At 71.5% G+C, this 111,583-nt stretch carries 109 protein-coding genes, 2 tRNA genes and 2 pseudogenes (2 of these 113 running past the window's edge); 84 read left to right on the top strand and 29 right to left on the bottom strand.

The window, feature by feature from the left end; all coding sequences use genetic code 11:
- Positions 1-85, top strand: partial view of an NAD(P)/FAD-dependent oxidoreductase gene (locus ABCS02_RS30080; RefSeq protein WP_345839390.1) — the 3' portion only. Its footprint begins 854 nt before the window's first position; 85 of the gene's 939 nt are visible here — the last part of the coding sequence; its start codon lies beyond the left edge, outside the window; it ends in the stop codon at positions 83-85.
- An 85-nt stretch (positions 86-170) separates the two neighbouring features.
- Here the strand turns inward: ABCS02_RS30080 and ABCS02_RS30075 are convergent, their stop codons facing one another.
- Entirely contained in the window at positions 171-617 is a 447-nt protein-coding gene (locus tag ABCS02_RS30075) for a MarR family winged helix-turn-helix transcriptional regulator (RefSeq protein ID WP_345839389.1), read from the bottom strand.
- A gap of 90 nt (positions 618-707) precedes the next feature.
- Here ABCS02_RS30075 and ABCS02_RS30070 point away from each other — a divergent pair, with 90 nt between their 5' ends.
- The 4 genes from ABCS02_RS30070 to ABCS02_RS30055 all read left to right on the top strand — a co-directional run bounded on the left by ABCS02_RS30070 (position 708) and on the right by ABCS02_RS30055 (position 3,218).
- Positions 708-1,787 carry a hypothetical protein gene (locus tag ABCS02_RS30070; protein WP_345839388.1) on the top strand — a complete coding sequence of 360 codons (1,080 nt, stop codon included), beginning with the start codon at positions 708-710 and terminating at the stop codon, positions 1,785-1,787.
- Positions 1,788-1,893: 106 nt separating this feature from the next.
- Positions 1,894-1,965: transfer RNA gene (locus ABCS02_RS30065), tRNA-Gln, on the top strand.
- A 172-nt stretch (positions 1,966-2,137) separates the two neighbouring features.
- Positions 2,138-2,716, top strand: a complete 579-nt coding sequence (locus ABCS02_RS30060) for a hypothetical protein (RefSeq protein ID WP_345839387.1) — start codon at positions 2,138-2,140, stop codon at positions 2,714-2,716.
- Between the two features lie 109 nt (positions 2,717-2,825).
- Positions 2,826-3,218 (top strand): hypothetical protein, encoded by a 393-nt coding sequence (locus ABCS02_RS30055; protein WP_345839386.1) that lies wholly within the window; start codon positions 2,826-2,828, stop codon positions 3,216-3,218.
- Positions 3,219-3,287: 69 nt separating this feature from the next.
- Here the strand turns inward: ABCS02_RS30055 and ABCS02_RS30050 are convergent, their stop codons facing one another.
- The 3 genes from ABCS02_RS30050 to ABCS02_RS30040 all read right to left on the bottom strand — a co-directional run bounded on the left by ABCS02_RS30050 (position 3,288) and on the right by ABCS02_RS30040 (position 5,453).
- A complete protein-coding gene (locus ABCS02_RS30050) occupies positions 3,288-3,794 on the bottom strand; it encodes a hypothetical protein (RefSeq protein ID WP_345839385.1) in 507 nt (168 codons plus the stop codon).
- 31 nt (positions 3,795-3,825) lie between these two features.
- The gene (locus tag ABCS02_RS30045; protein WP_345839384.1) at positions 3,826-4,287 is read right to left on the bottom strand and encodes a DUF2510 domain-containing protein; all 462 of its coding nucleotides are present in this window, start codon (positions 4,285-4,287) and stop codon (positions 3,826-3,828) included.
- 278 nt (positions 4,288-4,565) lie between these two features.
- Positions 4,566-5,453, bottom strand: coding sequence for a hypothetical protein (locus ABCS02_RS30040; protein ID WP_345839383.1), 888 nt, complete (start codon positions 5,451-5,453; stop codon positions 4,566-4,568).
- Between the two features lie 179 nt (positions 5,454-5,632).
- Between ABCS02_RS30040 and ABCS02_RS30035 the strand changes: the two genes are divergently transcribed.
- Positions 5,633-6,100: a hypothetical protein gene (locus tag ABCS02_RS30035; RefSeq protein WP_345839382.1), complete on the top strand. Its 468-nt coding sequence runs from the start codon at positions 5,633-5,635 to the stop codon at positions 6,098-6,100.
- Between the two features lie 27 nt (positions 6,101-6,127).
- Here ABCS02_RS30035 and ABCS02_RS30030 read toward each other — a convergent pair whose 3' ends face one another.
- Complete coding sequence (locus ABCS02_RS30030; RefSeq protein ID WP_345839381.1) at positions 6,128-6,325, bottom strand: hypothetical protein; 198 nt, start codon at positions 6,323-6,325, stop codon at positions 6,128-6,130.
- Positions 6,326-6,413: 88 nt separating this feature from the next.
- Here ABCS02_RS30030 and ABCS02_RS30025 point away from each other — a divergent pair, with 88 nt between their 5' ends.
- The gene (locus tag ABCS02_RS30025; protein ID WP_345839380.1) at positions 6,414-7,694 is read left to right on the top strand and encodes a SufS family cysteine desulfurase; all 1,281 of its coding nucleotides are present in this window, start codon (positions 6,414-6,416) and stop codon (positions 7,692-7,694) included.
- Positions 7,691-8,128, top strand: coding sequence for a Fe-S cluster assembly sulfur transfer protein SufU (gene sufU, locus ABCS02_RS30020; protein ID WP_345839379.1), 438 nt, complete (start codon positions 7,691-7,693; stop codon positions 8,126-8,128). The genes ABCS02_RS30025 and sufU overlap by 4 nt, the downstream gene beginning before the upstream one ends.
- A gap of 2 nt (positions 8,129-8,130) precedes the next feature.
- Here the strand turns inward: sufU and ABCS02_RS30015 are convergent, their stop codons facing one another.
- The gene (locus ABCS02_RS30015) at positions 8,131-8,412 is read right to left on the bottom strand and encodes a hypothetical protein (RefSeq protein WP_345839378.1); all 282 of its coding nucleotides are present in this window, start codon (positions 8,410-8,412) and stop codon (positions 8,131-8,133) included.
- Positions 8,413-8,540: 128 nt separating this feature from the next.
- Positions 8,541-9,509, bottom strand: coding sequence for a Dyp-type peroxidase (locus ABCS02_RS30010; RefSeq protein WP_345839377.1), 969 nt, complete (start codon positions 9,507-9,509; stop codon positions 8,541-8,543).
- 367 nt (positions 9,510-9,876) lie between these two features.
- Here ABCS02_RS30010 and ABCS02_RS30005 point away from each other — a divergent pair, with 367 nt between their 5' ends.
- Genes ABCS02_RS30005 through ABCS02_RS29995 form a run of 3 tightly spaced genes read left to right on the top strand, consistent with a single transcriptional unit; the run spans position 9,877 to position 13,823 of the window.
- Positions 9,877-11,196, top strand: coding sequence for a glycine betaine/L-proline ABC transporter ATP-binding protein (locus ABCS02_RS30005; RefSeq protein WP_345839376.1), 1,320 nt, complete (start codon positions 9,877-9,879; stop codon positions 11,194-11,196).
- A complete protein-coding gene (locus tag ABCS02_RS30000; protein ID WP_345839375.1) occupies positions 11,193-12,908 on the top strand; it encodes an ABC transporter permease/substrate binding protein in 1,716 nt (571 codons plus the stop codon). The genes ABCS02_RS30005 and ABCS02_RS30000 overlap by 4 nt, the downstream gene beginning before the upstream one ends.
- Positions 12,909-12,950: 42 nt before the next feature.
- A complete protein-coding gene (locus tag ABCS02_RS29995) occupies positions 12,951-13,823 on the top strand; it encodes a metal-dependent hydrolase (protein ID WP_345839374.1) in 873 nt (290 codons plus the stop codon).
- A gap of 25 nt (positions 13,824-13,848) precedes the next feature.
- On the opposite strand, the gene ABCS02_RS29990 is transcribed toward ABCS02_RS29995, so the two are convergent.
- The 3 genes from ABCS02_RS29990 to ABCS02_RS29980 form a co-directional block, all read right to left on the bottom strand.
- The gene (locus ABCS02_RS29990; protein ID WP_345839373.1) at positions 13,849-14,652 is read right to left on the bottom strand and encodes a nuclease-related domain-containing protein; all 804 of its coding nucleotides are present in this window, start codon (positions 14,650-14,652) and stop codon (positions 13,849-13,851) included.
- A 64-nt stretch (positions 14,653-14,716) separates the two neighbouring features.
- A complete protein-coding gene (locus ABCS02_RS29985) occupies positions 14,717-14,905 on the bottom strand; it encodes a hypothetical protein (protein ID WP_345839372.1) in 189 nt (62 codons plus the stop codon).
- Between the two features lie 30 nt (positions 14,906-14,935).
- Positions 14,936-15,184 carry an SCO4226 family nickel-binding protein gene (locus ABCS02_RS29980; RefSeq protein WP_345839371.1) on the bottom strand — a complete coding sequence of 83 codons (249 nt, stop codon included), beginning with the start codon at positions 15,182-15,184 and terminating at the stop codon, positions 14,936-14,938.
- 135 nt (positions 15,185-15,319) lie between these two features.
- Here ABCS02_RS29980 and ABCS02_RS29975 point away from each other — a divergent pair, with 135 nt between their 5' ends.
- Together ABCS02_RS29975 and ABCS02_RS29970 are read left to right on the top strand one after the other, a co-directional pair.
- Positions 15,320-18,136 carry an AAA family ATPase gene (locus ABCS02_RS29975; RefSeq protein ID WP_345839370.1) on the top strand — a complete coding sequence of 939 codons (2,817 nt, stop codon included), beginning with the start codon at positions 15,320-15,322 and terminating at the stop codon, positions 18,134-18,136.
- Positions 18,137-18,170: 34 nt separating this feature from the next.
- The gene (locus tag ABCS02_RS29970) at positions 18,171-18,434 is read left to right on the top strand and encodes a hypothetical protein (RefSeq protein ID WP_345839369.1); all 264 of its coding nucleotides are present in this window, start codon (positions 18,171-18,173) and stop codon (positions 18,432-18,434) included.
- Here the strand turns inward: ABCS02_RS29970 and ABCS02_RS29965 are convergent.
- Both ABCS02_RS29965 and ABCS02_RS29960 read right to left on the bottom strand, forming a co-directional pair.
- The gene (locus tag ABCS02_RS29965; RefSeq protein ID WP_345839368.1) at positions 18,422-19,807 is read right to left on the bottom strand and encodes a deoxyribodipyrimidine photo-lyase; all 1,386 of its coding nucleotides are present in this window, start codon (positions 19,805-19,807) and stop codon (positions 18,422-18,424) included. The genes ABCS02_RS29970 and ABCS02_RS29965 overlap by 13 nt on opposite strands.
- Positions 19,804-20,442 carry an MBL fold metallo-hydrolase gene (locus tag ABCS02_RS29960; protein WP_345839367.1) on the bottom strand — a complete coding sequence of 213 codons (639 nt, stop codon included), beginning with the start codon at positions 20,440-20,442 and terminating at the stop codon, positions 19,804-19,806. Before ABCS02_RS29960 ends, ABCS02_RS29965 begins: the two co-directional genes overlap by 4 nt.
- 88 nt (positions 20,443-20,530) lie before the next feature.
- On the opposite strand from ABCS02_RS29960, the gene ABCS02_RS29955 reads away from it, so the two are divergent.
- The 13 genes from ABCS02_RS29955 (at position 20,531) to ABCS02_RS29895 (ending at position 32,694) form a co-directional block, all read left to right on the top strand.
- A complete protein-coding gene (locus ABCS02_RS29955) occupies positions 20,531-21,445 on the top strand; it encodes a diacylglycerol kinase family protein (RefSeq protein ID WP_345839366.1) in 915 nt (304 codons plus the stop codon).
- 81 nt (positions 21,446-21,526) lie between these two features.
- A tRNA-Glu gene (locus ABCS02_RS29950) sits at positions 21,527-21,602 on the top strand.
- A gap of 224 nt (positions 21,603-21,826) precedes the next feature.
- Positions 21,827-22,753 carry a TetR/AcrR family transcriptional regulator gene (locus tag ABCS02_RS29945; protein WP_345839365.1) on the top strand — a complete coding sequence of 309 codons (927 nt, stop codon included), beginning with the start codon at positions 21,827-21,829 and terminating at the stop codon, positions 22,751-22,753.
- Between the two features lie 298 nt (positions 22,754-23,051).
- Complete coding sequence (locus tag ABCS02_RS29940; protein ID WP_345839364.1) at positions 23,052-23,279, top strand: hypothetical protein; 228 nt, start codon at positions 23,052-23,054, stop codon at positions 23,277-23,279.
- Between the two features lie 58 nt (positions 23,280-23,337).
- The gene (locus ABCS02_RS29935) at positions 23,338-24,141 is read left to right on the top strand and encodes an MBL fold metallo-hydrolase (RefSeq protein ID WP_345839363.1); all 804 of its coding nucleotides are present in this window, start codon (positions 23,338-23,340) and stop codon (positions 24,139-24,141) included.
- Between the two features lie 182 nt (positions 24,142-24,323).
- On the top strand, positions 24,324-25,394 hold the full coding sequence (locus tag ABCS02_RS29930) for a TerC family protein (RefSeq protein ID WP_345839362.1): 1,071 nt from the start codon (positions 24,324-24,326) through the stop codon (positions 25,392-25,394).
- Complete coding sequence (locus ABCS02_RS29925) at positions 25,391-26,131, top strand: protein phosphatase 2C domain-containing protein (protein ID WP_345839361.1); 741 nt, start codon at positions 25,391-25,393, stop codon at positions 26,129-26,131. Before ABCS02_RS29930 ends, ABCS02_RS29925 begins: the two co-directional genes overlap by 4 nt.
- A 178-nt stretch (positions 26,132-26,309) precedes the next feature.
- Positions 26,310-27,770: a 3-isopropylmalate dehydratase large subunit gene (gene leuC / locus ABCS02_RS29920; protein ID WP_345839360.1), complete on the top strand. Its 1,461-nt coding sequence runs from the start codon at positions 26,310-26,312 to the stop codon at positions 27,768-27,770.
- The gene (gene leuD, locus ABCS02_RS29915) at positions 27,770-28,369 is read left to right on the top strand and encodes a 3-isopropylmalate dehydratase small subunit (RefSeq protein WP_345839359.1); all 600 of its coding nucleotides are present in this window, start codon (positions 27,770-27,772) and stop codon (positions 28,367-28,369) included. The genes leuC and leuD overlap by 1 nt, the downstream gene beginning before the upstream one ends.
- A complete protein-coding gene (murA, locus tag ABCS02_RS29910) occupies positions 28,366-29,736 on the top strand; it encodes a UDP-N-acetylglucosamine 1-carboxyvinyltransferase (protein WP_345839358.1) in 1,371 nt (456 codons plus the stop codon). Before leuD ends, murA begins: the two co-directional genes overlap by 4 nt.
- 19 nt (positions 29,737-29,755) lie before the next feature.
- The gene (locus ABCS02_RS29905; RefSeq protein WP_345839357.1) at positions 29,756-30,553 is read left to right on the top strand and encodes a lysophospholipid acyltransferase family protein; all 798 of its coding nucleotides are present in this window, start codon (positions 29,756-29,758) and stop codon (positions 30,551-30,553) included.
- Complete coding sequence (locus ABCS02_RS29900) at positions 30,546-31,703, top strand: NAD(P)H-dependent glycerol-3-phosphate dehydrogenase (protein ID WP_345839356.1); 1,158 nt, start codon at positions 30,546-30,548, stop codon at positions 31,701-31,703. The genes ABCS02_RS29905 and ABCS02_RS29900 overlap by 8 nt, the downstream gene beginning before the upstream one ends.
- Positions 31,600-32,694 carry a D-alanine--D-alanine ligase family protein gene (locus ABCS02_RS29895; RefSeq protein ID WP_345839355.1) on the top strand — a complete coding sequence of 365 codons (1,095 nt, stop codon included), beginning with the start codon at positions 31,600-31,602 and terminating at the stop codon, positions 32,692-32,694. Before ABCS02_RS29900 ends, ABCS02_RS29895 begins: the two co-directional genes overlap by 104 nt.
- A 68-nt stretch (positions 32,695-32,762) precedes the next feature.
- Here ABCS02_RS29895 and ABCS02_RS29890 read toward each other — a convergent pair whose 3' ends face one another.
- Positions 32,763-33,278 carry a DUF3515 family protein gene (locus ABCS02_RS29890; RefSeq protein ID WP_345839354.1) on the bottom strand — a complete coding sequence of 172 codons (516 nt, stop codon included), beginning with the start codon at positions 33,276-33,278 and terminating at the stop codon, positions 32,763-32,765.
- Positions 33,279-33,304: 26 nt separating this feature from the next.
- On the opposite strand from ABCS02_RS29890, the gene thiL reads away from it, so the two are divergent.
- Positions 33,305-34,300, top strand: a complete 996-nt coding sequence (gene thiL, locus ABCS02_RS29885) for a thiamine-phosphate kinase (RefSeq protein WP_345839353.1) — start codon at positions 33,305-33,307, stop codon at positions 34,298-34,300.
- A 207-nt stretch (positions 34,301-34,507) separates the two neighbouring features.
- On the opposite strand, the gene rsmD is transcribed toward thiL, so the two are convergent.
- A complete protein-coding gene (rsmD, locus tag ABCS02_RS29880; protein WP_345839352.1) occupies positions 34,508-35,083 on the bottom strand; it encodes a 16S rRNA (guanine(966)-N(2))-methyltransferase RsmD in 576 nt (191 codons plus the stop codon).
- A gap of 48 nt (positions 35,084-35,131) precedes the next feature.
- Here rsmD and ABCS02_RS29875 point away from each other — a divergent pair, with 48 nt between their 5' ends.
- The 12 genes from ABCS02_RS29875 (at position 35,132) to ABCS02_RS29820 (ending at position 46,492) form a co-directional block, all read left to right on the top strand.
- On the top strand, positions 35,132-35,935 hold the full coding sequence (locus tag ABCS02_RS29875; RefSeq protein WP_345839351.1) for a tetratricopeptide repeat protein: 804 nt from the start codon (positions 35,132-35,134) through the stop codon (positions 35,933-35,935).
- Entirely contained in the window at positions 35,932-38,145 is a 2,214-nt protein-coding gene (locus tag ABCS02_RS29870; RefSeq protein WP_345839350.1) for an ATP-dependent DNA helicase RecG, read from the top strand. The genes ABCS02_RS29875 and ABCS02_RS29870 overlap by 4 nt, the downstream gene beginning before the upstream one ends.
- Before the next feature lie 90 nt (positions 38,146-38,235).
- On the top strand, positions 38,236-38,718 hold the full coding sequence (gene coaD / locus ABCS02_RS29865; RefSeq protein WP_185277676.1) for a pantetheine-phosphate adenylyltransferase: 483 nt from the start codon (positions 38,236-38,238) through the stop codon (positions 38,716-38,718).
- Positions 38,719-38,731: 13 nt separating this feature from the next.
- Complete coding sequence (locus tag ABCS02_RS29860; protein ID WP_345839349.1) at positions 38,732-39,880, top strand: MoxR family ATPase; 1,149 nt, start codon at positions 38,732-38,734, stop codon at positions 39,878-39,880.
- Between the two features lie 3 nt (positions 39,881-39,883).
- Positions 39,884-41,239, top strand: a complete 1,356-nt coding sequence (locus tag ABCS02_RS29855; protein ID WP_345839348.1) for a DUF58 domain-containing protein — start codon at positions 39,884-39,886, stop codon at positions 41,237-41,239.
- Positions 41,232-43,496 carry a DUF3488 and transglutaminase-like domain-containing protein gene (locus tag ABCS02_RS29850; RefSeq protein WP_345839347.1) on the top strand — a complete coding sequence of 755 codons (2,265 nt, stop codon included), beginning with the start codon at positions 41,232-41,234 and terminating at the stop codon, positions 43,494-43,496. Before ABCS02_RS29855 ends, ABCS02_RS29850 begins: the two co-directional genes overlap by 8 nt.
- A 77-nt stretch (positions 43,497-43,573) precedes the next feature.
- Positions 43,574-44,080 carry a DUF177 domain-containing protein gene (locus ABCS02_RS29845; protein ID WP_345839538.1) on the top strand — a complete coding sequence of 169 codons (507 nt, stop codon included), beginning with the start codon at positions 43,574-43,576 and terminating at the stop codon, positions 44,078-44,080.
- A gap of 2 nt (positions 44,081-44,082) precedes the next feature.
- Positions 44,083-44,286: a 50S ribosomal protein L32 gene (rpmF, locus tag ABCS02_RS29840; RefSeq protein WP_055919953.1), complete on the top strand. Its 204-nt coding sequence runs from the start codon at positions 44,083-44,085 to the stop codon at positions 44,284-44,286.
- A gap of 55 nt (positions 44,287-44,341) precedes the next feature.
- Positions 44,342-45,055: a ribonuclease III gene (rnc, locus tag ABCS02_RS29835; RefSeq protein WP_345839346.1), complete on the top strand. Its 714-nt coding sequence runs from the start codon at positions 44,342-44,344 to the stop codon at positions 45,053-45,055.
- Positions 45,033-45,944 (top strand): bifunctional DNA-formamidopyrimidine glycosylase/DNA-(apurinic or apyrimidinic site) lyase, encoded by a 912-nt coding sequence (gene mutM / locus ABCS02_RS29830; protein WP_345839345.1) that lies wholly within the window; start codon positions 45,033-45,035, stop codon positions 45,942-45,944. Before rnc ends, mutM begins: the two co-directional genes overlap by 23 nt.
- A gap of 33 nt (positions 45,945-45,977) precedes the next feature.
- A complete protein-coding gene (locus ABCS02_RS29825) occupies positions 45,978-46,205 on the top strand; it encodes a type II toxin-antitoxin system ParD family antitoxin (RefSeq protein ID WP_345839344.1) in 228 nt (75 codons plus the stop codon).
- Positions 46,202-46,492 (top strand): type II toxin-antitoxin system RelE/ParE family toxin, encoded by a 291-nt coding sequence (locus ABCS02_RS29820; protein WP_345839343.1) that lies wholly within the window; start codon positions 46,202-46,204, stop codon positions 46,490-46,492. The genes ABCS02_RS29825 and ABCS02_RS29820 overlap by 4 nt, the downstream gene beginning before the upstream one ends.
- Positions 46,493-46,580: 88 nt before the next feature.
- Here ABCS02_RS29820 and ABCS02_RS29815 read toward each other — a convergent pair whose 3' ends face one another.
- The gene (locus ABCS02_RS29815) at positions 46,581-47,651 is read right to left on the bottom strand and encodes a GNAT family N-acetyltransferase (protein WP_345839342.1); all 1,071 of its coding nucleotides are present in this window, start codon (positions 47,649-47,651) and stop codon (positions 46,581-46,583) included.
- Positions 47,652-47,989: 338 nt separating this feature from the next.
- On the opposite strand from ABCS02_RS29815, the gene ABCS02_RS29810 reads away from it, so the two are divergent.
- From ABCS02_RS29810 to smc, 6 genes are all read left to right on the top strand, one after another.
- Positions 47,990-49,099, top strand: coding sequence for a branched-chain amino acid ABC transporter substrate-binding protein (locus tag ABCS02_RS29810; protein WP_345839341.1), 1,110 nt, complete (start codon positions 47,990-47,992; stop codon positions 49,097-49,099).
- A 116-nt stretch (positions 49,100-49,215) separates the two neighbouring features.
- Positions 49,216-50,226 carry a branched-chain amino acid ABC transporter permease gene (locus ABCS02_RS29805; protein ID WP_345839340.1) on the top strand — a complete coding sequence of 337 codons (1,011 nt, stop codon included), beginning with the start codon at positions 49,216-49,218 and terminating at the stop codon, positions 50,224-50,226.
- Positions 50,223-51,383 carry a branched-chain amino acid ABC transporter permease gene (locus tag ABCS02_RS29800; RefSeq protein ID WP_345839339.1) on the top strand — a complete coding sequence of 387 codons (1,161 nt, stop codon included), beginning with the start codon at positions 50,223-50,225 and terminating at the stop codon, positions 51,381-51,383. Before ABCS02_RS29805 ends, ABCS02_RS29800 begins: the two co-directional genes overlap by 4 nt.
- Positions 51,380-52,294 (top strand): ABC transporter ATP-binding protein, encoded by a 915-nt coding sequence (locus ABCS02_RS29795; RefSeq protein ID WP_345839338.1) that lies wholly within the window; start codon positions 51,380-51,382, stop codon positions 52,292-52,294. Before ABCS02_RS29800 ends, ABCS02_RS29795 begins: the two co-directional genes overlap by 4 nt.
- Positions 52,281-52,994 (top strand): ABC transporter ATP-binding protein, encoded by a 714-nt coding sequence (locus ABCS02_RS29790; RefSeq protein ID WP_345839337.1) that lies wholly within the window; start codon positions 52,281-52,283, stop codon positions 52,992-52,994. The genes ABCS02_RS29795 and ABCS02_RS29790 overlap by 14 nt, the downstream gene beginning before the upstream one ends.
- Positions 52,995-53,165: 171 nt before the next feature.
- The gene (gene smc / locus ABCS02_RS29785; RefSeq protein WP_345839336.1) at positions 53,166-56,729 is read left to right on the top strand and encodes a chromosome segregation protein SMC; all 3,564 of its coding nucleotides are present in this window, start codon (positions 53,166-53,168) and stop codon (positions 56,727-56,729) included.
- Here smc and ABCS02_RS29780 read toward each other — a convergent pair.
- The gene (locus ABCS02_RS29780) at positions 56,726-57,511 is read right to left on the bottom strand and encodes a CHAD domain-containing protein (protein WP_345839335.1); all 786 of its coding nucleotides are present in this window, start codon (positions 57,509-57,511) and stop codon (positions 56,726-56,728) included. The genes smc and ABCS02_RS29780 overlap by 4 nt on opposite strands.
- A gap of 29 nt (positions 57,512-57,540) precedes the next feature.
- Between ABCS02_RS29780 and ftsY the strand changes: the two genes are divergently transcribed.
- The 3 genes from ftsY to ffh all read left to right on the top strand — a co-directional run bounded on the left by ftsY (position 57,541) and on the right by ffh (position 60,563).
- Positions 57,541-58,416, top strand: a complete 876-nt coding sequence (gene ftsY / locus ABCS02_RS29775; protein WP_345839334.1) for a signal recognition particle-docking protein FtsY — start codon at positions 57,541-57,543, stop codon at positions 58,414-58,416.
- Between the two features lie 8 nt (positions 58,417-58,424).
- Positions 58,425-58,925, top strand: a complete 501-nt coding sequence (locus ABCS02_RS29770; protein WP_345839333.1) for a DUF2004 domain-containing protein — start codon at positions 58,425-58,427, stop codon at positions 58,923-58,925.
- A gap of 69 nt (positions 58,926-58,994) precedes the next feature.
- The gene (ffh, locus tag ABCS02_RS29765) at positions 58,995-60,563 is read left to right on the top strand and encodes a signal recognition particle protein (RefSeq protein ID WP_345839332.1); all 1,569 of its coding nucleotides are present in this window, start codon (positions 58,995-58,997) and stop codon (positions 60,561-60,563) included.
- 13 nt (positions 60,564-60,576) lie between these two features.
- Here ffh and ABCS02_RS29760 read toward each other — a convergent pair whose 3' ends face one another.
- From ABCS02_RS29760 to ABCS02_RS29750, 3 genes are all read right to left on the bottom strand, one after another.
- A complete protein-coding gene (locus ABCS02_RS29760) occupies positions 60,577-61,266 on the bottom strand; it encodes an SGNH/GDSL hydrolase family protein (protein WP_345839331.1) in 690 nt (229 codons plus the stop codon).
- A gap of 101 nt (positions 61,267-61,367) precedes the next feature.
- Positions 61,368-62,045, bottom strand: a complete 678-nt coding sequence (locus ABCS02_RS29755; protein WP_345839330.1) for an SGNH/GDSL hydrolase family protein — start codon at positions 62,043-62,045, stop codon at positions 61,368-61,370.
- Positions 62,046-62,079: 34 nt separating this feature from the next.
- A complete protein-coding gene (locus ABCS02_RS29750; protein ID WP_345839329.1) occupies positions 62,080-63,264 on the bottom strand; it encodes a glutamate--cysteine ligase in 1,185 nt (394 codons plus the stop codon).
- Between the two features lie 205 nt (positions 63,265-63,469).
- On the opposite strand from ABCS02_RS29750, the gene rpsP reads away from it, so the two are divergent.
- Genes rpsP through ABCS02_RS29730 form a run of 4 tightly spaced genes read left to right on the top strand, consistent with a single transcriptional unit; the run spans position 63,470 to position 65,216 of the window.
- Complete coding sequence (gene rpsP, locus ABCS02_RS29745; RefSeq protein ID WP_345839328.1) at positions 63,470-63,943, top strand: 30S ribosomal protein S16; 474 nt, start codon at positions 63,470-63,472, stop codon at positions 63,941-63,943.
- 4 nt (positions 63,944-63,947) lie between these two features.
- Positions 63,948-64,178: an RNA-binding protein gene (locus ABCS02_RS29740; protein ID WP_055920003.1), complete on the top strand. Its 231-nt coding sequence runs from the start codon at positions 63,948-63,950 to the stop codon at positions 64,176-64,178.
- Position 64,179: 1 nt separating this feature from the next.
- On the top strand, positions 64,180-64,818 hold the full coding sequence (rimM, locus tag ABCS02_RS29735) for a ribosome maturation factor RimM (RefSeq protein WP_345839327.1): 639 nt from the start codon (positions 64,180-64,182) through the stop codon (positions 64,816-64,818).
- Positions 64,819-64,820: 2 nt separating this feature from the next.
- Positions 64,821-65,216: a hypothetical protein gene (locus ABCS02_RS29730; protein ID WP_345839326.1), complete on the top strand. Its 396-nt coding sequence runs from the start codon at positions 64,821-64,823 to the stop codon at positions 65,214-65,216.
- 48 nt (positions 65,217-65,264) lie between these two features.
- Here the strand turns inward: ABCS02_RS29730 and ABCS02_RS29725 are convergent, their stop codons facing one another.
- Positions 65,265-65,942 (bottom strand): GntR family transcriptional regulator, encoded by a 678-nt coding sequence (locus tag ABCS02_RS29725; RefSeq protein WP_345839325.1) that lies wholly within the window; start codon positions 65,940-65,942, stop codon positions 65,265-65,267.
- A gap of 50 nt (positions 65,943-65,992) precedes the next feature.
- Here ABCS02_RS29725 and ABCS02_RS29720 point away from each other — a divergent pair, with 50 nt between their 5' ends.
- Together ABCS02_RS29720 and trmD are read left to right on the top strand one after the other, a co-directional pair.
- Entirely contained in the window at positions 65,993-67,225 is a 1,233-nt protein-coding gene (locus ABCS02_RS29720; protein WP_345839324.1) for an MFS transporter, read from the top strand.
- A gap of 9 nt (positions 67,226-67,234) precedes the next feature.
- Positions 67,235-67,918 (top strand): tRNA (guanosine(37)-N1)-methyltransferase TrmD, encoded by a 684-nt coding sequence (gene trmD, locus ABCS02_RS29715; RefSeq protein ID WP_345839323.1) that lies wholly within the window; start codon positions 67,235-67,237, stop codon positions 67,916-67,918.
- A 76-nt stretch (positions 67,919-67,994) separates the two neighbouring features.
- On the opposite strand, the gene map is transcribed toward trmD, so the two are convergent.
- Positions 67,995-68,759, bottom strand: a complete 765-nt coding sequence (gene map / locus ABCS02_RS29710; protein ID WP_345839322.1) for a type I methionyl aminopeptidase — start codon at positions 68,757-68,759, stop codon at positions 67,995-67,997.
- A gap of 114 nt (positions 68,760-68,873) precedes the next feature.
- Here map and ABCS02_RS29705 point away from each other — a divergent pair, with 114 nt between their 5' ends.
- From ABCS02_RS29705 to ABCS02_RS29660, 10 genes and pseudogenes are all read left to right on the top strand, one after another.
- Positions 68,874-69,368: a hypothetical protein gene (locus tag ABCS02_RS29705; protein ID WP_345839321.1), complete on the top strand. Its 495-nt coding sequence runs from the start codon at positions 68,874-68,876 to the stop codon at positions 69,366-69,368.
- Positions 69,369-69,584: 216 nt separating this feature from the next.
- Positions 69,585-69,932: a 50S ribosomal protein L19 gene (rplS, locus tag ABCS02_RS29700; RefSeq protein WP_345839320.1), complete on the top strand. Its 348-nt coding sequence runs from the start codon at positions 69,585-69,587 to the stop codon at positions 69,930-69,932.
- Positions 69,933-70,014: 82 nt separating this feature from the next.
- Positions 70,015-70,758, top strand: coding sequence for a signal peptidase I (gene lepB, locus ABCS02_RS29695; protein WP_345839319.1), 744 nt, complete (start codon positions 70,015-70,017; stop codon positions 70,756-70,758).
- Positions 70,755-71,420, top strand: coding sequence for a ribonuclease HII (locus tag ABCS02_RS29690; RefSeq protein WP_345839318.1), 666 nt, complete (start codon positions 70,755-70,757; stop codon positions 71,418-71,420). The genes lepB and ABCS02_RS29690 overlap by 4 nt, the downstream gene beginning before the upstream one ends.
- A 26-nt stretch (positions 71,421-71,446) precedes the next feature.
- Positions 71,447-71,770, top strand: a complete 324-nt coding sequence (locus ABCS02_RS29685; protein ID WP_018190696.1) for a DUF2469 family protein — start codon at positions 71,447-71,449, stop codon at positions 71,768-71,770.
- A 125-nt stretch (positions 71,771-71,895) separates the two neighbouring features.
- On the top strand, positions 71,896-72,252 hold the full coding sequence (locus tag ABCS02_RS29680) for a YraN family protein (protein WP_345839317.1): 357 nt from the start codon (positions 71,896-71,898) through the stop codon (positions 72,250-72,252).
- Positions 72,252-73,793 (top strand): YifB family Mg chelatase-like AAA ATPase, encoded by a 1,542-nt coding sequence (locus ABCS02_RS29675; RefSeq protein WP_345839316.1) that lies wholly within the window; start codon positions 72,252-72,254, stop codon positions 73,791-73,793. Before ABCS02_RS29680 ends, ABCS02_RS29675 begins: the two co-directional genes overlap by 1 nt.
- 502 nt (positions 73,794-74,295) lie before the next feature.
- The gene (gene dprA / locus ABCS02_RS29670; protein WP_345839315.1) at positions 74,296-75,372 is read left to right on the top strand and encodes a DNA-processing protein DprA; all 1,077 of its coding nucleotides are present in this window, start codon (positions 74,296-74,298) and stop codon (positions 75,370-75,372) included.
- Between the two features lie 63 nt (positions 75,373-75,435).
- Positions 75,436-75,702 (top strand): annotated as a pseudogene (locus tag ABCS02_RS29665) (site-specific integrase); the annotation flags it as partial.
- 372 nt (positions 75,703-76,074) lie between these two features.
- Positions 76,075-76,698, top strand: a pseudogene (locus ABCS02_RS29660) (tyrosine-type recombinase/integrase); the annotation flags it as partial.
- On the opposite strand, the gene ABCS02_RS29655 reads toward ABCS02_RS29660, so the two are convergent.
- Entirely contained in the window at positions 76,661-77,314 is a 654-nt protein-coding gene (locus tag ABCS02_RS29655; protein ID WP_345839314.1) for a M23 family metallopeptidase, read from the bottom strand. The pseudogene ABCS02_RS29660 and the gene ABCS02_RS29655 sit on opposite strands and share 38 nt — an antisense overlap.
- 235 nt (positions 77,315-77,549) lie before the next feature.
- Here ABCS02_RS29655 and ABCS02_RS29650 point away from each other — a divergent pair, with 235 nt between their 5' ends.
- The 8 genes from ABCS02_RS29650 (at position 77,550) to ABCS02_RS29615 (ending at position 84,926) form a co-directional block, all read left to right on the top strand.
- Complete coding sequence (locus tag ABCS02_RS29650) at positions 77,550-79,058, top strand: sugar porter family MFS transporter (RefSeq protein ID WP_345839313.1); 1,509 nt, start codon at positions 77,550-77,552, stop codon at positions 79,056-79,058.
- A gap of 263 nt (positions 79,059-79,321) precedes the next feature.
- Positions 79,322-80,233 (top strand): 30S ribosomal protein S2, encoded by a 912-nt coding sequence (gene rpsB / locus ABCS02_RS29645; RefSeq protein WP_345839312.1) that lies wholly within the window; start codon positions 79,322-79,324, stop codon positions 80,231-80,233.
- Positions 80,234-80,274: 41 nt separating this feature from the next.
- Complete coding sequence (gene tsf / locus ABCS02_RS29640) at positions 80,275-81,105, top strand: translation elongation factor Ts (protein WP_345839311.1); 831 nt, start codon at positions 80,275-80,277, stop codon at positions 81,103-81,105.
- Positions 81,106-81,232: 127 nt separating this feature from the next.
- The gene (pyrH, locus tag ABCS02_RS29635; protein ID WP_345839310.1) at positions 81,233-81,946 is read left to right on the top strand and encodes a UMP kinase; all 714 of its coding nucleotides are present in this window, start codon (positions 81,233-81,235) and stop codon (positions 81,944-81,946) included.
- Positions 81,947-82,036: 90 nt separating this feature from the next.
- Positions 82,037-82,591 (top strand): ribosome recycling factor, encoded by a 555-nt coding sequence (gene frr, locus ABCS02_RS29630; RefSeq protein ID WP_345839309.1) that lies wholly within the window; start codon positions 82,037-82,039, stop codon positions 82,589-82,591.
- Positions 82,592-83,590, top strand: a complete 999-nt coding sequence (locus ABCS02_RS29625; RefSeq protein WP_345839308.1) for a phosphatidate cytidylyltransferase — start codon at positions 82,592-82,594, stop codon at positions 83,588-83,590. It abuts the gene before it with no gap.
- Positions 83,587-84,150, top strand: a complete 564-nt coding sequence (locus ABCS02_RS29620; protein WP_345839537.1) for a DivIVA domain-containing protein — start codon at positions 83,587-83,589, stop codon at positions 84,148-84,150. The genes ABCS02_RS29625 and ABCS02_RS29620 overlap by 4 nt, the downstream gene beginning before the upstream one ends.
- A 173-nt stretch (positions 84,151-84,323) precedes the next feature.
- A complete protein-coding gene (locus tag ABCS02_RS29615) occupies positions 84,324-84,926 on the top strand; it encodes a lytic transglycosylase domain-containing protein (protein WP_345839307.1) in 603 nt (200 codons plus the stop codon).
- Positions 84,927-84,940: 14 nt separating this feature from the next.
- Here the strand turns inward: ABCS02_RS29615 and ABCS02_RS29610 are convergent, their stop codons facing one another.
- The gene (locus tag ABCS02_RS29610) at positions 84,941-85,591 is read right to left on the bottom strand and encodes a hypothetical protein (RefSeq protein WP_345839306.1); all 651 of its coding nucleotides are present in this window, start codon (positions 85,589-85,591) and stop codon (positions 84,941-84,943) included.
- Between the two features lie 62 nt (positions 85,592-85,653).
- Here ABCS02_RS29610 and ABCS02_RS29605 point away from each other — a divergent pair, with 62 nt between their 5' ends.
- On the top strand, positions 85,654-85,953 hold the full coding sequence (locus ABCS02_RS29605) for a hypothetical protein (protein ID WP_345839305.1): 300 nt from the start codon (positions 85,654-85,656) through the stop codon (positions 85,951-85,953).
- A gap of 29 nt (positions 85,954-85,982) precedes the next feature.
- A complete protein-coding gene (locus ABCS02_RS29600) occupies positions 85,983-86,741 on the top strand; it encodes an alpha/beta hydrolase (protein WP_345839304.1) in 759 nt (252 codons plus the stop codon).
- A gap of 7 nt (positions 86,742-86,748) precedes the next feature.
- Here the strand turns inward: ABCS02_RS29600 and ABCS02_RS29595 are convergent, their stop codons facing one another.
- Positions 86,749-87,786 carry an AI-2E family transporter gene (locus ABCS02_RS29595; RefSeq protein ID WP_345839303.1) on the bottom strand — a complete coding sequence of 346 codons (1,038 nt, stop codon included), beginning with the start codon at positions 87,784-87,786 and terminating at the stop codon, positions 86,749-86,751.
- A gap of 37 nt (positions 87,787-87,823) precedes the next feature.
- On the bottom strand, positions 87,824-91,084 hold the full coding sequence (locus tag ABCS02_RS29590) for a DivIVA domain-containing protein (RefSeq protein ID WP_345839302.1): 3,261 nt from the start codon (positions 91,082-91,084) through the stop codon (positions 87,824-87,826).
- A gap of 183 nt (positions 91,085-91,267) precedes the next feature.
- On the opposite strand from ABCS02_RS29590, the gene ABCS02_RS29585 reads away from it, so the two are divergent.
- The 3 genes from ABCS02_RS29585 to ABCS02_RS29575 all read left to right on the top strand — a co-directional run bounded on the left by ABCS02_RS29585 (position 91,268) and on the right by ABCS02_RS29575 (position 95,019).
- On the top strand, positions 91,268-93,157 hold the full coding sequence (locus ABCS02_RS29585) for a hypothetical protein (protein WP_345839301.1): 1,890 nt from the start codon (positions 91,268-91,270) through the stop codon (positions 93,155-93,157).
- Positions 93,158-93,196: 39 nt separating this feature from the next.
- Positions 93,197-94,162, top strand: a complete 966-nt coding sequence (locus tag ABCS02_RS29580) for a tetratricopeptide repeat protein (protein WP_345839300.1) — start codon at positions 93,197-93,199, stop codon at positions 94,160-94,162.
- 71 nt (positions 94,163-94,233) lie between these two features.
- Positions 94,234-95,019, top strand: a complete 786-nt coding sequence (locus ABCS02_RS29575) for an NAD(P)H-binding protein (protein WP_345839299.1) — start codon at positions 94,234-94,236, stop codon at positions 95,017-95,019.
- A 19-nt stretch (positions 95,020-95,038) separates the two neighbouring features.
- On the opposite strand, the gene glgB is transcribed toward ABCS02_RS29575, so the two are convergent.
- A complete protein-coding gene (glgB, locus tag ABCS02_RS29570) occupies positions 95,039-97,246 on the bottom strand; it encodes a 1,4-alpha-glucan branching protein GlgB (RefSeq protein WP_345839298.1) in 2,208 nt (735 codons plus the stop codon).
- Positions 97,243-99,219 (bottom strand): alpha-1,4-glucan--maltose-1-phosphate maltosyltransferase, encoded by a 1,977-nt coding sequence (locus tag ABCS02_RS29565; protein ID WP_345839536.1) that lies wholly within the window; start codon positions 99,217-99,219, stop codon positions 97,243-97,245. Before ABCS02_RS29565 ends, glgB begins: the two co-directional genes overlap by 4 nt.
- Positions 99,220-99,421: 202 nt before the next feature.
- On the opposite strand from ABCS02_RS29565, the gene glgP reads away from it, so the two are divergent.
- A complete protein-coding gene (gene glgP, locus ABCS02_RS29560; RefSeq protein ID WP_345839535.1) occupies positions 99,422-101,989 on the top strand; it encodes an alpha-glucan family phosphorylase in 2,568 nt (855 codons plus the stop codon).
- A gap of 54 nt (positions 101,990-102,043) precedes the next feature.
- Here glgP and ybaK read toward each other — a convergent pair whose 3' ends face one another.
- Positions 102,044-102,538, bottom strand: a complete 495-nt coding sequence (gene ybaK / locus ABCS02_RS29555) for a Cys-tRNA(Pro) deacylase (protein WP_345839297.1) — start codon at positions 102,536-102,538, stop codon at positions 102,044-102,046.
- Complete coding sequence (glgX, locus tag ABCS02_RS29550) at positions 102,538-104,655, bottom strand: glycogen debranching protein GlgX (RefSeq protein ID WP_345839296.1); 2,118 nt, start codon at positions 104,653-104,655, stop codon at positions 102,538-102,540. Before glgX ends, ybaK begins: the two co-directional genes overlap by 1 nt.
- Positions 104,656-104,703: 48 nt before the next feature.
- On the opposite strand from glgX, the gene ABCS02_RS29545 reads away from it, so the two are divergent.
- The 6 genes from ABCS02_RS29545 to gatA all read left to right on the top strand — a co-directional run.
- Complete coding sequence (locus ABCS02_RS29545; protein WP_345839295.1) at positions 104,704-105,909, top strand: cysteine desulfurase family protein; 1,206 nt, start codon at positions 104,704-104,706, stop codon at positions 105,907-105,909.
- A 9-nt stretch (positions 105,910-105,918) separates the two neighbouring features.
- Complete coding sequence (gene mnmA, locus ABCS02_RS29540; RefSeq protein WP_345839294.1) at positions 105,919-107,019, top strand: tRNA 2-thiouridine(34) synthase MnmA; 1,101 nt, start codon at positions 105,919-105,921, stop codon at positions 107,017-107,019.
- A gap of 247 nt (positions 107,020-107,266) precedes the next feature.
- Positions 107,267-109,513 carry an NAD-dependent DNA ligase LigA gene (gene ligA, locus ABCS02_RS29535; RefSeq protein ID WP_345839293.1) on the top strand — a complete coding sequence of 749 codons (2,247 nt, stop codon included), beginning with the start codon at positions 107,267-107,269 and terminating at the stop codon, positions 109,511-109,513.
- A gap of 223 nt (positions 109,514-109,736) precedes the next feature.
- Entirely contained in the window at positions 109,737-110,981 is a 1,245-nt protein-coding gene (locus tag ABCS02_RS29530; protein ID WP_345839292.1) for an alpha/beta hydrolase, read from the top strand.
- 106 nt (positions 110,982-111,087) lie between these two features.
- Entirely contained in the window at positions 111,088-111,384 is a 297-nt protein-coding gene (gene gatC / locus ABCS02_RS29525; RefSeq protein WP_345839291.1) for an Asp-tRNA(Asn)/Glu-tRNA(Gln) amidotransferase subunit GatC, read from the top strand.
- 2 nt (positions 111,385-111,386) lie between these two features.
- Positions 111,387-111,583: the 5' end (the start) of an Asp-tRNA(Asn)/Glu-tRNA(Gln) amidotransferase subunit GatA gene (gene gatA / locus ABCS02_RS29520; protein ID WP_345839290.1), read on the top strand. Its footprint extends 1,351 nt past the window's final position; 197 of the gene's 1,548 nt are visible here — the first part of the coding sequence; the start codon lies at positions 111,387-111,389; its stop codon lies off the right edge, out of view.

Below are 111,583 nucleotides of genomic sequence, written 5' to 3'. Positions count from 1 at the left end.
GGCAGCGGGGTCGGGTGCCGTCGTCGCCGCCGCGGTCAACCGCGACCTCATCGGCCTCGCGGTCGACGAGCGCGCCGTCCTGTAGCCCGCATCCGCCGAGGGGCACGTAAACGCCCCTAAAACGCGGTTTTAGGGGCGTTTACGTGCCCCTCGATCGCCTGTTTCGCGCGCTACTCGTCGGGTTCCGCGTTGTAGCGCTCGAGCATGCGCGCGAAGGCCTCCAGGTCGTCCTCCGTCCAGCCGGCCAGCCGCCGCGCGACCGAGTCCAGCACGGTGCGGGTGGAGCGGTCGAAGGCGGCGCTGCCCGCAGGGGTGAGCCGGAGGGCGATGCCGCGCGATCCTCCCGCCGTCTCGTCGTCGGACGCGACGTAGCCGTGCTCCAGCAGGGCGGCGAGCTGGCGCGACACCGTGGAGCGGTTGAGCTGGAAGTGCGTCGCGATGTCGATCGCCCGGCAGCCGGGGTTCTCCTGGATGTAGGTGAGGAGCGAGCGGTCCACCACCGACAGCGCTTCGTCCTCCCGCCGCACGCGCGCCGTCCCGCGCCGGCCGAGGGTGAGGAGCTCGCGCTGGACGCGGGCGATGGGGTCGCGGTTGTCAGGCGCTGTCGGGGCCGTCATCCCTCCACCCTACCGGAATTGGAGTTGCACAATACAACCGTCTATTGTACGTTGCGTTCTGCAACTCAACCGAGAGGATCACCTCGCCGCATGTCCGCGCACCGCATCGCCCCCGTCCCCGCCGTCGCCCGGCCGCCGCGCTTCTGGCCGCCCGCCGCCTTCTGGAAGGCGCTCGGGTCGCACATCGTCATCCCGCTGTTCCTCGCGGCCGGGATGGCGCTGGCCTACCTCGGCGCGTTCCACGCGGCCCAGCCGGACAACATCCCCGTCGGGATCGTCGGCCAGGGCCCGGCGGCCGACGTCTTCGCGCAGACGCTCAACGACAAGGCCCCCAGCGCGCTCGACGTGAGCACGGTCGCGACGGCCGCGAAGGCGAGGGCGGAGGTCGCCGACGGGACACTCTCCGCGGCGTATGCGACCGACGCGACGCACGCGACGATCATCGTGTCCACCGCCGCGTCCCCGGCCGAGGCTTCCGCTGCCGAGGAGCTGATGCTCCCGATCGCCTACCAGCAGCACCTGCCGGTCACCATCGACGACGTGCGCCCGGTGCCGGCAGACGACATGACCGGCCAGGGCCTGTTCTTCATGATGGTGGCGATGAGCGTCGGCGGCTACTCCAGCGCGATCGCCATCTCCGCGGTCGCCGGCCGGCTCGGCATCGGCTGGCGGATCGCCGTGTCCGCCGCGACCGCCGTCGTCGTCTCCGCGATCACGACCGTGGTCGCTGGCCCGCTCTTCCACGTGCTCGCCGGAAACGAGTGGAGCATCGGCCTCCTCGGCGCCCTCTACACCTTCGGAATCATCACAATCGGCGTCGGCCTTCACCCCATGCTCGGCCGCTGGACCACCCCGGTCCTCACCCTGCTGTTCGTCATGCTCAACGTGACGACCTCCGGCGGCATCTTCCCGCAGAACATGCAACCGCCGTTCTTCGCGGGCCTCAGCACGTTCTGGACGGGAGCCGCCTGGCTGGACTCCGCGCGGGCGCTGACGTACCTTCCTGGCCAGGAATTCGGATTCGACGGCCTGCGCCTGGCGCTGTGGGCGACGGCGGGACTGGCGCTGATCGGCGTCAGCCACCTGCTCACGGTGCGCCGTCGCCGGGCCGCCGACGACACCCTCGCGGCGACCCCGGAGGAGGAGGAGACGGCCGCTGTCGCGGCGTGAACGGGAGGCGCCGGGCGACGGCTCGCCCGGCCCGCCCGCGTTTTGTGGAAGCGGCGAAGCATAGGCTATTGTTGTATCTCGTGCCCGGACCACGGTCCGAAGCCCTTGGGGTATGGTGTAATTGGCAACACGGCTGATTCTGGTTCAGTTGTTCTTGGTTCGAGTCCAGGTACCCCAGCAAGACGATGACGTGAGAAAGGCCCGGAATTCCGGGCCTTTTTTCGTTGCCGGGGGGTGGTGTCGCCCGCGGCAGATAGTTGACGCGTACTCAGTTTCGGTGTTCGCTGCAGAGGGCGCCGGCGGTCCCTGGCACCTCCACCGATGGGGACGGAGCGATCGTGAGACAGTGGATGAGCCGGCAACCCGTGTACGTCGTCGGGATCGTGACCGGGGGCCTCTTCGGAGTGCTGACCTACGGCCTGAACCTCGCAACCGGCATGCAGCGGACCGGCTGGCGAAGCGCGGCCGTCGCGGTCATCGGCGCTGTCGTCTTCGGCGTGCTGTTCGCACTGTTCGCCGCCCGGCAGCGCCGCGCGGCCGGCGGTGTCTCGAAGGCGCAGGCGGTGACCGACGCGATCAAGGCCGGCCGGGCGCCCGCCGACGCGCCCGCGGAGGAATGGCGTCCGCTGCTGGAACGACGGCGACGGCAGGCCCGGCTGGTGCGCTGGCTCGGGCCGCTTGTGTTCGGGGTGTTCTCTGCGTTGGCCGTCTACCTCATCGTCACGGACCCGACGCGCCTGGTCCTCGATGTCGTCTTCCTCGTGGTGTTCCTCGGGATCGCGATCTGGTACCCCATCGGCGCCCGCCGGCAGCTCGCAGGCATCGACCGCGTGGAGCGGAACCTTGGGGAGGCTCCCGCTGCTGACGGCTCAGCGTTCACCGAGCCGGACGGCTCCTCGTCGTCGGCAAGACGAGCCGGTGAGAGGTGAGCAGCCGGAGCGCCCATGGTGGGCGAGGTACACCGCTGGCAACCGGGCCATAGACGGTTCTGACTACCCGACCTATCATGGTGCTCATCCGCTGCAGGGGGAGGCGAGCATGACACCGCACACGGCCCAGACGCTCCGACTGATCGGGGTGGCAACCGCTCTGGTCGTCGCGTACCTCACCATCCCCGCCACCATCGTGGGCATGGTGGCCGGCGATTTCGGCCGGTCGTGGTTGCTCCTGATCGGCTTCGCCGCTCTCGCCGGCGGGATCGTCTCCGGGATCTCCGCCTTCAAGGCACGCAGTCGCGTCCCGTACGTCCCGCCTGCCGGACGCTTCGACGCACCGGCGATCCCGCGGGTCCAATCGGACAACCCCGTGCAGTGGTACCCCGGCGTGAACACGAAGAACTGGGACTGGTCCGGGCGGTTTCCCATCCCGAAGAGCGTCCCGAGCGACGTGGAAAGCGATGATCCTCTGGTGAGGCGAGCCTCGAATCGCTGACCGGCAGCACCCGTTGCGATACGATCACCGCGTGCGCGGACGGGAAAGCCACGCTCGGCAGCCGCCCCCTCACCCCTGCACGTGCTGCCCGAACGCGAACCCCAGCGCCGTCCACACGATCACACTGACGAGCGGCGCAGCCCCCGCCAGGATGATCGCGACGATGCCGTTGCGGCGGCCGCGGTTCTGGGCGACTGCCACGATGCCCTGCGTCAGGGCCCAGATGCCGAACACCGAGCCGAGGAGCATCTGGATGCCGAACCAGCCCTGGTCCGGGTGGAGGTTGAAGCCTGCGCTCGAACCCGTGTTGTAGGTGCGGAGCGTCGTCCCGAACAGGCCCTGCAGCACGGAGGCCAGGACGGACACGCTGATCACGCAGATGGCCATGATCATCGCCACCCGGCCCAGCCTGGGCGACTTCGGAGCGGCGGGCGCCGGCGCGGGCGGCTGCGTCGGCCAGGCACCGGCGGCCGGCTGCGCGTTCGCCCACCCGGGCGCGACGGGAGCGCCGGGCGCCACCGGCGCGAAGGCCGCCTCCGGTTCCACCGGCGCAGGGGTCTCAGGGTTGTCGGTCATCTCTTCCTCCACATCGAAGTCGATCAGCGGCTCACGCCGTCGCGGCTGCCGCCGCAGTGTCCGCGTTCGTCCCGCCGTTCACCGGCATGGCGCCGAACACCAGCAGCACCGCGAGCACGCATCCCAGCAGCGCCCCGCCGCCCAGGCAGATCCCCCAGATCGCGCGCGCCCGACCGACGTGCGGCGCCAGGCGTCCCGCGCGGATCAGCGCCGGGATGCCGAAGCCGACGGACAGCCCGACACCGACCAGGATCAGCAGGGCGAGGAGCGGGTCGATGCCGCCGCCGACGGCCAGCGCCAGCACGACGACCGCGACGGCGACCACACCCGCGACGAGCGAGGCGGTGGCGAAGCCGTTGGTCGGGGGAGGGCCGGCGACCGGCGCGGAGGGGGCCAGCGGGCGGACCGCGTCCGTCCAGCGGAGGCCGTCCCACCAGCGCTGGAACCGGGCGTCGGCGTCGGGGTACCAGCCGGGCGGCGGCAACTGGCTCATCGGGCTCCTCGATCGGGGTGCACCGACACTATCGCCCGGCGGACCCGCATCGGAGGATCCTCAGCCTGAAGCACCCGTTCTGGGGGTAGTCACAGCCTGCGGTTCACCTGCTCGTAACCCCGAGCGAGGAGAATCGTCCGACCGGGACAGCGGTACGGGGGTTCCGCGGACCGAAGGTCACTCCATGATGCGGGTGACGGTGCGGCCGATCTCATCCACAGGACGGGATGAGACCGGCCGCACCTCTCTGTTCGAGACCCGAACGTCGACTCGGGCGGTCAGCTCCCCAGGCCGACGCGGTCCACCCGGCGGTGGTACCGCATGCCCGCCACGCCGCCGAGCACGGCGCCCGCGAGGCTGACGATCGCCACGGCCACGGCGGTGATGATGCCGGTCGCGGTGACGGCGCCCTCGTCCAGCGGGATGCGGGGGAAGCCGTTGATGCTGCCGAGGATGTTGTACTGGGCGCCGAGGATGAGGGTGAGGATGGCGACGACCACCGCGATGATGATCGCCCAGATCCACACCGCGAGGCCCTGGCGGGCGCCGTCGAAGCGCGCCATCCGGCCCGCGACGTAGCCGCCGCAGTAGTAGGCGACGAACGCGATCACGACGAGCGCGATCGCGCCGACGACGCCGATCGTCGCGGCGTTCTTGTTGGCCTCGTTCGCTGCGGCGTTCCCGCTTCCGCCGGACGCGCCGAGCCCGACGGCCGCTCCCGCCGCGGCGACCAGCGCGGTCAGGATGACCGCCATCCCGGTCGCGGTGAGCCAGCCGAAGAAGGCCGCGCCGAACTTCATCCCGCCGAACTCGCTGCGCTCACGGGCGACCACGTTCTCGCGGAGGGTGCGGTTGCCGTCGACCCGGAGGGCCTCGTCCGTCTCCTCCTGGGTGTCGCTCGGGTAGCGCGCGGCGCGCGGGTACTCGTCCACCGGCTCCTCGTCGAGGGAGCGGTCGTCCACCCGGCGGTCGTCCACCGGGCGCTCGTCCACCCGGCGCGTGGGGGCCGGGTCGTCGATGCCGTCCTCCACCGGCTCGCCCGCCGCCCGGTGCGCGCCTGCGCCGGCCGCCGTCGCGTCTGCGGGAGCCGCGTCGTACGCCCGGGTCCCCGGCTCGTACGCGCGGGTCTCCGTCGGTTCGTCAGCTGGGGGTCTACGGTCCGTCATCTCGCTGCCTCCTCCACTTTCACCCGCCGGTGCGACGGGCGCGTCGTCAGAACTGCCGCGGCGGACGATAGCCCCGTTCCGGCCCTCGGAGAAGGACCTTGATCAGGCCGGACATCGGGGGTAGGCGAGCGTAGAATCGGTCCCACTCCAGCAGGAGGCCGGCAGGAGGGAGGCGCCCCATGGGGTGGTTCGCCAGGACGCGCAGCGCCGACTCCGTCGCGCTCGCCGAGGACGGCCTGAGCGCGCTGACCCTGCTCGCCGTGCTGGAGGAGGCGGTCTCGCACCTCTCCGCCGCCGAGAGCCTCCTGGAGCGGTGCGCCGTGGCGGGAGAGCCGGGGCGCCCGGTCGGGGTGCGGCAGGCCGACCGCCGGCTGAGCGCCGCGGACGCGCGTCAGGGCCTGCGGCTCCGGATCGCGTTCACCCAGCTCTCGCGCTGGCTCGACGGGATGACGTGCGAGCCGGAGCAGGAGCGGCTGCGGGCGGACGCCTCCCGGCTGCTGCGGTTCTACCTGCTCATGGTGACCTACGCGCTGGACGCCGCGTTCACGCCGCCGGCGCGGCAGCACATCGCGATCCGCGGCGGGCACGGCGGCGCGGCGGGACGACTGGTCGAACTGCGCGACCTGGCGCGCGCGGCGGCCGACTGAGCGCGAAGCGGAGCCGGGCGCTCGCGGTCAGCGCCCTCGGCGCCTCCGCAGCCCGAACCCGATCAGCACCCCGCCGCCGATCGCGACGAGCACCCCGGCGCCGCGGACGAGCCACTGCACGTCACCGGTCGCCGCGTCGACCAGGAGCGGAACGCCGAGCCCCACCACGACGAGCAGGACGCCGCCGATGAAGAACCACGGGGACCCGTTCGTCCGTTCGACCATGCCCCGAGCCTACCGGCGGCGGACCGCGGCAGCCGAGGTCGTCACGCACGGCGGGATTGCAGCGAACCCCGGTAGCGTTGACCACAGTATGCGCACCGACACCCTCGACACTGTCCGGCTCCGCTCGGACTTCCCGATCCTCTCCCGCGAGGTGAACGGGCACCCCTTCGTCTACCTCGACTCCGGCGCCACCTCCCAGAAGCCCCGGCAGGTGCTCGACGCCGAACGCGACTTCGCGGAGCGGTTCACGTCCGCCGTGCATCGCGGCGCCCACACCGTCGCCGGGGAGGCCACCGAACTGTTCGAGGACGCCCGCGCCCGCGTGGCGCGCTTCGTCGGCGCCCGCCCCGAGCAGCTGGTCTGGACCTCCAACGCGACGGAGGGACTGAACCTCCTGGCGTACGGGATGTCGAACGCGTCGGCCGGCCGCGGCGGCGCGGCGGCCGAGCGGTTCCGGGTCGGCCCGGGCGACGAGCTGGTCGTCACGGAGGCCGAGCACCACGCCAACCTCATCCCGTGGCAGGAGCTGGCCGCGCGCACCGGCGCGACCCTCCGCGTGATCGGGCTGACCGACGACGGGCTGCTCCGGCTCGACCAGGCGGCCGAGCTGATCGGACCGCGCACCAAGGTCGTCGCCTTCACCCACGTCTCGAACGTGCTCGGCGCGATCAACCCGGTCGCCGAGCTGGTGGCGCTCGCGCACGCCCAGGGCGCGCTCGCCGTGCTCGACGCCTGCCAGTCCGTTCCGCACCTCGCCGTGGACCTTCCCGCGCTCGACGTCGACTTCGCGGTGTTCTCGGGCCACAAGATGCTCGGCCCGACCGGCGTCGGCGGCCTCTACGGCCGCACCGAGCTGCTCGACGCGCTGCCGCCGTTCCTCACGGGCGGCTCCATGATCACGACCGTGACGCTCGACCACGCCGAGTACCTGCCCGCGCCGCAGCGCTTCGAGGCCGGCACGCAGCGGGTGTCGCAGGCCGTCGCCCTGGCCGCTGCCGTCGACTACCTCGACGCGGTCGGGATGCCGGCGATCGAGGCGCACGAGGCGGAGCTGGGCGCGCGGATGCTCGCCGGGCTCGCGGCGATCCCCGGCGTGCGGGTGCTCGGCCCCGGTCCCGACGTGGAGCGGGTGGGCCTCGCCAGCTTCGTCGTGGACGGCATCCACGCGCACGACGTCGGCCAGTTCCTGGACGATCGCGGCATCGCGGTGCGCGTCGGCCACCACTGCGCGCAGCCGGTGCACCGCCGGTTCGGGGTCACGGCCTCCACCCGGATCAGCGCGTACCTCTACAACACGGCGGACGAGGTGGACGCCGCTGTGGCGGCCGTCGCCGACTCCCGCGACTTCTTCGGGGTGATCGACCGATGAGCGACCTGCAGAGCCTGTACCAGCAGGTCATCCTCGACCACGCGCGCGAGAAGCACGGCTACGGCCTGCGGGAGGACGCCGCGGCGAGTTCGCACCAGTACAACCCGACCTGCGGCGACGAGGTCACGGTGGGCGTGCACCCCGCCGCGGACGGCCGCATCCACGCGATCAGCTGGGAGGGGCACGGCTGCTCGATCTCGACCGCGTCGGCCTCGCTGCTCAGCGACCTGGTGCACGACACGGACCGCGCGGAGCTGGCGGCGTCGATCGCGGCGTTCCGCGAGCTGATGCAGTCCAAGGGCGCCCTGGAGGGCGACGAGGAGCTGCTGGGCGACGCCGTCGCGCTGGCCGGGGTCTCGCGCTACGTCACGCGCGTCAAGTGCGCGATGCTCCCGTGGGTCGCCCTGGAGGACGCCCTCCTCAAGTCCGCCTGACGCTACGGAACCGGGGCGAGGTCGACCTCGTCGGCGATGGCCTCCAGGGCCGAAGGGAGTGTCGGGAACGTCGTGCCGTAGATGAGCCCGGACGGCCCTGCGGCGGTCCAGGTCTCCTGCCGCTTAGCGACCTTGCCGACCAGGTAGCGCTTGTGGCCGCCGAGCGCCTGACGCTGCGCGATCGGAAGCGTCAGCGGGAACGCGTAGACGTCGCCGCGCGGGCTGACCACCAGCTCCCAGCGGGCGCGGCCCGGGTTGAACTTGCTCGTGAAGATGCGCGACATGATGGCCTTTTGTACCCTGCCGCCGCCTCCGGTCGCCATGAAGATGACGACCTGTTGCGCGCTCGCGCGTCACGCGGCGTCACAGGGCAGGCAGCGCCCGCACTCACCCGCGCCGTCACCCGCCGTCGTCAGTCGCCGAGCCCCTCCAGGAAACCCCGGGTGGGCACGAAGAACGTGGTCCCCGTCGTCGCCGTCGAGAAGTCCAGGATGCGGTCGTGGCTGCCGGGCGGGTCCCCGATGAACATCCGCTCCAGCATCCGTTCGATCACCCACAGGTCGCGCGAGTAGCCGATGAAGTAGGTGCCGAACTCGCCGTGGCCGGGCCTGCCGAACGGCATGTTGTCGCGGAGGATGTCGTGCTCGACGCCGTCCTCGTCGGTGATCGTGTTGAGCGTCTTGTGCGCCTTCTGGCCGTGCTCGACGTCCGGCAGCTCGATGTTCTCCACCTTCGTGCGGCCGATGACGCCCTCCTGCGAGGGCACGGGCAGCCGGTTCCAGGAGGTGAGGTCGTGCAGGTACTTCTGGACCACCACGTAGCTGCCGCCGGCGTACGCCGGGTCCTCGTCGCCGACGATCGCGGCCGCCGCCATGTCGCCGCCGGTGGGGTTGGCCGTGCCGTCGACGAAGCCGAGGAGGTCGCGCGCGTCGAAGTAGCGGAAGCCCACGACCTCGTCCACCACCGTCACCGCGTCGCCGAGGGCGTCCAGGAGCTGCCGCTCGAACTCGAAGCAGAAGTCGCCGCGCTCGGCGCGGATGTGGAACAGCAGGTCGCCCGGGGTGGAGACCGCAGTGTGGACCGCGCCCCGGATCTCCGCGAACGGGTGCAGCTCCTTCGGCGGAGCGGCGTCCGTCAGCCTGCCCCAGAACTCCGCGCCGACGCCGATGTTGCACGACAGGTGCGCGTTCAGGTCGCGGAAGCCCACGGTCTTGACGATGTCGGAGATGTTCGCCACCACGTCCCGCGCGATCGCGACCGAGTCGGGGGAGTCCGCGACCGTCACCACGAGGAAGACCGCTGCGCGCGAGAGCGGCGCGTCGACGCTCTGCGGCTCGATCGGGACGCGCTGCCAGGGGTGATCGCCTGTGGAGTTCGCCATGCGCTCACTCTGCCGGAATCGTGCTCTCCGCGGTAGGTCCCGGCGGGTCGCCACGCGCGGTTTCACCCGCTCTCGATTCGCGGTCGCTGCGAGGACCCTGATAGCGTCGAAGAGCTTCGTGCGTCGAACGACTCGGCGCGGGCGAGGTGAACCAGCCCGCGATCAGGGCCGTGCGGCCGCACCGGTGGCCCCGCCCGGATCGTACGGTCGGCTGGCGTGGGCGCACCCCGATGGTCGCGCCAGCGACGGTGATTCGCGCGGAAGGCCCGCGCTCGAGTCATGCTGCCGTCGCCGCGCGCCGTCGGCCCGGGCGCGACCAGAGTGCGCGTGTCCACCAGACGCGAATCGCGCACCGCGGAGAGACACGTTGAGCAACACGATCGCCGTCGAGGCGAGGAACATCTTCAAAGTCTTCGGACGCAAACCCCAGGAGACCGTGCGCCGGCTGCGGCAGGGCGCGAGTAGGAAGGACGTCGCCGCGCTCGGCACGGCCGCCGTCATCGACGCGAGCCTGACCGTCCGGCGCGGCGAGATCTTCGTCGTGATGGGACTGTCCGGCTCGGGCAAGTCCACCCTGATCCGCCTTCTGAACGGGCTCCTGGAGCCCACGTCGGGCGAGGTGGAGGTCATGGGCACCACGATCACGGGCCTCGCCGGAGCCAAGCTGCGCGCCGTCCGGCAGCAGCACATCTCGATGGTGTTCCAGCACTTCGCCCTGCTGCCGCACCGCACCGTCCTGGACAACATCGCCTACGGCTTGGAGGTGCGCGGCATGCCCGCCGCCGAGCGCCGCGAGCGTGCGGCCGAGGTGCTCGAGCTGGTCGGGCTCGGCGGCTGGGGCGACACGCTCCCCGGCGAGCTCTCCGGCGGGATGCAGCAGCGCGTCGGCCTCGGCCGGGCGCTCGCCGCGGACACCGACGTGCTGCTGATGGACGAGGCATTCTCGGCGCTCGACCCGCTCATCCGGCGGGAGATGCAGGAGCAGCTCCTGGAGCTCCAGAGCTCGCTTGGCAAGACCATCGTGTTCATCACGCACGACCTCAACGAGGCGATGTTCCTCGGCGACCGGATCGCCGTGATGCGGGACGGCCGGATCGTCCAGACCGGCACGCCGGAGGAGATCCTCACCGACCCGGCCAACGACTACGTCGCCAGCTTCGTGCAGGACGTCGACCGCGCCCGCGTGCTGACCGCCGCGAGCGTCATGGAGCCGGCCCGCGCGCTGGTCACCGTCGCGGGCGGACCGCGCGCGGCGATGCGCACGATGCGCGACCTCCAGACCTCCGCCGCGTTCGTCGTCGGCCAGGGCCGGCGGCTGCTCGGTGCGGTGCGCGACCGCGACGTGATGCGCCAGGTGCGCGACGGGCAGGGCGACCTGACCGAGGCGATCGACGAGGACATCGCCACGGTGTCCCGCGACGAGGTGCTCAGCGAGCTGGTGGAGCCCTCCGTCGGAAGCGCCCTCCCGCTCGCCGTGGTGGACGACCAGCGCCGCCTGCTCGGCGTCATCCCGCGGGTCACCCTGCTCGCGGCGCTCGGGAACGTCACGAGCGACACCACCGAGATCCCGGTCGTGGTCGAGCCTCCGGCCACCGTTCCGGTGGACGCGATGACGCTGGCCCTGCGCGAGTCCGCCGGGGGCGACCCCATCCCGGTCGCCGCCGACGAGGCGGAGGTGGTCGCGTGAACACCGCACACCTGATCCCGCTCGGCGAGTGGGCGACCGCGGTCGTCGACTTCGTCACCAGGACCTTCGGCGGGCTGTTCGACGTCATCCGCGTGGTCTTCACTGGGATGTACGACGGCGTCGAATGGATGCTGCAGACGCCGCCGTTCTGGGGCGTCATCCTCATCGTCGCGATCCTCGCGGTCTGGCTGCGCGGCTGGGTGTTCGGCGCGGGCACCGTGCTCGGCCTGCTGCTCATCGCGGGGATCGGTCAGTGGCCGAACGCGATGGACACCCTTGCGCTCGTGCTGGTCTCCTCGGCCATCGCGATCGCGCTGAGCGTCCCGCTCGGCATCCTCGCCGCCCGGTCCCGGACCGCGTCGGCGATCATCCGGCCCGTGCTCGACTTCATGCAGACGATGCCCGCGTTCGTGTACCTGATCCCGGCGCTCATCCTGTTCCGGGTCGGCGTGGTGCCCGGCATGGTCGCGACCATCGTGTTCGCGATGGCGCCGGGCGTGCGGCTCACCGAGCTCGGCATCCGCGGCGTCGACACCGAGCTGGTGGAGGCCGGACGCGCGTTCGGCTCGCCGCCGCGGCGCATCCTGCGCCAGATTCAGCTGCCGCTGGCCATGCCGTCGATCCTCGCCGGCGTCAACCAGGTCATCATGCTGTCGCTCTCGATGGTCGTCATCGCCGGCATGGTCGGCGGCGGCGGCCTCGGCCGTGACATCGTCCAGGCGCTCAGCCGCGTGGACGTCGGGCTCGGCTTCGAGGCGGGCATCGCCGTCGTCATCCTGGCGATCGTGCTCGACCGGCTCACCGCAGCGGTCGGGAAGGCGCGGCTGCGGATGCCGAAGCGCGCGCTCGCGGTGCTCGGAGCCGGACTGCTCGTCGTGATCGGCGGGACGGCCGTGACCGCGGCCTCCACCGCGGGCGGCGACAAGGGCGACGTGAAGGTCGCCGTGTTCAACGGCTGGCCGGAGGGCGAGGCAGCGTCGTACCTGTGGAAGCACGTGCTGGAGCGAGAGGGCTACCACGTGGACTTCGAGTACGCCGACGCGGGACCGGCGTTCGCAGGGCTCAGCACCGGCGACTACGACGTCGCGTTCGACGGCTGGCTGCCGACCACGCACGCGCAGTACATGAAGACCTACGGCGCGCACCTCACCGACCTCGGCGCCTGGAACGATGAGGCCAAGCTGACCGTCGCGGTCAACAAGGACGCCCCGATCGACTCGCTCGACCAGCTCGCGTCGCACTCCGCCGACTTCGGGAACCGGCTGGTCGGCATCGAGCCGGGCGCCGGGCTCACCGAGGCGACGCAGAAGAAGGTCATCCCGGAGTACGGGCTGGGGAAGATGAGCTTCGTCACGTCCTCGACGCCCGCGATGCTCGCCGAGCTGTCGAGCGCGATGAAGAAGCACGACAACATCGCCGTGACGCTGTGGCGCCCGCACTGGGCGTACGACCAGTGGAACCTGAAGGACCTCAAGGACCCGAAGAACACGCTCGGCGCGGCGGAGTCCATCCACTCGATCGCGAGCAAGAGCTTCCCGCAGAAGTTCCCGCAGATCGCCGCCTGGGTGAAGAACTTCCGGATGAAGTCGGACATGCTCTACTCGCTGGAGAACGCGATGTACAACGGCAAGGCCGACTCCAGCCAGTACGACGGCATCGTCGAGAAGTGGATGAACGCGCACTCCGCGTACGTCGACTCGCTCACGAAGTAGCCGCCCGCGGGAGGTCGTCCGTCCAGCGCCTACGCTGGGGGGATGACCCTCCCCGCCGGCGACACCGTCGTCACCTACCCCGACGGCGACCTCGCCTCCACCGGAACCGTGCTGCACGTCGAGCCCCTCGCCGACGGCCGCAGCGCCGTGATCCTCGATCGCACGGCCTTCCACCCGGTCGACCCGGTCTGGCCCGACCAGCCGGCCGACACCGGCACGCTGACGGTCGGAGGCAGGCGCATCCCGGTCGTCGGCGCGGTGGTCGGCGCGACCGACGGGACGACGCTGCACATCGGCGACGCCCCCGTCCGCACCGGGACCGAGGGGTGGTCGTTCCTGGTCTGCCACCTGGTGGAGGACGCGACGGGCGTCGAGCCGGGCGCCTCGGCCGAGGTGACGGTCGACGCGGAGCCGCGCCTCGGCCTCTCCCTCGGCCACACCGCCTGCCACCTGGCGTCCCTGGCGCTGGACGAGGCGCTCTCCGGGCTCTGGACGAAGGAGGTCCCGCTCGACGGGCGCGGCCGGCCGGCGTTCGACCAGCTCGCCATCGCCTCCTCGCGCATCCTCCCCGACGGGTCGGTGGACGAGTACCGCATCGGCAAGGGCCTGCGGAAGAAGGGCTTCGCGGCCGCCGAGCTCCCCGGGCTGCTCGATGAGGTGACCGACGCCGCCAACGCGCGGCTGGCCGGATGGGTGGCGGCAGGGGCGGACGTCGCCATCTCGATCGAGCGGGACGGCGACGGGCTGGGGGAGCGCCGCCGGTGGCGCGCGGAGCTGCCGGACGGCGTGGTCGTCATCCCGTGCGGCGGCACGCACCTGCACTCGCTGGCCGAGGTCGCGGACATCCGCGTGGAGCTCGACTACGACGCGGAGGCGGCCTCGCTCACGATGCGGACGGCTGCCGTCCCGCGCTGACGCACCGGATCAGCGGGTCAGCCCTTCAGCGGGTCAGCACCGAGACGACCGGCAACGCGACGGCGACCGCGCCGAGCGCGGCCGCGAGCAGCCAGCCGGCGCGGACGAGCTGCGCGGTCCTGACCTCGCGCTCGATGACCGCGAAGCGTTCCACCGTGTCGGCGGGCGAGTCCAGCGGGCGCCAGGTCGCCGGGTCGTCGAACAGCCGGGCGACCTCGGCGGTCGTGGCGGCGTCCAGCACGGCCGGGCGCCGGGTCAGCCACCGGACGAGCTGCTCGGCGCGCAGCACCACGACCCGGCGCGGCTGCTGCCGCACCGTGACCTCCTTCGTCCCGACGAGCGCGACCACGGCCGTCACGGGCGCCGCGATGCCCGCCTGCGCGAGCACGCCGCGCACGCGGGAGGCCTCCAGGTCCGAGTTGCGCGGGTACGGCTGCTTCTGACCGGCGACCATCACCGCGCGCTCTCCCACCCAGACGCGCTGGCCGCGGTGGTGCTTGGTGTTGACGACGAACACGCCGGGCGGGCCGACCACGATGTGGTCGACGTCGGACACGGCGCCGGAGGCGTCGGGACGCGTGCCGACCGGGATGGCGTGGAAGACGCTCCAGCCCTCCGGAAGCCGGTCGAGCAGGGCGCCCACCTCGCGCTCGCCGAGCGCGCCGGCGAACCAGGGTGCGGTGTCCGCGCCGATCGGCCGGGCGCCGAGGGCGCGCGCGAGGGCGGACCGAGGCGGTGTCTGGGTGTGCAGGAGCACCACCTGCTCCATCACCGCGGCGCCTGCCGCGCGGTCGCGCATGCGCGTCGTGCGCCGTCCGTCCTCGTTCATCCCCGCCAGCGTACGGACGCGCGGGAGGTCGCCCCAGTCCCCAGTGAGGGACGACCGCAGCGGCCTACCCCTGGCCGGGTGCCCCCTCGCTGCGGGGCAGGTCCTCGTCGGGCAGCCGCTCCTCCAGGGAGTCGTTGCGGCTCTCGATCTCCTCCAGCGCGTCCTCCGGCGTGTCCCCGAGGCCGGAGACCCTGTCGCGGAGCTCGTGCTCCCGGGACTCGGGTGGCTCGGGCGCGTCCTGTCGATCCGTCATGCCGCGCACTCTACGCCCGGCCGGCCCGGGTCAGACCACGATGTCGACGGCGTAGACCTGGTCGGTGGGGTGTCCGGCCTTCTCGTGCACCCGCATCACGGCCTCCTTCGACGGCCCGGTCGACAGGCAGAACACCTTGCCGCTCTCCGGGTCGAGCCAGGCGGTCTCGAAGTGCACGCCCTCCTCGCCCTCGACCGCCAGGTCGGCGGCGTGGGCCTCGGCGAGCTGCTCCTCGGTGACACCGACGAATCCGTCGTGGACGTCCATGAATCGTGACATGATCGGCTCCTTCTCCTCGTGCGCGGAGGATCGTCCCCGCGACGGCCCGAGTCTCCTCGCGCGGGTGCGGCCGTGGCATCGGTCATCCGACCGATCCCGGTGCGTCGCGCGTTCGCCCGGCGCTATGCTTCGCGCATGGATGCGGCGCCGGCGTCGTTCCGGGGCGCCGAACGCGTGTGCCCGGTGTTCGTGGGCAGGGAGGACCTGCTCGCGCTGGCCCGCCGCCGCCTGGCCGCCGCGCAGGACGGCCGGGGCGGTCTGCTGCTCATCGCGGGCGAGGCCGGGATCGGCAAGTCGCGGCTGATGGAGGAGGTCGTCGCCCTCAGCGCCGTGAGGCGCGTCCACGCCGACGCCTACGCCGACGACCGCGAGACCCCGGGGATGCTGCTGCTCGGCGTCGCCGCGTCGCTCGCGGAGGCCGGGGACGGACCGGCGGCCGAGCGGATCAGAGGCCTGGTGCTGCGCGGAGACCCGGCCGACGGCGCCGACCCCGCGACCCGCTCGACCCGCCGCCGCCTCCTGGTCGCCGAGCTGGCCGCCACCCTCGCCACAGCGCTCACGCTGCCGACGATCCTCGCGCTGGAGGATGTGCACTGGGCCGACCAGCTCACCCTCGACGTCCTCCGCCGGGTCGCGGCCGCCGTGCGCGAGCGGCCGAGCCTCCTCGTGGCGACCTTCCGCACCGAGGACCCGGACGTCGCGGCCGAGGCGACCGCGTGGCGGCTCGACCTGGTCGGGCACAGGCTGGCGGAGGAGGTGCGGCCCTCACGGCTCGGCAGCGACGGGGTCGCGCGCATGCTCGCCGCCATCCGCGGGACCGAGCCGTCCGCCGAGGAGGCCGAACGGCTGCACGCGGTGAGCGACGGCATCCCGCTGCACGTGGAGGAGCTGCTCGCCGAGGACTCCGACGGCGCTCCCGAGACGGTCGCCGCGGCCGTGCTGTCCCGCACGCGCGCCCTCGCCCCGGCGTCGGCGGCCGTGCTGGAGGCGGCCGCCGTGATCGGCCGCGAGTCCGACGTCCGGCTGCTGGCGGTGGTCGTCGGCGACGAGTGGGACCGCGCCGCGCGGGAGGCCGCCCTCGACCACCTCGTGGCGCAGCACCTCCTGGTCCGCGTGGCGGCCGGCACGTACGACTTCCGGCACGCGCTCATCCGGGACGCGGTGTACTCGGCCGTGCCGTCCGCGCGCCGCCGCGTCCTGCACGGGCGCGTGGTCGACGCCGGCGCCGGCCTGTCCGACGCGCTGCTCTCGCTGCACGCCGAGCGGGCCGGGCGGGCGCGGGAGGCCTACGCCCTCGCCCGGCGCGCGGCCGAGCGGGCGTCCACGCTGTCGGCGCACCGCGAGGCCGCCGACCTCTACCGCCGCGCGCAGCGGACGATGCCGCTGGCCGTGACCGGCCGCGACCGCGCGGACCTCCTGCGCCGGCTGGGCGCCGAGCTCGCCGCTGTCGACGCCAACCGGGAGGCCGAGGCGGAGCTCGCGCGGGCCATCGAGCTGTACCGCGCCGCCGGACTCGCGCGGGAGGCCGCCGCCGTCGTGCCGGCGCTCGTCGCCGCGCGGCACCTGCTCGGCGCCGACTACCCGTCGCGCGTGGCCGCCCTCCGCGCCGCGCTCGGCTGGATCGACGGCGACGACGACGCGGAGGCCGTCCAGGTGCGCGGCCGCCTCCTCGCCGCGCAGGCCGCCGCCGCCATGCTCGAACGGCGGCTGGACGACGCGCGCAGGGTCGCCCTGGAGGCGCGCGCCCTCCTGACCGCGGAGAGCGACCGGATCGGCCTCGACGCCACCCTCGGCTCCGTCCTGGTGTTCGCGGGGGAGGGCGAGCCGGCGTGGGACCTGCTGCGCGGCGCGGCCGAGCAGGGCGCGGCGCACGGCCGGGAGGAGGCCGCGGCCCGCGCGTACCGCATGCTCGGATCGAGCGCGTCGGTGCTCCTGCAGTACGGGCGCGGCTCGGAGTGGCTGGCCGACGGGATCGCCTACGCCGAGCGCATCGAACGCTGGAACGACGCGCACTACCTCACCGCCCACTTGGCGCACGTCCGCTGGGCCGGCGGCGACCTCCGCGCCGCGGCCGAGCTCGCCGGCCACGCCCTCGCGGACGGCCGGGGCGGCATCACCACGGAGGTGACCGCCCTGCACGTCCTCGGCTACTGCGCGCTGTCCTCCGGCGACCTCGCCCGCGCCGACGAGCTGCTGCGCCGGGCGGAGGGGATCGGCGAGCGGATGCAGGAGCTGCAGCGGCTGTCGCCCGCGCTGTGGGGGCTGGCCGAGACGGCGCTGCTCGCGGACGACCCGGCGGGCGCGGTCGGCTACTGCGAGCGCGGCGCGGCCGAGTCGCACCGCGTCGAGGACTCCGCCTACGCGTTCCCGTTCGCGGTCACCGGCGTGCGCGCGCACCTGGCCGCAGGTGACGTCGCCGCCGCACGGTCGTGGCTGGAGCGGGTGGGCGCCCTGGTCGAGCGCCGACGGATCCCGGGGACGGAGTTCGCCCTCCAGCACGCCGCGGGCGTCCTCGCGCTGCGCGAGCGGCGTCCCTCCGACGCCAGGGAGCTGCTGGAGTCGGCCTCCGCCGGGTGGGACGCGCTGGGCCGCTGGTGGGAGGGCACGCAGGCCATCCTGGACCGCGCCGAGTGCGCGCGCCGCACCCGCAGCCCCGCGGAGGCCGCAGCCCTCGTCGCCGAGGCGCGGACGCGGGCGCGCGGGACGGTCCTGGAGCGCCGGACCGACGAGTTGGCCGCCCGGCTGGCCGAGGGGGTCGAGCCGTCGACGCTCAGCGCCCGGGAGGAGGAGGTCGCCGCGCAGATCGCCGGAGGCGCGACCAACCGGGAGATCGCGGCCGCCCTCCACATCGCCCCGAAGACCGTCTCGACGCACGTGGAGCACATCCTCGCCAAGCTCGGCGCCTCCCGTCGCTCGGAGATCGCAGCCTGGGCGGCCGGGCGCAGGGGGTGACGGACCTCGTGCGCGGCGGTCTACCATGCCCCACATGAGCCAGATCGAGACCGGGATCGTCTCCTACACGCTGTCCTCCGACTACTACGCGCAGGTCGGCGCCGACTTCGACACCGAGGCGGTGGACGACGCCATCCTGGCCGAGCTGAACCGCAAACTGCCGACCGGGATCGTCGTGGAGCGCAGCGGGAAGGTGCTGGCCGACGAGCAGCTGGCCGACGTCGCGCGGCAACTGGACTGGCCGGCGCTGCTCCAGCAGATCGACGTGGACCAGATCCTCGCCGATCACGCGCGCTGAGCGCTCTTGACCGTCTCGTAGGCCGCGAGCGCCGCGCGCCGCGAATCGGCGAGGTCGACCACCGGCTCCGCGTACCCGGCCGTGTCCCACTCCGGGACCCAGCGCCGCACGTAGTCGCCGTGCCGGTCGAACTTCGTCCGCTGCAGCTCGGGGTTGAACACGCGGAAGTAGGGCGCGGCGTCGGCTCCGGAGCCGGCGACCCACTGCCAGTTGAACGGGTTGCTCGCGGGATCGGCGTCCACCAGCGTGTCCCAGAACCACTGCTCCCCGCGCCGCCAGTCGATCAGCAGGTTCTTGGTGAGGAACGACGCGACGACCATCCGCACCCGGTTGTGCATGGATCCGGTTGTCCACAGTTCTCGCATCCCCGCGTCCACGAGGGGGACGCCGGTGCGACCCTGTTGCCAGGCGCGCAGCACGGACGGGTGCAGCCGCGGCCAGGGGAAGGAGTCGTACGCGCGATGGATGTTGACGGTGGCGAGGTCGGGGTGCTCGAAGAGCGTGTGATACGCGAACTCGCGCCAGCCGAGCTCCGAGAGGAAGGTGGCGGCCGCGTCGCCCGTGCGTGCGTCGCGAGCGGCGCTGATCGTGTGCCAGACCTGGTGCGGGCTCAGCTCTCCCCAGCGCAAGCGCGGGGACAGCCCGGAGGTGCCGTCGACGCCCGGCACGTCCCGGTCCTCCCGGTACTGGGCGAGGGCGCCGGCGGCGAACGCGTCGAGGGCGGAGTGGGCTTCCTGCTCGCCCGGCTCCCAGGCCTCGCGGAGGCCGGCCGCCCAGTCCGGGTGGGTGGGCAGGAGGCCCAGGTCGTCGATCGCGAGGCCGTCCACGGTCGGGCCGTGCTCCAGCCGGGCGGGGGCGGAGAGCGGCTTGCGCGGCGGCGGGGCGGACAGGCACGCGCGCCAGAACGGGGTGAAGACCGAGAAGGGCGTGCCGGAGCCGGTGCGGATCGTCCACGGCTCGAAGAGCAGGCTCGCGCCGAAGCTCTCCGCCTCGATCCCGGCCTCCCGCGCGGCGGTCTTCACCGCGGTGTCGATCCGCCGCTCCGGGCCTCCGTAGCGCCGGTTCCAGAAGACCGCCGCGGCGCACACGTCGGTCAGGAGCGCGGCGATCGTCGGCTCGGCCGGCCCGCGGAGGACGACGAGCCGGGAGCCCCGCTCGCGGAGGCCGGCGTCCAGGGAGGTCAGGCTGTGGTGCAGCCACCACCGGGCCGCGCCGCCGGGCGGCCGCAGGCCGGGGGAGCGGTCGTCCCAGACGAAGACGCAGACGACCGGGCGCCCGGTGCGGGAGGCCGCGTCGAGCGCCGGGTTGTCGGCGACGCGGAGGTCGTCGCGGAACCAGACGACGGCCGGGCGCGGGTCGGAGGCCGCGCTCACAGGTCGAGCGTGTCGCCCGGCTCCAGGGCGAAGAACTCGCCGCCGTTCTGCTCGGTCGCCCACGCGATCCGGGAGTTCGACAGGTCCTTTCCCGCGCGCGACAGCACCATCTCGTGAGTGGGGAAGCTGCGCTTCGGCTTCGTCGCGAGCACGTAGTCGATCGTCTCCGCGACCTTCATCCACGGCGCGCCCGCGGGCACCGCCAGCACGTCGAGCTCGACGCCGTCCGGGATGACGAACGAGTCGCCCGCGTAATACAGCTCGTCGTTGACCAGCACGCCGAGATTGTCGACCACCGGGATGCTCTCGTGGATGACGGCGTGCCTGCCGCCGAAGAAGCGGAGCGTGAACGGGCCGGCCTCCACCGTGTCGCCCGCGTGCACCACCGTGATGTCGAAGTCCGCCGCCGCCCGGGCCACACCCTCCGGGGCGAAGATCGGCGCCTCCGGGCTCAGCTCGAGCACCCGCTTCAGCTGCTCGGGCGTCCAGTGGTCGGCGTGCTCGTGAGTGATGACGACGGCCACGGTGTGGGCGGTGTCCGTCAGCGGCGAGGTGAAGCTGCCCGGGTCGATGAAGAGCTTCTTCCCGGACTCCTCCAGGAGCAGGGCGGCGTGTTCGAACTTCGTCAGTCTCATGGGTTCATCAAACCTCCACCCGGCTGCGCGCGCCACCTCCGGTCGTGTCGCGCGCTCGCGGACGCCCGCTATGCCATAGTCGTGGTCTATGTCTGTCTCCCCTCGGACCGTGGTCGTCGCGGTCAACCCGATGGCGTCCTTCGGGCGCCGTCGTGACGTCGGGCCGCGCGTCGCGGAGCGGCTGCGCGCCGCCGGCCACACGGTGATCGCGGTGGACGAGGCCAACATCGAGCTGCTCCGCAGGGAGACCATCCGCGCCGTCGAGGCCGGCGCCGACGCGCTCGTGGTCGTCGGGGGAGACGGCATGGCGAACCTCGGCATCAACATCGTCGCGCAGACGGACGTCCCGCTCGGGATCGTGCCGAGCGGCACCGGCAACGACCTCGCCGACGGCCTCGGCATCCCCACCGACGACGCCGATGCCGCGACCGACCAGCTCCTGGAGGCGCTCGGACGGCCGCCGCGCACCATCGACGCCGGACTCATCCGGCACGGCGAGCAGCACGGCGAGCTCAGCACCTGGTTCGGCTGCGTGCTCTCCGCCGGCTTCGACGCGACCGTGAACGAGCGCGCCAACCTGATGACCCGCCCGCGCGGCCGCAGCCGCTACGTCTTCGCGCTGCTCCGGGAGCTGGCCGTCCTGCACCCCCGCCCGTACCGCATCGTCGCGGACGGCGAGGAGATCGCCACCGAGGCGATGCTGGTCTCGGTCGCCAACAACCGCTCGCTCGGCGGCGGCATGCGCATCGTCCCGCACGCCGACCTCGGCGACGGCCGCTTCGACCTGTTCGTGGTGACGAAGATGTCCCGCCCGCGCTTCCTCCGGCTCTTCCCGAAGGTGTTCCGCGGCGAGCACACCGACCTCCCCGAGGTGTCCTTCCGCAGCCTCAGCACGGTGCGGATCGAGGCCGAGGGCGTCGTCGCCTACGCCGACGGCGAGCGGATCGGCCCGCTCCCGGTGGAGGTCACCGTCGTCCCCGGCGCGCTCCGCGTCCTGGTCTGACGACCGCGCGACACTCCCGGGATGGCGGCCCCGTTTTGGAGGAAGGCCCCGTTCTGTGGCATTATCGATGAGTTGCAAGACGGCCCCATCGTCTAGCGGCCTAGGACGTCGCCCTCTCACGGCGGTAACGCGGGTTCAAATCCCGCTGGGGTCACCAAGAGCCCGGACACCAGTCATTCACTGGCGTCCGGGCTTTTTTCATGCCCAACCTCGGACACTTCCCCCTTCAGCATCCCGCCAGGGTCCTGACAGTGAATGCGCAGCGAAATCCGCGCAAACCGGCTTTCGGTCAAACGTTTGCATGATTCACCCTTTATTTCGGTCGCTCGCGGAGGGCGTGCGGCGAAGGTGCGAAATCGACCTGGGGGTTCGAGTATGACGGTGTCCAGTCCTGTGATCGACGGGCGAAGTCCCGACGACGTCGCTCCGGTCGCCGACCCACAGGGTGCGGACGGCGGCCGTCGCATCTATCCGATCGAGGTCGTGGTCAACGGGCGCACGCTTCGGGCGACGCGCGCGATGGGGGAGATCTTCATCCGGACCGCGCGCGTCAACGTCACGAGCGCGGGCTGCCCGCTGACCGTGCTCTCCCACTCCGGCGGCGTCGAGCTGCTGCACATCACCGACGCCACGCCCATCGTGGTCCGGGACCTCGAAACCTCCACGTCACCGGCCACCCGGAAAGGACTCACCATGAACGTCTCAGAGCGCATCGTCTCGGCCGCGTACGGACTCTTCGCACACCGCGCCGTCCACGAGGTCACCCGCGAGCAGGTGCTGGCGGCCTCCGGCGTCACAGCGGAGGAGCTCGACAGCGAGTTCGCGTCGCTCGACGCCCTGGCCGAGGCGTGCCTGAGGCGGCGCGAGCGCGAGTGGACAATCGGTCTGGTCCGCGCCGGCGTGCAGGAGCGCAGCGACCGGCCCGAGGAACAGCTGCTGGCGATCTTCGACGTGTTCGACGAGTGGTTCCACCGCAGCGACTACGAGGCGTGCATGTTCGTCAACGTGCTGCTGGAGATGGGCAAGGACCACCCGCTGGGGCGCGCGAGCGTCGAGCACCTCACCTACATCCGCGGCCTGGTGTCGGGGCTCGCGGCGGAGGCCGGCCTGGCCGAGCCCGAGGAGTTCGCCTACTCGTGGCACATCCTGATGAAGGGCGCGATCATCAACGCGGTGGAGGGCGACGGAGCCGCGGCGAGGCGTGCGCAGGCGATGGGGCGCGCCCTCATCGCCCAGCATCGACGGCCGGCGGAGGAGACGCCCGACGCGGCGGCGCACCAGCTGGACCCGCGCTGGGCGCTCGGCTGAGCCCACAACGGCGAGAACCGCCTGTCGACTCTTGATGCCGCGGCGGAGCGACCTTAAACTGGGGATGCGTTCACGAAACGCGTGGTTCCCACTCCCATCTGGTCGCCGGTGCCGACCGTCCGGCGTCATGTGGTCCTCCATTCGCGCCCACCATCGCCGTCGCGACGAGACGCCTCGAGTCTCAGGCAGATGAATCATGCACACCACACTGAAGGCGGAGGCAGGAAGCCCCCGCCACTACGCTCTCGCCCGGCCCGGGCGAACGCCGACAACCGTCCCACACACGAATCGGATCCGCGTGATCGGGGCGGACGACACCATCGTGAGCGTCGTCCTCGACGTGAGCCGGATCCGCGCGGAGACCGACGAGCTCAGGCTCGGCGGCGCGGTCATCGGATACGTCACCCGCGCGGAGCACTGCTTCATCGCCTCCGCGAGCCCACGGCCCGGGACCGCCGGCGCGGCCGGCACCTTCGACCTGTGGGACCAGGCCGCGGCCGAGCTCCTTCTCCAGCGGCACGATTGAGGGGATGCGCCGCCGACCTCCGCACCCTTCGTCGGTCGTCTCTGCTACCGTCGCCACCATGCTGAGTCCGGTCGCCGAGGGCGTGCGCGTCCACCAGAGCGAGTTCTGCCAGACCAACACCGTCGTGGTCGACGGCGACGCCGGTGCGCTGCTGGTCGATCCCGGCATCCTCGACGTGGAGCTGGGCGGCGTCGCGGCCGAGCTGCGCGCCTCCGGAACCCCGGTCGCGGCGGGCTTCGCCACGCACCCGCACTGGGATCACGTGCTCTGGCATCCCGCGTTCGGCACGGCGCCCCGCTTCGCGACGGCCCGCGCCGCCGGCGCGATCGAGGCCTTCCTCGCGAACGAGGCGTGGCGGGAGCGGGTCGCCCCGATGATCCCGGCCGACATCGCCGAGCGCGTGCCGCTGACCCTTTTCGGCGAGCTCACCGCCCTCCCGGACGGCGCCGAGTGGGTCCCGTGGGACGGCCCGCGCGTCCGCGTCGTCGAGCACCGCGCCCACGCGGCCGGCCACGCGGCGCTGCTGATCGAGGAGTCCGGCGTCCTCGTCGCCGGCGACCTCCTGTCGGACGTGCTGGTGCCGCTGCTCGACCACAGCGCGGACGACCCGATCGAGGACTACCTCGCGGCCCTGACGCTCATCGAGAGCATCGCCGACGGCGTCCGGGTCGTCGTCCCCGGCCACGGCTCGGTCACCGGAGTGGACGGCCTCCGCGAGCGCATCGAGCTCGACCGCGCCTATCTGCGCGCGCTCCGCGCCGGCGAGCACCCGGCGGACGACCCGCGGCTCGGGCCGGACGCCGTCTACGACTGGGTGGCCGGCGTGCACGAGCGGCAGGCGGGGCTGCTGGCGCAGCGGTAGTGCAGGGACGACACCCGCCGACCGGCTAGACTGGATGTTCGCGAAGGGGAGTATCCCGAAGGGGCCGAGCGGCCTCGCGCTGTGCACGTCATCACGGTCCACTCAGGCCCGGGCACAGCGGCACGGATGTGCGGGAGAGACTTTCGGGTCCGTCCCGTACGCCCTTCGAAAGGTCTCCTCCCGTGGAACTCGCCCTCCCGCTCTGGTTCGAGGTCGGCAGCTTCGTCGTCCTGCTGCTCGTGCTCGCCTTCGATCTCCTGATCGTCTACAAGCGGCCGCACATCCCCAGCCCGCGGGAGTCCGCCCTGTGGGTGGCCTTCTACGTCGGCCTCGCGCTCATCTTCGCGCTGCTCATGCTGCTGATCGGCGACGCCGAGCACGCCGGTCAGTTCCTCGCCGGCTGGCTCACCGAGTACAGCCTGAGCATCGACAACCTGTTCGTGTTCGTGATCATCATGGGCAGGTTCGCTGTGCCCAGGAAGTACCAGCAAGAGGTGCTCATGGTGGGCATCATCCTGGCGCTGGTCTTCCGCGGCGTGTTCATCCTGCTCGGCGCCGGCCTCATCGCGAGCTTCAGCGCGATCTTCTACCTGTTCGGCGCCTTCCTGCTGTGGACGGCGTTCAACCAGGCATTCGGGAAGCACGACGACGAGGGTACGAAGGACGGCCTGCTCATCCGGTTCGCCCGGCGTCGCCTGAAGGTCTCCGACCAGTACGAGGGCAACAAGCTGCGCACGACGGTGAACGGCAAGCGGATGTTCACGCCGCTGATCATCGTGTTCCTGGCCCTCGGGACGACCGATCTCCTGTTCGCGCTCGACTCGATCCCGGCGATCTTCGGCATCACGCAGAGCGCGTTCATCGTGTTCACCGCGAACGTCTTCGCCCTGATGGGGCTGCGCCAGCTCTACTTCCTGCTCGGGCACCTGCTGGAGAAGCTCGTCTACCTCAAGTACGGGATCGCGTTCATCCTCGCGTTCATCGGCGTCAAGCTGGTCTTCCACGCCATGCACGAGAACACGCTCCCGTTCGTCAACGGCGGCGAGCACATCGAATGGGCGCCCGACATCAGCACCTGGACCTCCCTCGCGGTCATCGTCGGTGCGATGGCGGTCGCGACCGTCGCTAGTCTGGTGAGGCTGCACCTGAGCGGCACCACCGTCGAGGAAGCCATCCACGGGGATGACGACCCGGCGACGACGACCGCAGAGGCCGCCCCGGCCGCGAACCCCCCGGAGGACCCACGCACATGACTTCCCGTGTCGAGGTGAGCGCCAGAAGCGACACCGGAGCGGTCCGGCAGATCAACGAGGACAGCTACCTCGCACAGGACCCGGTCTTCGTGGTCGCGGACGGGATGGGCGGTCACGCGCGCGGCGACGCCGCGAGCCGGACGGCGATCGAGAGCCTCGCACGCACCCTCCCGGCCGGCTCGACCCCGACGCCAGAGGAGGTCATCACGGCGATCGACGAGGCGAACGCCGCGGTGCGCGCGCTGTCCGACGCGGAGGAGACCGGCGCTGCGGTCGCCGGCACCACGCTGACCGGCGTCGTGCGGGTCCGGGTGCCGGAGCGCGCGGCGGAGGAGTGGATGGTCGTCAACGTCGGCGACTCGCGGGTCTACGCGTGGGACGAGCGCGAGCTCCGGCAGCTCACGTCCGACCACTCGGCCGTGCAGGAGCTGCTCGACGCCGGGCTGATCACCGCCGAGCAGGCGGCCGTGCATCCCGAGCGCAACGTGATCACCCGCGCGCTGGGCGCCGAGGACTTCGTCGACACCGACAGCGAGCTGCTCCCGCTGGACGACGGCCGGACCTTCCTGGTCTGCTCCGACGGCCTCACGCGGGAGCTGAGCGACGAGACGATCGCGGAGCTGCTGGCCGGCGATCCCGCCGATCCGGCCGCCGTGCTGGTGGAGGCCGCGGTCGCGGCGGGCGGGCACGACAACGTCACGGTGCTCGTGGTGCGCCCGGTCGCGGACCGCCCCTGACGGCCGCGAGCCGTCGGCCGCGAGCCGTCGGCCCTGGCCCCAACACGGGTGATAACCTGAATCCGTGTTCGCGGGTCTGCTCCTTCTTAGCCGCCGCGGCGAGTCCTAATCCTCAGGCCACCCTCGCCGCGGAGTCCGTCGACGGCTGAACCGTGAACGAAGCTCAAGGAGTACCGAGATGACGACGCAGCACAGTCCGCTGACCCTGGCGGAGAAGGTGTGGCGAGACCACCTGGTCGTGAAGGGTGAGGACGGCACGCCCGACCTGATCTACATCGACCTCCACCTGGTCCACGAAGTGACCAGCCCGCAGGCGTTCGACGGCCTGCGCATGGCGGGCCGCCCGGTCCGCCGCCCGGACCTCACCATCGCGACCGAGGACCACAACACGCCGACCATCGGCATCGACCGGCCGATCGCCGACCTCACCAGCCGCACGCAGATCGAGACCCTGCGCCGCAACGCCGAGGAGTTCGGCGTCCGGCTGCACTCGCTCGGCGACGTCGAGCAGGGCATCGTGCACGTCGTCGGCCCGCAGCTCGGCCTCACCATGCCGGGCATCACGGTCGTCTGCGGCGACTCGCACACCTCCACGCACGGCGCGTTCGGCGCGATGGCGTTCGGGATCGGCACCAGCGAGGTCGAGCACGTGCTCGCCACGCAGACGCTGCCGCTCAAGGCGTTCAAGACGATGGCCATCACGGTCGAGGGCGAGCTGCGTCCCGGCGTGACGGCGAAGGACATCATCCTCGCGGTCATCGCGAAGATCGGCACCGGCGGCGGTCAGGGCTACGTGCTCGAGTACCGCGGCAGCGCGATCCGCGCCCTCTCGATGGAGGGCCGCATGACAATCTGCAACATGTCGATCGAGGCGGGCGCCCGCGCCGGCATGGTCGCGCCCGACGAGACCACCTACGCCTACCTGAAGGGCCGCCCGCACGCGCCGGAGGGCGCCGACTGGGACGAGGCCGTCGCCTACTGGGACACCCTCGCCACGGACGACGACGCGGTCTTCGACGCCGAGGTCTACCTCGACGCCGCCGAGATCGAGCCGTTCGTGACCTGGGGCACCAACCCCGGCCAGGGCGTCTCGCTGAGCGAGTCCGTCCCCGACCCGGCGGCGATCGCCGAGCCCAACGCCCGCGCCGCCGCCGAGCGCGCGCTGGAGTACATGGACCTGGCTCCGGGCACGCCGATGAAGAGCATCCCGGTCGACGCGGTGTTCATGGGCTCCTGCACCAACAGCCGCATCGAGGACCTGCGGGCCTTCGCGTCCGTGATCAAGGGCCACAAGAAGGCCGAGGGCGTGCGCGTCATGGTCGTCCCCGGCAGCGCCCGCGTGCGCATCGAGGCCGAGGCGGAGGGGATCGACAAGATCGTCGAGGAGTTCGGCGCCGAGTGGCGGTTCGCCGGCTGCTCGATGTGCCTGGGCATGAACCCCGACCAGCTCGCGCCGGGGGAGCGCTGCGCCTCCACGTCGAACCGCAACTTCGAGGGCCGGCAGGGCAAGGGCGGCCGCACCCACCTGGTGTCGCCGCTGGTCGCGGCGGCCACGGCCATCCGCGGCACGCTGTCCAGCCCGTGGGACCTGGAGCACGACGACGTCGATACCCGCAGCGGAGAGAAGGTGGGCGCCTGATGGAGAAGTTCGAGACCGTCACCGGTGTGGCCGTGCCGTTCCGCCGGTCCAACGTCGACACCGACCAGATCATCCCCGCCGTGTTCCTCAAGCGGGTCACCAAGACCGGCTTCGACGACGCCCTCTTCCACGAGTGGCGCAAGGATCCTGAGTTCATCCTCAACAAGGACGCCTACCAGGGCGCGACCGTGCTCGTCGCCGGCGCCGACTTCGGTACGGGCTCGTCGCGCGAGCACGCCGTCTGGGCGCTCCGCGACTACGGTTTCAAGGTCGTCCTGAGCCCGCGGTTCGCGGACATCTTCCGGGGCAACTCGGGCAAGCAGGGACTGCTCACGGGCATCATCTCCGAGGAGGACGCCGAGCGGCTCTGGACGGCCATCGAGGCCCAGCCGGGAATATCCGCGACGGTGGACCTGGTTGCCAAGACTGCGACCGTCGGTGAGGTCCAGGTGTCTTTCGACATCGACGACTACACTCGTTGGCGTTTGCTCGAAGGGTTGGACGACATCGCTCTGACCCTGCGCGACGAGGCGCGAATCTCCGAATACGAAGCCGCACGCGCAAGCTGGCGGCCCAAGACACTCCCGGTGAAACTTTGAACTCACTTCTTCAGGACGCTCAGGCGGCAGGCGCGCACGTCGGTCTCACGGCCGACCGCATCACGATCAACGGCGGTCGCCCACTGCGGGGCCGCATCGAGGTGCGCGGAGCCAAGAACTTCGTCACCAAGGCGATGGTCGCCGCCATCCTGGGCGAGGGCCCGAGCGTGTTGCGGAACGTCCCGAACATCAGCGATGTCCGGGTCGTCCGCGGCCTCCTCGAGGTCCACGGCGTGAAGGTGACCGACGGCGCCGAGGAGGGCGAGCTCCTGCTCGACCCCAGCGCGGTCGAGTCGGCCCACATGGCCGACATCGACGCGCACGCCGGGTCGAGCCGCATCCCGATCCTGTTCTGCGGTCCGCTGCTGCACCGGCTGGGCGAGGCGTTCATCCCCGACCTCGGCGGCTGCCGGATCGGCGACCGCCCGATCGACTACCACCTGGAGGTGCTGCGCAAGTTCGGCGCCGTGGTGGACAAGCTCCCGAGCGGCATCCGGATGACGGCCCCCGAGGGCCTGCACGGCGCCAAGCTCGAACTGCCGTACCCGAGCGTCGGCGCCACCGAGCAGGTGCTGCTCACCGCCGTCCGCGCGGAGGGCATCACCGAGCTCAAGGGCGCGGCGATCGAGCCCGAGATCATGGACCTGATCAACGTCCTCCAGAAGATGGGCGCGATCATCTCGGTCGACACCGACCGCGTGATCCGCATCGAGGGCGTCGACAAGCTCGTCGGCTACAGCCACACCGCGCTGTTCGACCGCAACGAGGCCGCGAGCTGGGCCGCTGCGGCCCTCGCGACCAACGGCGACATCTACGTGGGCGGCGCCCGCCAGCCCGAGATGCTGACCTTCCTCAACGTCTTCCGCAAGGTCGGCGGCGCGTTCGAGATCCACGACGACGGCATCCGCTTCTTCCACCCGGGCGGCCCGCTGAAGCCGGTCGTGATCGAGACCGACGTGCACCCCGGCTTCATGACCGACTGGCAGCAGCCGCTGGTGGTGGCTCTGACCAAGGCGGAGGGCGTGTCGATCGTCCACGAGACCGTGTACGAGCAGCGCTTCGGCTTCACCGACGCGCTCATCGACATGGGCGCGAAGATCCAGGTCCACAAGGAGTGCCTCGGCGGCCACGACTGCCGCTTCGGCCAGCGCAACTTCAACCACTCCGCGGTCATTATGGGCCCGGTGGAGCTGACCGGCGCCGACGTGGAGATCCCGGACCTGCGCGGCGGCTTCAGCCACCTCATCGCCGCCCTGTCGGCGGAGGGTCAGTCGACCGTCAGCAACGTCGGCATCATCAGCCGCGGGTACGAGAAGTTCATCACGAAGCTGGAGCTGCTTGGCGCGGACTTCGTCCTGGAGGGGTGAGGGCCGCGATAATGGGATGGTGCCCCATCCCGACGAACCCGTGAACCCGACCGCGCCCGAGCGCCCCGCCACGCGGCAGCGCTCCGAGAAGTCTCGGCCCTCGATCTTCTGGGTGCTGGCCGGCCTGATCATCCCGCTGGGGAGCCTGCTCGCCCGGTTCCGGATCACCGACGGCCAGAAGCTGCCCAGGCACGGCGCCTACATCATCTCGCCGAACCACTACAGCGAGATCGACCCGGTGATGATCGGCATGGTGGTCTGGAAGCTCGGGCGGCTGCCGCGGTTCCTCGCCAAGGAGAGCCTCTTCCGCATCCCCGTCGCCGGCTGGTTCCTGCGCAAATCCGGGCAGGTCCCGGTGGCGCGCGGCGGCTCCGGGCGCGGCGCCGCCCCGCTGGCCGAGGCGCAGAAGATCGTCGACGACGGCAAGGTCGTCATCATCTACCCGGAGGGCTCGCTGACGCGCGACCCCGACATGTGGCCGATGCGCGGCAAGACCGGCGCGGCCCGCATGGCGCTGGAGCACGACCTCCCCGTGATCCCGATGGCGCACTGGGGCACCCAGCAGGTCATGGCGCGCTACGCGAAGAAGATCAGCTTCTTCCCGCGCAAGACCATCGCGGTCAAGGTCGGCGACCCGGTCGACCTCTCGGCCTTCAAGGGCCGCAGCCTCGACCAGGCGACGCTCACCGAGGCGACCGAGGTCATCATGAACGCGATCACCGCGCTGCTGGAGGACCTGCGCGGCGAGAAGGCGCCGGAGACCCGCTGGGACCCGGCGGCGCACAACCAGAAGGAGACCGGCCGCTTCGATGGCTGACAGGAAAGGCCGGACGGCCGCACGACCGACACAGCCCTCCCGCCGCATCGCCGTGCTCGGCGCCGGAAGCTGGGGGACCACCTTCGCGAAGATCCTCGCCGACGGCGGCAACGACGTCGTCCTCTGGGCGCGGCGACCGGAGCTGGCGCGGGAGATCAACGAGGTGAAGCGCAACAGCGACTACTTGGAGGGCATCAACCTCCCGCGCAACCTGCGCGCGACCTCCCACATCGGCGAGGCGATGCGCGGCGCCGAGCAGGTGTTCGTGTCCATCCCGAGCCAGACGCTGCGCTCCAACCTGGAGTCCATCGCGCCGCACCTCGGTCCGGAGACGATCCTCGTCAGCCTGATGAAGGGCGTCGAGAAGGGCACCGGCCTGCGGATGAGCGAGGTGATCGCGCAGGGCCTCCCGATCGACGCCGAGCGGATCGCCGTCGCCTCCGGCCCCAACCTCGCGCTGGAGATCGCGCGCGAGCAGCCGACCGCCGCCGTGGTGTCGTCGGTGAGCCTGGAGACCGCCCAGGCGGTGGCGATGGCCGCCACCAACCGCTACTTCCGCAGCTTCGTGAACACCGACGTGATCGGCACCGAGTTCGGCGGCGTCCTCAAGAACCTGATCGCCGTGGCCATCGGGATCGTGGACGGCGTCGGCTACGGCGAGAACACGAAGGCGTCGATCATCACGCGCGGCCTGGTCGAGATGACCGACTTCGCCGTGGCCTACGGGGCGGAGGCCGTGACGCTCTCGGGGCTCGCGGGCCTCGGCGACCTGATCGCCACCTGCGAGTCGTCGCTCAGCCGCAACAACACCGCCGGCCGGCTGCTCGGCCAGGGCTACAGCTTCAACGACGTCGTGAAGCAGATGAACCAGACGGCGGAGGGGCTGGCCTCGGTCGCGCCCATCCTCCGGCTCGCGGAGGAGCGCGGCGTGGACATGCCGATCGTCCGCCAGGTGAGCCAGGTGCTGGCGGGCACGCTCGACCCCAAGGACATCGCCCCGCACCTGACGACGGACGACGACGAACCCCAAGGAGAGAGGACAACGGATGACGGACAGAGTCGCAGTCGCACTTCTGTTTGGAGGTCGCTCAAGCGAGCATTCGATCAGCTGCGCGACGGCGGCGGGAGTGCTGGCGGCGATCGACCGTGAGCGCTACGACGTCATCCCTGTCGGCATCACCCACGAGGGCGCCTTCACGCTCCAGCCGGACGACGCGGCGCGCTTCGCGCTGAACGTCGACGTCCTCCCGGAGGTGGAGGACAACGGCTCGCGCATCGTCTGGCCGGAGTCGTCGTCCTCCCGCGAGCTCGCGGTGGTCGCCGCCGACGGCACGCGCTCGTCGCTGGGCGCGGTGGACGTCGTGTTCCCGATCCTGCATGGCCCGTGGGGCGAGGACGGCACCGTCCAGGGGATGCTCGACCTCGTCGGCCTCCCGTACGTCGGCAGCGGCGTGCTCGCGAGCGCGCTCGGGATGGACAAGCACTTCACGAAGACCGTGCTGCAGCAGGCGGGCATCCCCGTCGCGCCGTGGCAGACCGTGACCGCGTACCAGTGGGCGAGCGACCGGGCGGCCGTGGCAGGCTCGGCCGAGCTGCTCGGGCTGCCGGCGTTCGTGAAGCCGGCCCGCGCCGGCTCCAGCGTCGGCGTGTCCAAGGTGACGTCGTGGGACGACCTCGGCGCGGCGATCGACACCGCCCTCGCCGAGGACGACCGCGTGCTCATCGAGTCGGCGGTGGTCGGCCGAGAGGTGGAGATCGCCGTGCTGGGAGGCCGTCCCGGCGAGCCCGCGCGTGCCTCCGTCGCCGGCGAGATCGTCATCACCGGCCGCGACTTCTACGACTTCGCGGCCAAGTACCTGGACGCGCCGGGGATCGACCTGGTCTGCCCGGCCGACCTCACCGACGCCGAGCTGGCCGAGATGGGCGACCTGGGCGTGCGCGCGTTCGACGCCATCGGCGCGGAGGGCCTGTCGCGGGTGGACTTCTTCCTCACCGAGGACGGCTTCGTGGTCAACGAGATCAACACCATGCCGGGCTTCACGCCGATCTCGATGTTCCCGCGCTGCTGGCAGGAGACGGGCCTGACGTACCCCGACCTGATCGACGAGCTCATCCAGGTCGCCCTCGCGCGCGCCGCCTAGCCGCGATTCGTGCCGAATGGCGCGAATAGCGCTGCGTATCGCGCCATTCGGCACGAATGTCGGGGCGGTCAGCGCGAGGGCGTCGGGGACGGCGTGGGGGTCGGCGGCGTCAGGGTGGTGTCGAGCGTGGAGAGGCACTTCTGGGTCTGCTTGATGCTGGAGATGGCGGAGGCGAACTCGGGAAGGACGGCGGCGTCGGAGGCCCCGGACACGTGGTCGATGACGACCTCCGTCGCCGGCGTGCGGCCGAAGGTCTGGTAGACGACCTGCTTGGCCGCCGGGTCCGACATCAGCACCCAGTCGACGCCGCTCACATCGACGCACGGCTTGGTCGTCGGCCCGATCGGCGGAACGCCGCAGCGCAGCAGCACCGCGGCCGGGTCGCCCCACGCTCCGGTCGCCTGCGCGTCGGTCTGCCTGCGGTCCTTGTCGGCCACCGAGTCGGGCAGGCGCACCGAGATCTCGGCGCAGCCCGGGTTGTTCGCGTCGGCGGCGGGGTCGAGGGAGACCGTGGGCGCGCACCCGGTCAGGGCGAGCGCGGCGGCGGCGAGCACGAGGGCGAGGGCGGTGCGGCGAGCGGACATCAGGATTCAGGCTACCGTTGTCAGTCATGGTGGATTCTGGGAGCGCGGCCGACACCGTCGCGGGTGCGTCGGAACGCGAGGCGCTGAAGCGCATCTTCCCGCGGCTGCCGGAGTCGTCGGCGACGCTGGTCGGGCCCGGTGACGACGCCGCAGTGCTTGCGGCGCCGGACGGCCGGTTCGTGGTGACCACGGACATGATGGTGCACGGCCCCGACTTCCGGCTGGCCTGGTCGTCGCCCGAGGACCTCGGCTGGAAGGCCGCGTCGACCAACCTGTCCGACGTGGCCGCGATGGGCGCGGTGCCGACGGCGCTCGTGGTCGCGATCGCCGCGCCGCAGACCTTCCCGGTGACGCACCTGGAGCAGATCGCGGACGGCTTCCGGGCGGCCTGCGCCGAGTTGGCGCCGGGGTGCGGCGTGGTCGGCGGCGACCTGTCGGCCTCCGACACGCTGACGCTCGCGGTGACCGCGTTCGGCGACCTCCAGGGCCGCGCGCCCGTGCTGCGGAGTGGCGCTCGCCCCGGCGACGTGGTGGCGGTCTCCGGGAGCCTCGGCGCGGCTGCCGCAGGACTCCGGCTGCTCTTCGCGGAGGCGGTCGACGTGGACGGCGTGCCCGACCGCGACCGGTTCGCCGTGGTCGCCGCCGCGCATCCCGAGCAGGTCGGCGCCCAGTTGCGGCCCCGGCCTCCCATCGCGGACGGCCCGCTGGCCGCGGACGCCGGAGCGACCGCGATGCTCGACCTGAGCGACGGCCTCGCGCTCGACGCCCGCCGCGTGGCCGAGGCGAGCGGGGTCGCGATCGACCTCGACCGCTCCGCGCTCGGCGACGACCCGCTCACCGCGCTGACCGGGGGCGAGGACCACGGCCTCCTCGCCTGCTTCCCGCCCGGCGCCGTGCTGCCCGGCGGCTTCCGGCGCGTCGGAACGGTCCGCGAGGGCGCCGGCCTCCTGGTCGACGGCCACCCGTTCGACGAGCGCGGCGGCTGGGACCCGTACCTGGAGTGGGACGGGCACAGCGGCTAACGGAGGAGATCCGAGCCGACACGCCCGCTCCCGGCAGTCAGCGGAGGAGATCCGCGGCTGGTGGGGGGCGGAAGTCCTCCGTTGGCGGCAGAGCTCCGGCCGACGCGCGGTAGCCAGCGGAGGAGATCCGGGGCTGGTGGGGGTGGAAGTCCTCCGTTGGCTGCGTTTCGGGGTGGCAGAGGGGTGGAAGTCCTCCGCTGGCGACGGTCAGGCCGGGGAGAGGTAGTGGACGGCGGTCTCGCCGTAGGCGCGGGTGCGGTCGAGGGTGAGGCCGGTGGGAAGGGTCGGCTCGCCGTCGCGGGTGCTGCGCTCGACGCAGACGAGGGCGTCCTCGGTCAGGAGCGGTACAAGCCCGGTGAGGACCGCGAGCAGGTCGGCGTCCGGGAGGTTGTAGGGCGGGTCCACGAACACCAGGTCGAAGCGGGCGGCAGACGACCCGGCCGCCGCCAGGTACGGCTGCACCGCGGTCGCCCGCACGTCCACCTCGGGCCGCGCGCCGCGCGGCGCCGCGCGCACGACGGCCTCGGCGTTCCGCCGGCAGATCGCGGCGGCGGCCGCCGACTTCTCCACCAGCAGCACGCGCGCGGCTCCCCGGCTGGCGGCCTCCAGCCCGAGCGCGCCGGAGCCGGCGAACAGGTCGAGCACGTGCGCCCCGCGGACGGCGTCGCGCGCGTCCAGCCCGGAGAACACGGCCTCGCGAACCCGGTCGCTGGTGGGGCGCGTGCCGCTCTTGGGCACCTGGAGCGTCAGCGAGCCGGCGAAGCCGGAGACGATTCGGGTCATAGCCCTCCGAGCCTAGCGGTGCCGCCGCGGCGACAGCACAATAGGAGAATGGACGAACGCCTCCAGCAGGCGGAACTCGACGCCCTGTGGCGGTACGACGACCCGATCGCCTCCGCCGAACGCTTCGCGATCGCTGCCGCCGAACCCGACCGCCCCGAACTGGTGCGCGCCGAGCTGGAGACGCAGCGCGCCAGGGCCCTCGGCCTGCAGGGCCGGTTCGCGGAGGCGGACGGCCTGCTCGACTCGCTCGGGCCCGCCGTGGGCACGCTCGCCGTGCGCATCCTGCTGGAGCGCGGCCGGCTCCGCAACACCGAGGGGCTGCGGCCGGAGGCGGTCCCGCTGTTCGAGAGCGCGCTGCTGGCCGCGCGGCGCGAGGACGACGCCTTCCTCGCGGTCGACGCCGCCCACATGCTCGCGATCGCCGACCCCTCGCGCTCGGAGCAGTGGACCGAGGAGGGCCTCGCCGAGCTTGCGAACAGCACGGACCCGCGCACGCTGCGCTGGGGCGTCGCCCTCCACAACAACCGGGGCTGGGCGCTGTTCGAGGCCGGCCGACCGCAGGAGGCGCTCGGGTCGTTCGAGGCGGCGCTGGAGGCGGCGGAGCGCTACGGGACGCTCGATCAGCAGTTCGCCGCCCGCTGGTCGCTCGCCCGGTGCCTGCGCGAGGTTGGCCGGTGGCAGGAGGCGCTCGACATCCAGGCCAGGCTCGCGGCCGAGCGCCCGGGGGAGAGCGACGTGGCCGACGAGCTCACCGCACTCGCCGAGGTCGAGACGCATGTCCGCGACGCTGGCGTCCGCGACGTGAGTGTCCACGACGCGGCGACGGAGGCCGCCCCTACGATCGAACCATGACCTCCAGCACCGCCCCGGCCTCCGGCGGCTCCGTCGCGCTCGAGACCCGGCTGACCGGCGTGCTGGGCGGCCGCACGGCCTCCGCGTTCGAGAAGGCGTTCGGGATGCGCACCGTCGCCGACCTGCTCGCGCACTACCCGCGCCGGTACGCCTCGCGCGGCGAGCTGACCGCGCTGGCGAACCTCCCGCTGGACGAGCACGTCACGATCGTGGCCGAGGTGCTGCGCGTGCAGGAGCGCCCGATGCGCGCGCGGCGCGGGTCGATCCTGGAGGTCAAGATCTCCGACGGCGAGGGCATCCTGACCCTCACCTTCTTCAACCAGGCCTGGCGCTCGAAGGAGCTCGCCCCCGGCGTGCGCGGCATCTTCGCCGGCAAGGTGTCCGCCTACCGCGGCGCCCTCCAGCTCGCGCACCCCGACTACGAGCTGTTCGCCGAGGACGCCGAGAACGCCGTCGCCCCGGGCAGCGCCGCCGCGAAGGAGTGGGCGCAGACCCCGATCCCGATCTACCCGGCGACCGGCACCGTGGCGAGCTGGCAGGTGCAGAAGGCGGTCGGCCTCGCGCTCGACGCGCTCGGGCCGTGCCCCGACCCCGTGCCGAAGGCCATTGCGACCGAGCGCGGGCTGCTGCCGTTCCGCGAGGCGCTGGAGGGCATCCACCGGCCGCAGAAGAACGCCGAGTGGCAGCGCGCCCGCGATGCGCTGCGCTTCCAGGAGGCGTTCGTGCTGCAGGCCGCCCTGCTGCAGCAGCGCGCGGAGAACCGCTCGGTCGCCGCGACCCCGCGGCAGGCGACGCCCGGCGGCCTCCTGGAGCGCTTCGACGCCGTCCTGCCGTTCACCCTGACCGGCGACCAGGCGGTCGTCGGCCGCGAGATCGCCCAGGACCTCGGCGCGGCCGAGCCGATGCACCGGCTCGTGCAGGGCGAGGTCGGCTCCGGCAAGACCCTGGTCGCATTGCGGGCGATGCTGGCCGTGGCGGACAGCGGCGGCCAATCCGCGCTGCTCGCGCCGACGGAGGTCCTCGCCGCCCAGCACCTGCGCTCGATCGCCGAGATGCTCGGCCCCGACCTCTCCGCCGAGCTGATGCCGACGCTCCTCACCGGCCAGCTCTCCACCGCCGAGCGCAAGCGCGCGCTGCTGCGGACGGTGAGCGGGCAATCCCGCATCGTGGTCGGCACGCACGCCCTCCTCGGCGACGCGGTCACGTTCTTCGACCTCGGCCTGGTCGTCGTGGACGAGCAGCACCGCTTCGGCGTCGAGCAGCGGGAGGCGCTGCGCGCGAAGGGCGGCACGCCTCCCCACGTCCTCGTGCTCACGGCGACGCCCATCCCGCGCACGGTCGCGATGACGGTGTTCGGCGACCTGGAGGTGTCCACGATCGCCCAGCTGCCCGCCGGCCGGCAGGGGATCGAGAGCTTCGTGGTCCCGCTCGCGGACCGGCCGGGCTGGGAGCGCCGCATCTGGGAGCGCGCGTCGGAGGAGATCGGGCGCGGCCGTCAGGTGTTCGTGGTGTGCCCGGCGATCAGCGCCAAGGAGGCCGAGGACGACGGGGAGGACGCGCCGGCGCCCGACGCGGACGACGCCGCAGGGCCGCCGCGTCCGACCGCGAACGTCGAGTCGGTCGCCGCCCAGGTGCGCGCCGATCCGCTGTTCGCCCAGACGCGCGTCGGCGTGCTGCACGGGAGGCTGTCCTCCGACGAGAAGGACGCGGTCATGCGCGCCTTCGCCGCCGGGGAGCTCGACCTCCTCATCGCCACCACCGTGATCGAGGTCGGCGTCAACGTGCCGAACGCGTCCGCCATGATCGTGCTGGACGCCGACCGGTTCGGCGTCTCGCAGCTCCACCAGCTGCGCGGCCGGGTCGGCCGCGGCGACATCCCGGGCCTCTGCCTGCTCGTCACCTACGCCGAGGAGGGGTCGCTCGCCCGCGAGCGCGTCGACGCCGTCGCCGCGACGCTCGACGGCTTCGAGCTGGCCAACGTCGACCTGGAGCTGCGCCGCGAGGGCGACGTGCTCGGCAGCCGCCAGTCGGGCGGCCGGTCGTCGCTCAAGCTGCTGCGCGTCGTCTCCGACGGCGAGCTCATCGCGGAGGCGCGCGTCGCCGCCGCCGAGACGCTGGACGACGGCGGCCTCGCCGCGCATCCCGCCCTCGCCGCTGCACTCGCCCGGCGGCTCGACGAGTCCGAGCGCGCCTTCCTCGGCAAGTCCTGACCCCGGCCGCCGGGCCACGCGGCGCGCTGCCCTGGGAAGATAACGGATTCACAACGAATAGCCGGGAATCGAGTAATAGTCTGGTGCCCTATGAACAGGATCGCCGTAGTCCCTGGATCGTTCGACCCGGTCACTCTCGGGCATCTCGATGTCATCGAGCGGGCCGCTCGGCTGTGGGACGAGGTCCACGTGCTGGTGGTGCACAACCCGGACAAGTCGGCCCTGCTGCCCATCGCGCAGCGCGTCGCCCTCATCGAGCGCTCGATCGAGGACGCCGGCATCCAGGGGCGCATCGTCGTGGCCTCCTGGTCGGTCGGCCTCCTGGTCGACTACTGCACCGATGTCGGGGCGGACGTGCTGGTCAAGGGCATCCGATCCCAGGTCGACGTCGCCTACGAGACCCCGATGGCGATCGTGAACCGCCACCTCGCCGACGTCGAGACGGTCTTCCTGCTTCCCGATCCGGCGAATGCGCACGTGTCGAGCTCCCTCGTGCGCCAGGTCGCCAACCTCGGCGGGGACGTGAGCCCCTACGTGCCTCCCGCCGTATCCGAGCTGCTGTCAACCACATGACCCGGGTGGAGAGATGAACAGTTACGCGACGCGCCAGCCGACGGAGTCCTCGGTCGCCCCGGAGGAGGTCGGCCTCCCCGCGCCGGGCATGGACCTGGACGAACTGAGACGCGCCGCGGAGCAGATCACCGCCAACGTCGAGTCCGTCATCGACGGCAAGCACGACGCGGTGCAGACGGCGCTGGTCGTCCTGCTCGCCGAGGGCCACCTCCTGATCGAGGACGTCCCGGGCGTCGGCAAGACCATGCTGGCGAAGTCGCTGGCGAAGTCGGTGGACTGCTCGGTGAGCCGCATCCAGTTCACCCCCGATCTGCTGCCGAGCGACGTCACGGGCGTCTCGGTCTACAACCAGGCCGAGCGGCGCTTCGAGTTCAAGCCGGGCGCGGTGTTCGCGAACATCGTGATCGGCGACGAGATCAACCGGGCCAGCCCGAAGACGCAGTCCGCCCTGCTGGAGTGCATGGAGGAGCGGCAGGTCACGGTCGACGGCTCGACCTATCCGCTGGCCGCGCCGTTCATCGTCGTGGCGACCCAGAACCCGATCGAGATGGAGGGCACCTACGCCCTCCCGGAGGCACAGCGCGACCGGTTCATGGCCCGCATCGCGATGGGCTACCCGGACGACGACTCCGAGCTCGCCATGCTGACCACGCGCGACACGTCCAGCCCGCTCTCCCGGATCGGGCCGGTCGTCACGTCGGAGGAGCTGCGCTCGATGATGACGACGGCGCGCGCGGTGTTCGCCTCGACGCCCGTCAAGCAGTACGCGGTCGACCTCGTGCGCGCGACGCGCGAGGACCGCGACCTCCGGCTGGGCGGGAGCCCGCGCGCGACGCTCCAGCTGGTCCGCGCGGCCAAGGCGATGGCGGCGCTCGACGGCCGCGACTTCGTGCTGCCGGACGACATCGACGCGCTGGCGGTCCCGGTGCTCGGCCACCGGCTGCTGCCGACCAGCCGCGCGCTCGGCCACCACCACGAGAGCGCGCCGGTCATCGCGGACATCGTCCGCCGGATCGTGGCGGCGACGCCCGTCCCGGTCGGGTCCGGCGCGATCGGCGGGGCCGGGCAGCAGCGGAACAGCACGGGGAGCAGCGCGCGCACCAGCCAGGCGACCGCCGCCGGCCGGGCCGCCTCCGGAGCCGCGCGCACAGGCGGGGAGTAGGCCGTGGCCGGGCGCGGGGGGCCGTCGCCCCTGAAGAAACCGCGCCCCACCGCGCGCGGCTGGACCTTCGGCGCCGTCGGCGTCGTGGCGCTGGCCGCGTCCGCGTTCTTCGGCCGCACCGATGTGCTCTTCGTCGGTGTCTTCCTCACCGTGCTGCCGCTGGCGGCGATGATCTCGGTCACCCTCGACCGGCCGCGGCTGACGGTGGCCCGCAGCTTCCATCCCGACGTCGTCGCCGTGGGGGAGCAGGCGACCATCGTGACGACCGCGCGCAACCAGGCCGCCCGGCCGAGCCCGCCCGCCCGCTGGCGCGAGTACGCCCCGGCCGGGATCGAGGTGCAGGGCTCCGCGCCGTTCCCGAGGCTGGGCGCGCACCAGGTGAACGTCGCGCACGGCCGCGACACGGTCGTGCTGCGGCAGGACGTCGTCGCCTTCAAGCGCGGGTCGCACCCCGTCGGGCCGCTCATCGTGAGCCGGACCGACCCGTTCGGCGTGGCCTACGCGGAGTACGCGGTCGGGCAGCCGCGGCAGCTGCTGGTGACGCCGCGCGTGGTGCCGCTGTCCAGCGGCGAGCTGGACGTGGCGCACAGCGAGGGCGCGGAGCACGAGCTGCAACGGCACAGCATCCCGAGCGCCGACGAGCTGATCGCGCGCGAGTACCGGCCAGGCGACCCGCTGCGCCGCGTGCACTGGCGGGCGACGGCCAGGCACGACAAGCTGATGGTCCGCCAGGAGGAGCAGCGCAGCAACCCGGAGGCGTGGATCCTGATGGACACCCGGCCGGCGCCGGCGCAGGCGGGCGTCCTCCGGCCTCCCGTCGCCCCGAGCGCCTACGAGCCGGACGACGCGCTCTTCGAGACGCTGATGGAGCTGGTCGCGTCGGTGGGCGTCCACCTCCTCGACGAGGGCTTCGTCCTCAGCGTGGTGGAGACCGCCCCGCGGCAGCTCTCCGGCCGCAGCGGCGCGGGCCGGACCGGCACCCTCGGGTCGGTGACGCCCACCTACGATCGCGGGACGGCCGACCGGCTGCTGCTGGCGGACCTGGCCGCGGTCGACGCCACGGCGGTCACCCGCGACGACGCGGTCGCCGAGCTGGCCTCCGGGCTGCGGCACGCCGGACGCGCCGTCCCGATCTTCGCCGTGCTGCTCGACGGGACGCCGGAGCTCGGCTCCCTCGCCGCGCTGCGCGGGATGGGCGACCCCGCCGTCGCGTTCGTCGGCGAGGGGGCCGCGCCCGAAGTGGAGGACGTGCTCGGCGACGCCGGCTGGCTCTGCGTGCCGTTCGCCGCCGGCGACGATCCGGCCGAGTGCTGGCAGCGCGCCCTCGACCGGCAGCGGGCGGTGGTGGGCCATGGTTAGCGAGGCGCTCCCGCTCGGGCTGACCGGCGTCCGGCGCCGGCGGCAGGCCTACTGGCGGATCACCGGGGCGCTGGTGCTGCAGATGCTGGCGCTCAGCTTCGCGCTGGGCGGCCTCATCCAGGGCCCGACCTGGTGGTTCGCGCTCATGCTGACCAGCTCCTTCCTGCTGGTCTGCGGAGCGGGACTGCGCGCCCTCGGCGTGCCCCGCGGGCTCGTCCCCGTGCTGCAGCTCGTGCTCGCGGCGATGATCATGACCGTGACGTTCGGCAACGGGACCGGGCTGCTCGGCCTCATCCCGACTCCGGCGACGGTGCAGCGCTGGGGCGTCTACCTCCAGCAGGCGATCCTCTCGATCTACCAGCAGGGGACGCCGGCGGAGAGCCTGCCCGAGTTCATCTTCCTGGTCGTCGCGGGGGCGTGCCTCATCGCGATCGTCCTCGACCTCCTGGCGGTCGCGATCCGCGCTCCGGCCTTCACCGCGATCGGGGTCGTGGCCGTGCTGGTGGTGCCCGGCACGCTGCTGGGCGACGGGCTGGACCCGATCGCGCTGGCGGCGTCGGCGGCGGCGTTCCTCTGGCTGCTGCGCTGCGACGTCCGCACCAGGAGGCCGGGCGCGGGCCGGCCGGGAGCCGCGCTGTCCGTCGGTGCCGCGGCCGTCGTCGTCGCGATGCTTCTGTCCGGGACGGCGCCGGGGTTCGACAAGGGCGGCGCGACCTCCTTCACGGCGGGCGGCATCTCGATCGGCGGCACCGTGACCCCGCTGATCGACCTCGGCAAGGACCTCCGCCGTCCCGCCGCCGTGCGCGCGCTCACCTACACGACCAACGCCTCCGCCGGCCAGTACCTCAAGCTCGCCTCGCTCGACCAGTTCACCGGCTCGGTCTGGAAGCACCGCGAGCGCGACACCAAGCGCCTCTCCGATGGCGTCGCGGTCGGGCCCGTCCCCGGGCTGTCCGACACCGTCAAGCGGGCCAAGATCACCACCTCGGTGCAGATCGACGACATGACCAGCCGCTGGCTGCCGGTCCCGGCGCCCGTGCAATCGGTGAAGGGCCTGAACGGCACCTGGTCGTGGGACCCGGACGACCTCACGCTCGGCGGGATCAACGTGACGACGCAGGGGCAGAAGTACACCGCGACCAGCCTCGTGCTCCAGCCGACGGCCGACCAGCTCAAAGCGGCGGGCGGCTTCGTGCCGGCCGACATCCAGCGGGACCTGTTCCTGCCCTCCAACATGCCGGCGATCGTCGGGCAGACCGCGCTGGCCGCCACCGCCGGGGCGGTGTCGGAGTACGACAAGGCGGTGGCGCTGCAGGACTACTTCCGCGACAACGGCTTCGTGTACTCCACGCAGACCCCGCTGAAGCAGGGCTTCGACGGCGACGGCGCCCGGGTGATCGCGAAGTTCCTGGAGGTCAAGAGCGGCTACTGCGTGCACTTCGCGTCGGCGATGGCGCTGATGGCGCGCAGCCTCGGCATCCCGGCCCGGGTGGCGGAGGGCTACCTGCCCGGCACCTCCAGCGGCGGCACGGCGAACAGCCCAGGGACCTACACGGTGACCAGCGACGACCTCCACGCGTGGCCGGAGCTGTACTTCGCGGGCGTCGGCTGGGTGCCGTTCGAGCCGACGGTCGGCCGCGGCACGATCCCGAGCTACACCCGGCCGAACGCCACGCCGGATCAGGTGGCGCCGACGACGGCGCCGGGCTCGACCTCCGCGGCGAAGCGCCTCGTCCCCACCGACCAGCCGAACGTCGCGGGGGCGGGCGGCACCACGCCGCCGTCGCCGCTGCAGCCGCTGCTGTCCGGACTCGGCGTCGCGCTGCTGGTGCTCGCAGTCGCGCTGACGCCCGCCGTCATGCGCCGGATGCGCCGGCGCGCCAGGCTGAGACGGCTCTCGGAGTCGTGGGGCGGCGCGTCGATCGTGTGGGACGAGCTGCGCGACACCGCGCGCGACCTGGGCTGGTCGGCGCCGGACACCGAGACACCGCGCGTGTTCGCCCACCGGATCGCCGCCGCCGTCGCAGGGACGCCGGGGGAGGAGGCCGTGCTGCGCCTGCTGGACGTGCGCGAGCGTGACGCCTTCGGGCCGCCGACCCACGCCGTCGCGGTCGGTCTCGCCGACGACCTCCGCCGGGTGATCGACGCCCTGGAGGCCCAGGCGGGCCGAGGGTTGCGGCTGAAGGCGGCGCTGATTCCTGTGTCGTTGCTGCCAGCCGGCTGGCGCTCGCCTGCGAGCGTCGGCGGGCCCGCGTAAAATAGTCGACCGTGACCTCCTTCAAGAACACCCCGTACACCGTCAACGTGTACGACCTCATGCGGCGCCCGGGCGAGATGCGGGAGCAGCACCTCAGCATCCCCGTCGACGAGAGACTGGGTGAGGGACTGCTGTCGGTGCCCGCCGGCGCGACCCTCGATCTCGACCTCAGGCTGGAGTCGATGCACGAGGGCATCCTCGTCACCGCGGAGGCCGAGACCACCGCCACCGGCGTCTGCGGACGGTGCCTGATCGACATCGACCAGCCTGTCGAAGTCGATTTCCAGGAACTTTTCGCGTATCCTTCTACGGAAGCTTTCGATTATGAGGTTCACGACGACCACGTGGATCTTGAACCTCTGATCAGGGATGCGGTAGTGCTGTCACTGCCGTTTCAGCCGGTGTGCCGGCCGGACTGCCCGGGTCTCGATCCAGAGACCGGGGAGAGGCTGGCGGATGTACCGGACCGCAAGCCGAACGAGACCGTCGATCCTCGCTGGTCCGCGCTCGCGGCGTTCCAGGCTTCCGACACCGAGTCCACCAGCAACAACGCCCCGGCCGCCGGGGCTGGAGAAGAGAGATAGTCATGGCCGTTCCGAAGCGGAAGCAGTCTCGCGCCAACACCCACGCCCGTCGTTCGCAGTGGAAGGCCGAGGTCCCCACGCTCGTCAAGTCGATCGAGAACGGCAAGGTCGTCTACAGCCTCCCGCACCGTGCGAAGGTCGTCGAGGACTCCGCGGGCACCGCGCTGTTCATGGAGTACAAGGGCCGCAAGGTCGCCGACGTCTGATCCGCCGGTCAGGCTGAACAGCACGCGAGGCAACGAAGTAGGGGGCAAACGGCACGTGGTCGGGGAGAACACTGCCCGCGCCGCCCTCATCGAGAAGCTCGGGGTCGACATCGACCCCGAGCTTCTCGTGCTTGCGCTGACCCACCGCTCGTACGCCTACGAGAACGGCGGCATCCCCAACAACGAGCGCCTGGAGTTCCTCGGCGACTCGATCCTCGGCCAGGCCGTCACCGTCAAGCTGTTCCGGGAGAACCCGGACCTCGACGAGGGCGAGCTGGCGAAGCGCCGGGCCAGCCTGGTCAGCTCGGTGGCGCTCGCGGAGGTCGCGCGCAGCATCGGCCTCGGCCAGTACCTGCGGCTCGGCCGCGGCGAGAACCAGAGCGGTGGGCGGGACAAGGCGTCCATCCTCGCCGACACCGTGGAGGCGCTGATCGGCGCCGCCTACCTCGACGCCGGCGGCGAGGAGGCGACCGCGCTCGTGCTGCGCCTGGTCGACCCGCTGCTGGCCGACCCCGACCGGTTCGGGGCGGCGATGGACCCCAAGACGAGCCTCCAGGAGGCGGCCGCCCACCGCGGCGCCGGCCTCCCGGTCTACACCGTGACCAACACCGGTCCCGACCACTCCAAGACCTTCCACGCCACCGTCTCGGTCGGCGACCTCGTCACCGCGACGGGGGAGGGGACGAGCAAGAAGCAGGCCGAGATGGCCGCCGCGCTCAGCGCCTGGACCGAGCTGACCCGCCGCCGTGCCCGAGCTCCCCGAGGTTGAGGTCGTCCGCGCCGGCCTGGCGCCGGCGGTCACGGGTGCGACCATCCTCGGTGTCGAGGTCTTCGAGCCGCGCTCGCTGAAACGCCACGACCCGGTCGCGGGCGCCTTCGAGACGCTGCTGACCGGCCGGGTGATGGAGGAGCCCGCCCGCCGCGGCAAGTTCCTCTGGATCCCGCTGCAGGGCGCCCCGCGCCGCGCCATCGTCGCGCACCTCGGCATGAGCGGCCAGATCCTCTTGCGCGAGCCCGGCTGGGACGAGACCGGCCTGCTCCGCATCCGCCTGCACATCGAGACCGCCGCGACACTGCCGGGTGATCATCGCGAGCTGTGGGTGAACTTCGTGGACCAGCGCATCTTCGGCTCGATGGCGGTGGACACGCTGATCCCGACCGCGGACGGCGCCGCCGCAGGCCGAGGGACGAGCGAGCCGCTCATCCCGACCCAGGTCTCCCACATCGCCCGCGACCCGCTCGACCCGGCCTTCGACGACGCCGGCTTCTTCGCCGCCCTCACCCGCAAGAACAGCGGGATCAAGCGCGTCCTCCTCGACCAGACGACGATCAGCGGCATCGGCAACATCTACGCCGACGAGGCGCTCTGGGCCGCCCGCATCCACTACGAGCAGCCGGCGTCCTCCCTGAGCCGCGCGAAGGCCCGCACGCTGCTGGCCGAGGTGCGCCACGTGCTGGAAAAGGCGCTGGCGGAGGGCGGCACGAGCTTCGACGCCCAGTACGTGAACGTGAACGGGAACTCGGGGTACTTCGCGCACAGCCTGAACGTGTACGGGCGGGAGGGGAAGCCGTGCCCGCGCTGCGGGACGCCTATTGTGCGGGAGCGGTTCATGAACCGGTCATCGCACTTGTGTCCGCGGTGTCAGCGGGTGCGGTGAATACCAATACTTGGTAACCTTGCCCGCATGGCTATGAACACGTCGATCAGTCTGGACGACCACTTCGCCGGTTTCCTCGCCCATGAGGTGGCGACGGGGCGATACCGTTCGGCGAGCGAGGTCGTGCGCGCGGGATTGCGGCTGCTGGAGGACCAGGAGACGCAGATGTCCGCGCTGCGAGCCGCCTTGGTCGCCGGTGAGGAGAGCGGCGAGCCGGAAGCATTCGACTTCGACGCGTTCATCGCAGCGAAGAAGGCGTGAGCTCGTTTCGGCTGTCCCCGGCCGCTCGCCGCGACCTCTCCTCGATCTGGGACTTCACCGCGGAGAACTGGGATTCGCGCCAAGCGGAGACGTACGTGAACGAGATCCGTGCTGCGATCGAACGGGTGGCGGCCAGCCCGGACCGCGGCCGGACCTGTGACGAGATCCGTTCGGGCTACCGGCGCTATGCGATCGGGAGCCATCTGCTCTTCTACATCGAGAACGGCGATGGCGTCGATGTGATCCGCATCCTGCATCAGCGCATGGACCCGACCCGGCACCTGTAGCCGCGGTGTCGCTGAAGTCACCGTCAATTCGTGCCGAATGGCGCGAATAGCGCGGCGAAAGCCGCCATTCGGGCCGAATGTGTGGGGGTTAGGCGAGCGTCTTCTGCCAGTGCCCCGTCAGCGCATGCAGCTGGAACCCGAACGCCCGGTTGATCGCCAGCATCGGGGCGTTCTCGTCGGCGTTCCAGGTCAGCAGGCGGTGGATGTGCGGTGCGTGCTGCGCCAGCTCGTGGATGTTCTGGAGCTTCACCAGCGTGCCGAGGCGGTGGCCGCGGTGGGGGATCGCCACGAGCGTGTCGTACTGCTCGGCCTTGTCGCCGTCGGCAGGGACCGCGATCTCGGTGTACGCGGCCAGCTCGCCGGTGTCGATGTGCTCTGCCGCCGTGACCAGCAGCGGCTCGCCGCGGTCGGCCAGCTCGCGCTCCTGTGCGCGGACCCGCGCGCCCGTCCACTCCTCGCGGTCGACCGCGATGCCGCTCTGCGGGATGTCCGTCGACATGCGCGCCTTCAGGGCCGCGAACGGCTCCAGGAGGTGGTCGGGCGCGTGTCCCAGCCAGGACACCGCGCGGTAGCCGGTGGCGGAGGCCGCCGTGCTGGCGAGGCCGGCCTCCCTGGCCCGCGGCAACGGCAGCAGGAGCTCGCTGGAGCGCTCCACCTGGCCCAGCCGGTAGCCGTGCCGCAGGGCGAAGCGCACGTCGCGCGACTCAGCGGGGAGCCCGGCGGTGCCCGAGCCGGCGCGGATGACCGACACGCTGTCGCCGAGGGTGGCCGCCGGGTGCTCGGTGTACGCGCTGACGATCCGCCGGCCGCCCTCCGCCGCCAGCTCCTCGCCGGCCGCCAGCAGCGCTGAGCCGATACCGCGGCCGCGTGCCGCCGGCGCCACGTCGACCAGGAGGCTCATCGTCTCGGCCTCCTCGTCGAGCGGGAAGTCGGCCTGGACGCGCCCGACCACCACGCCGTCCTCGATCGCGACGAGCAGGATCTTCTCCTGGTACTCCTGCGCGCGGAACGCGGCGAGGGCCTCCTCGGCCGTCTCCACGAAGTCGTCGGCCCTCCAGAGGGCGACGCTGATCCCGTTGAGGACGCCGACGAGCTCCTCGAACAGCAGCGACTCCGGCGTCCCGAGTGCCGGGGGAGGCGAGAGCCGCTCGATGCGCACCGTTGCCTCCCGCTGTCGTCGATTCGGATATGCGGCAACCGTCCACACTAACCCGGGTTCGGATCGCTGTGAAGAGCACCGAACGGTTTGGTTTCGATCGTGTAAATCTGGGCGCGAATGGCGGGTGCAAATGCTTGCATCGCATGTAGTCTCAGCACACATATTCGTGGTGCGACGAGGCAAACACGCCGCGTTCGACACGGATTCACGTCGAGAGGCAGAAGATGCTAGGAAAGAAAGTCACGATCGGTGCGGCTGTTGCAGCGTCAGTCGCACTGTTCCTCGTTGGGTGCGCCAACCAACCGTCAACGGGTGGCTCCACCAACAACAACTCGAAGGTGAACATCCCGGCTATCACCTCGGTTTCCACCCCCAAGGACGCGGTCCTCCCCGCGGGTGATGGCAAGGCCACCTGCCCCTCCGGGCTCACCATCGCGTACGTCGGAGCCGAGACCGGCCCGAACGCCCAGCTCGGTATCAACATCTTCAACGGCATCCAGCTGGCCATCAACCAGCACAACACGGCCAACAAGGGATGCCAGGTCGGCTTCAAAAAGTTCGACACCGAGGGCGACCCGAACAAGGCGACCGGCCCGGTGACCCAGGCGGTCAACGAGGCCGACATCGTCGGCGTCGTCGGCCTCCCGTTCTCGGGTGAGTCGAAGGCCACGGGCAACATCTTCGAGCAGCAGGGCCTGGTGCACATCACCCCGTCCGCGACCAACCCGGCGCTGACCCAGAACGGCTGGAAGACCTTCTTCCGCGGCCTCGGCAACGACGCCGTGCAGGGCCCGGCGGCGGCGAAGTTCCTGACCGACAAGCTGAAGGCCAAGAAGGTCTACCTGGTCCAGGACGACTCCGACTACGGAATCGGCCTCGGCACGACGACCTCCAAGGCGCTCGGCAGCGCGCTGATCGGCACCGACAAGGTGACGACCGGCCAGAAGGACTTCTCCGCGGTGATCTCCAAGATCCTCAACGCGAAGCCCGACGCCGTGTACTACTCGGGCTACTACGCCGAGGGCGCGCCGTTCGACCAGCAGCTGGTCAACAAGGGCTACACGGGCACGTTCGTCGGCCCCGACGGTGTGAAGGACGACCAGTTCATCAAGCTGGCCGGCGACGCGTCCAGCAACGCGTACTTCACCTGCCCCTGCATCCCCGGTGAGCTGATCCCGTCGTTCGAGTCGGCCTACAAGTCGCTCGCGAACGCCGAGCCCGGCACCTACTCGATCGAGGGCTACGACGCCACCACCGTCCTGCTCTCGGGCATCGACAAGGGCAACACCACCCGCGCGAAGCTCGTCGACTTCGTGAAGAACTACGACGCCGACGGCCTGAGCAAGCACTACAAGTGGGACTCCACCGGTGAGCTCCAGGCGCCGACCGTCTACGGGTACAAGGTCGAGGGCGGCAAGATCGTCCCGATCGGAACCATCGGCGGATAACGCGACACACGAAGGTGCCGCGGGCCACCGTGGCCCGCGGCACCTTTGTTTCGACTTACGCTCGTAAGAACTGAGCCGGACCAACGACGATCCGGCACTGACACCGGGAAGCTCGAATGCTCGAAACCCTCCTCCTCGTCCATCCGGTCCTCGACAACTCGTGGATCAACTTCGATGTCAACGCGCTCATCCAGAACTTCTGGAGCGCCACCTTCGACGGCCTGACCTTCGGAGCCATCTACGGCCTGATCGCCGTCGGCTACACGCTGGTCTACGGCGTGCTCAACCTGATCAACTTCGCCCACTCCGAGGTGTTCATCGTCGGCGCGTACGGCGTCGTGATCACCCTCACGTCGCTCGGCTTCGGCCCGAGCGCGCCCAACCTGAGCCCCGTCGCGATCATCGGCGACCTGCTGCTCGCCCTCATCGTCGGCATGGCGGCGTCCGCGTTCACCGCCTGGGTGCTCGAACGCGTCGCCTACCGGCCGCTTCGAAAACGGAACGCGCCACGCCTCGTGTTCCTCATCACGGCGATCGGCGCCTCGTTCACGATCCAGTACCTGATCTTCCTGATCCGGGGCGCGAACGCGGAGCCGGCGGTGACGATGTTCATCCCGACGCCGATCTTCGACGTGTTCGGGACGATCGTGAACAGCCAGCAGATCATCATCGTGGTGGCGTCTGTGATCCTGATGATCGCCACCGACTGGTTCATCCGGCGCACCCGCACCGGCCGCGGCATCCGCGCCGTCGCGCAGGACGCGGACACGGCCACGCTGATGGGCGTCAACAAGGAGCGGATCATCCAGATCACGTTCATCACCGGCGGTGTCCTCGCCGGCGCCGCCGCCCTGTTCTACGTGATGCTGGTGCCCTCGGGCGTGATCTACAACGGCGGCTTCGTGCTCGGCGTCAAGGCGTTCGCCGCGGCCGTCCTCGGCGGCATCGGCAACGTGCGCGGCGCGCTCCTCGGCGGCCTGCTGCTCGGCGTGATCGGCAACTACGGCCAGATCCTGCTGGGCGACTCGCAGTGGACCGACGTCGTCGCGTTCGTCGTCCTGGTGCTGGTGCTGCTGATCAAGCCGACCGGCATCCTCGGCACCTCGCTCGGAAGGAGCCGCGCATGAGCACGACCGAAGGTCCCAAGGTCCTGCCCGACGGTCGTTCGGAGCAGGCGGGCGACGCCCTGGAGGCGTCGCGCGCGAACAAGAAGAAGGGTCCGCTGCAGCCGCTGCGCGATTACTGGAACGGCCTCCCGCGTGCCGTGCAGTGGGCGTGGCTGCTCATCGTGGTCGCGCTGGCGTACGCGCTGCCGTACCTGAACTTCTTCCCGCTCACCACCGAGCCGGGCAACGACTGGCCGCTCGCGTGCTTCGCGATGGCCACCTACGGCCTGATCGCGGTCGGCCTGAACGTGGTGGTCGGCTACGCCGGCCTCCTCGACCTCGGCTACGTCGCGTTCTTCGCCGTCGGGTCGTACACCGCCGCCATGCTCACCAGCCCGGACTCGCCGTTCATCAAGATCCCGTACCTGTGGACGGTGCCGGTCGCGATGGCCGTCACGATGACCTTCGGCGTCATCCTCGGCGTGCCGACGCTCCGCCTCCGCGGCGACTACCTGGCGATCGTCACGCTCGGCTTCGGTGAGATCGTGCGCATCCTCGCCACGATCATCCCGGCGATGAAGGGCCAGGTCGGCTTCCAGAACGTCGGCCACCCGCCGGGGGAGACCGCCAAGGGCATCCCGATCTTCTCCAATTCCAACGGCGTTCCCTGGTACTGGCTCACGGTGACGATCATCATCGTGATCCTGCTGCTGGTCGGCAACCTGGAGCGCAGCCGCGTGGGCCGCGCGTGGATCGCCATCCGCGAGGACGAGGACGCCGCCGAGATCATGGGCGTTCCCACCTTCAAGTACAAGGTGTGGGCGTTCGCGATCGGCGCCGGCGTCGGCGGCCTCTCCGGAGCGCTGTTCGCCGGGCAGGTCGGCTTCGTCAACAACCAGAAGTTCGACGTCCAGACCTCGATCCTGTTCCTCGCCGCCGTCGTGCTCGGCGGCGCGGGCAACAAGGTCGGCGCGATGATCGGTGGCGCGATCGTTGCATACATCCCGCTGCGCTTCACCGCGATCGCGGACTACAAGTACCTGATCTTCGGCATCGCACTCGTGCTGATCATGATCTTCCGCTCGCAGGGCCTGTTCCCGGCGCGGCAGAAGCTCCTGGCGTACGGGCGGCTCGCGTACCGAAGAGTGGCGCAGAGCGCGAAGGGAGGCGCGCGATGAGCGACGAGAACACCACAGCGGTCCCGGAGGAGGAGCCCGCCCTCGGCGCCAACGAGGGGGAGCTGGAGGCGGCGGGCATCGACCTCGATGTCGCGGAGGCCGCGGCCCCCGATCGCGAGATCGCGGTCGAGGTCGGCGAGAACATCGTGGAGGTCCGCAACCTCACGGTGAAGTTCGGCGGCCTCCTCGCCCTCGACGACGTCTCGTTCGACATCCGCCGCGGCGAGATCCTCGGCCTGATCGGGCCGAACGGCGCGGGCAAGACCACGTGCTTCAACGCGATGACCGGCGTCTACAAGCCGACCAGCGGCGACGTGCTGCTGGAGGGCCAGTCGATCAAGGGCCAGAAGCAGCACCAGATCACCCGGCTGGGCCTGGCGCGGACGTTCCAGAACATCCGCCTCTTCGGCGAGATGACGGCGCTGGAGAACGTGGTCGTCGGCCTCGACGCCCGGCACCGCACGTCGGTGCCCGGCGCGCTGCTGCGGCTGCCTCGGCACACGCGGGAGGAGAAGTCCGCGATCGAGCGCGGCATGGCCCTGCTCGAGTTCGTGGGCATCGCCGACCACGCCGCCGACCTCTCCCGGTCGCTGCCCTACGGGTCGCAGCGCCGCCTGGAGATCGCGCGCGCCCTCGCGACGGACCCCAAGGTCCTCTGCCTGGACGAGCCGGCCGCCGGCTTCAACCCGGCGGAGAAGGAGGAGCTGATGGACCTCATCCGGACCATCCGGGCCGACGGGTACACCGTCCTCCTCATCGAACACGACATGAAGCTGGTCATGGGCGTGACGGATCGCATCGTGGTGCTGGAGTTCGGCCGCAAGCTGGCCGACGACGTGCCCCAGGAGATCCGGAACGACCCGCGCGTGATCGCCGCCTACCTCGGGGAGCCCGAAGATGACGTTGCTTGAACTGAAGAACATCAGCGTCTCGTACGGGCGCATCGAAGCGATCCACGACATGTCGTTCTCCGTCGAGGAGGGCGAGATCGTCAGCCTGATCGGCGCGAACGGCGCGGGCAAGTCGACCACGATGAAGACGATCTCGGGCATCCTGAACCCGTCGGCCGGCTCCATCCTGTTCGACGGCCAGGACATCACCAAGATGAAGGCGCACATCCGCGTGGTCCGCGGCATCTCGCAGGCTCCGGAGGGCCGGGGGATCTTCCCGGGCATGACGGTGATGGAGAACCTCGACATGGGCGCGTTCGGCCGTAAGGACCGGTCCAACATGGGTCCGGACTTCGACCGGGTGTTCTCGCTGTTCCCGCGCCTCGCCGAGCGCAAGACGCAGGCCGGCGGCACGATGTCCGGAGGCGAGCAGCAGATGCTCGCCATCGGGCGCGCGCTGATGTCGAACCCGCGGCTGCTGCTGCTGGACGAGCCCTCGATGGGGCTGGCCCCGCAGTTCATCCGGCAGATCTTCTCGATCATCACGGAGATCAACAAGCAGGGCACGACCGTGCTGCTCGTGGAGCAGAACGCCAACCAGGCGCTGGCCCGCGCGAACCGCGCGTTCGTGCTGGAGACCGGCAGCATCACCCGCTCCGGCACCGGCCGCGAGCTGCTCGCCGACCCCGCGATCAAGGAGGCCTACCTCGGCGTCGGCTGACGTCCGGTAACCCCCGAGTACGCGAAAAGTCCGCCGTTTCCACCCGGAACGGCGGACTTTTCGCCCGTTGTCGGGGAAACGCCCGCGTTTTCCACCCGCCCGGGGGTATTTTTCGCGTACTCGACGGCTTGGGGAAAAGGGGTGACGCGCGACCTCGGGTAGATTCACAGCGTGTATTTGAAGAGTCTGACGCTCAAGGGCTTCAAGTCGTTCGCCACGCCGACGACTTTCGCCTTCGAGCCGGGCGTCACCTGCGTCGTCGGGCCGAACGGCTCCGGCAAGTCCAACGTGGCCGACGCCCTCGCCTGGGTGATGGGCGAGCAGGGCGCCAAGACGCTTCGCGGCGGCAAGATGGAGGACGTCATCTTCGCCGGGACCTCCACCCGCGGCCCACTCGGCCGCGCCGAGGTCCAGCTGACGATCGACAACACCGACGGCGCCCTCCCGATCGAGTACACCGAGGTCACCATCTCGCGCACGCTGTTCCGCAACGGCGGCAGCGAGTACGCCATCAACGGCCAGTCCTGCCGCCTCCTCGACGTGCAGGAGCTGCTCAGCGACTCCGGCCTTGGCCGCGAGATGCACGTCATCGTCGGCCAGGGCCAGCTCGACGCCGTGCTGCGCGCCACCCCGGAGGAGCGCCGCGGCTTCATCGAGGAGGCCGCCGGCATCCTCAAGCACCGCCGCCGCAAGGAGAAGACCCTCCGCAAGCTGGAGGCCATGCAGACCAACCTGACCCGGCTGAGCGACCTCGCCGGCGAGGTGCGGCGTCAGCTCAAGCCGCTCGGGCACCAGGCCGAGATCGCGCGCGAGGCGCAGTCCATCGCCGCGATCGTCCGCGACGCCCGCGCGCGCCTGCTGGCCGACGACGTCGTCGGGCTGCGCCGCTCGCTCGACGATCACACCCGCACGGAGGCCGAGCGCCACAGCGAGCAGATCGTCCTCCAGGAGCAGCTGGAGCAGAAGCAGCTCCGCCGCACCCGCCTGGAGCAGGCGCAGATCGGCGACGCCGTCGACGTCGCACGCAGCACTGCGTTCGCGCTGGAGCAGGCGCAGGACCGCCTGCGCGGCCTCTACTCGCTCGCGACCCAGCGGGTCGCGCTGCTCGGCAGCCAGGCCGAGGCCACCGACGACGGTCCGCGCGTCAGCCCGCAGATGGTGCAGGACGCCGCCGACGAGGTGGAGCGGCTGCGTGCCGCGGTCGTGGAGGCCGAGGCGGCCTGGGAGGCGGCGCAGTCCGCGTCCCGCTCCTCGCGCGGCCGGCTGGACTCGGTGGACGACGAGATCGCGGCCCAGAGCGCGCTCGTCTCCAAGCACGACCTGGAGATCAGCAAGCTGAACGGCCAGGCCGAGGCCGCCGCCCAGCGTCTCGCGGCCGTGCGCGGCGAGGTCCTCCGTCAGCAGAACGCGCTGGACGCCGCGACCGAGCGACGCGAGAAGGCGCAGGCCGAGTTCGCCTCCCGGGAGGCCGAGGCCGAGACGGCTGACGCCGGTGAGGGCAACCTGGACGAGGCGTACGAGCTCGCCCAGTCGGAGGTGTTCGAGGCCGAGGGGCTCATCGAGAAGCTGCGCGAGGACCTCCACGCGCTCGAACGCGAGCGCGACGCCCTCGCCGCCCGCACCTCCGCGCTCTCGCTGGCGCTCGACCAGAAGGACGGCTCGGCCGCCCTGGTCGCGGCCCGGCTTCCGGGCGTGGCCGGTCTCGTCGCCGAGCACGTCCGGGTCCATCCCGGCTACGAGGCCGCCGTAGCCGCGGCCCTCGGCACGCTGGCCGACGCGGTGCTCGCCGAGACGAGGGACGCCGCGTTCGAGGCGGTCGCGCACGCGGCGGACGACGATCTGGGCCGGGTGGAGGTGGTGGTCGCGGACGCTGCCGCGCCCGAGGTCGACCTGACCGGCGTCGCCGGAGTGGTCCCCGCGCGCTCGGTGGTCGAGGCGCCGGGCGGAGTGCTCGGCCTGCTGGCGTTCACCGCCATCGCCGACGACGTCACGGCCGCGCGTGCCGCCGCAGACGCGTTCCGCGCCAGGAAGCTCGGCGGCCCCGTCACGCTCATCACGCGCACCGGCGACGTGCTCACCGACTTCGTGCTGCGCGGCGGCTCCGGCGCGAAGCAGAGCCGCATCGAGCTGATCGCCGACCGCGACGCCGCGGAGGACCGGCTCGGCGAGGTGACCTCCCTCATCGACCGCGCCCGCTTCGCTCTCGCCGAGCAGCGCGGCGTCCTGCAGGTGGCCAAGGAGCAGTCCCAGAACGCGCTCAGCGCGCTCCGCGAGTTCGACGCGAAGCTGGCCGCGCACACCGAGCAGCTGAACCGCGTGCGCGTGCAGCTCGAAGCCTCCCAGGCCGAGTTCGACCGCCTGAGCCGTGCGCTGGAGCAGGCCGCCGAGCGCGTCGCCGAGGCCGAGTCCGCCGCCGAGTCGGCGAAGTCGGAGTTGGAGGTCGCCCGGTCGCGGCCGCGCCCGATCCTCGACGTCTCCGCCCGCGACGCCCTCTCCGTCGAACTGGACGCCGCCCGCGAAGCCGAGGTCGAGGCGCGCCTCGGTGTCGAGACCGCCAAGGAGCGCGTCCGCGCGGAGCAGGCGCGCGGCGAAGCGCTGAGCAGGCAGCTGGAGGCCGAGCGCGCCGCCGCGGAGGAGGCCGCCCGCCGCGCCGTGATCCGCCGCCGGCAGCTGGAGGCCGCGCAGGGCGTCGTGGACGTCCTGCCCGCAGTACTCGCCTCCGCCGACCGCTCGGTGTCGCAGGCGCGCCTGGAGCTCGCCGCCGCCGAGGCGCAGCGCGCGAGCCAGAACGAGGAGCTCGCGACCGTCCGCCGCGAGGAGGCCGCCCTGCGCGAGCGCCTGCACGGCATCACCGAGTCCGTGCACGGCCTGGAGCTGCAGATCTACGAGAAGAAGCTGCACCTGTCGAGCCTGCTGGAGCGGGCGGGCAGCGAGCTCGGCCTCGTGGAGGACGTGCTGGTGGCCGAGTACGGGCCGGACGTCCGTGTGCCGCCGGACACCCGCGACGACGACGAGCCGAGCGACGACGAGGCCGGCGAGGACGCCGAGGAGCGCCCGGGCACCCCGTATGTCCGCGAGCAGCAGCAGAAGCGCCTCGCCTCCGCCGAGCGCAAGCTCGGCCAGCTCGGCCGGGTGAACCCGCTCGCGCTGGAGGAGTTCGCTGCCCTGGAGCAGCGGCACAAGTTCCTCACCGAGCAGCTCACCGACCTCACCAACACCCGCAAGGACCTCGTGACGATCATCGAGGAGATCGACGAGAAGATGCAGACCATCTTCGAGTCGGCCTTCGCGGACACCGAGGCCGCCTTCGAGCGCGTGTTCCCGATCCTGTTCCCCGGCGGCTCCGGCCACATCGCGCTGACGAACCCGGACGACCTGCTCACCACCGGCATCGAGGTGTCGGTCAAGCCGGCGGGCAAGAAGATCGAGCGGCTCTCGCTGCTGTCCGGCGGCGAGCGGTCGCTGGCCGCAGTGGCGCTGCTCATCGCGATCTTCAAGGCCCGCCCCAGCCCGTTCTACATCATGGACGAAGTGGAGGCCGCGCTCGACGACGCCAACCTGGGCCGCCTGCTGACGATCTTCGAGGACCTCCGTGAGAACAGCCAGCTCATCGTGATCACGCACCAGAAGCGCACGATGGAGATCGCCGACGCGCTCTACGGCGTCTCGATGCGCCAGGACGGCGTCTCGGCGGTCGTCGGCCAGCGCGTCGCGCAGGAGAAGGCCTCCGCCTAGTCGTCGGCTCCGTCGTACGCGATCGCCGCGAGCTTGCGGTCGAGGCCGTCGAGGGCGTCCGCGGCGCGCCGCTCGCAGCGCATGGCGAGTCCGATGTGGCCGAGCTCGCGCAGCTCGTGCGCCAGGAGCAGGTCGTCCCGGTTGTCGCCGAGTGCGTCCTGCACGGCCTTGGCCGCCGAGGACAGCCGCACGGCCGCGCGGCCGAGGTCGTCGGTGACCGCGTCGGCGGCGTACCGCACCTTGCGTGCCGCCTTGCGGGTGGCGTGCCGCTCTTCGAGGCTGTCGCCGCGGAGCCGGTGCACCTTCGCCACGGCCTTCGCCAGGCTGCGCGTGGTGACGCGATCGGGATGCTGCCGCCCCTTCCGCGAGAGCGGAGGCTCGGCTGCGAACATCTGCAGGTCGGCGAGCAGGGCGCGCACGGTCCCGCCGTGCAGGTAGCGCAGCAGCGACGCCAGGGCCGCCTCGTGCTCGGCGCGCGTCTCCGTCGCCGCGGCCGTGACTGCGTCGACGACCTCCGGCGGGTCGTCGACCTCCAGGAGGTCTTCGAGCGTCGCCGCCTTCACCTCCAGGTCGCGCACCGTGCCCAGCCGGTCGCCGAGCGTCTTCAGCCGGGTGCGCATGCCGAGTGCGGCATCTTTCTCGAACGCCGCCCGGTAGACCCGGAGGATGCTGCGCAGCCGGCGCACCCGGATGCGCGCCTGATGGACCGCGTCCTCCCCGTCGGTCTCGATCGCGACGAGCTGCTCGGCGAGCTCGGCCGACACCGCCACGAGGGAGAACATGCCGCCACCGTACCAACTAGTCTGAGTGCATGACAGACCGCACCCCCTGGTCCTTGTCTGGCGCCCTCCGCGGCATGTTCGCCAGGAAGACCATCGACGACACCACCTGGGACGATCTGGAGACGGCGCTCATCACCGCCGACTTCGGTCCGGACGTCACCGAGGCGGTCGTGGACGATCTGCGCGCCAAGGTCGAGCGCTACCACACCACCGACCCGGCCGACCTCCAGCGCATGCTGCGCGAGACGATGGAGGAGCGGCTCTCCAAGCTCGACACCACCCTCAAGCTCAGCGAGCGGCCCGCGATCGTGCTCGTGGTCGGCGTGAACGGCGTCGGCAAGACCACCACGATCGGCAAGTTCGCCAAGTTCCTGCGCACCTACGACCGCTCGGTCGTCGTGGGCGCGGCGGACACCTTCCGCGCCGCAGCGGTGGAGCAGCTCGCCACCTGGGCGGAGCGTGCGGGAGCGGAGATCGTCCGCCCGCAGCAGCAGGGCCAGGACCCGGCGTCCGTGGCGTTCCAGACCGTCGAGAAGGCCAAGCGCGACGGCACCGAGATCGTCATCATCGACACCGCGGGCCGGCTGCAGACCAAGGGCGGCCTGATGGACGAGCTCTCCAAGATCAAGCGGGTGGTCGAGAAGCAGGCGCCCATCGCGGAGGTGCTCCTCGTGCTCGACGCGACCACCGGCCAGAACGGGCTGGCGCAAGCGGAGGCCTTCCTGGAGCACGCCGGCGTGACCGGCCTCGTGCTCACCAAGCTCGACGGCTCGGCGAAGGGCGGCTTCGTCCTCGCGGTGCAGGAGCGCACCGGCCTCCCGATCAAGCTCATCGGCCAGGGCGAGGGGATCAACGACCTGACCGGCTTCACCCCGCACGTCTTCGCGCAGCAGCTCGTCGGATAGGGGGCGGCATGGCCATCGAGCACGACTACTTCGGCGTCATCGACGAGACGGCCTCCGGCGGCCTCGCCTGGAACGACACGGTGGACCTCGCCGACCAGGCGGTGGAGGTCGAGCTGCGCGCCGACGACGAGCAGGCGGTGGGCGAGTTCGCCCTCGACTCGGCGGCGGCGCTCATCCAGGCGCTGGAGGGCTTCGACGCCCGGGCCAGGGACGCCCTCATCGCCGAGCTCAGCTCCCGGCAGTCCGCGACGACGAGCTACATCGACGAGCACGTGGACAAGCTGGGGGAGTCGCTGCTCGACCTCCTGGTCTACAACTCGGGCGACATCGCGATCGACGTGCTGCGCTCGCTCCAACTCCTGACCGTGACCGTGCAGGCCGACCAGGCCGGCGAGGACGAGGTCTTCGCGACGTTCGACTACTCGATCAGCCCCGACGAGACGGACGCGATCCTCACGGTGTCGTTCGACGTGCGCGGCGACGTCGTCGCTGTCGACACCCAGGGCTGACACGCAGGGCTGACGCGCAGCGCCGAGGCTCGGCGGGCGGCCAGCCTCGCCCGGTAGACTCTCTGGATCATGGCTACTTTCGGCTCGCTGTCCGACCGTTTGACGGACACCTTCAAGAACCTGCGCACCAAGGGCAAGCTCTCCCCGTCGGACGTCGACGGCACCGTGCGCGAGATCCGCCGCGCGCTGCTCGACGCGGACGTGGCGCTCGACGTCGTCAAGGAGTTCACCGGCAAGGTGCGCGAGCGCGCGCTGTCCGACGAGGTCAACAAGGCGCTGAACCCGGCGCAGCAGGTCGTCCAGATCGTCAACGGGGAGCTCGTGGCCATCCTCGGCGGCCAGCAGCGCCGCCTGCAGTTCGCCAAGAAGCCGCCGACGGTGATCATGCTCGCCGGCCTCCAGGGCGCGGGCAAGACCACGCTCGCGGGCAAGCTCGGCAAGTGGCTGGTCAAGGACGGCCACACGCCGCTCCTCGTCGCCGCCGACCTCCAGCGGCCCAACGCCGTCACCCAGCTCCAGATCGTCGGCGAGCAGGCCGGCGTCCCGGTCTACGCGCCGGAGCCCGGCAACGGCGTCGGCAACCCGGTGAAGGTGGCCAAGGACGCCATGAAGTTCGCCGAGACCAAGCAGTACGACACGGTCGTCATCGACACCGCAGGTCGCCTCGGCGTCGACGCCGAGCTGATGAAGCAGGCCGCCGACATCCGCAAGGCCACCGATCCGGACGAAGTGCTGTTCGTGATCGACGCGATGATCGGTCAGGATGCCGTCGCGACGGCTAAGGCGTTCCAGGACGGCGTCGACTTCACCGGCGTCGTGCTCTCCAAGCTCGACGGCGACGCGCGCGGCGGCGCGGCCCTCTCGGTCGCCTCGGTCACCGGCCGCCCGATCATCTTCGCCTCCACCGGCGAGGGCCTGGACGACTTCGAGCCGTTCCACCCCGACCGCATGGCGTCGCGCATCCTCGACCTCGGCGACATCCTCACGCTCATCGAGCAGGCCCAGGAGGCCTTCGACGAGGAGGAGGCGCGCAAGGTCGCCGAGAAGTTCGCGACCGACAGCTTCACGCTGGACGACTTCCTCAAGCAGATGCAGCAGCTGCGCAACATGGGCTCCATCAAGAAGATGATGGGCATGCTGCCGGGCGCGGGCCAGATGAAGCAGCAGCTCGACAACTTCGACGAGCGCGAGATCGTGCGCACCGAGGCCATCATCCAGTCGATGACGAAGGCCGAGCGCACCACCCCGAAGCTGCTCAACGGCTCCCGCCGCCTGCGCATCGCCAAGGGCTCCGGCACGACGGTCACCGAGGTGAACCAGCTCGTCAACCGCTTCGAGCAGGCCGCCAAGATGATGAAGACCGTCGCCAAGGGCGGCGTGCCGAACGTCCCCGGCATGGGACCCATCCCGGGCGCCGGCTATGCGGGGCGCGGCAAGCAGCAGCCCAAGAAGAAGGGCTCGCGCTCGGGTAACCCGGCCAAGCGCGCCGCGGAGAACGCCGCGCTGGCGTCCGGCGTCAAGCCGACGACCGGCGCGACCGCGGGCACGGGCTTCGGGCTCGGCTCGGGCAACAAGGCGAAGGCCGGAGGCCCGACCGAGGAGGAGCTGGCCGCCCTGCAGAAGTTCATGGGGCGCTGAGCCCCGCGGCTCGCTAGGAGGTCACGCCGAGCGGCGCGAGCCGGTCCTCGATGACCTTCGCGACGGCGCGCTCGCCCGCCGCGTTCGGGTGGATGCCGTCCGCCTGCACCAGCTCCGGATGTCCCGCCAGCGGGTAGCCGATGTCGAGGAACGTCCCGCCGGCGCCGGTCACGGCCTTCCCGACGATCCCGTTCACGGTCGCCACGGTCGGCGGCGGAGCGTCCGCGCCCCAGACCGTCGTGATGCCGATGATGCGCGCCCGCGGGAACGTGTCGCGCAGTTCACCCAGCAGTTCCTCCGCCGAGGAGGCCACGAGCGCGGCGTTCTCCGTGCGGTCGTTCCTGGTGGCCGCGATCAGGATGTAGTCGGGGTGCAGGCCGAGGGCGGTGGCGACCTGCTCGCGGTAGGTGTCGCCGTTCCAGCCCGGCTTGACGAACCCGGAGCCCGAGACCGCGAGGTCCGTGAGCGTCCAGCCGTGCTGCGCCGCGACGAGCGCGGGCCAGGCCTGATCCGGGCGCACGCCCTTGCCGAACGCGATGGAGTCCCCGATGGCGACGACCCGCGGCTTCGCGTGCTCCGCGGGGGCCGCGACAGCGGTGCCGCCGGCGATGGGCCGCGCGGTGACGGCGGAGGAGCAGCCGGCGAGGGCGGCCGCGGCGAGGGCGATCGCGGCGACGGCGATCAGGCGGGGACGGGTGGGCACGGAGTGAGGCTAGACCGCCCTGACTGACAGATCGCTGTGCATCCCGCCCGGGCGTGTCGGAGTGCGTGGGCGGAGGCGGCCGGCGCGCCGGATCGCCTGCCTCACACGATCCCGTCGAGCCGCGACAGGACGACCGACGCGATCGCCTGCTGGCCTTCGAGGGTGGGATGCTCGCCGTCGTCCTGGACGAGGCCGACCTGGCCGCGGTACGGCTGGCCGAGGTCGATCCATTTGCCGCCCGCCGCGGTCACGGCCTGCTTCAGCGCGTCGTTGAGGGGAGCGAGGTCGCTGTCGCTGGCCTCCCCGGTGAGCGCGTTGTAGCCGATCAGGTGGGCCTTCGGCAGGGCGTCGCTCAGCCGCTCGACCGCGGCCGCCATCGCTTTGGCCACGGCCGCGTCGTCCTGGCCGAGGTCGTTGTCGGAGGCGCCGATCAGCACCACGTTCGCCTTCGCGGCGATGGCCTGGTCGATCTGGCCGTTGAAGTCGGCGTTGGTGGCGCCGACGGCGACGAAGCCGGCCCCCGGCTCGCTGAAGTTCTGCAGGCCCCAGCGCCGGTCGACGGCGACGAGGGCGGGCCACGCCTCGAACGGCTCCAGTCCCATCCCGGACTCGATCGAGTCGCCGACGATCGCGACCACCGGGTGGTTGCCCGCAGGGATGATGGCGCCGACGGCGAGCGAGGAGGAGGAGGCGGACGAGCATCCGCTCAGGGCCACCGTGCCGAGCAGCAGCGCGGCGAGCGCCGTGGCGACGGTGGCGAGAGGCCTGTGGCGGAACATGACTTCGAGCCTAAGGGAGGAGTCTATGGATGGACTATGCACGGTTATGAGCCGCCTGTGCCGGGTCGGGGGCATCCCGCGGGGTACGGTCCAGCCCGCTGCGGAGCTCGTGCGTGAGCGAGCTGACCACGGCCGGCAGGCTGCCGCCGTTGGCCTCCGCGACGGCGAGCTGGCGCTGGTAGCTGGCGCCGGTGGCGAGCACGTCGGAGACCGTCGCGAGCTCGGCGGAGCAGCCGAGCCGCTCGGCCGTGTCGCCGAGGTCGTCCACGAGCCGGAGGAGCTCGTCGCGCACGAGGCGCTCCGTGCCGTCCGGCGCGACGATGATCTCGGCGTCCAGCCCGTACCGCGCGGCGCGCCACTTGTTCTCGCGCACGAACCACGGCTGCAGCGTGATCGGCTCGACGCCCTCGTCCAGGTCGCCGGACATCCGGTCGGTCAGGCAGTGGATGAGCGCGCCGACCGCCCCGACCTCGTCCGCGGTCGAGAGCCCGTCGCACGCGCGCATCTCGACCGTTCCCCAGCGCGGCGACGGCCGGATGTCCCAGCGCACCTCGCTGTGGTCCTCCACGACGCCGGTGGTCACCAGGTCCTGCACGTACTCCTCGTAGTTCGCCCAGGTGCCGAACTGCCACGGCAGCCCCGCGGTCGGCAGCTGCTGGAACATGAGCGCGCGGTTGGACGCGTACCCCGTGCGGGCGCCGGCCCAGAACGGGCTCGACGCGCTGAGCGCCTGGAGGTGCGGGTAGAAGGTGAGCAGGCCGTTTACGATCGGCAGCGCCTTGTCGCGGTCGTCGATGCCGACGTGCACGTGGATGCCCCAGATCATCATCTGCCTGCCCCACCACTGCGTGCGGTCCAGCAGCCGGTCGTAGCGCTCGTTCGGCGTGATCTTCTGGTCGTACCACTGGGCGAAGGGATGCGTGCCCGCGCACATCAGCTCCACGCCGAGCGGGTCGGTGACCTCCCGGGTCAGCGCGATCAGCTCCTGCAGGTCGGTGATGGCGGCCGGGACGCTGTGGTGCACCCGGCTGACCAGTTCGATGGTGTTCAGCAGCAGCTCGTGGGTGATCTGCGGGTGCTCCCGGCCGTCCGGCGTCCCGAGCTCGTGCAGCACCTCGTCGGCGATCTGCACCAGGTCGCCGGTGGCGCCGTCGACCAGCGCCAGCTCCCACTCGATCCCCACGGTGGAGCGCTCCGACTCTGCGAATTGGATCTGCATCGCTGTGGCCCCGTCCGTCCGATTGTTCATTGGGCGCGCTTTTCTGACAGAATATCTAGTTGAGTTCGACGTGCCCGACCCTCTATCCGGCACGGCGGACGAACAATAGACCTCCTGCCGCGTGTGCCCCCACGCCCACGGCAGTCAGTTCGACAACGAATCCACCGGAACCCTGCGGGTTTCCGGACGTCAACACAGGAGAATTGTGGCTGTCAAAATCCGTCTGAAGCGCCTGGGCAAGATCCGCGCTCCGTACTACCGCATCGTCGTCGCCGACTCGCGCACCAAGCGCGACGGCCGCGTCATCGAGGAGATCGGTCTGTACCACCCGACCGAGGAGCCCTCGCGCATCGAGGTCGACTCCGACCGCGCTCAGTACTGGCTCGGCGTCGGCGCTCAGCCGTCCGAGCAGGTCCTCGTGCTGCTCAAGCTCACGGGCGACTGGGGCAAGTTCAAGGGCGACAAGAACGCCGTCTCGACCGTCAAGACGGCCGAGGCCAAGGAGACGTTCGTCGCCGACGAGAAGAAGAAGCCGGTCCTGAAGCCGAAGAAGGACGAGACCGTCGCCAAGGCGGAGGCCGTCGTCGAGGCCGAGGTCGAGGCCGAGGAGGCCGCTGAGGCCGAGGTCGTCGCCGAGGCCGAGGAGATCACGGCCGAGGCCGACGGCGAGAAGGCGTAACACCTTGCTCGCTCCCGCTCTCACGCACCTGGTCAAGGGCATCGTCGACCACCCGGACGACGTGCACGTCGTGGCCAAGGGTTCGCCGCGTGGCGAGGTCCTCGAGGTTCGAGTGAACCCCGAGGACCTCGGGCGGGTCATCGGCCGCTCCGGCCGTACCGCCAAGGCCCTCCGCACGCTCGTGGCCGCGCTGGCCGACGGCCGTCGCGTCCGCGTCGACGTCGTCGACGACTGAGGTGGCGGACCACAAGCTGCCCCGCAAGGAGGTCGCACCGCGACCGGGTCAGACCGAGCTGCGCGTCGGCCGGCTGACCAAGGCGCACGGCCTGAAGGGCGCTCTGAAGCTCGAGCTGTTCACGGACGAGCCGGAGCACCGCTTCGTCCCCGGCGCCGTCTTCACGCTCCAGGTGCCGACGTCCTCCAAGTGGCACGGCAAGACCCTCGAGCTTGTCGAGCTGCGCTGGTACAACGGTCACCCGGTCGGCTTCTTCGCCGGCGTGGACGACCGCACCGAGGCCGAGACGCTGGTGAAGGCCATCCTCTGGGTGAGCCAGGACGTCAAGCAACTCCCTCAGGAGGACGACGCCTGGTACGACCACCAGCTCGTCGGGCTGAGCGCGCGCCGCGACGGCGTCGAGGTCGGCACCATCGCGCGGGTCGACCACCTGCCCGCACAGGACCTGCTGGTCGTCCGCACGGCCCACGGCGAGGTCCTGGTGCCGTTCGTGAAGGCGATCGTTCCCGAGGTCGACATCGCCGCGGGCACCGTGACAATGACTCCGCCGGCCGGGCTGTTCGAGGAGCTGCCGGACGACGACGAGCCGGAGGCCGCGGCCGAGCCGGAGAACCCTGAGCCGGAGAACCCCGAGGACTGACCGTGGCCCACTACGTGATCGACGCCTCCGCCGCCATCGAGCTGGCGGAGGCCGGTTACGTCCCGGCCGCCGGCGACTCCCTGCTGGCCCCGACGCTGCTGCGCTCCGAGGTCCTCGCGCTGCTGCGCCGCTCGGTGGTGTCCGGTGAACGCGACGAGCTCGCCGCGCGGACGCTGATCGCCGCCGTCGACCGCCTCCCGATCCGCCCGCTGGGCGACCGCGTGCTGCGCAAGACCGCCTGGCGGCTCGCCGCGGAGCTCGGCCTCGCCGACACCTTCGCCGCCGAATACCTCGCGCTCACCGTCCTCCACGGCGACGCCCTCGTCACCGACACCCCGGACGCCTACCCCGCCGCCCCCGTCCCGCTCCGCACCGGCGCCGACCTCCTCCGCCCCTAGCCCGCCGAGACGTGACTCGGTGCGGGATCCGCCGGGTCGTTTCCGCGATCACTCACCCTTCGGTGGGCCGACGATGGCCAGGCCGCGGGCGCGGAGGAGGCGGGTGTCGGCGTCCAGGGCTGCGAGCAGGCGCTCGTGCGTCCCCAGGATGTGCCGGTGGATGCTGTCGGCCGCGGCGTCCGCGTCCCGCGCCGCCAGCTGGTCCACGATCGTGCGGTGCTCCTCCCACGCGGTCCGCCGCGCGTCGGCGGTGCGCACCTCCAGCCAGCGGGTGCGGGCCAGCCGGGTCATCGCGGAGGACACCGAGTCGGCGAAGAAGTGGTTGCCGCTGAGCGCGGCGAGCCGAACGTGGAAGCTCGCGCCGGCGCCGACCGCGTCCTCGTCGCGCCGGTCGGGGTCGTAGGCGCCGAGGTCGTCGTGCAGGGCGCGCAGGTCGTCGTCCGAGGCCCGGACGGCGCTCAGCCGCACGGCGGCGGTCTCCAGGGCGTCCCGCAGCTCGCTGAGCCGGGCGATCTCGCCGAGGTCGATGGGGGAGACCTCCCAGCCGCGGCCCTCGCGGCGGACCAGCCCCTCCGCCTCCAGCCGCATGAGCGCCGCGCGCAGCGGGGTCCGGGAGGCGCCGAGCTCGGCTTCGAGGCCGCGCTCGGTTATGCGGGAGCCGGGGACACGGTCCAGATCGAGGATCGCGGAGCGCAGCCGCTCGTACACGTGGGGATGCTCGGGCATCGGGCTCCTTCGTTGGTATACCAAGCCGGTATACCGCTAGGGTATACCGCATGAGCCGAGAAACACGAGAAGAGACCGGGCAGGCGACCAGAACCCCTCGACCGTGGCTCATGCTCGCCCTCGGCGTCATCGGCCAGGCCAGCTCGACGGTCTTCGTCTCGACCCCGGCCTTCCTCATCCCGCTGCTGCACACCGAGCGCGGGCTGAGCCTCGCCCAGGCCGGCCTGCTCGCCTCCGCGCCCACCCTCGGGCTGGTGCTCGCGCTGATCGCGTGGGGCGCGCTCAGCGACCGGATCGGGGAGCGCTGGGTCATCGCGTCCGGGCTGGCCGTCACCTCTGCCGCCGCGGTCGCCGCCATGTTCGTCTCGTCGTACGTCGCGCTCGGCGTGCTGTTCCTGGTGGGTGGGATGGCGGCCGCCAGCCCCAACGCGGCGAGCGGACGCGTGGTCATCGGCTGGTTCGCCAAGGAGCGGCGGGGGCTCGCGATGGGCATCCGGCAGATGTGCCAGCCGCTCGGCGTCGCGATCGCCGCGATCAGCGTCCCGCTGCTGGCGGCCTCCGGCGGGATCGCCGCCGCGCTCACGGTGCCGGCTGTGCTGTGCGGCGTCTCGGCCGTGCTGTGCGCGATCGGGATCGTCGACCCGCCCCGGCCGCCGCGTCGCGCCGCGGAGGGGGAGGACACGCATCCGCAGGCCGCGTGGCGTCCGTACCGGGAGACCTCCCTGCTCTGGCGCATCCACCTCGTGTCGATGCTGCTGGTCGTGCCGCAGTTCACCGTGTCCACGTTCGGGCTGGTCTGGCTCGTCACCGAGCTGCACTTCACGTCGCTCGCCGCGGGCGTCGTCATCGCGGTCAGCCAGTTCGCCGGCGCGCTCGGCCGGATCGGGGTCGGCGTACTGAGCGACCGGGTCGGCAGCCACCTGGTGCCGCTGCGCTGGGTGTCCGTCGCCGCGGTCGCGGTCATGCTGCTGATGGGCGCGGCCTCCGCACTCGGGTCGGTGGCCGCCGCGGTGATCCTGATCGTCGCGGCCATCGTCACGGTCGCCGACAACGGCCTCGCCTACACGTCGGTCGCCGAGATCGCCGGGCCGTTCTGGTCGGGCCGGGCGCTCGGCGCGCAGAACACCGGGCAGTTCCTGGCGGCGTCGGTCGTCGGCCCCGCCGTGGGCGCGCTGATCGGCTGGGTCGGCTTCCCGCTGGCCTTCGCCGCCGTCGCGATCTGCCCGGCGGTGGCGGCCCCGCTGGTCCCGCGCGACCGGGAGCTCGCGGTCGTCCCCGAATAGACTTTCCCCATGCGCATCGACATCGTCACGATCTTCCCGACCTTCTTCGATGTGCTCGACATCTCCCTGCTCGGCAAGGCGCGGCAGGCGGGCATCATCGCGCTCGGCGTCCACGACCTGCGCGACCACACCCACGACCGGCACCGCACCGTCGACGACACGCCGTACGGCGGCGGCGCGGGCATGGTGATGAAGCCGGAGCCGTGGGGGGAGGCGCTGGACGCCGTCCTGGAGGGCTCCGACGACCCCGTGCTGCTGTTCCCGTCGCCGGCCGGCGAGGTGTTCACGCAGGCGATGGCCCGCGAGCTCGCGACCGAGTCCCACCTCGTGTTCGGCTGCGGCCGCTACGAGGGCATCGACCAGCGCGTGTTCGACGACTACGCCTCCCGCGCGCGCGTGCGGCTGGTGAGCATCGGCGACTACGTGCTCAACGGCGGGGAGGTCGCCACCATGGCGATGATCGAGGCGATCGGGCGGCTCATCCCCGGCGTCGTCGGCAACCCGGAGAGCCTGGTGCAGGAGTCGCACGAGGACGGCCTCCTGGAGTACCCCTCGTACACGAAGCCCGCCGCCTGGCGCGGCCACGAGGTGCCCCCGGTCCTGCTCTCCGGCAACCACGGCGCGATCGAGGCCTGGCGCCGCGAGCAGTCCCTCGCCCGCACCGCCCGCGTCCGCCCCGACCTCCTCCCGTAGCGCCGCCCTTCCATCGCTTCCGGAGTTATGTACGCGACACGCCGGTGCGAGGCGTACACAACTCCGGAACGGATGGTCAGGGGGCGCTGAGGATGAGGGGGCCGTCGTCGGTGATGGCTACGGTGTGCTCGGAGTGGGCGCCGCGCGAGCCGTCGGCGGAGCGGAGCGTCCAGCCGTCGGGGTCGGTGAAGATCTTGTCGGTGGTCTCCAGGAACCACGGCTCGATCGCGATCACCAGGCCGGGGCGCAGCGGGAAGCCGCGACCGGCGCGGCCGTCGTTCGGGATGTGCGGGTCGCCGTGCATCGTGCGGCCGACGCCGTGGCCGCCGAACTGCGTGTTCACCGAGTAGCCCTCTGCGTGCGCCACGGCGGCGATCGCCGCCGAGATGTCGCCCACCCGGCCTCCCGGCTGCGCGGCCGCGATGCCCGCCGCGAGCGCCCGGCGGGTCGTATCGATCAGCCGGAGGTCCTCCTCGCGGGGCGAGCCGACCACGATACTGACCGCCGAGTCGGCCACCCAGCCGTCGACGCTCGCCGCGAAGTCCAGGCTGAGCAGGTCGCCGTCGCGCAGCCGGTAGTCGTGGGGAAGGCCGTGCAGCACCGCGTCGTTGACGGAGGTGCAGATCACCTTGCCGAACGGGCTCGCGCCGAACGACGGGTGGTAGTCGATGTAGCAGGACTCCGCGCCGCGGCTGCGGATCAGCTCGTGCGCGATCCGGTCCAGCTCCAGCAGGTTGACGCCCACCTTCGCCGCGGCGGCGGTCTCGGCCAGGACCTCGGCGACGAACCGGCCGGCCGGCCTCATCTGCTCGATCTCGGCGGGCGTCCTCAGCTCGATCACGGGTGGTCCTCTTTCTGTGTGCGACTGCGTCCAGTCTTCCATGCGGCGCGGCCGGCAGTCCGCCCACGGCGAACCAGCAGCCAGCGCACAGCCGCGCGACGTTACGCTGGTCGCGTGTTCATCCGCAAGGCGTTCTACTGGTGGCTCTTCCCGTCCGCCGTGGTGCTGCCCGTCTGGTTGCTGATCGGCTGGGCCGCGTTCAACCAGGGCAGCGGCTGGACGTTCCTCGGGCTGCTCATCCTGTGCCCGATCCTCTTCGTCGCGCTGCTCGCGATCGGCGGCATCGTGATGGCGCGCAAGAGCGTCAGGGACGCCCGCGCGGTCTCCTGGTACGACACCGGCCTCCTCGCCGGCTGGAGCGCCTCCATCATCGCCTTCGGGTTCTTCCCGCCCGGCGCCACCGGCTGGCTCGCCGTGCTCGGCGTGCTGTTCTTCCTGGCCATGTTCTGGGTCGGGCTGTGGGAGCTGGTGACCGAGGCGCGCGACCGGGTGGCTGTCACCTTCGCCGCGTACCAGCAGGCCGCGCAGCCGCAGCAGGTGCCGCGGCCGTCCAGCCCCGTGGTGGACGACGCGGACGTGATCGTCATCGAAGAGCACCGCGAGGACTGACCTCCGCTCTCCGCCGCACCGCGCTTTGGCAATAGGGCCGTGCGCGTGGCAGAATGGTTGTTCGTGCCGCCGCCCGGCTCTGCCGCAGGGGAGCCAGCAATTCGAGCGTGCACACCCAATCGAATCCCGGCCGTCCGTCCGTGTGCGCAGCGCGCATCCGCACGACGGCCCCGAATCCGTCCCCGACCTGCAGGCGGGTACAGAGAGCGAACAGCAATGCACATCCTCGATCAGGTGGACGCCGCGTCCCTCAAGTCGGACATCCCCGCGTTCCGTGCCGGCGACACCGTCAAGGTGCACGTCAACATCATCGAGGGCACCCGCTCTCGTATCCAGGTCTTCCAGGGCGTCGTGATCGGCCGCTCGGGCGAAGGCGTCCGCGAGACCTTCACGGTCCGCAAGGTCAGCTTCCAGGTCGGCGTCGAGCGCACCTTCCCGGTGCACTCCCCGGTCATCGACCACATCGAGGTCGTCACCCGCGGTGACGTCCGTCGCGCCAAGCTGTACTACCTCCGCGAGCTCCGCGGCAAGAAGGCGAAGATCAAGGAGAAGCGCGACAACTGAGCGTTTCGCGCGCGACTCATCCTGAGCTCCCGGTCCTACACTGGACCGGGAGCTCAGGCGGTTAACGAGCCAGGCAGGGTGGATGACGGACGAGACACTGCCCACGCGGCCCGAACGCGTGGCGCGGGGAGAGCGCGGCGGGCGCAGCGGCCTGCTGTTCCTGCGGGACGTGCTGGTCGTGGTGGTGATCGCGCTGCTCGTGGCCTTCCTGGTGAAGACCTTCGTGGTGCGCTCGTTCTACATCCCTTCCGGGTCGATGGAGAACACCCTCCAGATCAACGACAAGATCCTGGTGAACGAGCTGCAGCCGTCGGTGTTCCCGCTGAGCCGCGGTGACGTCGTGGTGTTCCGCGACCCGGGAGGCTGGCTCCCGAAGGCCCCGCCGGTCGTGCGGAACCCGGTGGCCCAGGCGGCGGACACCGCGCTGACCTTCGTCGGGCTGTCCGCCTCCGACAGCGACGACCACCTCGTGAAGCGGCTCATCGGCCTGCCAGGCGACCACGTGGTGTGCTGCGACACGGCGGGCCGGATCACCGTCAACGGCACCGCGATCCACGAGCCGTACATCGTGATCCCGCCCGGGCAGAAGAACGCCGCGACGCTCGCCTTCGACGTGACGGTGCCGAAGGGCCGCATCTGGGTCATGGGGGACAACCGCTACGACTCGCAGGACTCCTCCCGCAACCAGGCGCTCCCCGGCCACGGCTTCGTCCCGCTCGACCACGTCGTCGGACGGGCGGCCGTGATCAGCTGGCCGGTCAGCAGATGGACGTGGTTGGACGACTATCCTGAAGTCTTCAGAGGCGTGGAGGAGAAGAAGGAATGATGACCCCGGTCTCGCCGTCGCTGCGCTTCGAGAAGGCGCTCTACCGCGACGGCGTCACCTCGATCGTGGCCGTCGACGAGGTCGGCCGCGGGGCGCTGGCCGGCCCGGTGGCGGTCGGCATGGTGGTCATCGACACCGCGGTCAAGCGCATCCCGCCGGGGCTGCGCGACTCCAAGCTGCTGCCGGAGCCGGTGCGCGAGGCGCTCGAGCCCGCCTGTCGGCGCTGGTCGCTGTCCCACGCCGTGGGGATGGCCTCCGCCGCGGAGGTCGACTCGCTCGGCATCATGCGGTGCCTGGGCCTGGCCGGCGCCCGCGCCCTCGCGATGCTGGAGGACCAGGGCGCGCAGGTGCGGGAGAGCACGCTGATCCTGGACGGCAACTACGACTACCTCAGCCCCGCGGTGATGCGCCCGGTGCGCGTCGTCACGCGGATCAAGGCGGACCGCGACTGCGCGTCGGTGGCTGCGGCCTCCGTGATCGCGAAGGTGCACCGCGACCGGCTGATGATCGGCCACGATGTGGATTACCCCGGCTACGGCTGGGTGAGCAACAAGGGCTACTCGACCCCGGAGCACTTCGCCGCCATCGCCGAGCTCGGCCCGAGCGCGCTGCACCGGCTGACCTGGCTGAAGGACCTCGCGACGCTCGACATGCCGAGCTGAGTCGGCACGGCTAGACTTGGCGAACGATGGATGAGGACGAGTTCGACGACTACGACCGCGAGGTCGAGCTGGCTTTGTATCGCGAATACCGGGACGTCGTCTCGCAGTTCAAGTACGTGATCGAGACCGAGCGCCGCTTCTACCTCGCGAACGAGGTGGAGTTCGTGCGCCGCGACACGGAGCACGACTTCTATTTCGAGCTGACGATGAACGACGTCTGGGTGTGGGATGTCTACCGCGCCGACCGGTTCGTGAAGTCCGTTCGCGTGCTGACGTTCAAGGACGTGAACATCGAGGAGCTCTCCAGCAAGGAGTTCGAGCTCCCGAAGGAGCTGGCGCTCGACGAGTGAGCTCGGGCGGGTCGTTCCGTGTGGATTTGTCCTGCACCGCTCGCTGAACTGACGACTTCTCCACAGATTTCGCTCCGCCCGGTTCTTCCCTGTCCCCTCCGACCACGCTGGTCGTGGGAGGAAACATGGCAGAGAAAGACCGTCTGGGTCGTCGCGGCGAGGCCGTGGCGGCGGACTGGCTGGAGACACACGGCTACGAGATCGTGGCCCGCAACTGGCGCTGCGCCAGCGGGGAGCTCGATCTGATCGCACGCCGCGCACGCGTGATCGCGTTCGTGGAGGTCAAGACCCGGAGCTCGGTCCAGTTCGGGCATCCGTTGGAGGCGATCACGCCGAAGAAGGCGGCACGGCTGCGCCGTCTGGCGGCCGAGTGGTGCCGCGCGCACGGGCCCGTCCGCGGCGAGCTGCGGATCGACGCGATCTCCGTGCTCGACGCGTGGAGCGCGACGCCGTCGGTGGAGCACCGGGCGGGGGTGGCGTGATGGCGCTCGCACGCACGTTCGCCGTGGCGCTGACCGGGGTGCGCGGCGACATCGTGGAGGTGGAGGCCGACATCTCGGCCGGGCTGCCCGCCTTCGTGCTCATCGGGCTGCCGGACGCCGCGCTCGGCGAGTCCCGCAAGCGGGTGTCGGCGGCGGCCGCCAACGCCGGCTGCGCCCTCACGCAGCGCAAGCTGACCGTGAACCTGTCGCCGGCCTCCTTGCGGAAGCAGGGCTCCGGCTTCGACCTCGCGATCGCTGTGGCCGCGCTGGCTGCGTCCGGCGAGGTCCCTGCCGCGTCGGCCGCCGGGGCGGTCCATGTCGGCGAGCTCGGCCTCGATGGACGCCTGCGCCCGGTCCCCGGCGTGCTGCCCGCTGTGCTGGCCGCGAGGACAGCCGGCTTCGCCCGGGTCCTTGTCCCGACCGCGAACGCCGAGGAGGCCTTCCTGGTCGACGGGATCGACGTGGTGCCGGTCGCCGGGCTGCGCAGCGCCGCCATCGCGCACGGCGCGGAGCTGGACCCGGTGGAGGAGGAGCCCGTCGCCCTCGCCGCGGAGCCCGGCCCTCCGGCGCCGGAACCGGACATGGCCGACGTCGCCGGCAACGACGACGCGGTCGACGCCTTCGTCGCCGCGGCCGCCGGGGGTCACAACGTGTCGATGATCGGCCCACCCGGAGCGGGCAAGACCATGCTGGCGCGCCGCCTGCCGTCCCTGCTGCCCGACCTCACCCCGGAGCAGGCACTGGAGACGACCTCCATCCGCTCCCTGTCGGGACGCGGCGTGGGCGGCGGCCTGATCCTGCGGCCTCCGTTCGAGGCCCCGCACCACACCGCGTCGTCCGCCGCTCTCGTCGGCGGCGGCAGCGGACGGCTGGTGCCGGGCGCGATCGCGCGGGCGTCGAACGGCGTGCTGTTCCTGGACGAGGCGGCCGAGTTCCAGCCCAACGTCCTGGACGCCCTCCGCCAGCCGCTGGAGTCCGGCTCCATCGCCGTCGACCGCGCGGCCGCGAGCGCCACGTTCCCGGCCCGCTTCCAGCTCGTCCTCGCCTCCAACCCGTGCCCGTGCGGCCGGTACGGCTCGGCCGACGACGAGTGCTCGTGCACCCCCGCCGCCCGCCGCCGCTACCTCACGCGACTCTCGGGCCCCCTCCTCGACCGCGTCGACATCCGCCTCGCCGTGCGCCGCCTGGGCCTGGGCGCCCTGCGAACCGCCTCCGACGGCACCGCCCCGTCGCGCAGGAGCCGCGATCTCCGCCAGACCGTCGAGCGCGCCCGCGCCGCCGCCCGCGAGCGCCTGCACGGCACCGGCTGGACGACGAACTCCCAAGCCGCGGGAACCTGGCTGAGAGCCCCCGAAAATCAGCTCGCGGCATCCGCCCGCGCCACCATCGACCGCTCCCTGGAACGCGGCGCCCTCACAATGCGCGGCTACGACCGCACGTTGCGCCTGGCCTGGACCCTCGCGGACCTCGACGGCGCGGTGAGCCCGTCCGCCGAGCACGTGGCACGAGCCCTGTACCTGAGACGAGGTGCGTCCGCATGAGGAGGATCTGGGTCGACCTCATCCGCGAGGAGCGCGAGAACCCGGAGCGCGGGCGCGAGAGGTGGTGCGGCGAGTGTGCCGTCTGGCAGGTGGCGGCCGGGGTGGTGGAGACGGAAGAGGGACGGGCTTCGATGGCACAGCCGGACGCCGCGGAGACGGCGGAGGACGTGTTGAGCCCCAGCCCTGAGCGGGGCGGCGCCGAGGCCCAGGACTGCATCGCGCTGGCCGCCGAAGCGTCGGCACACCACGACGCGGAGTCGCCGTACGGCGCTGTGCCAGTCGCCGATGCGGCGACACTCTCCGTTCCTAACCCCTCACGCGCCCGTCGGGATGAAGGCAGTCCGGATTCACCTGCACCGATCCGTCGGGATGAAGGCAGTCCGGATTCGCCCGCACCGGTCCCTCGGGACGGCGGCAGTTCGGATTCACTCGCACAGATCCCTCGGGACGAGGACAGTCCGGATTCACCCGCACCCACTCCGATCGTCCCCGGGAGGACCCGATGAGCATCGAATCGTTCCCCGCTCTCACGTCCCGCGAGGTCGCCTCGGTCGTCGGCTCGGTCTCCGCCGGCATGGAGTATCCGGACGAGCCGTCGATGCTCGCGGCCGCGGCCCGGGCCGCCCTGTCATCGGCGATCGAGCCGGGGGACACCGACGCCGCGCTGCTGGTGGGCTCGTTCGGCCCCTTGCCGACTCTCCGTGCCGTGATCGGCGACACGTCGCCGCAGTCCGTCCGCGCCGCGCTGCGCGACGCCGGCTCGCCCGCCCTCCTGCCGATCGACCGGCTCCGCGACGCCCTCGACAGGTGGCGCGGACGTCTCCCTCGGGCGCCACTGCACGCTCCCTTGGAACGAGGCGCCCGCCTCGGCGCGCGGCTCGTGACGCCGGAGCACCCGGCCTGGCCCACCGCTCTCGACAGCCTGGAGCTCGGTGCGCCTCTCACCCTCTGGGTGCGCGGCGACACCACTCGGCTGGCCTGCTTCGAGCGCTCCATCGCGCTCGTCGGAGCGCGCGCAGCCAGCGGCTACGGCGAGCACGTCGCACTGGAGAGCGCGGCCGGCCTGAGCGACCGCGGTTTCGCGATCGTCTCGGGAGGCGCTTACGGGGTCGACGCCGCCGCCCACCGCGCTGCATTGTCGAGCGGCCAGGTCACCGTCGCATTCCTGGCCGGAGGCGTGGACCGCCTCTACCCGGCCGGAAACGACGACCTCCTGCAACGCATCGCCCGCACCGGGCTGCTGATGGCCGAGCTCCCACCGGGCTCCACCCCGACGCGCTGGCGCTTCCTGATGCGCAACCGGCTGATCGCCGCGGCGAGCAACGCGACCGTCGTCGTGGAGGCCGGCGCCCGCTCCGGCTCGTTGAACACCGCCGGCCACGCCGCCCAGCTCGGCCGGCCCCTGGGCGCGGTGCCCGGCCCGATCACCTCCCCGGCGTCCGCGGGCTGCCACCGCCTCATCCGGGAGTACGGCGCGATCTGCGTCACCAGTCCCGACGAGATGGCGGAACTGGCCGACCCGATGGGCGAGCACCTCGATGCAGGGGAGTCGAAGGCGAGAACGCGGGGTGACCGATGATCCTCCGCACCGAGCACCGGAATCGCGCGCCCCCGGTGCGTCCGCGGCCGGGTGGCGGCGTCGATGGCTGATGCTGGGGGAGTGAACCTCCGTCTCGCCGTCGACGGCTACCTGCGCCACCTGGAGGTGGAGCGCGGGTACTCGGCGCAGACGGTGCGGGCCTACCGTTCCGACCTCGCCCAGTTCGAGCGGTTCGCCGAGTCGCGCGGGGTGACCGGTACGGAGGCGCTCACCCTCGACCTGTTCCGGGACTGGCTCTGGGAGGGTGCGCAGCAGCAGCTCGCCCGGGCCACGCTGGCGCGACGATCGGCTGCTGTGCGCGGCTTCAGCAGTTGGAACGCGCGGATCGGAGGCGTTACCGGGGGCTCTACCGGGCAGGCGACAACGAGCGCGGCTGAGACGGCGGCCGGACTGATGCCGGCGAGCGCGGGAGGGACGGCGGCCGGACCGATGCCGGCGAGCGGGGCTGCGGCGGCCGGGCCGATGCCGGCGAGCGGGGCTGAGACGGCGGCCGCGCCGATGACGGCGAGTGGGGCTGAGGCGGCGGCCGGACCGATGCCGGCGAGCGCGGCTGAGACGGCGGCCGGACCGATGCCGGCGAGCGGGGCTGAGACGGCGACCGGACCGATGCCGGCGAGCGGGGCTGAGACGGTCACCGGGCCGGACGCTCTTGCCGTGTCGTCCCTCAGCGCGACCGCCCCCGATCCCGCGGCCCGGTTGCGGGCGCCGAAAGCCGACAAGCACCTCCCGCGCGTGATCACCCGGGCCCAGATCGACGGCCTGCTCGATGCGCTCGCCGCTCGGGCGGAGGGCGGAGACCCGGGGGCGATCCGGGATGTCGCGGTCATCGAGGTGCTGTACGCGGCCGGGATCAGGGTCAGCGAGCTCACCGGGCTCGATGTCGACGATGTGGACGTCGAGCGGCTGACGTTGCGCGTCGTCGGCAAGGGGAACAAGGAGCGGGTCGTCCCGTTCGGCGTGCCGGCGCTGCGGGCGATCCGGCGATACCTGCAGGCCGCGCGGCCGGCGCTCGCCGCCGAAGGGTCAGGCCCGGCGCTGCTGCTCGGGGCGCGGGGCGGACGGCTCGGCACGCGCGCGGTCTACCAGCTCGTGGCGTCGCTGCTCGCCGACCTCCCCGGCGGTGGCCCCGCCGGTCCGCACACCCTGCGCCATACCGCCGCGACGCACCTGCTCGACGGGGGAGCGGACCTGCGGGCGGTCCAGGAGATCCTCGGGCACGCCAGCCTCGGGACCACACAGATCTACACCCACGTCTCCAGCGAACGGCTCAAGGAGACCTACCGCCTCGCCCATCCCCGCGCCTGACGGGACGGTCATGTGTCGCCGCGCGGGAGGCTCCTCCCGGGCGCTGCGGCAGCAGCACCGCGCGCGGCGGCCGGTCGAAGAACAGCAACGGCGACACATACTCGCCGTCGACCCGGACGCCGACGTGCAGACAGGCCCCGGAGCAGTGCGCGCCCTCGCCGACGACGCCGAGCACCATGCCGCGCGTCACCGGATCGCCCACAGCCAGACCGGCCGCCACGACGGGCTCGTACGACGAGAGCACGCCCGACCCGTGGTCCAGGGTGAGCACCGGCCGGTCCACGACCACCCCGACGAAGTGCACGGTCGCCTCCGAGGGGGCGGTCACCGTCGCTCCGGGCGCCGCTGCCAGGTCGATCCCTCGGTGCCCGGCGGCGTACGGCGACGGCGGGGCCTCGTAGGGGCGGACCATCCGGAGCGGCGCGAGCGGCCACGACCAGCGTGGCGAGACGCGCGAGATCGTCGAGGAGGCTGCAGTGGATCGTGGTGAGAATTCGACGTCCACCATCGACCCAGGGCTCCCGTCACCCGGTGCACCGACACCCGCAAGCCCGACCACGGCCGCCATCGGCGCCGCCACCACGACGGGCACCGCCACCATGACAGCCACAGCCACCGCGACAGCCACACCCACCGCTCTCAACCGTCTCCACATTCCTCGATCACCCCCGCATCCAGCCTCCGACATCGCCCGCCTCCCCACTCGCGCCCCCACCCGATCCGTGGAGAACCCCCTCCCACGCCCACCCTGTGGAGGACTCTTATGCACACGAACGAGTCGGCGTACCGTGACCAGCGCACGTTTCCGCCGTCCTCCGCTGAGGGCGGCGACCTGACGGAGGAGGGGTCTCATGTCCGATCAGCGCAGCACCGGGTCCGAGCGGGAGGACGAGCACGTTCCGCAGCCGACGGCGGCGATGCGGCGGAAGGTCGTCGGCCTTGCCACCGCCGCGGCGGTCGGCGGGTTCCTGTTCGGTTTCGACTCCTCCGTCATCAACGGGGCCGTCGACTCGATCCAGCATCACTTCGCGCTCAATGCGTTCGTCACCGGGTTCATCGTCGCCATCGCCCTGCTGGGCTGTGCGGTCGGCGCCTACGTCGCCGGGCGGCTCGCCGACCGGTGGGGCCGCATCCGGGTCATGCTGATCGGCGCGATCCTGTTCCTCGCCAGCTCGATCGGGGCCGGCCTCTCGGTCTCCGTCTGGGACCTCGGCTTCTGGCGCATCGTCGGCGGCCTCGGCATCGGCATCGCGTCCGTGGTGGCGCCGGCGTACATCGCCGAGATCGCGCCCAAGCAGCGCCGCGGCGGCCTCGCCTCCCTGCAGCAGCTCGCCATCACGATCGGTATCTTCGTGGCGCTGCTGTCCGACGCGCTCCTGGCCGGGGCGGCGGGCGCTGCGGCCAACCAGCTCTGGCTCGGGCTGGAGGCGTGGCGGTGGATGTTCCTCGTCGGCGTGATCCCGTCCGTCGTCTACGGCATCCTGGCGCTGCTCCTGCCGGAGTCCCCGCGCTATCTGCTCTCCACCGGCCGGCACGACGAGGCGCGGGCGATCTTCGCGACCCTCGTCCCGGAGGAGGACGTCGACCGGCAGGTGCGCGACATCGAGAGCGCGATCGAGGAGGACAAGGACTCCGCGAAGGGCACCCTCCGCGGCAACCGGTTCGGCCTGAAACCGATCGTCTGGATCGGCATCATCCTGTCCGTGTTCCAGCAGTTCGTCGGCATCAACGTGATCTTCTACTACTCCACGACGCTCTGGAAGGCGGTGGGCTTCACCGAGAGCAACTCGCTGCTCATCACGGTGATCACCTCGGTCACGAACGTGGTGGTGACGATCGTGGCGATCCTGCTGGTGGACCGGGTCGGCCGACGGCCCATCCTCCTCACCGGCTCGGTCGGCATGGCGATCTCGCTGGCGGTGATGGCGCTGGCGTTCAGCTTCGCCGACAAGGCGAACGGCGCCGTGACCCTCCCGAACCCGTGGGGGCCGATCGCGCTCATCGCGGCGAACATCTTCGTGATCTGCTTCGGCGCCTCCTGGGGTCCGCTGGTCTGGGTGCTGTTGGGCGAGATCTTCCCTCCGCGCATCCGCGGTGCGGCCCTCGGCGTCGCGGCCTCCGCGCAGTGGATCGCGAACTTCCTCGTCACGGTCTCCTTCCCGCCGATGTCGGACTTCTCGCTGCCGTTCACCTACGGGATGTACGCGGTCTTCGCCGCCCTGTCCTTCTTCTTCGTGTTCTTCAAGGTGCCGGAGACGAACGGGATGGCGCTGGAGCACGCCGAGACCCTCTTCGCCAACGCGGGGCGCAGCCGCGGGCCGCAGGTGCGGTCGTCGGGGGACACCGTCCCGCGGTCGTGACGCGGCCCGGCCGGGGTCCGGTTCCTGATAGGATGTCCACTGCACTCCGCATGTCGGAGTGACTACGCGTGTCCGGAACATCCTCTCGCGAGGGTGTGCGCCTCTCCACCGGTCTCCCGCTCATCCACCACGGTCCTCCGTGCGGAAGCGCGGGTGCGGGGAGGCGCGGGGCACCAGGAGCGGCGGCCGATCGGCTGCCGCTGGACAACCGAGAGTCGTGTCCCCGCCGTGAGGCCGGGCGCGCAAGAACAGGAGAACGGCAAATGGCCGTCGTCACCATGCGCCAGCTGCTCGACAGCGGCGTCCACTTCGGACACCAGACCCGCCGCTGGAACCCGAAGATGAAGCGCTTCATCCTCACCGAGCGCTCGGGCAGCTACATCATCGACCTGCAGCAGTCGCTCGCCTACATCGACAAGACCTACGAGTTCGTGCGCGAGACCGTCGCCCACGGCGGCACCATCCTCTTCGTCGGCACCAAGAAGCAGGCGCAGCAGGCGATCGCCGAGCAGGCGACCCGCGTGGGCCAGCCCTACGTGAACCAGCGCTGGCTGGGCGGTCTGCTGACCAACTTCCAGACCGTGTCCAAGCGCCTCGCCCGCATGAAGGAGCTCGAGGAGCTCGACTTCGAGGGCACCACCAGCGGCTTCACCAAGAAGGAGCTGCTGATCAAGAAGCGCGAGCTGGACAAGCTCCACAAGTCGCTGGGCGGCATCCGCAACCTGGCCAAGACCCCGAGCGCGATCTGGGTAGTGGACACCAAGAAGGAGCACCTCGCGATCGACGAGGCGAAGAAGCTGGGCATCCCGGTCATCGCCATCCTCGACACGAACTGCGACCCGGACGAGGTCCAGTACCCGATCCCGGGCAACGACGACGCCATCCGCTCCGTAACGCTCCTCACCCGCATCGTCGCCGACGCCGCGGCCGAGGGCCTCATCCAGCGTCACCAGAAGCCCGAGGAGGGCGCCGAGCCCGCCGAGCCGCTCGCCGAGTGGGAGCAGGAGCTCCTCGCCCAGCCGAGCGACGAGGTCCAGTCCTCCGCCGAGAACGAGAAGGCCGCCGACGCCGACCTCGCCGAGGCCAAGGCCGATTCCGCCGAGATCGTCGCCGAGGGCGAAGCCGACGCCGAGGCCACGGCGGACTCCGCCGAGGGCGAAGCCGACGCCAAGTAAGCACACTCACCAACTTCGAGTCAGAAGGTTCCAGTCAGAACATGGCAAACATCAGCATCGCTGACATCAAGGCCCTGCGCGAGCAGCTCGGCACCGGAATGGTCGACACCAAGAAGGCCCTCGAGGAGGCCGGTGGCGACATCGAGAAGGCGACCGAGATCCTCCGCCTCAAGGGCGCCAAGGGCAACGCGAAGCGTGCCGACCGCTCCACCTCCGAGGGCCTCGTGGCCGCGAAGGAGAACGGCAACGGCTCCGCGACGATGATCGAGCTCGCCTGCGAGACCGACTTCGTCGCGAAGGGCGAGAAGTTCATCGCCCTCGCCGACAAGGTGCTCGACGCGGCCGCCGCCGCGGGCGCCACCACCGTCGAGGAGGCGCTGGCCGCCCCCGCCGGGTCGCAGACCGTCGCCGAGCTCATCGGTGACGAGGCCGCGATCCTCGGCGAGAAGGTGGAGCTCCGCCGCATCGCCGTCGTCTCGGGCGAGAACTTCGCGATCTACCTGCACAAGACCTCCAAGGACCTGCCCCCGCAGGTCGGCGTTGTCGTCGGCTACGCCGGCGCCGACGCGGAGACCGCCCGCAGCATCGCGCAGCACATCTCCTTCGCGAACCCGACCTACCTCACGCGTGAGGACGTCCCGGCCGAGGAGGTCGAGAACGAGCGTCGCATCGTCGAGGAGATCTCGCGCAACGAGGGCAAGCCGGAGGCCGCCCTGCCGAAGATCATCGAGGGTCGCCTCGGCGCCTACTTCAAGCAGGTCGCCCTGCTGGAGCAGGAGTACGCCCGCGACAACAAGCAGAACATCGCCCAGGTCCTCAAGGACTCGGGTCTGACCGTCTCGGGCTTCGCCCGCTTCAAGGTCGGCGCCTGACCCAGGCATGAAGGAGTCCGGATCGTGAGACACGATCCGGGCTCCTTTTCTGTGCCCGGCTCTCCCTGTTCAGGCACAGCGGGCACGCACTAGCGTTAACGAAACACACGGAAGGACTCCCACACACATGACGGCAGCCACTCACAGACGCAGGGTCCTTCTGAAACTCTCCGGCGAGGCCTTCGGCGGCGGCCAGCTCGGGGTGAACCCCGACATCGTCGGCAGCATCGCCCGCGAGATCGCCCAGGCGGCGGAGGACGTGGAGATCGCGATCGTCGTGGGCGGAGGCAACTTCTTCCGCGGCGCCGAGCTGTCGCAGCGCGGCATGGACCGCGGGCGCGCCGACTACATGGGCATGCTCGGCACCGTGATGAACTCACTGGCCCTGCAGGACTTCCTGGAGCAGGCCGGCGCGGAGACGCGCGTGCAGTCCGCGATCGCGATGACCCAGGTCGCCGAGCCGTACATCCCGCGCCGTGCGGAGCGCCACCTGGAGAAGGGCCGCGTCGTCATCTTCGGCGCCGGCGCCGGCCTGCCGTACTTCTCGACCGACACCGTCGCCGCCCAGCGCGCCCTGGAGATCAGCGCCGACGTCGTGCTGGTCGCCAAGAACGGCGTGGACGGCATGTACGACTCCGACCCGCGCACCAACCCGGACGCGCGCAAGATCGACCAGATCAGCCACCAGGACGCGCTGACCCAGGGCCTCAAGGCCGTGGACTCCACCGCGCTCAGCCTCTGCATGGACAACGGGATGCCGATGCGCATCTTCGGCATCGAGCCGGGCGGCAACGTCACCGCGGCGCTGCTCGGCGCCGAGATCGGCACACTGCTCGGCTGACAAGGCCCGGCGGGGCGCCCCGCCATGCGCGGGGTGCTCCGCAGCCTGGCCCTAGACTAGACAACGACTCACCGATCTGAAGGAGAAACCGTGATCGCGGATGTGATTTCCGACGCCCGCCAGCGCATGGCCAAGACCGTGGACGCGGCGAGGGACGACTTCGGCACGGTGAGCGCGGGCCGCGCGAACCCCGCCCTCTTCCAGAAGGTGCTCGTCGACTACTACGGCTCGCCGACGCCGCTGGCCCAGCTCGCCGGCCTCCAGAACCCGGAGGCGCGCGTGCTGCTGGTGACGCCGTACGACAAGTCCGCCCTCAAGGAGATCGAGAAGGCGATCGTCAACATGCCGAACCTGTCGGCGAACGTCGGCAACGACGGCGAGATCGTGCGCGTGTCGCTCCCCGAGCTGACCGAGGACCGCCGCAAGGAGTTCGTCAAGCTCGTCCGCAGCAAGGGCGAGGACGCCAAGGTCGCCATCCGCAACATCCGCCGCAAGGCGAAGGACGACCTGGACGCGCTCAAGGGCGAGGTCGGCGACGACGAGGTGGCCCGCGGCGAGAAGGAGCTCGAGGCGATCACCCGCACGAACGTCGAGGCCGTGGACGACGCCCTCAAGCGCAAGGAAGCCGAGCTCCTCGAGGTCTAGATGAGCGAGGGGAGCAGCCCCGGCGAGCCTCGCACGCCGGCGCCGGGCAGACGGGGGAAGTCCGAGGCGCGCGCCGAGCTGCGCGCGCAGGTGCAGGCGACCCGGGCCGACTTCGAGCGTCAGGTGCTCGCGCGCAAGGCGCAGCTCGACGCAACGAACGAGCGGATCGCCGCCCGGACGGGGCGCAACCTGATTCTGGCCATCCTGATCGGGCTGGTCGCCGGCGCGCTGCTGGTGGTGAGCCTGATCTTCATCAAAGAGCTGTTCCTGGTCTTCGGGGCCGCGATGATCGGCTTCGCCGCCTTCGAGCTCACCCAGGCGTTCCGCGGGGCCGGGAGGCGCGTGCCGCGCACCCCGTCGCTGATCGCGTCGCTCGCGGTCGTCCCGGCCACGTTCTGGTTCCACGCCGGCGGCCAGCTCGTCGCGCTGGCGTCGGGGATCGTCCTGGTCGTCGCGTGGCGGCTGGTCGAGGAGGCCGTGCTGCCGGCCAGGCGCGCCGGGGGAGTGGCGCTCTCGCGCGACCTCGCCTGGAGCGTGCTCGTCCAGATGTACGTGACCCTGCTCGGCTCCTTCGCCATCCTGCTGCTGGCCGAGAACGGCGGCGAGTGGTGGGTGCTCGGCTTCCTGATCGTGGTCGTCGCCGTCGACACGGGCGCGTACGCGAGCGGGCTGTCCTTCGGCCGGCACCCGATGGCGCCGACCATCAGCCCCAAGAAGACCTGGGAGGGCTTCGCCGGGGCCGCCCTTGCGGCGATCGTCGCCGGCGTCCTGATCTCGGTGTTCATGATCCATCAGCCGTGGTGGTTCGGGGTGATCTTCGGCGTGGTGGCGCTGCTGACGGCGACCGTGGGCGACCTCGCCGAGTCGCTGATCAAGCGCGATCTGGGCATCAAGGACATGAGCTCCTGGCTGCCGGGGCACGGCGGCTTCCTCGACCGGCTGGACTCCATCCTGCCGTCGGCGGCGGCCACCTACGTGCTGTTCCTCATCTTCTCCTGACAGAATGGGCTGGTGAGCACCTTCCCCCGAGCCCCAAGTCGAAGCCAGGGTACGACGTCGCGCAGGTCGACGAGTTCCTCGTCAGCGCCCGTCGTGCGTACGACTCCGACCCGTCGATGCCCGGCACGCTGTCGGCCTCCGACATCCGTCACACGGCGTTCTCGATGGCCAAAGGCGGCTACTCGACCTCGCATGTGGATGCGGCCCTCGAACGGCTTGAGGACGCGTTCGCGGCCCGTGAGCGCGACGTCGCACGGGGAGGCGGCCGCGACTCCGCGTGGTTCGAGGACGCCCGCACGACGGCCCAGGCCATCCTCGACCGGCTGGAGCGACCGCTCGGCCACCGCTTCCAGCGGGTGAGCTTCCTGACCCTCGGCTACAACCGCCAGGACGTCGACCGGTTCGCCGGACGGCTGGTGAAGTACTTCCAGGACGGCCGCCCGATGAGTGTGGACGAAGTTCGCACGGTCACTTTCCGTGAGCAGCGAGGGGGGTACCGTGAGGCCCAAGTGGACCTCCTCCTGGACAGCGTCACGGACGTGATGCTCGCGGTCCGCTGATCCTGGCCGTTACCTGAGTAGGAGAGCGCCGTGTTGGAAACGTGTGGAATGTCCGTTATGGTTCTGTGATCGTGGGTAGACAAGAAGCAGCAGAGCTCGTTCCGCTGACCCCTGCCAACCCGGTCGGAGTCGCATTCCGCCGTTCGCGACGGCCTCATGTCCGTTCGCGCGCCGTGATCTGGGGGTTCGCCTTCACGGCGGCCGTCGGCTTCGCGCTGGTCAACGTGGTGGACCCGTACTCGGGCTCCGCGGCCACGCCGGCCTATGCGGACACCCTCCAGAACATCCAGCAGTCCTCGCGCTTCGGCGCTGTCCCCGTTCAGAGCCTGACGGCTCCGGACGCCTCGGAGACGGCCGTCACGCGCGACACGCTGGGCGTCAAGCTCAAGCCGACGCCCACGCCGACCCCGACGCCCACGCCGACGAAGTCGTCGTCCTCGTCCTCGTCGGGCGGGTCGAGCGCTCCGTCCGCTCCCGTCCCGGACCCGGGCACCGCGAAGGCGATCGCCTACCAGATGGTGCACGACCGCGGCTGGGGCGACGACCAGTACAGCTGCCTGGTCTCGCTGTGGAACCGGGAGTCCGGCTGGCGCGTGAACGCGTCCAACCCGAGCGGCGCCTACGGCATCCCGCAGGCCCTCCCCGGCAGCAAGATGGGCCCGGGCTGGCAGACGGACGCCTCCGTGCAGATCTCGTGGGGCCTCGGCTACATCGCCGGCCGCTACACGAACCCGTGCGGCGCGTGGGCGCACTCGCAGTCGTCCGGCTGGTACTGAGCGGAGTCCGTCGCTCAGTCCGTGGGTGAGGCGGGCGTGTAGTCCCGCCAGAAGCGGAAGTAGATCCGGGCGCCGAGCCACAGCGACACCACGGCATAGCCCACGGCGCAGACGATGCCCACGGTCCACGCCACGGCGACGTCGACCCCGCTTGTGGCGAGCAGGACACCGAGGAACAGGCCGACGAGCGCGCCGTTCACGACGAACGTGAACATCATGCTGCTGCCGAACACCTGGCTCCGATCGCGCCGGCCCAGGAAGTAGTAGGTGTGGCTCACGCCCTCCCGGTCGTCGTGCCACGACGTCGAGAGCGCCCGCGCGACCTCCGGGGCCAGCCTGACGTACTCCGCGCGCAACCGGTTCATCGCGAGCACGTACATGAGGTCCTCCATCGACACGTTCGTGACGCGGACCTGGGTGAGGATGCCGACCACCACGACGAGGCCGAGCAGCGCGTCGGCGAACGCCGGGAAGATGCCGGCGAAAGCCGTGGCCTGGCCCACGAGCGCGATGCTGACCAGTGCGGCCGACATGAGGGTCAGGAGGATGCTGATCCGCGTCAGGACCTCGTTCTGCGTGGTGCTGCGCGACGCGAGGAGGCTCCAGTGCTCGGTGGCGAGGAACTGGGCCGTCAGGGCGTCGGTGTTTCGAGCGTCGTCGCTCATGCCGCCGATGGTACTGCGCGTGGGTCGGCGGGCGACAGCCGCGTCCTGCATAGACTGGAGCGGTGCCCCGCAGCAATCGTCCCCGCCGCCGTCACGGCGAGCAGCCCGAGGAGGAGCAGGACGGCTTCGACCGCCTGCTCGCGGGCTGGCGGCGCACGGAGGTGCGGCGCGGCGTCGAATGGAACGTGCAGCCCGTGTCGGCCGTGCAGGCGCAGAAGAGCTACGTGTGCCCCGGCTGCGGCCGGGAGATCGGCCCGGGCGTCGCGCACCTGGTCGCCTGGCGTGCGGACGGTGTGATGGGCGATGCGGCCGACCTGGCCGCCCGCCGGCACTGGCACACGACGTGCTGGCGCGTCGCGTGAACGAGGGAGACAGTGATGGAGACAGTGCGATGACCGACAGTGCGGCGGCCCAGAGTGCGGCGGCCCAGGGGCCGATCGAGGTCCGCGGCGGCGTCGAGCTGCCCGCCCGGCGCGAGGACATCGAGCTGCGCACCCGCGACGGGCTGACCCTCGTCGGCGAGCTGGCCTCCCCGCTCGACCGCGAGCCGGTGGCGACCCTCGTCACGCTGCACCCGCTGCCGACCGGTGGCGGCTTCATGGACTCCCACATCCTCCGCAAGGCGGCCGGGCGCCTGCCCGCGCTGGCCGACATCGCGGTGCTGCGGTTCAACACGCGCGGCACGGCGTCGCCGCGGGGCCGCAGCCAGGGGGAGTTCGGCCACGGGGTGGACGAGCGCTACGACGTCGAGGCGGCGATGGCGTTCGTGGCCGAGCGCGGCCTCCCGCACCCGTGGCTGCTGGGCTGGTCGTTCGGCACGGAGCTCGCGCTGATGTACGGGCGGGAGTGCCCGGTGGACGGGATCATCCTGCTGTCGCCGCCGCTTCACCGGGCCAAGCCCGAGCACCTGGCGGCCTGGGCGGGCGACGAGCGGCCGATCGTCGCGCTGATCCCCGAGCACGACGACTACCTCCAGCCCGCGGAGGCGGCGGAGCGGTTCCGCCCGCTGCCGCAGATCGAGCTGGTCGACGTGGAGGGCGGCAAGCACCTCTGGGTGGGGGAGAACCAGACCCGCCGCGTGCTCGACGAGATCGTGGAGCGGCTGAACCCCGCCGCTGCGCCGCTGCCGACGCAGTGGCCGCCGGCCTGACGCGCGCTTAGAGCTCGTTCTGACGCGGGATGACGACCTGCTTGATGATGAGCAGGATCGCCGCGGCGAACGGGATGGCGACCAGCGCGCCGAGGATGCCGAGCAGCGTGCCGCCGGCGAGGGCCGCGACCACGACGAGCGCACCGGGCACCGAGACCGCGCGGTTCATGATGCGCGGGCTCAGCACGTATGCCTCCACCTGCATGTACACGATGTAGTAGATCGCGGCGGCGATGGCGGTGGGCGGACCGGAGAAGAAGCAGACCGCGACGATGATGACCGAGCCGGTGATCGTCCCCACGAGCGGGATCAGCGAGAAGAAGAACGCGATCGACGCGAGCAGGATGGGAAACTTCGCGCCGATGATCGTGAGGAAGATCGCGCTCAGCACGCCGTTGACGAGAGCGAGCGAGACCTGGCCGCCGACGTACTTGCCGACCGAGTCGGTGATCTGGTCGCCCAGGTCGGCGAAGCGGGAGCGCCGGGAGGCCGGGACGAGCTGGTAGGCCGCGCGCTTGATGCTCGGGAGCGATGCGGTGAAGTAGATCGTCAGGATCACGACGATGATGACGCCGAACGCCCCCTGCACGATCCCGATGCCGGTCTGGAGCACCTTCGAGGTGATGTCCGGCAGGTTCTTCTGCAGCCACTGCGTGACCGCGTCGATGTTCTGCTGGTTGACGATGGTCGGGAACTGGTGCTGGAGGCTGAGGAACCACTTCTCGGCGCTGCCGTTGTTGACCCAGGTGATCGCGTTCTGGACGAGCTGCGAGGCCTGGTCGACCGCGATCGGCACGATCGCCCAGATGAGGCCCACGAACGCGCCGATGATGACCACGAGCGTGACCACCAGCGCCGCCCAGCGCGGGAACTTCCGCCGCTCAAGGAAGGAGATCAGCGGCTCGATGCCGAGAGCGAGGAACAGCGCTGCGCCGATGTAGGTGATGATCGTGGCGAGGCTCACGATCGACGTCAGGATCAGGAAGCCGAGGCCGACGCCGAGCGTGCCGATCAGCCCGAGCCGGAACGCGTTCTGGATCTTCACTCAGTCCCCCTCCGGGCCGTCCACCCGGGAGGCGGACTCAGTCGTCTGCGGAAACCTTGTCCGCCTGCTGGAGCATACCCCGCAGGTTCTCGAAGTAACCGGCGACGGCTTCGCGCTCAATCCTAATCTGGGAGAGTCGCTCCTCCGCGTCGGCGACCAGGCGTTGCGTGCGCTCCTCGGCCTCCTCCACCAGGGCGTCTGCGCGCTCCTGCGCCTGGCGGACGATGTCGGCGGCGACCTTCTCGGCGTCCTTGCGGGCCTTCTTGACGGTCTCGCGGGCCTCGGTGCCGAAGGTCTCGGCCTCCGTGCGCGCCTGGGAGGTGCGCTTGACGGCCTCGGCGAGCTGCACGTTGGCCTCGTCCAGGTACTTCTGCGTCTGGGCGACGGCCTCCTGGTGCCGGCTCAGGTACTCCTTCTCGGCCTCGTCGCGGCGGGCGCGGAGCTCGACGTCGAGGTCGATGCGCGCCTGCTCGATCTCGCGGGTGCGCTTGTCGAGCTCGGCGAGCGTGGAGGTGCGGAGGGCGGTCAGCTCGGCGTCGAGGTCGGCGCGCGCGGTGGCGGCCTCCTGGTCGTAGGCGGCCTGGCGCTCGGCGAGCTCGGCGTCGAGCGCGGTGCTCGCCTCCGCGGCCTCGCGCGCGACCTCGGCGCGGGCCTTCGCCGTCTCGGCGTCGAGCGTGACGCGGGCGCGCTCGGTCTCCTCGGCGAGGGTCACGCGGGTCTGGTCGGCCTCGCGCTCCAGCTCGACGCGCTGCTGCTCGCGGTCGTTCTTCAACTCCTGGGCCGTGCGAGCGCGCTGGTCGGCGAGGTCGGCGGTCGTGCGCTTGACGTCGGCGGCGAGCGTGCTGCGGGTCTGCTCGGTCTCGTCGGCCAGCCGGGAGCGGGTCTCCTCGACCTCGGCGGCCAGGGCCGACTTGGTCTGCTCGACCTCCGCAGCCAGAGCGGACTTCGTGGTGGTCACCTCGGTCTCCAGGGCGGATTTGGTCTGCTCGACCTCCGCGGCCAGGTTGGAGGTCGTGGTGGTGACCTCGGTCTCCAGGGCCGACTTGGTCTGCTCGACCTCGGCTGCGAGGGCGGATTTGGTCTGCTCGACCTCGGCGGCCAGTGCGGCCTTGGTGGTGACGACCTGGGTCTCCAGCCGGGAGAGGGTCTGCTCCTTCTCCGCGGCGAGCCGGGCGGCGGTCTGGTCGACGTCGGCGGCGAGCTGGGCGCGCGTGGAGGTCACCTCCGCGGTGAGGGCGCTGCGCTCGGTGGCGAGCTCCTCGGCCAGGGCGGTGCGGGCCTCGCCGACCTCGGCGGCCAGCTCGGCGCGCTGGTCGGCGGCCTCCGCCGCCAGCTCGCGGCGCTGGCGCTCGGCGTCGGCGGCCAGCTCGGCGCGGGTGGTCTCGACCTCCTCGGCCAGGGCGGACTTGGTGGTGTCGACCTCCTCGGCGAGGGCGGCCTTGGTGGTGTCGACCTCCTCGGCCAGGGCGGCCTTGGTGGTCTCGACCTCCTCCGCGAGGGCGGCCTTCGTGGTCTCGACCTCCTCCGCGAGCTCGGCGCGCGCGGTCTCCACCTCGGTCGCGAGCGCGGCCTGCGTTGTCTCGACCTCCTTGGCGAGCGCGGCCTTGGTGGTCTCGACCTCCTTGGCGAGGGAGGACGTGGTGCTGTCGACCTCCTTCTTGAGCGCGGAGCGCGTGCTCGTGACCTCCTTGGCGAGGGAGGCCTTGGTGGTCTCGACCTCCTTCGCAAGAGCCGAGCGCGCCGCGTCGAGCTCCTTGGCGACGTCGGCCCGCGTGCTCTCGACCTCGGCGGCGAGGTCGGCGCGGGTGTCGGCGACCTCCGTGGCCAGCTCGGCGGCGGTGCGCTCGCGCAGGGCCGTGACCCGGGCGCGGGTGGTCTCCTCCTCGGCCGCGAGCTCGTTCGCGACGCGCTCCCGATCGGCGGCGAGCTGCGCGGCGGTCGCGGTGCGGTCGGCTTCGAGGCCGCTGCGGGTCTCCGTGGTCTCGCGCTCCAGGGTCGCGCGGGTCTGGGTGACCTCGTCGGCGAGCTCCTTCCGCGTGCGCTCGACCTCCTCTGCCAACGCGGAGCGGGCGGTGGTCACGTCGGTCTCCAGCGCCGAGCGCGTGGTGGTGACCTCCGTCTCCAGCGCGGCCTTCGTGCTGGTGACCTCGTCGGCGAGGGCGGCCTTCGTGCGCGCCACCTCGTCGGCGAGCTCCGTCTTGGTGCGCGCGACCTCGTCAGCGAGGGCGGAGGTGGTCGTCGTGACCTCGTCGGCCAGGCGGGCCTTGGTCTGCTCGACCTCGGCGGCGAGGGCGGACTTCGTCTGCTCGACCTCCGCGGCCAGGGCGGTCGTGGTCTGCTCGACGTCGGCAGCGAGCGCCTGACGCTTCGTGGTGTCCTCGTGGTCGAGGTCGGCGCGCGTCTGCGCGGCCAGCGCGGCGAGGGTCGCGCGCTGCTGCTCGACCTCGTCCGCGAGCTCGGCGCGGGCCTGGGCGACCTCGGCGGCGACGGCGCCGCGCGCCTCGGCCTCCTCGGCGGCCAGGCGGTCGGCGGTTTCGGCGACGCGCTTGTCGAGTTCGAGGCGCGTCTGCGCCGCCTCGCGCTCGAACGCCGCGCGGTCGGCCGCGAGCGCGTTCTCCAGCTCGCCGCGGCGGGCGGCGATGGTGCGGTCGAGCTCAGCGGCCTCCGTGCGTGCGGCCTCCGCCTCGCGCAGGGCGACGGCCTTCAGCTCGGCGGCCTCGCGGTCGGCCTCGGCGCGGAGTGCGGCCGCCTCGCGCTTGCTCGTCGCGCGCACTTCGGCCGCCTCGGTGGCGACGGCGCCGCGGATGGCGGCGGCCTCCCTGATCGCGTCGTTGAGCAGGGTCTCCTTGTCGGCGCGGGTGCGCGCCAGCAGCTCGGACGACTCGATCTGGGCGTCCTCGATGGCGGTCGTGGCGCGGGCCTGCGCGTCGGCGAGGATGCGCTCGGCCTGCTGGGCGGCCGTCTTCTTGATCTTCTCGATCTCGCTGGTGACGCCGGCGCGCAGCTTCTCGGCGTCGATGTCGGCCTGCGCGATGAGCCGGGTGGACTGCTCCTCGGCGACCCGGAGCGTGTTCTCCAGCTTGGTGCCGAGCCCGGAGTACGTCGGGCTGCCGACCTCTTCGATCTCCGCGTTCAGCTCGTCGATGCGCAGCTGGAGGCGCTTGAGCTCCTTGGACTGGTCGGCCGACTGGGTGTTGGATTTGATCAGCTCGCGGCGGAGGTCCTGGATGGCCTGGTCGACTTCGTCCTTGTCGTATCCGCGAAAGACCTGGGTGAAGTTGGATTCGTCGGTGGCCACCGTGTTACTCCTGTGGGATCGAGAGAGCGAGCCGCGCGCGCGCCGCATCGATCTTACATTTCGAGGGCCGTACCCGCATGGGGGACTGCGTGACCGTGCAGACAACGGTTAGATGCCTCTCAGGGTGACCCATTATCGTTGTGTGACTGTGCCCGCCCCCCGTCCGGCACTGAGGAGTTCTGTTTGCGTTTCGTACTGGCCATCGTCGCGTTCGTGGTCGCTGCCGTCATGATCGTGGCCGGCATCGCCCAGCGCACGGTCTTCGCACCGCCGTCGCAGGTGACCGCTGCCGCGACCGTCCCCGCCGACACCCGCTACGTCGTCATCGACAGCGCGGTGCTGAACGCCCACCCCGGGCAGCAGACGCTGTCCGTCTCCGGCTCGAAGAACGCCAAGACCCAGATGGTCGCCTACGGCCGCACCGCCGACGTGAAGGCGTGGCTGGCGGACCAGAAGTACGCGACCATCGCCTACCGTGCGGGCGACAGCGCGGTGACGGTGAAGACCGTGACCCCGAAGTCCGGCTCGACCGGCTCCTCCGGCGCGGCCTCCACCGCCACCCCGGCCCCGACGGCGACGGCGACGCCCGCTCCCACCGGCGCTGCGACGACGCAGGCAGCCGCCCCCGGCCCGAACCCGGCCGGCTCCGACCTCTGGCTCGACGAGTTCGACGGCCAGGACGCCCAGGTCACCAAGATGAACGTCCCGTCCGGCGTCAGCGTCATCGTCGCCGGCGACGGGACCGCCCCGGCCCCGGACAAGATCGTCCTGACCTGGCCCGTCGACACCAGCACGCCGTGGGCGTTCCCGCTCATCATCGGCGGTCTCGTGCTCCTGGTGATCGGCATCGCGCTGTACCTGTGGGGGCTCTACACCCACCGCAAGTCGCGCGGACCACGACGCAAGAGCGGACCCAAGATGCCGAAGCTCCCCAAAGCCCCCAAGTACAAGCCGACCGCGTCCATCGAGGCGACCCCCCGTGGACGCCGGTCGACCCGCCGCACGCGCGTGATGGCCCCGGCCCTCCTCGCGGGGGTGCTCGCCCTGACCGGCACCGGAGCGGGCGCCGCATTCGCGGAGACGTCGACGCCCACGCCGACGCCGACTCCCACGGCGACGTCGAGCGCACCGCACGGCAACGCCAACTCCCCGGCGCCTGCCGTGACGGCGCCGCAGCTGGAGCGCATCGTCAAGCGCATCTCCGTCGCCGCGGCCAACGCGGACGCCAAGAACGACCCGAACCTCGCCAAGCTGCGCTTCGCCGGCCCCGCCCTGCAGCTGCGCGACGCCAACTACGCGATCCGCGTCAAGAAGGCCGACCAGCCCGCGCTGCCCGCCATCCCGGCCGGGCCGCTGGAGCTCTCGTTGCCGCAGGCGACCGACAGCTGGCCGCGCACCGTCACGGCCGTCGTGAAGATGCCGAACGACGCCACGGGCAAGGCGCAGGCCCCGCTCGCGCTCGCCCTCGTGCAGCAGACGCCGCGCGACAACTACATGGTGGAGTACGCCATCGCCCTGGAGCCGAACGTGAAGGTGCCGAACCTGGCGCCGGCGAGCATCGGCGCCGCCGTGGTGCCTCCGGACTCCAAGCTGCTCAAGGTCCAGCCCGACCAGGTGGCCGCCGCGTACGGCGACATCCTGCTCAACGGCGAGAAGAGCAAGTGGTACTCCAGCTTCGACCTCACCGACGACAAGCTCGTGGCGCAGGTCGGCGCCTCCTGGAAGGCCCAGGAGCAGGCCAGGCTCGCCCAGCAGTTCGGGCAGACCTCCACGCTCACCTTCGCGGGCCGCGTCGGCTCCGGCCCGGTCATCTCGATGGCGACCAACGACTCCGGCGCCATCGTCTGGGTCAACCCGGAGGAAGTGCAGCTCCACCGCGTGACGGAGGCCGGCGCCCAGGTCATCGCGGGCGCCACGACGGCTGCGCTGAGCGGGGTCGCGCAGTCCAACACCGGCATCGAGTCGGTGTACGGCTACCAGCTCGCCTTCTACGTGCCCCCGGCGGGCTCGGACGAGAAGGTGCGGCTGCTCGGCTTCGCCCAGGGGCTGGTCTCCGCGCGCGAGGTGCCGTGACCCGCATCCCGTACGGGACCGCGCAGTAGGCTTGACTCCATGAGTCAGCTTCCGCCCAATCCGACGAATCTCCGCGGCGCCGTGGACCTGAGCGGCCTGGTGAATCGGCCGCAGCCCGGCCAGGGCGACGCGGGCGGCGCGGCGCAGGGTGAGCCGGTCGAGCTGCCCAGCCTGTTCTTCCAGGGCACCGACGCCAACTTCAACGACTTCATCGACCTGTCGATGCGCATCCCGGTCGTGGTCGCGCTCACGGCCTCCTGGGCCGACCCGGACCGTGCGCTCGCGACCGTCCTCGACCGCGTCACGAACGACCTCGCGGGCCGGATCGTGCTCGTCCAGGTCGACGTGGACGCCAACCCGCAGCTCGTGCAGGCGTTCCAGGCGCAGTCGGCGCCGGCCGTGGCCGGCATCGTCTCGGGCCGGCCGGTGCAGCTCTTCACGGGAGCGCTGCCGGAGGACCAGGTGCGCGACGTCGTCGCCCAGCTCCTGGAGCTCGCCGCGCAGAACGGCGTCACCGGCATGGCGCAGGTCGACGCCGCGGCGGGGGAGACCCCCGGCGCGGAGGCCGACGAGCCCGCGCCCGAGCCGCCGCTGCCCCCGCTGCACGCCGAGGCGTACGACGCGATCGACCGCGGCGACTATCCCGCGGCCATCGCCGCCTACAAGACCGCCATCGCGCAGGACCCGCGCGACCAGATGGCGATCGCCGGGCTCGCGCAGGTGAGCCTGCTGGCGCGCCTGGCCGGACGCACGCTGGACGAGATCCGCAACGCCGCGGCCGCCGCGCCGCACGACAGGGACGCCCAGCTCGCCGTCGCCGACCTCGACCTCTCCGGCGGCCACGTCGACGACGCGTTCGACCGGCTGCTGACCCTGTTCCCGACGCTCGACGCGGAGGGCAAGGAGGCCGTGCGCGCCCGCCTCCTGGAGTTCTTCGAGATCGTCGGCGTGGACGACCCCCGCGTCGGCAAGGCCAGGGCTAGGCTGGCCTCGCTGCTCTACTGACGCGCCCCCTCCAGCCCCGGAGGTCGACCGCGCGGAGCGGCTGACATCCCTCTCGCCTGGAAGGCTCGCGCATGTCCCGTGTGCTCGTCGTCGGTGGGACCGGTCTCGCCGGTCGCGCCGTCACCGCTGAGGCCGTCGCGCGCGGCCACCAGGTCGTGGTCGCCGCCCGGCGCACGCCCGACGACGACTCGGCGGCGTACGTCGACGGCGCCGCCTATGTGACGGCCGACCTCGTGACGGGCGACGGGCTGGAGGAGGCGGTGAACGGCGTCGACGTGATCATCGACGCGAGCAACGCCGGCGGCCGCCGCGCGTCGCACGTGTTCGCGCACGGCTCCCGCAACCTCCTGCACACCGCCGCGCGCTTCGGCGTCGGCCGGGCGGTGCTGCTGTCCATCGCGGGCATCGACGGCGCGCGCTACCCGTACTACCGGTCGAAGCTGGTGCAGGAGAGCACCTACCTGGAGTCTCCGCTGGAGGTCAGGGTCGTGCGCACGACGCAGTTCCACGACTTCGTCACGTCGGTCTTCGAACGCGGACGCCGGTTCGGGACGCTGACGGCGCCCTCCGGCACGCGCTTCCAGCCCATCTCGGTGGCGGACGTCGCGCGCGTCCTGGTGGACGCGGCCGAGGGAGCGGGCGAGCCGGGCTCGACGCGCACGGTGGGCGGCCCGCGGGTCGAGAGCGCCCGCGCGCTCGCCCGGCAGTGGAAGGACGCCACCGGCACGCGCCGGCCGATCCTGTCGGTCCGCCTCGGCGGCCCGCTCGGCTCGGCGTGGCGGGCAGGGCGTCACCTCGCGCCGGAGCACGCGGTGGACGGCGTTCCCTACGCTGCGTGGCTCAGCGAATCCGTCTGACGCCTGATCCGCCTGAGACTCAGCGGCGCGGCCGCAGGTACAGCGCTCCCAGCGGCGGCAGCGTGAGCACCGCGGAGGCCGGGCGGCCCATCCACGGCTCCTCGTGCGCGGTGACACCGCCGAAGTTGCCGACGCCGGAGCCGCCGAAGTCCTCGGCGTCCGTGTTGAGGAGCTCCTCCCACTCGCCGGCGAACGGCAGCCCGACCCGGTAGTCGGCGTGCGGGTTGCCCGAGAAGTTCAGCAGCACGGCGATCGGCGAGCCGTCGCGGTCCTTGCGCAGGAACGCGAGGACGTTGCCCGCTGCGTCCGAGCCGTCCAGCCACTCGAAGCCGCCGGGGTCGTTGTCGAGCGCCCAGAGCTGCGGGTTGTCGCGGTAGACGGCGTTGAGCTGGGCGACGAGGTTCCAGAGCCCGCGGTGACTCGGCTGGTCGAGCATCCACCAGTCGAGGCCGCGCTCCTCGCTCCACTCGGAGTACTGCCCGAACTCCTGCCCCATGAACAGGAGCTGCTTGCCGGGATGCGCCCACATGAAGGACAGGAACGCGCGCACGTTCGCGAGCTGCTGCCAGTGGTCGCCCGGCATCTTGCCGATCAGGGAGCCCTTGCCGTGCACGACCTCGTCGTGGCTGATCGGCAGCAGGAAGTTCTCGCTCCAGGCGTAGACGAAGGAGAACGTGATCTCGCTGTGGTGGTAGCTGCGCCACATCGGGTTCTCCTGGATGTACTGGAGCGCGTCGTGCATCCACCCCATGTTCCATTTGAGCCCGAAGCCGAGGCCGCCCGAGGACGTCGGCGCGGTCACGCCGGCGTAGCTCGTGGACTCCTCGGCGATCATCACCGTGCCGGGGTTGCGCTTGTAGGAGGTCGCCGTGACCTCCTGCAGGAAGCCGATCGCCTCCAGGTTCTCGCGTCCGCCGTGGATGTTCGGCTCCCACTCGCCCTCGTTGCGCGAGTAGTCGAGGTAGAGCATCGAGGCCACGGCGTCGACCCGGAGGCCGTCGATGTGGAACTCCTCCAGCCAGTACAGCGCGTTCGCGACCAGGAAGTTGCGGACCTGCGAGTTGCCGTAGTCGAAGATGTAGGTGCCCCAGTCCTTGTGCTCGCCGCGGCGCGGGTCGGCGTGCTCGTAGAGCGCCTGGCCGTCGAAGCGGGCGAGCGCCCAGTCGTCCTTGGGGAAGTGGCCCGGCACCCAGTCGAGGATGACGCCGATCCCGGCCTGGTGCAGCCGGTCGATCAGGTACTTGAGGTCGTCCGGCGAGCCGAACCGGCTGGTCGGGGCGTAGTAGCCGGTGACCTGGTAGCCCCACGAGCCGCCGAACGGGTGCTCGGCGAGCGGCAGGAACTCGACGTGGGTGTAGCCCAGGCCGCCCACGTAGTCGATGAGCTGGTCGGCGGCCTCCCGGTAGCCGAGGCCCGGCCGCCAGCTCCCGAAGTGCAGCTCGTAGACGCTCATCGGCCCGGCGTGCGGGTCGGTGGCGGCGCGGCGCGTCATCCACTCGCCGTCCGCCCACTCGTGCCGGCTGACCGTGATCACCGACGCGGTGTTGGGCGGGATCTCGGCGAACTGCGCCATCGGGTCGATCTTGCGCACCCACTCGCCATTGCCGCCGAGCAGGTCGAACTTGTAGATGGAGCCCTCGCCGAGCCCCGGCACGAACAGCTCCCACACGCCGGAGGCGCCCATGTTGCGCATCGCGTGCAGGGTGCCGTCCCAGCCGTTGAAGTCGCCGACGACGCGGACGGCTCGCGCGTGCGGCGCCCAGACCGTGAACGAGGTGCCGGTGACGCCGCCGAGGTCGCGCACGTGCGCGCCGAGCGCCGTCCAGAGCTGCTCGTGCCTGCCCTCCCGGATCAGGTGGAGGTCGAGCTCGCCGATCGTCGGCAGGAACCGGTACGGGTCGTCCGTTGTCCACGTGCTGCCGCCGTCGTAGCGCGCCTCCAGCTCGTAGGCGCCGGGACCGACGATGTCGACGCCCTGCCAGATGCCGTGGCCGAGGTGGGCGAGCTCGATGTGCGCGCCGGTCGGCAGGATGGCGAAGACCGCCTCGGCGAGCGGGCGGAGCGCGCGGATCACCGTGATCGGGTCCTCGACGCCGCGTGCGGCGACCTGGTGCTGACCGAGCACGGAGTGCGGGTCGTGGTAGCTGCCGGTGGCGACGGCGCGCAGGATGTTGTCGTCGAGTGCGGGCAGGTCGACGGCGGCGGCGCCCTCGGGGATCGGGGTCATCGTGCGGCCTCCAACGGCTTGACGGTCAGGATGTGCACCGGCTCGGTGAACGCGTCGAGCCGGATGTAGGCGTCGGCCCCCCAGGTCCAGCGCTGGCCGGTGACGAGGTCGCGCACCTCGAACTGGGCGCCGGGTTCGATGCCGAACGCCGTGACGTCGAGGTGGATCATCGTCTCGCGCACCGAGTGCGGGTCGACGTTGGCCACGACGAGCACCGCGTCCGGCTTGCCGCTGCGGGTGAACTCGCCGGCCAGGTACTTCGAGTAGACGAGGATCGAGTCGTCCTCGCTGCGGTGCACCTGCAGGTTGCGGAGCTGGCGCAGCGCCGGGTGCTCGCTGCGCGCCCGGTTGAGCATCGTCAGGTACGGCGCGAGCGAGCGGCCGAGCGCGGCGGCCCGGGCGTAGTCCCGCGGCCGGTACTCGTACTTCTCGTTGTCGATGTACTCCTCGGCTCCCGGCCGGGCGACGTTCTCGTACAGCTCGAAGCCGGAGTAGACGCCCCAGGTGGGCGCCGCGGTCGCTGCGAGCGCTGCCCGGATCTTGAACGCGGCCGGGCCGCCGAACTGGAGGTACTCGGTGAGGATGTCCGGGGTGTTCACGAACAGGTTCGGCCGCAGGAAGTCGGCGGTCTCGGTCGCCAGCCCGGTCAGGAACTCCTCCAGCTCCTCCTTCGTGTTGCGCCAGGTGAAGTACGTGTACGACTGCTGGAACCCGGCCTTCGCGAGCGTGTGCAGCAACGCGGGACGGGTGAACGCCTCGGCCAGGAACACCACGTCGGGGTCGGTCTCGTTGACCGTGTGGATGAGCCACTCCCAGAAGTGCAACGGCTTGGTGTGCGGGTTGTCGACGCGGAAGATCCGCACGCCGAGCGACATCCAGTACCGGACGATCCGGAGCACCTCGGTGCGCAGGCCGTCGTAGTCGTTGTCGAAGTTGATCGGGTAGATGTCCTGATACTTCTTCGGCGGGTTCTCCGCGTACGCGATCGTCCCGTCCGGGAGGGTGGTGAACCACTCGGGGTGCGTCGTGACCCAGGGGTGGTCGGGGGAAGCCTGCAGGGCGAGGTCGAGGGCGATCTCCAGCCCGGCCTGCTTCGCTTTGCCGAGGAAGAAGACGAAGTCCTTCTCGGTGCCGAGGTCCGGGTGGATGGCTTCGTGGCCGCCGTCCGGCCCGCCGATGGCCCAGGGCGAGCCCGGGTCGTTCGGCCCGGCCTCCAGGGTGTTGTTCGGCCCCTTGCGGAAGGTGCGGCCGATCGGGTGGATGGGCGGCAGGTAGACCACGTCGAAGCCCATCGCCGCGACCTCGGGGAGGCGCTTGGCGGCGGTGCGGAACGTGCCGGACTGCCAGCTGCCGTCGGCGGCGCGCTTGGCGCCCTCCGACCGGGGGAAGAACTCGTACCAGCTGCCGACGCCCGCGCGGGTGCGCTCCACCAGGATGGCGCGCGTCGCCGAGAGCGACGGCAGGGCGACGACGGGCCGCTCGGTGAGGATGCGGCGGATGCGATCGTCGACCGCGGCCTGGAAGCGCTCGTCCACGCCGCGCCCGGCGTCGCCGACGACCCGGGCGGCCTCGGACAGGTGGCGGCGCTCCGCGGTGCTGCGGCGCTTGTCGGTCGCGGCCCGCTCCAGTAGCTCGCGTCCCATGGTCAGCATCAGCTCGACGTCGACGCCGGCCGGCACCTTGACCTCCGCGTTGTGCCGCCAGGTCGCGTACTCGTCGGCGTAGGCCTGGATGCGATACCGCCACAGGCCCTCCTCCTCGAGCTGGACCTGCACGCCCCAGCGATCGGTGCCGGGTGCCAGCGGCCGCATGTGGTGCTCGGTCTGGTTGCCGGACGGGTCGAGCAGGATCAGGTCGACGCCGATCCGGTCGTGCCCCTCGCGGAAGGCGGTGGCCCGGAACGGGACGACCTCGCCGCTGAACGCGGAGGCCGCCCAGTGGCCCTCGTCCACCTGCGGCGAGAGTCCCAGGATGGGGAGCCGGGGGAGCAGGGGGTCGTACTCGGGCGCCGTCTGGACGGGTTCAGGCTCGACGGCTGCCGGCGCCTCCGGTGCTGCGGCGGCTGATGATTTGGTCGCTGCGCTCTTTGCCACATGCCGACCGTACACTCATTCGCTCTTTCGTCATGAGCCCGCATTAACACTCCCGTCACGAGGCGCGTCTATGCTCGTGCGAGTGAAGGCCATCCGTAGATTCACCGTCCGCGCCGTCCTCCCCGAGACCCTCTCCGCTCTGGAGGAGATCGCCGGCAACCTCCGCTGGTCCTGGCATGAGCCGACCAAGGAGCTGTTCGCCCGCATCTCCCCGGAGCTCTGGCAGGAGGTCGAGCACGATCCGATCGCGCTGCTCGGGTCCGTCGAACCCGCGAGGCTCGCCGAGCTCGCCGCCGACCCCGGCTACGTCGACTGGGCGAATCACGTCCGCGACGAGCTGCGCGCCTACATCCACGACCCACGCTGGTATCAGTCGCTCGACGGCTCGGCTCCGGCCACCATCGCCTACTTCTCGCCCGAGTTCGGCATCGCGTCCACGCTGCCGCAGTACTCCGGCGGCCTCGGCATCCTCGCCGGCGACCACCTCAAGGCCGCCAGCGACCTCGGCGCACCGCTGGTTGCGGTCGGCCTGTTCTACCGCTCCGGCTACTTCGCGCAGGCGATCACGCCGGACGGCTGGCAGGTCGAGAGCTACCCGGCGCTCGACCCGGACGGGCTCCCGCTGAGCGTCCTGCGCGACCCGGACGGGGCGCCGGTGCAGATCACGCTCGCCCTGCCGGCCGGCGAGCTGCGCGCCAGGGTCTGGCAGGCCGCGGTCGGCCGGGTGACCCTGCTGCTGCTGGACACCGACATCCCCGAGAACGACGAGAGCCTGCGCTCGGTGACCGACCGGCTCTACGGCGGTGGCGGCGAGCACCGCCTGCTGCAGGAGCTGCTGCTCGGAATCGGCGGCGTGCGCGCCGTCAAGGCGTGGACCGAGCTCACCGGCGCGCCGGCGGCGGAGGTCTTCCACACCAACGAGGGGCACGCCGGCTTCCTCGGCCTGGAGCGCATCTCCGACCTGATCGGCGAGGGGCTGACGTTCGACCAGGCCCTCCAGGTGGTGCGCGCCGGCACGGTGTTCACCACGCACACGCCCGTCCCCGCCGGCATCGACCGGTTCGACCGGCCGCTGGTCGAGCGCTACTTCTCGACCGCGCTGCTCCCGGGAGTCGAGCCGGCCCAGGTGCTCGCGCTCGGCGCGGAGGACTACCCCGGCGGCTCGGAAGCCGTGTTCAACATGGCCGTCATGGGCCTCCGCCTCGGCCAGCACGCCAACGGCGTCTCCCGCCTGCACGGCGAGGTCAGCCGGCACATGTTCGGCGGCCTGTTCCCCGGGTTCGACAGCCCGGAGGTGCCGATCGACTCGGTGACCAACGGCGTGCACGCGCCGACCTGGACCGACCCGATGCTGCGCTCCCTGGCGATGGAGCGGCTCGGCACCGACGACACCACGCACGCCGACTGGGCGAACCGCGGCGCCGTGAGCGACCTCGACCTGTGGAGCGTGCGCACCCGGATGCGCGAGCAGCTCGTCAAGGACGCCAGGCATCGCGTCGCCGCGGCCTGGGAGGCGCAGAACCCGGGTGGGATCGCGCCGGTCTGGATCGGCGACCTCCTCGACCCGAACGTGCTCACCATCGGCTTCGCCCGGCGCGTGCCGACCTACAAGCGGCTCACGCTGATGCTGCACGACCCGGAGCGGCTGAGGAACATCCTGCTGCACCCGGAGCGTCCGGTGCAGTTCGTGATCGCGGGCAAGTCGCACCCGGCCGACGACGAGGGCAAGCGACTCATCCAGAAGCTCGTGCAGTTCGCCTCCGAGCCGGAGATCCGCTCGCGGATGGTGTTCCTGCCCGATTACGACATCGGCATGGCCCAGCTGCTCTACCCGGGCACCGACGTCTGGCTGAACAACCCGCTGCGCCCGCTGGAGGCCTGCGGCACCTCCGGGATGAAGGCGGCGCTGAACGGCGGGCTCAACCTGTCCATCCTGGACGGCTGGTGGAACGAGTTCTACGACGGCGAGAACGGCTGGGCGATCCCGTCCGCCGACGCCGCGGGCGACGGGGCCGAGCGCGACGCGCTGGAGGCCGAGGCGATGTACGACCTGATCGAGCACCAGATCGCGCCGCGGTTCTACGACCGCGACGGCGACGGGGTGCCGGAGACCTGGGTCGGCCAGATCCGGCACACGCTGGCGACGCTGTCCTCCCCGCTGAGCGCCGAGCGGATGGTGCGCGAGTACGTGGAGCGGCTCTACATCCCGGCCGCCGCCAACGAGAAGCGCCTCAGCGCCGACGACTACCGCGACGCGCGCGAGCTCGCCGCCTGGAAGGACCGCGTGCGATCCGCGTGGCCCGGCGTGAACGTGGCCCACGTCGACGCGGGCGGCCTCGACGCCGTGCCGCAGGTGGGCGACCAGCTCCGGGTGCGCGCTCTGGTGCACCTCAACGGCCTGCGCCCGGAGGACGTGGAGGTGCAGCTGGTCTACGGCCGCAGCTACGACGGCGAGGACCTGACCGGCGTGCACTACGAGCGGCTGACGCTCGACCACGTCATCCCGGGCGCCGACCCGTCCGTGGCGCACGAGTTCTCCGGCGGCGTGACGCTGACCTGGGCCGGCTCGTTCGGGTACACCGTGCGCGTCGTGCCGGTCAACGACCTGTTGCTGTCGTCGGCCGAGCTGGGGCTGGTGGCCGCGGCCTGACGATCTATCTGACAGGACACGCCGCCTCAGCCCCGGCCGAGGCGGCGTGTCCTGTCAGTTAGTTCGCGCGATCGGCGCGTAGGTCGCGTTCGTGGCGGCGACGAGCGCGTCGGGCGCGAGCTCCAGGTCGAGGCCGCGGCGGCCTCCCGAGACGTACACCGTGTCGAAGAGCTGCGCGGTCTCGTCCACGACGGTGACGTGCCGGGTCTTCTGGCCGATGGGGGAGATGCCGCCTACGACGTAGCCCGTCCGCCGCTCGGCGACGGCGGGGTCGGCCATCACCGCTCGCTTGGCGCCGACCGCCGCGGCGAGGGCCTTGAGGTCGAGCATCCCGGTCACCGGGACGACGCCGACCACCAGCCCGAGCTCGGTGTCGGCCAGCAGGGTCTTGAACACCCGGTCCGGCTCCACGCCCAGCGCGTCGGCGGCCTCCAGACCGTAGGAGGGCGCCGCAGGGTCGTGCTCGTACGCGTGCACGGCGAACGGGATGTCCGCAGCTCCCAGTGCGACCGTGGCGGGCGTGCCGGCCGAGGCCGGGCGCTTCGCCATCAGGCCGTCCCCGCCGGCGTCTCGACGCGCGGCCCGTTCGCCCGGTAGAGCTGCATCGAGGTGCCGCCCACGAGGCGTTTGCTGCCCGGCGCGAGCTCGACGCCGTCCTCCAGGATCGGCACCTCCGTCGCGCTGTCCCAGAGCAGCTGGTACGACTCGACGCCCGGCGCGACCGGGAGGGAGACCTCCACGTCGTCCTCCACGCCGTGCACGATCAGGAGCACGCGGTTGAACTCCTCCTTGTCGGGCGTGGAGGCCGCCAGGTACTGCAGGGTGCGGTTCTCCGGGGAGTTCCAGTCCTCGTCGTCCATGAGCGCGCCGGTCGCGTCGTACCAGTCCATGTGGCTGGCGTTCGGCGTGGTCTGGCCGTAGACGGCGAACCGGCTCGGACGCAGCGCCGGGTTCTCGCGGCGCAGCTCCAGCAGGCGGCGGGTGGTGTCGAGCATCTCCCGCTGCTCCCTGGTGCGCAGCCAGCTCATCCAGGTGAGCTCGCTGTCCTGGCAGTAGGCGTTGTTGTTGCCGCGCTGGCTGCGGCCGAACTCGTCGCCGGCGGTGATCATCGGCACGCCCGCGGAGAGCAGCAGAGTGCCCATCAGGTTGCGCATCGCCTTGTGCCGGTCGAGCAGCACGTGCTCGTCCAAAGTCGGGCCCTCCGCGCCGTGGTTGAACGAGCGGTTGTTGTCGGTGCCGTCGCGGTTGTCCTCGCCGTTGCCGAGATTGTGCTTGACGTTGTACGCGGTCAGGTCGGCCATCGTGAAGCCGTCGTGGGCGGTCACGAAGTTGATGGAGGCCAGCGGGCCGCGCTCGGGCGAGAACGTGTTGGAGGAGCCGGCGAGCCGGGTGGCGAAGCCGCCGATGCCGATCGGGGCCTGGCCGTTGCGGCGCGCCTCGGCGATGTCGGCCAGCCAGAAGTTGCGGACCCGGTCTCGGTAGCGGTCGTTCCACTCCGACCAGCCGTCCCTGCCGCAGGTGCCGTCGGCGTTCTCAGGGCCGCCGGGAAAGTTCCCGGTCTGCCAGCCGCCGATCCCGACATCCCACGGCTCGGCGATGAGCTTGACGTCGGCGAGCGCCGGGTCGCTCAGCATGTCGTTGATGAGCGGATGGTCGCGGCTGTAGGAGGCGTCCTCCCCGCGGCCCAGCGTGACGGCGAGGTCGAACCGGAACCCGTCGATCTGCACCTCCTGCGCCCAGTAGCGCAGCGAGTCGAGCACCAGGCGCTGCGGGACCGGATGCCCGAAGTCCACCGTGTTGCCGCAGCCGGTGACGTCGATGTAGACGCCGTTCGCGTCCTGCCGGTAGTAGGTGGCGTTGTCGATGCCGCGGAAGCTGGTGCGCGGGCCGCCGATGCCCTCCTCGGCGGTGTGGTTGTAGACCACGTCGAGGATCACCTCGATGCCCGCCTCGTGGAGCAGCTTCACCATCCCCTTGAACTCCACCAGCACGGCCTCCGGACCGGCGGCCTGGGCGGCTCGGGTGGCGTAGGGGGCGTGCGGGCTGAAGAAATTGAGGGTGTTGTAGCCCCAGTAGTTGGTCAGGCCCTCGCGGATGAGGCGCTGCTCGGACGTGAACGCGTGCACCGGGAGCAGCTCCACGGCGGTGACGCCGAGGTGCTTCAGGTAGCCGATGGTGGACTCGTGGGCGAGCCCGGCGTACGTGCCGCGCAGCTCCTCCGGCACGTCCGGGTTCTGCCGGCTGATGCCGCGCACGTGCGCCTCGTAGACGACGGTGTGGTCCAGCGGGGTGCCGGGCTTGCGGGAGTCGCCCCAGTCGAAGCCGTCGGAGACCACGGTCGAACGCCACTCCTCCGGGCCGACGCGGGTCAGGCCCTTGGCGTACGGGTCCATCAGCAGCGACTCGGGATTGAACATGTTCTGCGGGCCGGACGGGCCTGAGACGTTGATCGCGTACAGGCTGCCGACCTGGAGGCTGCGGGAGCGGCCCATCCAGACGTTGTTGGCGTCCTTGACCATCGTCACGGTCTTGGTCCGCCAGTCCGGGTCGTCGCGGTGGAACAGCAGGAGCTCCATCGCGTCGGCGTGCTCGGAGTACACCCGGAGCTCGCCGCCGTGCGGACCGATGCGTACACCCAGGTTGCGCAGAGGATCGGCGGACGTCATGCGTTCTAGAGTAGGACCACACCGCGCCGCACCCTGAAGGAGGCTCCGGTGCCCGTCTACCTCGACCACGCCGCCACCACCCCCATGCGCCCGGAGGCGATCGCCGCCTTCACGGACGCGCTGGGGCTCGTCGGCAACCCGTCGAGCATCCACAGCCAGGGCCAGCAGGCCAAGCGGATGCTCGAGGAGGCGCGCGAGGCGGTCGCGTCGACGCTCGGCTGCGACCCGATCGAGGTCGTCTTCACCTCCGGCGGCACGGAGGCGATCAACCTCGCGATCAAGGGGCTGTACTGGGCGCGCAACGCCGGGGCCGCGCGTCCGCGCGTCCTGGCGCCGGGCGGGGAGCACCACGCGACGGTCGACGCGGTGGAGTGGCTGGAGCGCGCGGAGGGGGCGCGGGCGCAGTGGCTGCCCCTCGACCCGGAGGGGCGGATCGCGCCCGCCGTCGTCGCGGACGCCCTGGCCTCCCCGTCGGATGCCGCGCTGCTGACCTTCCTCGCCGTGAACAACGAGGTGGGGACGATCCAGCCGGTCGCAGAGCTGGCCGCACTCGCACGCGACGCCGGGGTCCCCGTCCACGTGGACGCGGTCGCGTCGTACGGCCACCTGCCCCTCTCGTTCACCGAGTTCGGCGTGGACGCCCTCAGCGTCTCGGCGCACAAGATCGGGGGACCGGTCGGGATCGGGGCGCTCGTCCTCGGCCGGCGCTCGGCGGTGGTGCCGCTCATCCACGGCGGCGGCCAGCAGCGCCAGGTGCGCTCCGGGACGCAGGACGTCGCAGCGGCCGTCGCGTTCGCTGCGGCGGCGCTCGCCGCGGAGGCCGAGCGCGCCGACGAGGCCCGCAGGCTCGCCGGGCTGCGCGACCGGCTGATCCGCGGGGTCCGGGAGGCCGTGCCCGCGGCGGTGCTGAGCGGCCCCGAGCCGTCGAGCGGCGAGCGAGTGGCCGCCAACGCCCACTTCGTCTTCCCCGGCGCGCAGGGCGACTCGCTGCTGTTCCTGCTGGACCTCGCCGGGCTGTCGGTCTCCACCGGCGCGGCCTGCACGGCGGGCATCCCGGAGCCGTCGCACGTGCTGCTCGCGATGGGGCGCAGCGAGCAGGAGGCGCGGAGTGCGCTGCGCTTCACGCTGGGCCGCACCTCCACCGAGGCCGACGTGGACGCGCTGCTGGCGGCGCTCCCGTCCGCGTACGCCCAGGCTGCGCGCGCCGGCCTGGCCGAGCGCGCACCCGGGAGCCGCTCAGCCGCCACGGCGTAGACTCCTCGGGTGCGAGTTCTGGCAGCGATGAGCGGTGGCGTCGATTCCGCCGTGGCCGCCGCGCGCGCTGTGGAGGCCGGGCACGACGTCGTCGGGGTGCACCTGGCGCTCAGCCGGATGCCGGGCACGCTCCGCACCGGCAGCCGCGGCTGCTGCACCATCGAGGACTCGATGGACGCCCAGCGCGCCGCGAACATCATCGGCATCCCGTACTACGTCTGGGACTTCTCCGAGCGGTTCAAGCTCGACGTCGTGGACGACTTCATCGCGGAGTACTCGGCCGGTCGCACCCCCAACCCGTGCATGCGCTGCAACGAGCGGATCAAGTTCGCCGCGCTACTGGAGAAGGCGCTCGACCTCGGCTTCGACGCCGTGTGCACCGGGCACTACGCGAGCATCCTGACCGACGCCGACGGCAACCGTGAGCTGCACCGCGCGAGCGCCTGGGCCAAGGACCAGTCGTACGTGCTCGGCGTGCTGACGGCCGACCAGCTCGCGCACGCGATGTTCCCGCTCGGTGCGACGCCCTCGAAGGCGGAGGTGCGCGCGGAGGCGGCCGAGCGCGGCCTGAGCGTGGCCAACAAGCCGGACTCCCACGACATCTGCTTCATCCCGGACGGCGACACGCGCGGCTGGCTGGCCGAGCACGTCGGAGCTGCGGAGGGCGACATCCTCGACCGCGAGGGCAACCGGCTCGGCTCGCACGAGGGCGCGCACGCGTACACGGTCGGCCAGCGCAAGGGCCTCAACATCGGCTACCCGTCCCCGGACGGCCGCCCGCGTTTCGTGCTGGAGGTCCGGCCGAAGGACAACACGGTGGTGGTCGGCCCGAAGGAGGCGCTCGACATCGCCGAGATCGCGGGCTCCCGCTTCACCTGGGCCGGGCAGGCCCCTGTGTCGCCATCGACGCCGTTCGCGTGCGAGGTCCAGATCCGCGCCCACGCCGACCCCGTCCCCGCGGTGGCGCAGGTGCGCGACGGCGAGCTCGTCATCCGCCCCGACGCCCCCCTGAACGGCGTCGCCCCCGGCCAGACCGCCGTCGTCTACGTCGGCACCCGCGTCCTCGGCCAGACCACGATCGACCGCACCGTCTCCGCCGTCCCGGTCTGACCCCGTCGGCAACGGAGGACATCCGGGCCGCCGCCCCGCGTGTCGGCAGCCAACGGAGGACATCCGGCTCGGCCTGCCCCCGATCTCCTCCGTTCGCGACGGCGCGGGCGTCGGTAACGGAGGAGTTTGGGCGGGATTGGGGACAGATGTCCTCCGGTCGCTGACTTTTGCGGGCGGGGCGGGGTGGATGTCCTCCGTTGGCTCCAGGGTGGCAGCGGGGGTCGGTGGTCGTGAATATGCTTGCTGGGTGACCGACGAGCAGGACGCGCACGCACGCGCGGAGGCCCAGGACCTGACCACCCGCATCCTCGAGCTGCGCGACGCGTACTACGAGCGCGACACCGTGCTCGTCAGCGACGAGGAGTACGACCGCATGCTGCGGCGCCTCGAAGAGCTGGAGCGCCTGCATCCCGAGCTGCAGAGCCAGGACAGCCCCACCCAGACCGTCGGCGGCCGCGCGCAGACGACGCTGTTCGCGCCCGTCGAGCACGCCGAGCGGATGCTCAGCCTCGACAACGTGTTCTCGCTGGAGGAGTTCGAGGGCTGGGCCGCCAAGGTCGAGCGCGACGCCGGTCGCCGGGTCGACTACCTCTGCGAGCTCAAGATCGACGGCCTCGCGATCAACCTCCGCTACGAGAACGGCGCGCTCGTCTCCGCCGCCACCCGCGGCGACGGCGTCGTGGGGGAGGACGTCACCGAGAACATCCGCCTGATCCCGGCCATCCCGCAGCGGCTCGCCGGCGACGGCCCGTTCCCGCCGCTGGTGGAGGTGCGCGGCGAGGTGTTCTTCCCCGTCGCCCAGTTCGACGAGCTCAACGCCCACCAGCAGGAGGCCGGCGAGCGCGTCTTCGCGAACGCCCGCAACGCCGCCAGCGGCTCGCTGCGGCAGAAGGCGGAGGGCAAGAACGCCGCCCAGCTCGCGCTCATGCGCGACCGGCTGCGCCGCCTGCACATGCTCGTCCACGGCATCGGCGCCTGGCGGAACCCGCCGGTCGACGCCCAGTCGCAGGTCTACGAGCTGCTGAGCTCGTGGGGCCTGCCGACCTCCAGCCACTACCGGGTCCTCGGCACGGTCGCCGAGGTGGACGAGTTCATCCGCTACTACGGCGAGCACCGCGGCAGCGTCGAGCACGAGATCGACGGCATCGTGATCAAGGTGGACGAGCTGGCCCTCCACGACGAGCTGGGGGCGACCTCCCGCGCGCCGCGCTGGGCGATCGCCTACAAATACCCGCCGGAGCAGGTCAACACCAAGCTGCTCGACATCGTGGTCAGCGTCGGCCGCACCGGTCGCGCCACGCCGTTCGCGGTGATGGAGAAGGTGCGCGTCGCCGGCTCCGAGGTGCGCCAGGCCACCCTGCACAACCAGGACGTCGTCAAGGCGAAGGGCGTGCTCATCGGCGACACGGTCGTCCTGCGCAAGGCGGGCGACGTCATCCCGGAGGTCCTCGGCCCGGTGGTCGAGCTGCGCGACGGCACCGAGCGCGCCTTCGTGATGCCGGAGAACTGCCCGGAGTGCGGCACCAGGCTCGCTCCGGCCAAGGAGGGCGACATCGACCTCCGCTGCCCCAACTCCGAGTTCTGCCCGGCGCAGGTGCGCGGCCGGGTGGAGCACATCGGCTCGCGCGGCGGGCTCGACATCGAGGCGCTGGGGGAGGTCGCGGCCGCGGCGCTCACCCAGCCGCGCTTCCCGGAGACGCCGCCGCTGCCGACCGAGGCCGGGCTGTTCGGGCTGACCGTGCGGGAGCTGTTCCCGATCGAGGTCGTCGTCCGCGACTCCGAGACGGGGCTGCCGAAACTGACCGACTCCGGGGCCGAGAAGGTGGACACACCGTTCCGCCGTCGTCGGCAGAAGAAGGACGGACCGTTCCACCCCGACTCCGCGGAGTTCGACGGTGACGAGTTGTACGTTCCCTCCAAGAACGCGCTGGAGCTGGTGGCGAACCTCGCCGCGGCCCGCACGAAGCCGCTCTGGCGCATCCTCGTGTCGCTCAACATCCGCCACGTCGGCCCGGTCGCCGCCCGCGCGCTGGCCGACCACTTCGGGTCGCTCGACGCCATCCGCGGCGCCTCCCGCGAGGAGCTCGCCGCGGTCGACGGCGTCGGCGGGATCATCGCCGACGCGGTGCTCGCCTGGTTCGAGGTCGACTGGCACCGCGAGATCATCGAGCGCTGGGCAGCCGACGGAGTGCAGTTCGCCACGCCCGGTCACGCGGGACCCGGCGCGCAGGCCGACGCGGGCGGCGTCCTGGCGGGACTGACCGTCGTCGCCACGGGCTCGCTGGAGGGCTTCACTCGCGAGGGGGCGCAGGAGGCGATCATCTCCGCGGGAGGAAAGGCGGCCTCCAGTGTGTCCAAGAAGACCGATTTCGTCGCCGCAGGACCGGGCGCGGGGTCTAAGCTCGCCAAGGCGGAAGAACTGGGGGTGCGCGTGATCGACGCGGCCCAGTTCGCGATCCTTGTCGAGAAGGGCCCCTCCGGGCTCGAAAACTAGTCCGTCACTTTGTGGACAGACCACAAGTTATCCCCCTGAATCGGGGGTAGAACGGCCATCCGTCCACCCCCCGGATGCGGCTAGAGTCGTGGTGTGCGCTCGCCCGGTGCACGCAAGGGCTTAGCTCGCTCGCTCTCGGAGGGACCCGGACGGAGTGCTGGTCGGCTTTGCAGCAGCTTCCATCGTCACCTCGGTCGTCACAGGACTGACCGGGGCCTTCGTCATGCCTGCCGACGGTGTGCAGGCGGCGCAGCTTCCCGCGGTCGCCCAGCCCGCACCGGCGGCGATCGGCGACGCGCCGGCCAGCTCCGGCCCGGCGGGAGCGGGCGCCGCCGCCGCGAGCGCCGCGGCCGTCTTCGGCTCGATCCGCGCGGTCGACCCCGCGGCGCTGCCCGGGTTCCTCGGCGCGCACGCCTCCGACCTGAACCGGCTGCTGACCAACCCGCCCGCGGCGAGCGACGTCAGCCAGCTCTGGAAGCTCCTCGACCCGTCCCGCCAGGCTGCGCTCGTGAAGTTCGCGCCGCACGTGATCGGCAACCTGGAGGGCGTCCCGTACGACATCCGCGGCAAGGCGAATGTGCTCGACCTCGACCGCACCATCGCCTCCGCGAAGTCCGACCTGCGCACGCAGCGCGGCAAGACCGAGCGCGTCGCCCTCAAGCGCCAGCTCACGACGCTCGGCAACGTCGAGACGGCGCTGAAGAAGAAGGACGGCGTCACCCGCACGCTGGTTTCGCTCGACACGTCGGCGGACGCCAGGGCCGCGATCGTCGTCGGCGACCTCCGCACAGCGCGCTACGTGAGCGTGCTGGTCCCCGGCATGTACATGGCGGTGGGGGAGCAGGTGGAGGGCTGGGCCGACGTCGCGCAGGACCTCTACTCGCAGGAGACCGGCTTCCTCAAGCGCTTCCTCGGCTCCCGGTCGCACGGCACGGTCCCCGGCGTCGCGGTCGTGGCGTGGATCGGCTACCAGACCCCGGTGCTGACCAACATCGGTGGCATGGACCTCGCCAAGCAGGGCGCCGACAGCCTGGAGCGCACGCTGATCGGCCTCCAGGCGCTGCGCAAGGCGGACCCGCCGTACCTGAGCGTGCTCGCCCACTCGTACGGCTCGACGGCCGCGCTGCTCGCTCTGGAGAAGGGCACCGTCACCGTGGACGCGCTCGCGCTGATGGGCTCGCCGGGGTCCGACGCCCAGTCCGTGCACCAGCTCGGCGTCCGCGGCGGCAATGTGTACGTCGGCAAGGCGTCGATGGACCCGATCGTCAACAGCGCCTTCTTCGGCAGCGACCCGGGCGCGCCCTCCTACGGCGCGAAGAAGATGGGCGTGGACGGGGCGACCGACCCGATCACCCACAAGAGCCTCACCGGGTCGAGCGGCCACAACGAGTACTTCACCGCAGGGACCGAGTGCATGCGCAACCTCGCCCTGATCGGCATCGACCAGGGCGACCGCGTCCTCCGCTAGCGAGCGCGTCCGAGGACGTCCGCCGGGCGTCCCTGCGGGCGGGCGCGGGCGGTCGCGGTCACCCTAGAATTGACTCAGCCCACTGACGACACCACCACGGAGACGCATGTCCGAAATCAGCGCAGAACAGGTCGCGCACCTGGCGAACCTCGCCAGGATCGACCTCAGCCCGGAGGAGATCGAGAGCCTCACCAGCGAGCTCGGCCAGATCGTCGAGGCGGTCGCCAAGGTGCAGGAGGTCGCCGGGCCCGACGTCGCAGCGACGAGCCACCCGCTCCCGCTCACCAACGTGTTCCGGTCCGACGTGGTGCGCCCGTCGCTGACCGTCGAGCAGGCGCTCTCCGGCGCCCCCGAGCGCGAGGGCGACCGGTTCAAGGTCGCCACCATCCTGGACGAGGAGTAAGCATGACGGATCTGACCAGGCTCTCCGCCGCCGCCCTCGCCGACCTGCTCGCCACACGGGAGGTCTCCTCGGTGGAGGCCACCCGCGCGCACCTCGACCGCATCGAGTCGGTCGACGCCGACGTGCACGCCTTCCTCCACGTCGCGGGCGAGAACGCCGTCCGCACCGCCGCCGAGATCGACGGCCGCCGGGCCGCGGG

The sequence above is a fragment of the Microbacterium sp. X-17 genome, from assembly GCF_039615055.1.
Note: the sequence above shows the minus strand (reverse complement) of the source record. Positions and strands in the feature narration are given on the sequence as shown.

What these genes read in the sequence shown, in the direction of transcription:
- thiL (WP_345839353.1), top strand. Translation starts at nt 33,305, where the DNA reads ATGGTGGATTCTGGGAGCGCGGCCGACACCGTCGCGGGTGCGTCGGAA.
- ABCS02_RS29685 (WP_018190696.1), top strand. Translation starts at nt 71,447, where the DNA reads ATGGATGAGGACGAGTTCGACGACTACGACCGCGAGGTCGAGCTGGCT.
- ABCS02_RS29870 (WP_345839350.1), top strand. Translation starts at nt 35,932, where the DNA reads ATGACCTCCAGCACCGCCCCGGCCTCCGGCGGCTCCGTCGCGCTCGAG.
- ABCS02_RS29985 (WP_345839372.1), bottom strand. Translation starts at nt 14,905, where the DNA reads ATGACGGATCGACAGGACGCGCCCGAGCCACCCGAGTCCCGGGAGCAC.
- glgX (WP_345839296.1), bottom strand. Translation starts at nt 104,655, where the DNA reads ATGACGTCCGCCGATCCTCTGCGCAACCTGGGTGTACGCATCGGTCCG.
- ABCS02_RS30050 (WP_345839385.1), bottom strand. Translation starts at nt 3,794, where the DNA reads ATGACCGACAACCCTGAGACCCCTGCGCCGGTGGAACCGGAGGCGGCC.
- ABCS02_RS29925 (WP_345839361.1), top strand. Translation starts at nt 25,391, where the DNA reads ATGACTTCCCGTGTCGAGGTGAGCGCCAGAAGCGACACCGGAGCGGTC.
- ABCS02_RS29850 (WP_345839347.1), top strand. Translation starts at nt 41,232, where the DNA reads ATGGTTAGCGAGGCGCTCCCGCTCGGGCTGACCGGCGTCCGGCGCCGG.
- ABCS02_RS29825 (WP_345839344.1), top strand. Translation starts at nt 45,978, where the DNA reads ATGAACACGTCGATCAGTCTGGACGACCACTTCGCCGGTTTCCTCGCC.
- lepB (WP_345839319.1), top strand. Translation starts at nt 70,015, where the DNA reads ATGACGGACGAGACACTGCCCACGCGGCCCGAACGCGTGGCGCGGGGA.
- ABCS02_RS29725 (WP_345839325.1), bottom strand. Translation starts at nt 65,942, where the DNA reads ATGCCCGAGCATCCCCACGTGTACGAGCGGCTGCGCTCCGCGATCCTC.
- ABCS02_RS29675 (WP_345839316.1), top strand. Translation starts at nt 72,252, where the DNA reads ATGGCGCTCGCACGCACGTTCGCCGTGGCGCTGACCGGGGTGCGCGGC.
- ABCS02_RS29960 (WP_345839367.1), bottom strand. Translation starts at nt 20,442, where the DNA reads ATGAGACTGACGAAGTTCGAACACGCCGCCCTGCTCCTGGAGGAGTCC.
- ABCS02_RS29875 (WP_345839351.1), top strand. Translation starts at nt 35,132, where the DNA reads ATGGACGAACGCCTCCAGCAGGCGGAACTCGACGCCCTGTGGCGGTAC.
- ABCS02_RS29845 (WP_345839538.1), top strand. Translation starts at nt 43,574, where the DNA reads ATGCGGGAGCAGCACCTCAGCATCCCCGTCGACGAGAGACTGGGTGAG.
- ABCS02_RS30010 (WP_345839377.1), bottom strand. Translation starts at nt 9,509, where the DNA reads ATGGCGAACTCCACAGGCGATCACCCCTGGCAGCGCGTCCCGATCGAG.
- ftsY (WP_345839334.1), top strand. Translation starts at nt 57,541, where the DNA reads ATGACAGACCGCACCCCCTGGTCCTTGTCTGGCGCCCTCCGCGGCATG.
- ABCS02_RS30035 (WP_345839382.1), top strand. Translation starts at nt 5,633, where the DNA reads ATGGGGTGGTTCGCCAGGACGCGCAGCGCCGACTCCGTCGCGCTCGCC.
- ABCS02_RS29805 (WP_345839340.1), top strand. Translation starts at nt 49,216, where the DNA reads ATGCTCGAAACCCTCCTCCTCGTCCATCCGGTCCTCGACAACTCGTGG.
- ABCS02_RS29935 (WP_345839363.1), top strand. Translation starts at nt 23,338, where the DNA reads ATGCTGAGTCCGGTCGCCGAGGGCGTGCGCGTCCACCAGAGCGAGTTC.
- ABCS02_RS30055 (WP_345839386.1), top strand. Translation starts at nt 2,826, where the DNA reads ATGACACCGCACACGGCCCAGACGCTCCGACTGATCGGGGTGGCAACC.
- ABCS02_RS29990 (WP_345839373.1), bottom strand. Translation starts at nt 14,652, where the DNA reads ATGAACGAGGACGGACGGCGCACGACGCGCATGCGCGACCGCGCGGCA.
- ABCS02_RS30030 (WP_345839381.1), bottom strand. Translation starts at nt 6,325, where the DNA reads ATGGTCGAACGGACGAACGGGTCCCCGTGGTTCTTCATCGGCGGCGTC.
- ABCS02_RS29750 (WP_345839329.1), bottom strand. Translation starts at nt 63,264, where the DNA reads ATGCAGATCCAATTCGCAGAGTCGGAGCGCTCCACCGTGGGGATCGAG.
- ABCS02_RS29790 (WP_345839337.1), top strand. Translation starts at nt 52,281, where the DNA reads ATGACGTTGCTTGAACTGAAGAACATCAGCGTCTCGTACGGGCGCATC.
- glgB (WP_345839298.1), bottom strand. Translation starts at nt 97,246, where the DNA reads ATGACCCCGATCCCCGAGGGCGCCGCCGCCGTCGACCTGCCCGCACTC.
- rpmF (WP_055919953.1), top strand. Translation starts at nt 44,083, where the DNA reads ATGGCCGTTCCGAAGCGGAAGCAGTCTCGCGCCAACACCCACGCCCGT.
- ABCS02_RS29755 (WP_345839330.1), bottom strand. Translation starts at nt 62,045, where the DNA reads ATGTTCCGCCACAGGCCTCTCGCCACCGTCGCCACGGCGCTCGCCGCG.
- leuD (WP_345839359.1), top strand. Translation starts at nt 27,770, where the DNA reads ATGGAGAAGTTCGAGACCGTCACCGGTGTGGCCGTGCCGTTCCGCCGG.
- ABCS02_RS29530 (WP_345839292.1), top strand. Translation starts at nt 109,737, where the DNA reads ATGCCTGCCGACGGTGTGCAGGCGGCGCAGCTTCCCGCGGTCGCCCAG.
- ABCS02_RS30025 (WP_345839380.1), top strand. Translation starts at nt 6,414, where the DNA reads ATGCGCACCGACACCCTCGACACTGTCCGGCTCCGCTCGGACTTCCCG.
- ABCS02_RS29575 (WP_345839299.1), top strand. Translation starts at nt 94,234, where the DNA reads ATGTCCCGTGTGCTCGTCGTCGGTGGGACCGGTCTCGCCGGTCGCGCC.
- ABCS02_RS29610 (WP_345839306.1), bottom strand. Translation starts at nt 85,591, where the DNA reads ATGAGCGACGACGCTCGAAACACCGACGCCCTGACGGCCCAGTTCCTC.
- rplS (WP_345839320.1), top strand. Translation starts at nt 69,585, where the DNA reads ATGCACATCCTCGATCAGGTGGACGCCGCGTCCCTCAAGTCGGACATC.
- ybaK (WP_345839297.1), bottom strand. Translation starts at nt 102,538, where the DNA reads ATGGCGAAGCGCCCGGCCTCGGCCGGCACGCCCGCCACGGTCGCACTG.
- ABCS02_RS29680 (WP_345839317.1), top strand. Translation starts at nt 71,896, where the DNA reads ATGGCAGAGAAAGACCGTCTGGGTCGTCGCGGCGAGGCCGTGGCGGCG.
- ABCS02_RS29690 (WP_345839318.1), top strand. Translation starts at nt 70,755, where the DNA reads ATGATGACCCCGGTCTCGCCGTCGCTGCGCTTCGAGAAGGCGCTCTAC.
- leuC (WP_345839360.1), top strand. Translation starts at nt 26,310, where the DNA reads ATGACGACGCAGCACAGTCCGCTGACCCTGGCGGAGAAGGTGTGGCGA.
- gatC (WP_345839291.1), top strand. Translation starts at nt 111,088, where the DNA reads ATGTCCGAAATCAGCGCAGAACAGGTCGCGCACCTGGCGAACCTCGCC.
- ABCS02_RS29955 (WP_345839366.1), top strand. Translation starts at nt 20,531, where the DNA reads ATGTCTGTCTCCCCTCGGACCGTGGTCGTCGCGGTCAACCCGATGGCG.
- ABCS02_RS30075 (WP_345839389.1), bottom strand. Translation starts at nt 617, where the DNA reads ATGACGGCCCCGACAGCGCCTGACAACCGCGACCCCATCGCCCGCGTC.
- ABCS02_RS30040 (WP_345839383.1), bottom strand. Translation starts at nt 5,453, where the DNA reads ATGACGGACCGTAGACCCCCAGCTGACGAACCGACGGAGACCCGCGCG.
- ABCS02_RS30070 (WP_345839388.1), top strand. Translation starts at nt 708, where the DNA reads ATGTCCGCGCACCGCATCGCCCCCGTCCCCGCCGTCGCCCGGCCGCCG.
- ABCS02_RS30060 (WP_345839387.1), top strand. Translation starts at nt 2,138, where the DNA reads ATGAGCCGGCAACCCGTGTACGTCGTCGGGATCGTGACCGGGGGCCTC.
- trmD (WP_345839323.1), top strand. Translation starts at nt 67,235, where the DNA reads ATGCGCATCGACATCGTCACGATCTTCCCGACCTTCTTCGATGTGCTC.
- ABCS02_RS29800 (WP_345839339.1), top strand. Translation starts at nt 50,223, where the DNA reads ATGAGCACGACCGAAGGTCCCAAGGTCCTGCCCGACGGTCGTTCGGAG.
- ABCS02_RS29720 (WP_345839324.1), top strand. Translation starts at nt 65,993, where the DNA reads ATGAGCCGAGAAACACGAGAAGAGACCGGGCAGGCGACCAGAACCCCT.
- ABCS02_RS29980 (WP_345839371.1), bottom strand. Translation starts at nt 15,184, where the DNA reads ATGTCACGATTCATGGACGTCCACGACGGATTCGTCGGTGTCACCGAG.
- rsmD (WP_345839352.1), bottom strand. Translation starts at nt 35,083, where the DNA reads ATGACCCGAATCGTCTCCGGCTTCGCCGGCTCGCTGACGCTCCAGGTG.
- dprA (WP_345839315.1), top strand. Translation starts at nt 74,296, where the DNA reads ATGAGCATCGAATCGTTCCCCGCTCTCACGTCCCGCGAGGTCGCCTCG.
- ABCS02_RS29650 (WP_345839313.1), top strand. Translation starts at nt 77,550, where the DNA reads ATGTCCGATCAGCGCAGCACCGGGTCCGAGCGGGAGGACGAGCACGTT.
- tsf (WP_345839311.1), top strand. Translation starts at nt 80,275, where the DNA reads ATGGCAAACATCAGCATCGCTGACATCAAGGCCCTGCGCGAGCAGCTC.
- ABCS02_RS30045 (WP_345839384.1), bottom strand. Translation starts at nt 4,287, where the DNA reads ATGAGCCAGTTGCCGCCGCCCGGCTGGTACCCCGACGCCGACGCCCGG.
- ffh (WP_345839332.1), top strand. Translation starts at nt 58,995, where the DNA reads ATGGCTACTTTCGGCTCGCTGTCCGACCGTTTGACGGACACCTTCAAG.
- ABCS02_RS29995 (WP_345839374.1), top strand. Translation starts at nt 12,951, where the DNA reads ATGACCCTCCCCGCCGGCGACACCGTCGTCACCTACCCCGACGGCGAC.
- ABCS02_RS29860 (WP_345839349.1), top strand. Translation starts at nt 38,732, where the DNA reads ATGAACAGTTACGCGACGCGCCAGCCGACGGAGTCCTCGGTCGCCCCG.
- ABCS02_RS29970 (WP_345839369.1), top strand. Translation starts at nt 18,171, where the DNA reads ATGAGCCAGATCGAGACCGGGATCGTCTCCTACACGCTGTCCTCCGAC.
- coaD (WP_185277676.1), top strand. Translation starts at nt 38,236, where the DNA reads ATGAACAGGATCGCCGTAGTCCCTGGATCGTTCGACCCGGTCACTCTC.
- ABCS02_RS29895 (WP_345839355.1), top strand. Translation starts at nt 31,600, where the DNA reads ATGACGGACAGAGTCGCAGTCGCACTTCTGTTTGGAGGTCGCTCAAGC.
- ABCS02_RS29770 (WP_345839333.1), top strand. Translation starts at nt 58,425, where the DNA reads ATGGCCATCGAGCACGACTACTTCGGCGTCATCGACGAGACGGCCTCC.
- ABCS02_RS29795 (WP_345839338.1), top strand. Translation starts at nt 51,380, where the DNA reads ATGAGCGACGAGAACACCACAGCGGTCCCGGAGGAGGAGCCCGCCCTC.
- ABCS02_RS29780 (WP_345839335.1), bottom strand. Translation starts at nt 57,511, where the DNA reads ATGTTCTCCCTCGTGGCGGTGTCGGCCGAGCTCGCCGAGCAGCTCGTC.
- ABCS02_RS29900 (WP_345839356.1), top strand. Translation starts at nt 30,546, where the DNA reads ATGGCTGACAGGAAAGGCCGGACGGCCGCACGACCGACACAGCCCTCC.
- ABCS02_RS30015 (WP_345839378.1), bottom strand. Translation starts at nt 8,412, where the DNA reads ATGTCGCGCATCTTCACGAGCAAGTTCAACCCGGGCCGCGCCCGCTGG.
- rpsB (WP_345839312.1), top strand. Translation starts at nt 79,322, where the DNA reads ATGGCCGTCGTCACCATGCGCCAGCTGCTCGACAGCGGCGTCCACTTC.
- ABCS02_RS29580 (WP_345839300.1), top strand. Translation starts at nt 93,197, where the DNA reads ATGAGTCAGCTTCCGCCCAATCCGACGAATCTCCGCGGCGCCGTGGAC.
- ABCS02_RS29890 (WP_345839354.1), bottom strand. Translation starts at nt 33,278, where the DNA reads ATGTCCGCTCGCCGCACCGCCCTCGCCCTCGTGCTCGCCGCCGCCGCG.
- ABCS02_RS29975 (WP_345839370.1), top strand. Translation starts at nt 15,320, where the DNA reads ATGGATGCGGCGCCGGCGTCGTTCCGGGGCGCCGAACGCGTGTGCCCG.
- sufU (WP_345839379.1), top strand. Translation starts at nt 7,691, where the DNA reads ATGAGCGACCTGCAGAGCCTGTACCAGCAGGTCATCCTCGACCACGCG.
- ABCS02_RS29625 (WP_345839308.1), top strand. Translation starts at nt 82,592, where the DNA reads ATGAGCGAGGGGAGCAGCCCCGGCGAGCCTCGCACGCCGGCGCCGGGC.
- pyrH (WP_345839310.1), top strand. Translation starts at nt 81,233, where the DNA reads ATGACGGCAGCCACTCACAGACGCAGGGTCCTTCTGAAACTCTCCGGC.
- ABCS02_RS29600 (WP_345839304.1), top strand. Translation starts at nt 85,983, where the DNA reads ATGACCGACAGTGCGGCGGCCCAGAGTGCGGCGGCCCAGGGGCCGATC.